The organism is Microbacterium jejuense, from assembly GCF_039544225.1.
Classification (GTDB): Bacteria; Actinomycetota; Actinomycetes; order Actinomycetales; family Microbacteriaceae; genus Microbacterium; species Microbacterium jejuense.
The window spans coordinates 112295-226218 of the sequence record NZ_BAABLG010000013.1 but is presented as its reverse complement, the minus strand read 5'-3'; the positions used below and the strand labels follow the sequence as shown (position 1 = coordinate 226218).

Genomic DNA, 113924 nt, shown 5'->3' with positions numbered 1-113924 from the left:
GAATCCGATCCAGACCTCCGACCGGCTGGCGGCGTCGGATCGATGGGCCTACGCCCCGCTGCTGTACGGCTACAGCAACTACGCCCGGGCGGGGTTCCGCGAGCATGTGCTGCGTTGGACGGACATCCCCGAGATCGATGGGAGCCCCCGCGGGTCCATGCTCGGCGGCGCCGGACTGGCCGTGTCGGCGCGCGGCACGCACCGGACCGAGGCGATCGCCTTCGCGACCTGGGTCGCCACCAGCGAGGTCCAGAGCGGTGTGTATGCGCGCGCGGGCGGGCAGCCCGGCCACGTGTCCGCCTGGGCGGACGCCGGACTCGACGAGCTGACCGGGGGATTCTTCGCGGGCACCCGTCGCACGGTGGAGCTGGCGAGCCTGCGGCCGCAGCATCCCGGTTACATGGCGGTCCAGGATGCGGCGTGCGAGCGCGTGCACCGCGGTCTGGTGAGTCGCGAACCGGCCGCCGACGTGCTGGCGGATCTGGATCGGATGTTCGAGTCGCTGGGAGCGCAGGATGCAGGTCGTTGATCGATACTTCGAGGACTTCACCGCGGGGGAGGTGCGGCATACCCTGGGACGGACCATCACGGAAGCCGACGTCGTCCTCCACGCGGGACAGACCGGCGACTTCTTCCCCCACCACATGGATGAGCACTGGTGCGTTCACGAGGCGGGACTGGGCGGACGGATCGCGCACGGCACCCTGATCATCGCGATCGCCGTCGGGATGACCGCCGGCGATGTCAATCCGCAGGCCATGAGCTACGGCTACGACCGCATACGCTTCATCAAGCCGGTGTTCCTCGGAGACACGATCCGCGTGAAGGCAGAGGTCGTCGGGGTCGCCGATCATCCTCGCCGCGCCGAGCTCGGACGGGTCGACGAGCGCGTCTCGGTGACCAATCAGCACGGCGAGACGGTGCTGTCGCTGGTGCACCTGTATGTCGTCAACAAGCGGGGAGCGCACGAATGATCGACACCCATCTGCATGTCTGGGATCGCGCCCGCTCGAGCTATCGCTGGCTCGACGGCGCCCCGGAGCGCCTTCGCGGTGACCACCTCCTGGAGCAGGGCCTTGCTGCGGTGGCAGGCCACGGATTCGAGGCCGCGGTGCTGGTGCAGGCCGACGAGACGCTCGACGAGACGGCCTACCTGCTCGAACTGGCCGCCGCCGACGCGCGCGTCGCGGGAGCGGTCTGCTACCTGCCGCTGGAGGCTCCGGCGATCGTGGCCGAGCGGCTCCCCGCGCTGACCGCGATCGCCGGATTCGTGGGGGTGCGCAACCTCACCCACGATCGCTCCGATCCGGACTGGATCCTCGGGCCCGACCAGCGCCGCAGTCTCGGGATGCTGGAAGCGGCCGGTGTTCCGCTGGACTACATCGCCGTGCTCCCTCGGCACCGGGAGAACCTCGTCACGCTCGCCCGCGACCATGCCGGTCTGACCCTGGTGCTCGATCATCTGGGCAGCCCCCCGATCGGGTTGCCCGGTGAATATCGCCGGTGGGTCGATCAGGTCGCCGATGCGGCGACGCTGTCGAACGTGGTCGCCAAGGTGTCCGGCCTGTACCGGGCCGACCCGGCCGGCATCGGAACAGCGGTGACGGCGGATCAGGCGCAGATGGTGCTGGCGGCGGCACTGGAGGTGTTCGGGCCGGACCGGCTGATGCTCGGCAGCGACTGGCCGATGGGTACCGTCTCGGGCACGGGGGCGGCCACACTGGATGCCGTCGTGGCGGCGGTGGATGCGCTCGAACCGGACCAGGCGCATGCCCTCCGCCGGGCGACGGCCGCGCGCGTCTACGGACTGGTGGTCTGATGATGCACGAGCACCGACCGAACCCCGCCTACCTCGCAGGGCCGCCGAGCGCGCCGATGCCGATCATCCTGATCGGTGCCGGCGGCATCGCCCGCGACGCCCACCTCCCGGCCTACCGGAAGGCCGCATGGCCGGTCCTCGCCGTGGTGGACCTCGACGGCGATCGGGCTCGCGCGCTCGCCAACGCGTTCGCGGTGCCGATCGCCTGCACGGATGTGTCGGAGGCGGTGTCGGTCCATGGGACGACGGCGGTGTACGACGTCGCGGTGATGCCGGACGCGTTCGCGTCGATCCTCGAGGCACTGCCGGACGGCGCGGCCGTGCAACTCCAGAAGCCGTTGGGGTACACCTATGCGCAGGCGCGCGCGCTGCACGAGATCGTGAGGCGCAAGCGGCTCACTGCGGCGGTGAACACCCAGCTTCGATTCGCGCCGCAGGTGGCGGCCGCGCGCGCCCTGATCGCGGAAGGCGCCATCGGCGAGCTCGTCGACATCGAGATCCTGGTGAGGGTCGAGACGCACTGGGAGCTGTTCCCCAGCGTGTTCGGGCTCGAGCGCATGGAGATGCCGATGCACTCGGTGCACTACGTCGATCTGGTCCGATCGTTCGTCGGCGATCCGACGGGGGTCAGTGCCGTCACCGTCGCGCATCCCGGCTCACGGCTGACCAGCACCCGCACCGCCTACCTGCTCCATTACGCCGGGCGTCCGCTGCGGGTCACGATCAGCGCCAACCACGATCACACGTTCGGTCCCGAGCACCAGGAGGCCACCGTGCTGTGGCAGGGAACGGCAGGCGCCATCCGCGCCCAGCTGGGCTTGCTGCTCGACTACCCGCGGGGCGGACCTGACCGTCTCGAACTGAGCACCGGTGTCGGCTGGCAGGAGCTCACGGTGGACGGTACATGGTTCCCGGATGCCTTCATCGGCACCATGGGAGCCCTGCAGCGATACGTCACGGGCGAGTCTGACGCGCTGCCGACCGCTGTGGACGATGTGCTGCGCACCATGGCCGTGCTGGAGGCCGCGCATGAGGCGAGTCAGGTCGGAGGACACCCGCTCCCGGATGCCTGAGGATCGTCGAATCGCTCAGGCACCCGGCGGAGGCGCGGTCGACGCTCGCCGGATGAGTTCGGGCGCAGGATCGTCGATGACTCTGCTCACGGGCTGGAACGCGTTCGCGCCGTCGGCCGACGCCTCCAGCCCCGCGAGCAGCGCGTCCACGGCGGCCGCTCCGAGGTTCGCCATCGGCAGGCGGACTGTCGTCAGCGCCGGGGCACACGTGATCGCCGGCCAGATGTCGTGGATCGCCACGACGGACAGCTCCTGCGGAACGCGGATCCCCATCTCGGCGGCCTCGGTGAGCACTCCGATCCCGGCGTTCACGTTCCCGACAACGACGGCCGTGGGAGCGGGCCGGCGGCTGAGGAGCAGCCGCGCCGCATCGCGGGCCGATCGGTACGTGTATCCCAGCGCCGTGGTGTCCTCGGGGGCGAGGGTGAGTCCCGATTCCGCGAGTGCCTGCTCGATCCCCTCCCGCCGTCGGTCGCTGGTATCGGACGTCGGGACGCCGCCGACGTAGCCGATGCGGGTGTGTCCGAGTTCGAGCAGGTGACGTGTCGCGAGGGCACCGGCGGCGACGTCATCGATGGCGAGCGTGGTGACGCCGGCGACGGGGCCGGAATTGATCAGGACGGTCCGTTCGGGGTGGGAGAGCGCTCGCGCGACCAGTTCGAGGGGTGCCTGGTCGCCCTTCTGGAGCAGTACCCCGTCCACCAGTCGTTCGCTCAGGAGCCGGATGAACCCGTCGCTTCCGGGCTGCATCCGCGGACTCGATGCCAGCACCACGGAGTAGTCGTGATCGAGTGCGCGCGACTCCACGCCGGCCACGAGATCGGTGAAGGTGGCGTTGGTGACATCCGGCACGACGAACGCCAGCAGATGCGTGCGCGAGCGGCGCAGCGAGCGAGCCGCAGAGTTGGGCGCGTACCGGAGCAGCTGGGCCGAGTCGAGGATGCGCTGGCGAGTCTCGGGGCGGATCCTGACCGAGGCGTCGGCGTTGAGCACCCGCGAGACCACAGACACCGAGACCCCGGCGTGGGATGCCACATCCCGCAGAGTTACCATCTTCGGATCGTAATCGGGGATCGACGTCGGCACAAACGATTCACCGCGGGTCGTACCGCAGCGATCGCTTATGAATCCGGGTTGAGGTGTGCGCCGCGTGTAACGATTTTCCATCCCGAGAGTCTCGGAGGGGCGCTACACCCGGCTCCGCAGCTCGAGCGACACGATCGCGAGGCCGGGGCGCGGGCGCGCGACTTCGCGGAAGCCGGCGGCCTCGAACGTCGACAGCACTCCGCGGTACAGATCGTTCACCGGGATCCTCTTGCCGGCATTCGGATCGCTCGGGTAAGCCTCGACGACGCGCGCGCCGCCGGCGCGGGCGTGGTCGATCGCCGCGTCGAGCAGCTTCGCGGTGAGTCCCCGATTGCGATGCTCCTTGCGGACGACGAAGCACGTCACGGCCCAGACGTCGGCGTCGTCCCAGTCCTCTTCGGATGCGGCGAAGTTGCGCGTGCGAGCCAGCCTCACCTGGCGTGTGCGCGGACCGACACGCACCCATCCCGCCGCTTCGCCGTCGACGTACGCGATGAGCGCCGGCGGGAGAGCAGCGGCCATCTCGTCGCGCAGCAGTCCGCGGCGCTCGTCGAGGGTCGTGCGGTTGAACTCCGCGTTGGTGATCGTCCACCACTGGCACTGGCAGCCGTGCCCGTCGCCGCCCCCGCTCAGTGCGTGCTGCGCGTCGTCGAAGCGGTCTGCGGTCGCGGGGTCGATGGTGATTCGGGGCATGATGCGACGCTATTGCGGGCCGGTGACATCGACAAGGGAACGGGATGCCACGCCCGGGGTTCGCCGTGTTCGCGAGGCCTCTGCGGACCGGGTAGGATGGGGGAGTTGTCCGCGCGCAGGTGCGGGCACGTGAATTGAATATCGGGATGTGGCGCAGCTTGGTAGCGCACTTGACTGGGGGTCAAGGGGTCGCAGGTTCAAATCCTGTCATCCCGACACGATTCGAAGAGGGTCGGCCGCGAGGCCGGCCCTCTTCGCTTTTGTCGGTTGCCCCCCGCCGGAGCACGCGCCTAAAGTGACGAACACGTGCGCGGGCGAGACGCCCGGACCACGTTCATCGGCCTGGGGAGATTCGATGAAGAGTCGCTTGCGGTCTCTCGCCGCCTTCATCTCGGCGGTGATCGCCTCACTGATCCTTGCCGCAGGGGGGACCGCGGCGCACGCGGAGGAGGCCTATCCCAGGCTCTCGGTCGTGTCGGTCGATGGGCGGGAAGTGTCGGTGACGTGGGACGTCGGGGATGCCGATGTCGTGCTGACGGTGGAGCCTTCGGACGGGGACGGGGATGCCTTCGACGTCCCGATCGACGAGGGGGCGACATCGACGACCGTGACGGTGCCCGAATACGGGCTCTACTGGTTCACTCTCTTCGTCTCCTACAGCGATAGCGAGCCCCGTCGGCTGGACACGCAAGTCGTCGTGCCTGCGCTGTCGGTGGAGTCCGTGGACGGGCTTGATGTGACCGTGGCGTGGATCGCAGGCGGTGAGGCCGTCAGGCTCGATGTGAGGACCGAGAGCGGGGGAGAGCACGAGTACGTCTGGAGCGAGCTCTTCGACCCCGGCGCATCTGGCGCGGTGGTGACATCCGCGACGGTCACGGTGCCCGCGCCCGGTGTCTATCAGTTCGTCCTGTGGGCGTACCCACCCGACGGGCTTTCACGGACCATCGTGCAGACCGTCGACGTTCCGGAGCCGGAGATCCCCGTGGCGCCGACACCGCCACCGACGCCGACGCCGACGCCGACACCGACACCGGAGGCGCCTGCGGCAGCACCCGTCCTCTCGCTGTCGGGCGACACCGCGATCGCGGGTGGTCTTCTCACCGTCAGCGCGACGGGATTCAGCCCGGATGAACCGATCGAGATATGGCTCCACTCGACACCCGTGCGACTGTTCGTCGGCGTTGCGGATGCCGCTGGCGGTGTGAGCGAGGCAGTCACGATTCCAGCCGGGACCAGTTCGGGCGACCACGGCATCGAGGTGCGTGGAGCGACGACCGGGTCCGTGTACGCGGATCTGTCCATCGCCGGCGAAGAAGGCTCGCAGGCGACACTGCCGGCCACCGGCACGGACCCGAGCATCGTGGCAGGCGGTGCGATCTCAGCTGTCCTCCTGATCGCCTCGGGGCTCGGAGTGCTTCTCGTGGGCCGACGTCGGGTCGCTCCGGAGCGCCGGCATCGATGACGGCACGGTTCACCCGGCGAGCGACGCGAGCTGCTCTCGTGTGCCGTTGAAGGCATTCATGTCGATGTAGTGCTCGACGCCGACGTATCCGTCGAGGCGGTCACGGTTGGAGTACTGCCACAGAGTCCACTCACGGCCGTCTTCCAGTCGTGCGGGCAAGACGATGGACCGGATCCAGATCGGGTAGTCCTTGTATCTCCCGGACAGGTAGCGGTCATAGGCCTCGGGGGTCGCGTAGATGACGGGCGGTGCTCCGTAGTGCTCTTCGAGCTTCGCGAGCAGCGGCACCAGGATCGCGTCGACCTCCTCGCTCGCCGGCGGGTGCCGGAAGTACTCGCCGTAGTACTCGAGATCCAGGGCGATCGGCAGCGTGGCTCCATCGGGGACCGTGTCGATGACATGAGCGGCCTGTGACTCACCGCTGCTGTCGAAGCTCACGAAGTGGTAGGCGCCGATCAGCAGATCGGTCTGCGCTGCTCCCTCCCAGTTGCGGAGGAACTGCGAGTCGACCGATGAGGATCCCTCGGTCGCTTTGATGTAGGCGAAGTCGATGTCCTCGGAGGAGAGGACGGACCAGTCGACGTCGCCCTGGTAGCTCGAGATGTCCACTCCGCGCACCGAGTAGCCGGCGGCGAAGATCCGCCCCGGCCAGATGACCCCGGTGGCGAGGAGCGCCGCGAGGATTCCGAGCGTCGCGAAGACGCCGGTGAGGATCACGATGAGGCGCGCCGTCCTTCTCCGCATCGGCGACATCAGTGCGCCGTCCACCCGCCGTCGACCGCCAGCACTGCGCCGGTGAGGCTCGTGGCCGAGGAACCGCCGGACTTGCGGGCCTGAGCGATCGCGATTCCGAGACTCACCTGAGCGCCCGGCTGCCACGCGGGCGCGCCGGTGTCGCCCTCGAGCCACCCGTGCGACGCGGCGACGTCCATCGCGACGTCGATGAAGCCGGTCACGGCAGGGGCGAGGGGCTCGTCGCGCCAGGCGATCGACCAGGGGTAGAACGGCTGGAGATCTGATGGGCGATACGTCTGCAGACCGAGGCGGCCGTACCGGAGGGCGTAGGACTCGAGCTCCAGCAGGTAGGCGTCGTCGGGAGCGCGCCGCAGTCTGGCCAGGCAGTGATCGAACGTTCCGGGATTGCCCAGCCACCGGAAGGCCACGTCGGCATGGGTCTCGAGCGCCACGAGGTACTCGCCGTGGGCGTTGAACAGGGCCGAGCCGGGCGGGTCGGCGAAGACCTCGAGCGGGCGGTCGTGGAGCGAGACCGGGTCCGCGGCGGAGTCGCCTGGCCGTGCGACGATCCAGAACGGCTCCAGGCGCAGGGGGCGATGGACCCACCCGAGCGGGTGCGCCGCGGTCATGCTCGGGGTGACGCGGAGGATCGCGACATCGAGCAGCCCGTGCATGAGCGCGTCGAGCTGGCGCTGGCTGTCCATGGAGCTCGCGATGACGGAGACGTCGGGGTACCGGTCGGCGAAGGCGTCGACGACGAGGCGGCTCGTGTCGAGGTCGAAGATGTGCGCGACGCGGAGACCGGTGTCCTCCGGGCGCATCATGCGCGCGGCCTGTGCGATCAGCACCCGCGCCTCGCGTAGGAACCGGGAGCCGTCGGGTGTGAGTGCGACGTGACGGCTGTCGCGTGTCAACAGCCGGAATCCGAGCTCGCCCTCGAGCCGTCGGACCTGCTTCGACAGTGCGGGTTGGCTGATGTGCAGCCGCGCGGCCGCGCGCCCGAAGTGCAGTTCGTCGGCGACGACGACGAAATACCGCACGAGTCGAAGATCGAGGTCCACCTGTCCTCCCGTACGAAGATTGGCGCGCCCGGGCGATCGATGCAAGCGCGGTTATCGATCCGCTTCGAAAAGGTCCTGGACGCCGTCTCCACCACGGGTGTGTGCTGATCTGGTCCGCGAGCACAAGGAGCACGGTCCATGGCCCAGAACCCCCGTCCCGTCGTCTTCATCCACGGTCTGTGGCTGCACGCCTCCAGCTGGGAGCCGTGGGTCGAGAAGTTCCGCGCCGCGGGGTACGAGCCGGTCGCGCCGGGGTGGCCGAACGAGCCGGCGACCGTGGCCGAGGCGCGCGCGAACCCGGAGGCCGTCGCCGACATCGGCATCGACGAGGCCGCGGGCCATTTCGCCGACCTCGTCACGGATCTCGGCGACGACACGGTCATCGTCGGCCACTCGTTCGGCGGCCTGATCGCCGAGAAGCTGCTGGGCGAAGGTCTCGGCGCCGGCGCGGTGGCGATCGACCCGGCCCAGATCAAGGGCGTGCTGCCCCTGCCCCTCGCGCAGCTGCGCGCGGGATTCCCCGCGCTCGGCAACCCGGCGAACCTGCACCGCGCGGTCGCGCTGACCTCGGCGCAGTTCCGCTACGGGTTCGGGAACGCCGTGGACGAGGCGGAGTCCGACGCCCTGTTCGAGCAGTGGACCATCCCCTCGCCGGCGCGGCCGCTGTTCCAGGCCGCCGCCGCGAACTTCGTCATGCATTCGCCCGCGGCCGTCGACACGAAGCGCGAGACGCGCGGGCCGCTTCTGCTGATCTCGGGCACGGCCGACCACACCGTTCCCGATGTCGTCACGCGCTCTACCCTCAAGCAGTACCGGGACTCGATGGCGGTCACCGAGCTCAAGCAGTTCGAGGGACGCGGCCATTCTCTGACGATCGACCAGGGCTGGGAGGACGTCGCAGACGCCGTGCTGGAGTGGCTGACGGCCCAGGGGCTGTGACGTGGACCTCGCGCTGCGCGGCACTGTCGCGATCGTCACGGGGGCCGGCCGGGGGATCGGGCTGGCGGTGACGCGGACCCTGGCCGCGGAGGGCGTGCGCGTCGTCGCCGCGTCGCGCACGGTCACGCCCGCCCTGGAACGGCTCGGGGAGGAGGCGGACGTGCGCGCCGTCGCGGCCGATCTGACCGATCCGGCCGTCCCCGAGACGCTCGTCGCCCGGGCGGCGCAGCTCGGCTCCCTCCGCGTCCTCGTGAACAACGTCGGCGGCGTGCATCCGCGCCCGGGCGGCTTCACCTCGGTCACGGACGATGCGTGGATGCAGACGTTCCAGCTCGACGCGATGACCGCGATCCGGATGACGCGCGCCGCGCTGCCGGCGCTGCGCGACGCCGGACGAGCGAGCGTCGTGACGGTCGCGTCCGTGAACGCCCGGCATCCCGACCCGCTCGTCATCGACTACAGCGCCGCGAAGGCCGCCCTCGTGAGCTTCTCCAAGTCGCTGTCGAAGGAGGTCGGCACCGACGGCATCCGCGTGAACACCGTCAGCCCCGGTCCGGTCGCCACCGACCTGTGGCTGGGCGAGGGCGGCGTGGCGGCGACGCTGTCCACCGCGGGCGGTGCGGACCGGGCCGACGTGGTCGGCGGCGCCGAGGCATCCATGGTCACCGGGCGATTCACGAAGCCGGAGGAGGTCGCGGCGCTCGTGGCGTTCCTGGCGAGCGACCTGGTCGCGGGGAACATCACGGGCGCGGACTTCGTGATCGACGGCGGGCTGACGGCCGAGCTGTGATGGCGCCCGGTCAGCCCGCGTGCCGCAGGCGGTGACGCTCGAGCACACGTGCGGCGAGCGCCTCGGGCATGCCGGGGCCGGGGAGGGCCTCGACCTCGGTCGCGTCGTCGAGAGGACCGCAGATGTCGCACACGAGCTGCATCCGCACCGGGTGCTCGTCCTGCCCGTGGCGATAGAGGATCGGGGCGCCGTGGGGGGCGGCCCAGCGGTCGCCCCACTCGGTGAGGGCGATGAGCGCGGGCGCGAGGTCCCGGCCGCGTTCGGTCAGGCGGTACTCGCCCTCGCCGGAGTCGTTCGTGACGCGCTCCAGGACGCCATCCTCGACGAGGTGGTCCAGGCGTGACGCGAGCACGTTGGTCGCGATGCCGAGGCTCTTCTGGAACGCCGAGAATCGCGTGGACTCGGCGAACAGCGCGTTGCGCAGGATGAGGAACGTCCAGCGCTCGCCGAACACCTCGAGGGTGCGCGAGATGGAGCAGACCTGGGAATCGTACGTCCTGCCGAGCATGCCCTCAATCTAAGGCGATGACTTGCGTGATACAAGCATCAACTGCAGGCGACAGCGATGCGCGGTCACGAACGGCTCGAGACGCTCGACGGCGAGCGGACCGTCGGTCTGCGCCAGCACGTCCCGAACGAGGCGCGCGTGCACGCGGCACACCAGAGCACGGTCCTCGTCGATCATGTCGTGGTACCGGCAGGGCGCGAGATCGAACGACAGCGACCCCTCGTCCACGGCGGGATCCAGTCCCGCGTCGTCGAGGTGCTCGTAGAGCACGTCGAGCTGCCGCACGGCATCGGCGTCGAGGGCGGTGTCGGCGGCGCGCACCGCGGTCGGCGGACGTGTCACGGCACGCAGCATCCGTCCCCGTTCGTCGGCGCCGTGGACGCGGGCGCTCGCCGCCGGGCTCAGCGCCGCCTCGCGCACCGGGTGGAACACCACGGGTGGCCGGCCGCGCATGCCGACCTGCACCGTCTCGCCGCGGATGAGGCCCTCGTCCTCCAGCACTCGCAGGTGGTCGCGGACCGTGTTGAGCGGGATGCCGCACTCCGACGCCAGCTCGCCGGCCCGGCGTCCGGGCGCCCGCTGGATCGCGCGCAGCAGCTGCAGGCGGCGCGGCTGCGTCAGTCCGCGATAGTCGTGCGCGCGGCGGGGCATGCTCCGACAGTAACCCCGGCGCCACGCGACGTGTCCGGCGACGGACCGGATAAAACCGGTGGAACCGCGCGCGGCCGATCACGCCCTCGGAGCAGGGTCGGAGCAGTCCGCACCACGCAACGCGAGAGGGAGAACATGAAGCTGTCACCGGAGTCCGAGGCCGTCGTCCGCGCCACCGCGGGAGTCGTCGCCGCGCACGCGGAAGAGATCACCAAGGTCTTCTACCCGGCGATGTTCGCCGCCCACCCCGAGCTGCTGCGCGTCTTCAACCGCGCAAACCAGGCCGTGGGCGAGCAGCCGAAGGCGCTCGCGGCGTCGGTCGCCGCCTTCGCGGTGCAGCTGATCGACCCCGATGCGCCCGACTTCACGCCGGTCATGCGGCGGATCGCCCACAAGCACGTGTCGCTGGGCATCACCGCGCGGCAGTACACGATCGTCGGGCACCACCTGCTCGACGCGGTCGGCACCGTGCTGGGGGATGCCGTCACGCCCGAGGTGCGGGCCGCCTGGGACGAGGTGTACTGGCTGTTCGGGTGCTCGCTCATCGCCGAGGAGGCGAAGCTGTACGCGCTGGGCGGCACCGACCCCGAGAACCCGTGGCGGCAGTACCGGGTCGTGGAACGGCACGAGGAGTCCGGCGACGCGTTCTCGCTGGTGCTCGCCCCGGTCGCCGGCGAGGTGCCGGCGCACCGCACCGGTCAGTACGTCGCGATCGCCGTCGACCTGCCCGACGGGTCTCGTCAGCCGCGCCAGTACACGATCTCGTCGGGGCCTCGCGGCGACGCGCTGCGGGTGACGGTCAAGCGCGTGCGCGGCGTCCACGGCGCTCCGGACGGCCAGGTCTCGACGTGGCTGTACGAGAACGCGCAGCCGGGTGCCGTGCTCGACGTGTCGCAGCCGGCGGGCGACGTCGTCCTCGACGACACCGACCGGCCGCTCGTGCTGGTGTCGGCAGGGATCGGCATCACGCCGGTCGCGGCGATCCTCGAAGACCTGTCGCGCCGGCAGCCTCAGCGCACCGTGCGGCTCTTCCACGCCGACCGCGCGCACGACACGCACGCCCTGTACGCGTCGCTGCGCCGCCAGGTGCTCGCGATGGACGACGCCCGGGCGCAGAACTGGTACGAGGCCGACGCCGAGTCGGCGCCGACGCTGCACCCGGCGCTGCCGGGGTTCATGGACCTCGGCGAGGTCGACCTGCCCGCGGAGGCGACGGTGTTCATGTGCGGCCCGCTGCCGTTCATGCGTGCGTCGCGCTCGACACTGATGGCACGGGGCATCCCGAGCGACCGCATCCACTACGAGGTCTTCGGTCCGGACCTGTGGGCGCAGCAGCCCGACGCCGCGTGAGCGCCGCCTGACGGGCGAGAGCGGGTCGCCGTGGTGGGATGGCGGCATGAGCGAGGGAAGCATCGCGGGGCTCGACCTGCATCTGCCGCTGTCGGGCACGCGGCCGGCCCGCTCCCTGGAGGACGCGATCCGCTCGCTCGTGTCGACCGGCGCCCTGCCGGTCGGCGCGCGTCTGCCCGCCGCGCGAGCGCTCGCCGCGGACCTCGGGGTGGCGCGCAACACTGTCGCCGACGTCTACGCACGCCTCGCTGCGGAGGGCTGGCTCGAGGCGCGGGTCGGCGCCGGGACGTGGGTCGCGGCGTTCCCCGCGGCGGCGTCGCAGGCCGGGACCCGTCCCGCCGCCGCGCCCCCGTTCGAGCTGCGTGGCGGGCTCGTCGACGCGAGCGACTTCGCGTTCTCGGCGTGGAGCGCGCTGGCGCGGCAGACTCTCGCCGAGCTGCCCGGGACGGCGTTCTCGTATCCGCCGACGGCCGGTGTCGTCGCGCTGAGGCAGAGCCTTGCCACGTACCTGGCGCGGACCCGCGGCGTCGCGGTCGGCCCGGACAACGTCGTGGTGGGCACCGGCTTCGGGGACCTGCTGTCGCTCGTGTGCCGTGCGCTGCGTGGCCGCGGCGCCCGCCGCATCGCGGTGGAGGAGTACGGCCACGAACGTCATCGCCGCATCATCGCGGCGACGGGTCTGGAGGCGGTGGCGCTGCCGGTCGACGCGGACGGCGCCGTGATCGAGCAGCTGGAGGGAGCGGACGCCGCAGCCGTCGTGCTGACGCCGGCCCATCAGTTCCCCACCGGCGTGCCGCTGTCGGCTGCCCGTCGGCGCGCCGTGGTCGACTGGGCGCGCCGCACGGACGCGCTCGTGCTGGAGGACGACTACGACGGCGAGTTCCGCTATGACCGCCGCAGCATCGGCGCGTTGCAGGCGCTCGCGCCGGACCAGGTCGTGTATCTCGGCACCGCGAGCAAGGCGCTCGCGCCCGCGGTGGGTCTGGCCTGGGCCGTTGTGCCGCCCGCGTGGCGGGCGGAGGTCCTCTCGCAGCGCGAGGCCGGGGGAGCGGCGGCTGCCGGCATCCACCAGCACGTCCTCGCAAGGTTCATCGACGCGTTCGCGTACGACCGCGCGGTGCGGCGACGGCGCGCGGAGTTCCGGACGCGCCGCGAGCTGCTCGAGGGTCTGCTCGCCGAACGCGTGCCGTCGGCGTCGCTGCACGGGCTCGCGGCGGGGCTGCAGTGCCTGGTGAGGCTGCCGGCCGATGTCCGTGAAGAGGCGGTGGTGGATGCCGCCGCCCGGCGCGGCGTGGCCGTCCAGGGACTTGCGGAGTTCCGTCTGGGTGACGGGGTGGCGCCCGCAGGCATCGTCGTGGGCTACGGCGCACCGTCGCCAGCCCGCGCAGAGCGCGGGCTGGAGCTGTTCGTCGAGGCGTTGGAAGCGGCGGTGGAAGGACGCTGATCCTTCGATTGGCCCAGGTCTGCGGCATCCGATTGTCCGTTTCACTTGGGGCGATCGTGCCTAGCGTGGACGTATGACCATTGCGACCAGCACCCTCGTCCCCGTTGCCCGCCGCCTCGACTTCGAGGCCCTCGCCCCCGTGTTCTCGCGGGCGGTGAGCGAGCTCGACGACGCCGCGACCGCTCAGCTCGACCTCGTCGGCATCGACGCCGGGCTGCGGGAACTCGTGCGCCTGCGCGCATCGCAGCTCAACGGCTGCGCGTACTGCGTCGACACCCATTCGCGGGCGGCACGCGCGCACGGCGTCGCCGCGCAACGCGTCGACGCCGTCGCGGTGTGGCGTGAGTCGGGTCTGTTCACCGCCGCCGAGCACGCGGCGTTCGCCCTCACCGAGGAGGTCACGCGGCTGTCGGAGACGCACGTTCCCGAGCGTGCAGTGACCGACGTCGTGGACGCGTTCGGTGAGGAGGCGGCCGCCGCCCTGATCTCGCTGATCATCGCGATCAACGTGTGGAACGCGATCGGCGTCACGGCACGTCCGTGGCGGGTGGCGCCGCGCAGCGCGGACTGACCGTGTGACGGCGCGCCCCCGGCCGCCCGATACGCTGGAGTCGATGACGAACACGCGTGCCGAGGCGGCGTACCTGCGCTCTCTGGCGGCGTTCAGAACCCCCACTCTCGACCTGCTCCACCGCAGGTATGCGCCCTTCGTGGTCGCCGCGCTCTCCGTCGTGTTCACGGTGGACCGCCCCGCGGTCGCCGTGGCCGACGCGCACGCCGAGATCGCCGAGATCCTCGACGAGCTGCGGGCCGCCGGCTACGACGAGGACGAGCGTGCGCTGCCCTCGGGCACGGCGCGCGAGATCTGCCGGCACTGGGTGCGGGTGGGGTGGCTGGTGCCGCAGATCGACGGTGACGTCGAGGTGTACCGCCTCACCGCCCACGCGGTGAGCGCGCTGGAGATCACCGGTCGCACCGGCGGCGGGCGCACGCGCGTGTCGAACTCGCGCGTGCGCACGCTGCTCGAGGCCGTCGAGCGGCTGGCCGCGGATTCCGAGACCGACCCGCAGGCGCGCATCGCCCGCCTCACCGCCGAGCGCGACGCCCTGGACGCCGAGATCCTGCGGATCCAGGCCGACGGCACCGCGCCCGTCGACGACGAGCAGCTGCTCGAAGAGGCCGAGAACGTGCTGCACCTGGCGCGCGAGCTGCCCGCCGACTTCGCGCGCGTGGCCGAGTCCATCAAGGCCATGCAGCGCGACGTCGTCGCGGACCTCCGCCGCGACGTCCGTCCCACCGGCGAGGTGCTGCGCGAGTACCTCGAGCGCGGGCAGCACGTCATGCAGTCCACGCCCGAGGGTCGCGCGTTCGCCGGCGCGCTGCGGCTGCTCGGCGACCCGGAGCGCATCGACGACCTCACCGAGCAGCTGCACACCGTGCTGGCGCAGCCGTTCACGCGCCTCATGGATGCCGATCAGCGTGCCGAGCTCGACGCCATCGGCCGCCGCGTCGAGCTGGGCGTGCTCGAGGTGCTCACCGCGCAGCGCCGCGCGTCTCACGTGATCACCGGGCAGGTGCGCACCCACGACCCGGTCCGCGACCGCCAGGTCGACGACCTGCTGCGCGACGTCATGTCGGGCCTGCAGGCGTGGACCAGCAGCTCGTCGTCCGAGGCGGCTGTCGAGCCGGTGCGCAGCCTGCCGATGGCCGGCGTCGGGCACCTGCGCCAGTCGGTGAGCGACATCCGTCCGCCCGGCATGCCCGCGGCGCTGGCCGGGAGCGTCGATGACGCCGAGTTCGTGGATGCCGACACCCGCGCCTGGGGCGGGCCGAGGTACGTCGAGCTCGAGGCGTATGTCGCCGGGCTCGGCGACGAGTTCGATCTGGCGGCCGCCTTCGAGGGCACCGATGACGAGACCCGGCGTCCCGTGGACCTGCTCGGCCTGCTCGAGATCGCCCACCGCAACGGCATGAGCGAGGGCGACACCGTCTCGGTGGTCGAAGCCCTCCGTCCCGACGGCACGACCCGCCGCTTCGCGTTCGGCGCCGTGACCGCCCGCACCTCGAGAGGCAGCGATGATGACTGACCCCGCCGACGACACGGCCCCCGAGATCGAGGGGGATGCCGCGGCCGAGGCCGCCGGCATCCCTCCGTTCATCGAATCGGTCTCGATGGAGGACGATCCCGACGAGCTGTTCCCTGGCGACCGCGGCGTGCTCGACGCCGACGTGCGGCGCGTGCTCGTCCACGTGCTGCAGCGAAGGTTCGTGCAGGCCGACCGCCACCGCGACACCTGGAAGGTGCTGCTCGACAACCAGCAGCTGATCGAGGCGCGGCTGAACGACCTGTTCGTGCGTCTGGTGGTCGACCACGACCGCGGTGTGGCGTACAAGCAGCAGGTGCGCTCCGACGAGTTCGACGTGCCGATCCTGCTGCGCGACTCGCCCTACTCGCGCGCCGAGACGCTCGTGCTCGTGCACCTGCGCACCGTGTACCAGCGGGAGTCGGCGGCCGGCGAGCTGTCGGCGCGCGTCGACATCGAAGACGTCGAGCAGACCGTGCTCAGCTACTTCGCGGAGGCGGACGGCGACACGGCACGTCGCCAGCGCGCGATCCGCAAGGCCATGGAGCGCCTCGACCGCGACGGCATCGTCGACGAGGAGTCGGCGGGGCGGTTCCGCATCAGCCCGCTGGTCGAGATCGTGCTGAGCGCCGAGAAGCTGCGCGAGCTGCGCGATTGGCTGCGGCGGCAGGAGTCGCTTCCCGAGCTCGAAGACGCCGAGACGGATGCGGACACCGACGCCGAGACCGACGCCGACGCCGACGCCGAGGAGCCCGAGCGGGAGACCGCCGAACTGGAAGGGGCCGCCCTGTGACGATGATCGACACGCTGTTCGGGCTGATCCCGGCGGCATCGCGGGGTCAGCAGTGGCTGGCCGAAGACCTGCAGCTGGTCAACTGGGGCGGCTACGACGGGGCGCACCGCGTGCGATTCTCGCCCACCGCGACGCTGCTGTGCGGCGGCTCGGGGTCGGGCAAGTCCACGCTCATGGATGCGTACATCGCGCTCATGATGCCTCACACGACGCCGTTCAACGGCGCCTCGAACGGGGGAGTGACCGGGCGCCCGCGCGGCGACGAGCAGCGCAACATCCTGTCGTACGGCCGCGGCAAGCTCGACGAGTCGCGCACCGAGGACGGCACCAAGATGCGCGTGCTGCGCGGCGACGGCGTCGACACCTGGACCGCGGTGGCGATGACGTGGCTCGACCACGACGGGTCGCGGTTCACAGCGGTGCGAGCCTGGTACATCCCCGCCGGGGCGCGCGTGCTCGAAGACACCGTGCGCGTCAGGGCCACGGCCGACGCCGCGTTCGACCTGAGCTCGCTGGAGCGTGCGGTCGGCCAGCGCTTCACCGATACGTCGCTGCGGTCCGTCGGGCTCGACCCGTACAGCACCGATCGCGAGTTCTCGGCGCGCCTGCACGCGGTGCTCGGCATCGGCGCCGCCGGCGCCGGGTCGAAGGCGATGAGTCTGCTCGCCCGCATCCAGGCCGGTCAGCAGATCACGACAGTCGACGACCTGTACAAGCGCCTCGTGCTCGAGGAGCCCGAGACGATGACCACCGCGGATGCCGTCGTGGCGCATTTCGACGAGCTCGAGGGCACGCGCACCCGCATGCTCACGGCACGGCAGCAGGTGAGCACGCTCGAGCCGCTGCACGATCTGCGCGAGAAGATCGCCGCGGCCGGCGAGAGGGTGCGGCTGATCGACGAGATCGGCGACTTCTCCGACGCCGGTTCGCTCGCGAGCCTGTGGCGTGCCCACCGCCGCCTCGAGCTGCTGCGCGAGGTCGAGGGCGAGCTGCGCGACAGCAAGCACGCGGCCGACGTGGCGCTGCGCGAGAAGCGCGCCCTCGCAGACGCGGCCGAGATCGAGCGAGACGGGCTGGCCGATGTGCTGCGCCAGTCGGGCGGCGACCGACTCGAGACCGCGCAGCGCGAGCTGCGCGAAGTCGAGCGGCGCCTGTCGACGGTGCAGGTGAACCGCATCCGCTTCGACGAGGACCTGCATGCGCTGGATGCGACGGTGTCGACCCGTGCGGACTTCGACGCCCTCGTCGCCCAAGCGCGCGCGGGGCTCGCCGACGCGGACGCCAAGCGCACCGCGCGCAACGCGTTCTCGGACGCGGCGCTCGAGCTCAAGGCCGCCGAGGCCGAGGTGACCGAGCTCGAGGCCGAGATCCGTCGAGCCGCGGGGCGCCGCGACAACATCCCGCGGGCACTGCACGAGTCGCGCGAGCTCCTCGCCGAGGCTGCCGGGCTCGAGCCCGACGAGCTGCCGTTCGTCGGCGAGCTCGTCGAGGTGCGCACCGAGTTCGAGCCCTGGCGCGAGGCGTTCAACCTCGCGCTCGGCGGCTTCGCGACGACGCTGCTGATCGACGTCGCGCAGCTGCCGGCGTTCCGCGCCGCCATCGACAGCGTGCGCACGCCGGTGCGCCTGCGCTACGAAGGCGTGCACACCGGCCTCGACGCGAGCGGCGGCCGCGACGCCGACACGCTGCCCGGGCGCCTGGACTACCAGGCGTCGCCGTTCACGGGCTGGCTGCAGGGCCGGCTCGACGACAACTTCGGGTTCGTGTGCGTCGACGCGCCGCGCGAGCTGTCGAAGCACAAGCGCGCACTGACGATCACCGGTCAGATGTCGGACGGCAACCGGGGTGCGCACGGCGGCCACGGCCGCGACAACGTGCTGGGCTTCTCGAACGAGCGCCGCCTGCACGTGCTGGCCGGCCGCCTGGAGCTCGCTCGGGTCCGCGTGGAGCGGGCGACGACGGCCGCGAAGACCGCGGAGGAGGCGCTGGATGCCGTCGACGCGCGGCTTGCGGTGTACGCGAAGATCGGCGACCTGACCTGGGACCTGCTCGACCTCGACACCGTGACGGCGGAGCGGGATCGCTGGACCGCCGTGCAGGATGACGTGACGGCATCCAATCCCGAGATCGCGCGCCTGCAGGGCCAGATCGCCGCCGCCAAGGGCAAGGCGGCGACTCTGCGTGAGGAGATCGGGCGCACCGAGGCCGAGCGCGAGCGGATCGAGGCGCGCTGGGGCGACGTGACCGACGACGTCGACGCCACGCAGTCGATCATCGACGCGGCCGACGACGACGCCCGTGCGCTCGACGACGACCAGCGGGCGTTCCTCGATACGCGGTTCACCCTGCGCGAGGCCGCCGCGGCGGCGAGCCCGTCGGTCGTGCTGACGCGGTTCGACGCGGCGCTCGCCTCGGCCGCGCAGCGCCTGGACGAGGAGCGCTCGTCGGCGGTGACCGCGCACGCCGAGCAGCGCGAAGGCGTCCGTCGCATCATGACGGGCTTCTTGGAGCGCTGGCCGAACCCGAACCTGCTGCCTGACCCCGACGCGTCGATCGACGACTTCGAGGGCATCCTCGAGGCCCTGCAGACCAGCGGGCTGCACGAGCTCGAGGCGGACTGGCGCGACAGCCTGCTGAAGCTGTCGGGCAACGACCTCACGAACCTCGACGCGACGCTGAGCCGGTCGCTGCGCGAGATCCGCGATCGCATCGAGCCGATCAACGAGATCATGCAGGACCTGCCGTTCTACGACGACGACCACCGGCTGCAGATCACGACGCGTGAGAACCAGTCCGAGCCGCGCAAGCGGTTCCGGCGCGAGCTGCGCGAGGTGCGCGGGCTCATCGACGCGGCTGCCTCCGATGAGGATCGCGAGCAGGTGTACCGCCGCATGACGCGGCTGATCGGCCGCATGCGTCGCTCGGCTGCGGACTTCGGCGACCTCGTCGACGTGCGCAACCACGTGCGGGTGAGCGCCGAGCGCGTCGATGCCGCCTCGAAGCAGCACATCGCGCTGTACGACCACATCGGCGAGAAGTCCGGCGGCGAGTCGCAGGAGCTCATCGCGTTCATCGTGGGGGCGGCACTGCGTTATCAGCTGGGGGATGCCGGCGCCGAGCGCCCGCGTTACGCCCCGGTGTTCATGGACGAGGCACTCATCAAGGCCGACGCGCACTTCACGAAGCGGGCGATCGGCGCCTGGCGGGGCCTCGGCTTCCAGCTCGTGATCGGCGCGCCGAACGACAAGTACAGCGCGATCGAGCCGCACGTGGACGTCGAGTACGACATCCTCAAGGACACGCGCGGCCGTTCGTGGGCGAAGCCGAAGGTGGGCCTGCGCGAGCAGAGTTCATGAGCGCCAGGCTCGTGTACCCGGCTGACGCGCTCGCGTGGGTGGGTGAGCAGATCGATCGCGAACTCGCGAAGCTCGTCCTCGCGGAGCTTCGGGACGCTCCGGAGCTCATCGCCTGCAGGCTGCGCCCGGGCACGTCCAAGGCACCGGACGCCCGCTCGATTCCGTCCGAGACGTGGACGGACTGGCAGCTCGCGTGGGACCGCTTCGACCTTGGCAGGGTCAGCGGCGTGGACCTGGTGTTCGGCCAGGCCGCTGGGCGCTCGCGCGACGTGCCGACGATGCTCACGCTTGATTCAGTCGATGCCGCACTCGACCTGCTCGAGCACAGCGGTGTCACGTCGCCTCGGGACCGCGTGACACGTGCCCGGGGCATTGCGGCACGTCTCAGTGAGGCGGGATCGACGTTTACGTCTGCCGCGCTCAAGAAGGTGTGCGGCGGGAGCGACCGCGATGCAGAAGCGGCCATCAGCGCCGTGCGGTGGCTTCACGCGAACCCCGACCTGAGTGCGATGACGATGCGTCAACTGCCGATACCCGATGTCGACACCAAATGGCTCGGCACGCACGCAGCTGTGGTGCGAGAACTCACCTCTCGGGACGTTCGTGCCGAGACGCGGCCGCGATTGTCGGTCGTGCATCTCACATATCTCGACCCGGCGTACCGTGCGACGGGGTCCCGACGTCACGATGCCTGGACAGCGGAGGACGCTCACGAGCTCGCGTACCAGCCTCGGGTGGTGTTGGTCGTCGAGAACCGCGACCCGCGACTGTGGTTCCCCGAGCTGGAAGCCGCCGTCGTCGTCGAAGGCGAAGGGAAGGCTGTAGCCGCTTCGTTGCCGGATATCCCTTGGATCGCCTCCGCAGAACGCGTCGTCTATTGGGGCGATATCGATGTCGACGGCTTCGAGATCCTTGACGGGTTTCGCCGTGAGATGCGCGCACGCGGGGTCGAGGTGGAGTCACTCCTGATGGATGCCGTCGCGCTCGACGAATACGCAGCCCTGGGTGTGAACCACGACAAGGACGGCAATCCACTCGATCCGTCGAAGAAGGCACTGGCCATGCTCACCCGCGCCGAACGCGACGCGTATGCACGCGTCGCGACGGCAGGCAAGGTGCCTTTCCGTCGGATCGAGCAGGAGCGCATCTCCGGGGCCGACGTGCAACGAGCGCTTGCAGCGTTGTGCGCCGCGCCCATTCCTAACCGATCGGAGACCGCGCCGGGCTGAGCCGCCGCAGCGCGATCACCAGCACCATGAGCCCGATCGCGTTGGCGATGAGCACCGTGGCGATCACGGCGGCCATGCTGACGTCGTAGGCGAAGCCGAGGATTCCTCCCGCGATGAGCAGTCCCGCTCCGCGCACGAACGCGAGCCAACCGAATGCGGGGGCGCGTGACGGAGCGGGCACGAGCGCGGTGACGACGGCCTTGACTGTCGAGTCGAGGACGCCGTTGACGACGCCCCAGATCGCGACGCCGATCCACACCAGCACGACGTCGTCGGTGAACGCGATGACGGATGCCGCGGCCGCGACCGGAACCGCCAGCAGCGTCCACGGGCCGAGCCGGTCGTATACGCGCCCCATGACCAGCCCTGCGGCGCCGTCGACGAGCATCGCCACGGCGAACAGGATCGGTACCTGGGCGTCGGTGAGCAGCCCCGTGGTCTGTGCGTGGTACGCGAGCAGCGGGAACGAGGCGACCCCGCACGACAGCACGGCGATCGCCGCGGCGTACACCCAGAATCGCGCCGGCAGCCGGGGCAGGGCTTTCACGGAGGCCGATGCCGGGCGCCCGGCATCCACCTCTTCGGCTTCGCCGGCTGCTCCCTCCGGCTCCTCGTACGAGAGCGGGTCGGGCACCCGGTGGCGCAGCCAGAACAGCAGGACGAGCACGAGAATGCCCGGGACGGCGAGCACACCGAAGGCGAGGGCGTAGTCGCCCTCACGCCAGCCGAGAACGGCGGCGAGCAGCAGCGGGCCGAGCACCGCACCGGTCTGGTCGAGTGCCTGGTGCACGCCGAATGCGCTTCCGCGGCCGGTCGTCGCCGACGCGTACGACAGCAGCGTGTCTTTCGCGGGGGAGCGGACAGCCTTGCCGAGCCGCTCGGTGGCGTACAGCAGCAGGGCGGGGGCGAGCGCGCCGGTCACGCCGATGAGGGGGACGCTGAGGACGGTGAGTGCGTAGCCGACGATCGTCCAGGTCCAGTAGTGCTTCGTGCGCACGACCGCGTAGCCGGTGACGACCCGCAGGCCGTAGCCGATGAACTCGCCGAGGCCCGCGACCAGTCCGACGACCAGCGCGGACGCACCGAGGGTCGCGAGATAGGGGCCGATGATGCTGCGCGCCCCCTCGTAGACCATGTCGGCGAGCAGGCTCACGACTCCGAACGCGAGGATGAAGTGCCACGGACGCAGGCGGGTCACGCTCGAAATGTATCAACCCGGGGAGTCGGGACTCTGGAGTTCTGTCGGCCGCGTGGCCGGCAGACATCCTGGGGGAAAACACATGCGCATCACCTATCGCATCTTCTCGTTCGCCATCTGCGCGCTCGTCGCGCTGCAGGCGGCCTCGCACGCCTGGGGCTCGGCGGGACTCGACGTCTACATCGCCGAAGGCGGCGTGGTGGACGGATCGGCGCTGGAGGGGCCGCCGCCGTTCCCCGAGGTCGTGGGCTTCATGATCCACGGCATGAACGGCATGTTCGTGATCCCGACGCTCGCCATCCTGCTGCTCATCTTCTCGTTCTTCGTCAAGGTGCCGCACGCTGTCGCGTTCGCCGGCGGCGTGCTCGCGCTGGTCGTCGTGCAGATCACGCTCGGGCTGTTCGGCCACAGCATCCCGCTGCTCGGCTTCCTGCACGGCATCAACGCGCTGCTGCTGTTCACGACCGCACTGCTCGCGGGCCTGAACGCCTCGAAGCGCCGGGTCGTCGGGGCGAACCCGTCCGAGTCGGTGCCGGTGCCGACCGCTGCCGGTGTTTCCGCCTAGGACGGCGGCCGCGTCGAGCCGGTGGGCGTGGTTCGCCCGCCGGCTCGCCGTCGTGGTGGCGGTCATCGCGCTGGCGCTCGTCGGCTGGGCGTGGTGGAGCAGCGTGCTGCCCGGATCGTATTCCGTCATGGACATGGGAACACCCGACTTCGGCGGCGGCCCCGGTGCCGGGGCGCACGCGGCCGGCGGTCACGGCGGGCACGAAGCGCAGGCGATGGCCGCGGGGACGGCCGGTGCTCTCGCCGCCGGCGCGGCGACGAGCGTCACCGCGCTGGCCGTCGACCCCGATCGCCCCGCCGACGTGCACGTCGAGCTCGTCGCGCGCGCGGAGCGCGTCACGCCCGAGGGCGGCGAGGCGTTCGACGGCTTCACCCTCAACGGGCAGACGCCCGGTCCGACGATCCGTGCACAGCAGGGGCAGCTCGTCGAAGTCGTGCTGCGCAACGAGGACGTGCCCGCAGGGGTGACCGCGCACTGGCACGGCGTCGACGTGCCGAACGCCATGGACGGCGTCGCGGGCGTGACGCAGGACGCCGTGCCGCCCGGCGAGAGCTTCACCTACCGCTTCGTCGCCGAGCAGATCGGCACGTTCTGGTACCACTCGCACCAGGCCTCGCATCCGCAGGTGGTGGGCGGGCTGTTCGGCGCGCTGATCCTCGAGCCCGCGGAGGGGATGGATGCCGCATCCGCCGCCGACGCGATCGCCGCCGTGCACACCTACCCGGACGGCCAGCGCACGATCGACGGGATCGTCGGCGACACCCGCCAGATTGCCGCGCCGGGCGACACTGTGCGGGTGCGCCTCATCAACACCGACAGCACGCCGACGTCCGCGTGGGTGACCGGCTCGCCGTTTCGGGTGCTCGCCGTGGACGGCACCGAACTCAACGCGCCGATGCCCGTCGACGGCGTGGCCGTGCCGCTCACCGCCGGCGGGCGTGCCGACGTCGAGGTCACGGTGCCCGCGACAGGCGCCGTGCGCGTGCAGGTGCCCGGCGCGTCGCTGGTGGTCGGACCCGATCGGGCCGCGGCATCCACTTCTCCCGCGCCGCGGGAGGCGCTCGATCTGCTGAGCTACGGCGTGCCCGCCGACGTCGGGTTCGACCCGGCGCAGCCGGACCGCCGCTTCCGGTATGACATCGGCCGGCAGCCGGGCTTCCTCGACGGCGCTCCCGGCTACTGGTGGACCATCAACGGGGGCATCCTGCCGGCCGTGCCGATGTACATGGTGCAGGAGGGTGACGTCGTGGTCATGACGATCACCAACAACAGCGGCGAGGTGCACCCGATGCACCTGCACGGCCACCATCTGCTGGTACTGTCGCGCGACGGCGTGCCGTCGTCGGGCAGCCCGTGGTGGGTCGACTCGCTGAACGTCGAGCACGGCGAGACGTACGAGGTGGCGTTCGTCGCCGACAACCCCGGCATCTGGATGGACCACTGCCACAACCTGCCGCACGCGGCCGAGGGGCTCATGACGCATCTGGCATACGTGGGGGTGACGACGCCGTTCCGGCTCGGGCGCGAGTCCGGCAACGACCCTGAGTAGGTGAGACTGAGGGGATGCCAGCCCCCGCGATTCGACGTCGGATGCCGGCGGCCGCGCTGCTTGCCGCGGTCGTGGTCGTGGGGCTCGGGGTGCATGCGCTGCTGCCCGACACCGCCGTCACCGACATCGCAGGCGACGTGCTGTATGCGGCGGCGGCGTATCTCGCCGTCTTGCTGATCGCGCCGCGGCTGCCGGTGCTCGCGATCGGCGGCATCGCGGCGGCGTGGTGCGTGGCGGTGGAGCTGTTCCAGCTGACCGGACTGCCGCTGCAGTGGGGCGCGCGCTTCGCGCCGGTGATGCTGCTGCTCGGCACGGTCTTCGATCCCCGCGACATCGTGGTCTACGTCGTGACGATCGTGGTCCTGACCGCCGTGCATGCGCTGGTGCGGCGGACGCGGTCGGGACGAGCGGGTTCCTGAGTTCCGCTCGCCCCCGGAGCGAGGACGAAACGCCTCGGCCCCGCGGCCGGCCTCGGTTGCGCCGACCGTGCGAGCGACGGACCATGGAACGCATGGGGGAGCGGGGGCGATGGGTGTGGCCGGTGGTCGCGCTGGCCGCGGTGCTCGTCGTGGCCGGGATCGGGATCACCCTGACCGCCGGACGGCAGGGGCCGGCGGCATCCACTCATTCACCCACGGCGGTGCCGACACCCACGCCGACGCACGTGCGCACCCCCACCCCCACCCCGACACCGACCGCCGACGGACTCCCGGCGAACACGGGGACGTACGACGTCACCACGCTGCCGCAGGTGAATGTGTTCGCGGTGATCCCGGCGCTGCCGGTCGATGACGACCCGTTCACCGTGCCGACCGCCGAGAGCGCTGTCGCGCGCGGCGTCGGGGCGCCGGTGTGGGCGGATCCGACCGGGGAGCCGGTCGCATACGTGCCGCACGAGTATCCGTACGGCGGCACCGTGCTGCCGGTGATCGAGAAGCAGGCGCACTGGGTGAAGGTGCTGCTCACCGGGCGTCAGGCGGTTCCCTCTGCGGGGAACGCCTCGCAGCTGACCGGCTGGCTGCGCACCGCCGACGTCGACCTCGCGCCGAGATCATTCAGCGTCGAGGTCAGCATCGCCGGCCGCACGATCGACATCGTCCACGCCGACGGCTCGCATGAACGGATCGCGACCGACTTCGCGTGGGGCACCGAGCGCACACCGACGCCGGTGGGCCGCACGTTCGTGATGACGACGCGCACCGTGCCCGAGTACGCGTACACGCGCGGGTACCCGATCGTGTACTGGGCGGTGCAGTCGCCGACGCTCGACGGATTCGACGGCGCCGACGTCGCTCCGGCGGCCTTCCACTACCACGACAACAGGTCGGGTCCGCTGTCGAACGGGTGCATCCGCGTCGACCCCGACGCGATCACGCAGCTTGCGACGCTCCCACCGGGAACCCCGGTGATGATCACCCCCTAGGGGCGCTGCCCGCGTGCCCGGGCCACCACGATGCCGCGCTGCGAGGTCGGGAACCGGTCGAGCATCGCCCGCAGCTCGGCGGCGTCGACGTCGGCGCCGAACGCCTCGGCACCGGGCTCGAGCATGATGCCGGCGGCGAGGTCGCCGGCGACCACGGGGTCGAAGCCGAGGTCGTCGACCAGACGCGCCACGACCGCGAGGTCGCGCGCGTCGTCGCCGGCGATCGCGATCGCCTTGCGCCCCTCGGCGCCGGCGGGCCGGGCCTCTTCGTCGATGTCGTGGTAGCCCATGTGGTTGAAGGCCTTCACGACGCGTGAGTCGGGGAGGAACCGCTGCACGATCTCGCTCGTCGAGGTGCGCGGGTCGTTGAGATCATCGCGCAGGCCGTCGACCTCCCACCAGTAGTTCATGGCGTCGATCACGAGCTTGCCGTGCAGTTCGTCGACAGGCAGCGTCTGGTGCTTGCCGAGGGGGAGCGCGAGCAGCACGGCGTCCGCTTCGTGAGCGACGGTGGATGCCGCGGCCGCCGTCGCTCCGGGCGCCAGCACGTCGATGGTCAAGGCGATGCGTCCGGGGTCTCCCGAGCCGGCGACCAGCACGTGGTACCCGGCCGCGGCGGCCAGTCGCGCGAGGATCGTGCCGACCTTGCCTGCCCCGAGGATGCCCAGCGTGCCGATGCGCGGGGCGCCGGCACCCATCCCCTCGCCCGGCCCTGACTCCACGCGGGCAAGCGTATCGGTCACGCCGGGACCGCCGCCTTCTCGGCCAGCAGTTCGCGCACCATCGGCACGACCTTCGAGCCGTACAGTTCGACGGCCCGCAGGCGGGCGCTCGCCGGAGTGGAGCCCGAGGTGTAGATGAGGTCGAAGCGGCCGACGTCGAGGGCGCTCACGGCTTTCGCGATCTTGCGGGCGACGGTCTCGGGCGAGCCGACGTACATCGAGCCGGTGCGCACCTCCTGCTCGAAGTGGCCGCGGCTGAGCGGCGGCCAGCCGCGCTGTGCGCCGATGCGGTCGTGCATGACCTTGTAACGCGGCCAGACGATCTCGCGGGCCTCCTCGTCGGTGTCGGCGATGAAGCCGGGGGAGTGCATGCCGACCGGGAGCGGCGTGTGGCCGAACTGCTTGGACGCGCGGCGGTACAGGTCGACGTACGGCGCGAAGCGGCGCGGGTCGCCGCCGATGATCGCGAGCATCAGCGGGAAGCCGTACTTCGCGGTGCGGACGACGGACTGCGGCGAACCGCCGACTCCGACCCACGTGCGCAGGTGCCCGGAATCGGTCTTGGGGAAGACGTCGGCGTCGACGAGCGGCGCGCGGGTCGTGCCCTGCCAGGTCACCGGCTGCTCCTTGAGCAGTTCGGCGAACAGCTCGATCTTCTCCTCGAAGAGGACGTCGTAGTCGGCGAGGTCGTACCCGAACAGCGGGAACGACTCTGTGAACGAGCCGCGTCCGAGGATCACCTCGGCACGCCCGTTCGACAGGGCGTCGACCGTCGAGAAGCGCTGGAAGACGCGCACCGGGTCGTCCGAGCTCAGCACCGTGACGCCGGATCCGAGGCGGATGCGCTCGGTCTTCGTCGCGATGCCGGCGAGCACCGTCTCGGGAGCCGAGATGGCGTACTCGGGGCGGTGGTGCTCCCCGACGAGGAACACGTCCACGCCCAGCTCGTCGGCGAGCACCGCCTCGTCGACGACCTGGCGGATGGCCGCGCCGTAGCCCAGCAGGGTGCCGTCGTCGCCCTCAGGGACGTCGCCGAAGGTGTCCAGCCCGAACTCGATGTCGCTCATGTCGTGGTCAACCGCGGTGTGGCGGCATCCATTCCCCTGCATACAGTGCTCGTGAGACGGGATGCCGTCACGCGGGCGTGGGATGCTGGGCCTATGCAGCAGCGCGCACTCGGCCGCACCGGACGAACGGTGTCGGCGATCGGACTGGGAACGTGGCAGCTCGGCGCCGATTGGGGCGCTGTCACCGAGGAGGAGGCGGCAGCGGTGCTCGCGGCATCCCTCGATCGCGGTGTCACGCTCTTCGACACCGCCGACGTCTACGGCGACGGGCGCAGCGAGTCGCTGATCGGCAGGTTCCTCGCGGACAGCCCCGGGCACGGCGTCACCGTGGCGACCAAGATGGGCCGGCGCATGGCGCAGGAGCCTGAGAACTACACGCCCGAGAACTTCCGCGCGTGGACGGACCGGTCGCGGGCCAACCTCGGTGTCGACACGCTCGATCTCGTGCAGCTGCACTGCCCGCCGACGGCCGTGATCGAGTCCGAGGCGACGTACGACGCGCTGGACGCCCTGGTCGCCGACGGGGCCATCGCCGCGTACGGGGTGTCGGTCGAGACGTGTGCGCAGGCGCTCGCCGCGATCGCCCGGCCGAACGTGACCAATGTGCAGATCATCTTCAACCCGTTCCGGCTGAAGCCGCTCGATGCGGTGCTGCCCGCGGCCGCTGCGGCCGGGGTCGCCATCTTCGCGCGGGTACCGCTGGCGTCGGGCCTGCTGTCGGGCAAGTACACGGCGCAGACGACGTTCGCTGCGAACGATCACCGCACCTACAACCGGCACGGCGAGGCGTTCGACCGCGGCGAGACGTTCTCGGGCGTCGACTTCGAGGTCGGGCTGGCCGCGGCGGGCGAGCTCGCGGCGGCGGTGCCCGAGGGTGTGTCGCTGCCGGCGGCGACGCTCGCGTGGATCGCGTCGCAGCCCGGCGTCACGAGCGTCATCCCGGGTGCGCGCAATGTGCGCCAGGCCGAGGCGAACGCCGCGGCGGCCGCACTGCTGGCGGGCGAAGGCGGGTCCGCCTTCGACGTCGCTGCGTTCGACCGCGTCGTGCACGAGGTCTACGACCGCGACCTGCGTGAGGCCATCCACCCGCTCTGGTGAAGTGTGGATGCCTCGGCCCGGCTCACCGGCCGGGCCGAGGCATCCAACCCCTTTCTTACGGCGCCGGGTAGTTCACGACGAACTGGGGCGTGCCCGTGTTGGTGTTGTCGGCCTGGCCGCCGACGCCGTTGACGACGTGCTGCACGGTGCCGGCCGACAGGTTGACCGTCATGATGTGGTGCAGCTGCACGCCCGGGTTCTGCGGCGCTTCGAACCCGTTGGCGGTGAGGATCGACGGGTTGTTCTGGTTGAACACGTACACGCCGGCGCCGTCGAGGCGGTGGGTCTTCACGTTGTCGCCGACCTTGTAGCCCGGGTAGCCGAGCGCGCCGTTCGGCTGGGTCCAGTCGGCCTGCGTCGGCGGGTCGTAGGGCAGCTCGTTCTGGTACAGGATGACGCGGCCGTTGTCGCCGTTCCACAGCGTGTTGTACTTCTGGAAGTGCTCGACGAACAGGCCCGTCGCGGTCACGTTGTCGCCGTTCACGATGACGCCGTTGGTGCCGGTGTTGGTCGCCCAGCGCTGGTTGTCGCCGTTGACGCCGTCGTTCGGGTCGAAGCCCTCGACGCCGTGGTCGCCGCGCCACACCCAGATGTGGTCGATGAGCACGTCGTCGGCGTTCACCTCGAGCGCGGTGGTGGCCTTGCCGATGTGGGGGCCGCCGACGCGGAAGTACACGTCGCTCAGGGTGATCGGGTCGTTCGCGTCGAGCTTCTTGCCGCCGTTGGGGTTGCCGACGCGCAGCAGCACGGGCGAGAGGGCCGTGCCCGCGTCGATCGTGACACCGGCGACGACGACGCCGCTGTTGTCCTTGATCTCCAGCGGCACCGCGCCGCCGACGGCGGTCAGGGTCGCGTGACCCATGCCGAGCACGACGGTGTCGGGGTGCTTGACCGTGATGGTCTTGGCGATGTCGTAGATGCCGGGCGTGAGGATCAGGTTCTGCCCGCGCGAGAGGGCGTTGTTGATCTCCTGCACCGAGTCGCCGGGCTTCGCGATGAAGAAGTCGGTGATCGGGATGCTGCGGCCCGCGGTCGCACCGTCGGACCAGCTGACACCGCTGCTGTCGCGCTGTGCGGCGGGCACGCGGACGTTGTAGCGGCCGTCGGCGTCGACGTAGAGGTACGGCTTCTCGCGGCTGATCGGGGTCCGGCCGATCGTCGTGTACGGCTCGGCCGGGAAGTTGGCGTCGGAGGGAGCGCCGACGACGCCCGAGAACACCTGGTTCCACACGCCGTTGGACCAGCCGGCGACCTCGCTGTTGCGGGTCAGCCACTGCTGCTGCGAACCGCTCACCACGAACGGCAGCCGGGAGTCGGCGATGAAGCCGCCGCTCGCGTACTGGGGTCCGGCGGTGCAGTAGTCCATGAGCGACACGTTCGCGCCCGTGATGTCGAGGCGGCGCATCGAGACGGCTTGCGACACGGCCCAGAAGTTCGCGCTCTGGCGGCAGCCGTCCTGGCCGGCTTTGGCGACGGCGACGTGCATGTTCGAGATGGTGCGCCAGAAGTTGACGAGGGCGAGGCAGTTGCTCGTGCCGCCGTCGGCGAGGCAGCGGTTGTAGACCTCGAGGCCGCCGTTGACGGTGACGTCGTCGGGCGAGGCGCCGAGGCCGGCGATCTCGGTGTAGTAGCCGACCTTGATCTGGAGCGGGTCGGCGGCGGTGCCGTACTGGCCGGGCAGGAAGTACACCGCCTTGCGGGCGGTGCTCATCTCGGCGTCGACCTGCTGGGCGTTGAGGGCATCGAGCTCGGTGCGGATCTGCGCGACCGGCGTGTCGGGGGAGTAGACGGTGACGTTCGCGCCGAAGTCCGGGTGGAACGGGTCGACCGTGCGCGGCGGCGCCGCGACGGCGGGGGTGGCGAGCAGGGCGGTCGCGATGAGCGCGGCTCCTGTCGCGACAGCGCCGAGCCGGACGGCACGTCGGTGAACGGGGGTGGCCATGGAGAGTCCTCTCCGTCGAGGTGGATACGGCGTCTGTGCCGCTTACTTACCGGACTGTAACCAAACGTGAGAGCGGTCTCAAGGGCTATTTCGCAGAGAGCGCTTGCCGGTGCGCCGGGGCGTCTGCGGGCGGGAGTATGGTGTGGCTTGTGCCCCTCGCCCCTCGCGTCGCCGTGGTCATCCCGTGCCGCAACGATGCGTCGTATCTCGAGGCGTGCCTGGCCGCACTGGCCGCGCAGACCCATGTCGCGGACCGCGTGATCGTCGTCGACAACGACAGTTCGGATGCCTCGGCCGCCGTCGCCCGGAGGTTCGGCGCCGTGGTCGTGAGCGAGCCCGAGATCGGGATCTGGCCGGCGGCCGCCCGCGGTTACGACGAAGCGATGGGTGCCGCCGACATCATCGCGCGGCTCGATGCGGACTCACGCCCGCACCCGGACTGGGTCGCACGCCTCGTGCGCGCCTTCGTGTCGGACCCGACGCTGGGCGTACTGACCGGCGGTGCGGAGTTCTACGGCGGGTCCTCGCTGCAGAACTACCTCGGCGAGCGGTGGTACATCGGCGGCGGTCACTACTGGATCCGCAAGTGGCTCGGCATCCCGCTCGTGTTCGGCTCGAACTTCGCGATGCGCACGCCCGTGTGGGAGCGGGTGCGCGACCAGGTGGATCGCGGCAACGCCCGCATCCACGACGACCTCGACCTCACGATCCGGCTGCGGTCGTCGGATGGTGTGCGGTATGACCCGCAGCTGCGCATGCCGGTGTCGGCGCGGCCCGTGCAGACGATCGGCGGGCTGTCGCGCCGTGTGTTCAAAGTGGCCTCGACATTCGCCGCGAGCTGGCCCGAGGGAGCCGCGTGGCGAAGGGCCGAGCTGGAAGGCCGGCTTCGGGATGAGCCGGATGCCGGCGGCGAGTGGGAGCCCGAGCTCTCTCCCGGTCGTTGAGCTCCGGGGAATCCCCGGACAGGTGTCCGCACCCCGGCGTACGGTGTCGGTATGCATGAGCTGACCGAAGAGGCGCTGGTGGCGGCATCCATCGACGAGGTCTGGCGCGACCTCACCCGGTCCGCGCCCCTCGCGGAGTGGTTCTGGCCCCCGCGCATGCAGACGACGGCGCTCGTCGAGCTGCGTGAGCTGGGGCGCTGGCAGGTGCGGTCCGAGCCCGCCGACCTCGCCGTGGAGGCGACGGTGCTGGGCATCGACGCGCCCCGTTCGCTGCGACTCGAGTGGCGCTGGGCGGGGGAGGATGCGGCGACCGACGTCGGCATCGCGCTCGAACCTGCGGCCGACGAGGCGACGCGCGTCATCGTGCGGCATGCGGGATTCACGACCGCCGATGAGCGCGAGCGGCATGTCGAGGGATGGTCGGACTGCCTGCAGCGGCTGGTCGACCGGCACGGAGGGGCGCCGGGGGAGCATCTGCGGTGATCATCGAGTTCGACGGCGACGTGTTCCGGTGGGACGCCCGCGACGACGCGGCGTGGTTCTTCACGTCCGTGCCCGAAGAGCTGAGCGCCGAGATCCGCGAGATTCCGCGGCCGTACCGCGGCTTCGGGTCGGTGCGGGTGCAGGCGCGGATCGGCGGCAGCGAGTGGCGCACGTCGATCTTCCCGAGTTCGTCGGGTGAGTATGTGCTGCCGCTGAAGAAGGCGGTGCGCACCGCGGAGCGGCTCGTCGACGGCGGTCCGGTCTCGGTGCGGCTCGAAGTGCTCGACGGCTAGAACTTTCCGTGCCGTTGCGGCCCCGGTTCCGGTAGGTTTGCGCTCGATCGACCGTCATTCTGCTGGGGAGCATGATGTCAGATTCGAGCGACCGCCCTGGGGAGGCGGATGCGGAGAGCGCCCGTGATGCGGGCCTCGTGCCCGCTGCGCCCGTGAGCCGCGCCGAGCTCCGTGCCGCGCGGGAGCGCGAGCAGGCGGCCGCGGCCGAGGTGGCGCTGACGGCGGCCGCGGAAGCCGCGAAGGCGGAAGCCGTGGCGGCCGCGAAGGCGGCGGAGGCCGCGAGGGCGGCGGAGGCCGCGAGGGCGGCCGAGGCTGAACAGGTTGCCCAGACGGAGCGGGCCGCGGCGGCGTCGGTCGAGACGCAGAGCGTCCCGGTGACGCCGATGCCGGATCAGATCGCGCCGCGCCGCCCGCCGGCGCTCGATGATCGCCCGCCCGCGCCGATCGTGTACCGGCCCGTGTCGAGTTCGTACGTGGGGGAGTTGGGACGGCCGCTGCCCGAGCCGACCGCGCGCAACGTTCCGGCGCGGATCTCGCTGGTGCTGATCCCGCTGGCGGCGGCCGGCGGTGCGTCGGTCGTGCTGTGGTGGGCGGATGCCGCACCGACAGTGGCGGGCGTCGTGGCGCTGGTGAGCCTGACGCTGGCCGTTGCGGCGTTCTTCCTGGCGATCGGCGGGCTGGTCGTCTCGGTGCAGCGTCCGACGCAGAAGGCGGCGTCGGTCGTGGCGCTCGTGCTGTCGACCGGGCTGGTCGTGTGGCTGGGCGTTGTGACGGTCACGCACGCGCTGGCGACGATCGGCAGCTGACGCCCTGAACGAGGGCGCACAGGCGCAGAACGTCCGCCCCGGATGGTCAGCGCAGGCGTCCGACGTGTGCCGGGTCGGGCACCGCGGGGCCGCCGGTGGGGCGGCGGTGGTCGGTGTCGCCGCCGCCGACGCGGTTGCTGCGCTCGGTGAGGGCGACGAGGGCGAGGTGGCGGTCGGCGGTCCAGCAGATGAGGCGGCCGCGATGGTCCTTCGTGCGGCTCAGGATGCCGGCATCCACCAGTTCCGTCAGGGCGCGGTGTGCGGCGACGGTCGAGACGCCGTGCGTGAGCGCGACGGAGTCGATGGTCGGGACGGGGTCTGCGGCGAGCGAGGCGAGGATGCGCAGCACGACCGCGTCGCGGCGGGGTGTGGCGGGTGAGACTCCGCGGCTGCGGCGGTAGGCGATGAGCTCGTCGAGAGTCTGCTCGTCGAGGCGGGCGACGTCGGCGGCGAGTTGCACGGCATTGGCGGCGGCGCGTTCGGTGGCCTGCGCGAAGCCGATGATCCAGTCGTCGAGGCGTGGCGGGTCGGCGCGGAACGCGGTGAGTCCTGCGAGGTAGGCGTCGGTGTCGCCGGCGAAGACGGTGCTGATGGGGATGAGGATGCCGCGCAGAGCGTCCGCGCGGTGCAGGACGGTGTGGATGAGCGCGCGGCCGGTGCGGCCGTTGCCGTCGATGAACGGGTGGATGGTCTCGAACTGCGCGTGCGCGATGGCGGCGCGGACAACCGGGTTGCCGCTCGTCTCGGTGACGAAGTCCGCGAGATCGTCGACGAGCCGGGGGACCTCGGACTCGGGCGGCGGGATGAAGTCGGCGCGCAGCGGGCTCCACCCGGGGCCGCCGACCCAGTTCTGCTCGGCGCGCAGTCCGGGCGGCAGGGTGGGCTCGATGACGTGCTGCAGGGTGATGATGTCGTCGGCGGTGACGGGGCGGTCGCGGTCGGCGAGGGCGGCGATCGCGGCCTCGGTGGCGCGGACGTTGCCGACGACGTCGAGGGCGACACGACTGCCGGTGTCGAGCGTCTCGGCGATCGCGAGCCGTTTCGGCGTGATGCGGTTGCCTTCGATCCACGACGACGAGATGCTCTCGGAACGGATCAGCAGGTGATTCAGATAGGCGCCGTGCGCGCCGATGCGTTCGTCGGCGCGGGCGAGCACCGCGAGCGCGTCTTCGGCGGCACCCTGCGCTTCGGGTCCGATCGCGGGGAGCGTGCGGCCGAGCTCGTCGGGGACGAACGCGAGATACCGCCCCGCCGCGCGGTCGCGCCGGCCCAGGTGGGTGGCGTCGCGGGCATCCCACAGGCGTTCGACGAAGGTGGGCACGGTGCACCTCCTAGCGTTGACGAGCGATGCGCGTGATTAACTTTAACGATAGTAACGTTAATCAAGGGAGCGTGGGCCGAAAGGTTGTGGGCTCCACCGCCCGATCGGAATGGCATCGTTCGGAACGGTGCCGGTCAGAACGGCGCGGGTTCGACCGGCACCGTCAGGTGCGTCGGCGTGACCCACCACCGAGCCCCGGTCGTCTCGTCGCGATAGAGCATCGTCTTGCTCTTGGTCTTGACCACGTGATGGCTGTGGCAGAGCGGTGCGAGATTCGCATCCGACGTGGTGCCCCCGTATTGCCAGTCCAGCCGATGGTCGATGTCGCAGTCGCGCGCGAGGCGCATGCAGCCGGGACCGATGCACATCGGATCTCGCACCCCGAGCCATCGTCGCAGTGCCTTGGGCACTCGATAGGTCTTGCGATCGACGTCGAGCACGGTTCCCGTGACCGGATGGGTCAGTATTCGGACCCAGGAGGATGCCTCGCCCGCGAGCCGTCGCGCGGTCTCGGTGTCGATCGGCCCGTAGCCGTCGAGCGTGGCCGGTTCGTCGCCCTCGCCCAGCAGCGTCATCACTGGAACCGTGATCGCGACCGACACGCGGTCCTGACGGCGCCGGACCGGAGCGGCAGCGGTCGTGTGCGCAGCGGGGTGCCCGCACGTCGCGCACGGCGTGACGCCGGTGCTGGACGCGGCCCCGGCGTCTGTGGCGGCCTCGGCAGCCGCGTCGCGAACCTCACTCGTGGCGAAGAGCGCAGCAGCGCCGGCTTTTCCACTCGCCATGCCCGAAACCCCAGCTGCGCCCGAAACCCCACCTGCGCCCGAATCCTCGACTGTGCCGGCATCCACTCTCGCGTCCGTCCCGGCGAGTTCGGCGTCGCCGTCGAGCAGCAGGTCCATCGCGACGTCGGCGCGCAGCTGTGCGAGCGTCCGCTGCTCGTCGGGCTGCGCGTGCAGATGCCGGGCCTGCGCGTCGATGCGGCGGTACGACCGGTGCAGGCCCACGGCGGAGCCGAAGACGCTGAGCGTCGCCATGCCGTCGGGCTCGCCGGTGAGCCACATGGTGCGGTCGGCCTTCGCTCGTTCGTGGCGCACATCGATGTGCTCGGGATGCACGCGTTCGCGGACGATGCGCGCCCGCAGCCGGAACCTTCCGGGCGACTGCGTGCGGGCGGCGTGCTCGACCGCGTCGTCGAAGGCGGCCCAGCTCTCAGGGGCTTCGGCGGGAAGCGTCGCCGCATGCTGCGCGGCGGTGCCGGCGTTCTGCTCCGACACGCCACCCGAACAGAACGCTGCCCACGTCCGCGGGCACCGTTCGCGCAGCGTGTCGGCGTCGTGTGCGCGGCGCCGGATCATCGCCTCCGACAGCCCGAGACGCACTGAGAGGTCGAGGACGGCGGCCCGCTCGGCGACATCGCGACGTTCGGCACGCACCTGCGCGGGGGAGCGGTCCTGCGGATCGCGCCACAGCGGATCGAGCGTCGGATCAGGGCCGACCCATGGGTCGGGGCAGGCTGCGGCATCCGTCAGGATCGCCGCGATGGCGGCGTACTGGTCGGCGATCATCATGCGCGTCCGCACGCTCAGGCCTTCGAGAGCGACAGCCGCGACGGAGTGCGCCTCGCCGGTGGACTGCAGCGTGAACAGCGCGTCGTCCGGATGCGTGGGGTCGGCGTCGTCCCACGGCTCGGGCTCGTACAACCAGTCCGATGAGTGCTCAGCGCGCCACTCGAGGTCGCCCTCGGGGTTCGTTGATCCGCTCATGCATCGAACCTACCAGATCTCATGCAAGATTAGAAGATAAGTACGAGATCTGAAAGCGGGATTGCCTGAGAATTTGGCACCAGGGCGATGTCTGACCCTGTCGCTAGCATTGACGCAATTGAGCGTAGCTTCGACAGCAATCGTATATTTATACGAGAGGATCCTTGCCCCGTCCTCACCCGGAATGATGTTCGCGCCGCGTAAGCAGCTGGGCGAGCCCCACGCGCGTGATCGCCACCGAACCGAGCATCGATGGGCCCGAAGCGGGCATGTTCTGCTCCGCGTCATCCCTGCTGTTCGAGGTCGACGGCCAGCACGAGTTGCTGCAGTCGGGCCTTCACGCGCCCGAGTGAGCGCGTCCGCCCGAGGATCGCCACGATGCTCACCAGGTCGCGCAGATTCTCCGTGAGCCAGTCCGGATGCTCGAGCACCGGCGGCACGGGGCGTCTGTCCTTCTCGCGCAGGAGTCCGCCGATCTGACACAGCGCGACCCGGAAGCCCTCGACCGGGTGCACGCCGACGAAATCGGGGAGCGGCGTGAACCGGGCTTCGGACGAGACGGCCCTGCGATCGGCATCCGTCACCGTCACGCTGATCGGGATACTGACGTCGATCGAGATGCCGGTGGTGCGGAGGGTCAGGCTGTTCGTGTCGAGCTCCCACACGATCGAGAGAGGCGTGCCGCCGCGGGTCACGGTCCGCGCGCCATGGGCGCGCGGGGTGGCCGTGATCGGGACGCCGTCGATCGACCAGGTCACGGTGACCTTCTCGGGGGCGCTGGAGGCATTCTGGTCTGTGCGGCCCGAGCCTCCGAGCCCGTCGGTCGACACGGTCAGCACCGTCGTGGTCTGGTAGATCCAGGTCGCGCTGCGCGCGGTGCCGCACTTCCCGAAGTCGATGACTTCCGGCACGTCGCGCGACCCGCTGATCTCGGACGAATCGTTCCGCCAGAGCCGGATCGACGGGGCGACATCGGGCTCGACGCGCACGTCGACGCGTCCGTCGTCTCTGACACCGCTCACGCGCACGCGGTAACCGCTGTCATCGATTCGCAGGTCCCGGTCCACGCCTTGCGGCACAGGGACCATGCCGCGCCACCACACGTGCGTGCCCATGTTCTTGGCAGTCGTGCGGGTCCAGACCACCACGCCGGGCTCGCAGTCGCCCTGCCCCGGGGTGAGGCCGGAGTCCCACTCCGACGGCTTGCCGGCCACGGCCGCGGGGCTGCCCGCACGGTACTCGACGTAGATGCGGTCAGGGCAGGACCCGTCGGGTCGCGCCGGCGGGTCGACGACAAGCAGCTGGATGCCGGGCACGGCGCCGAGCGTCGGAGCCAGGGGCGCCGCAGCAGTGGTCTGCGCGCCACTGAGCACGACCTCGCGGAACAGGTCGGGGCGGAACCACTCCTTGCGGTGGTGGTGCAGGAGCGCGCGCGAGAGGGCGGGCCCGGTGGCGACGCCGTGGGCATGCGGCACGAACGTCGCGTTGCCTGCGGCATCCACTCCGTGGATGAAGGTCTGCGGCCAGCCGGCGGCATCGGGGGTGTTGAAGATCGGGACCGCGCCGGCGAAGTTCTGGGCCGACATGATGTCGACCGGGGCGCCGTACGCGTGGTCGTGGAACACCTCGTTCGTCGTGGTGCCGGGAACGAGTGTGTCGAAGGTGTAGACGCCGTAGCTGTGGTCGAAGGCCAGCTGGTGCCCGATCTCGTGCGCCAGGAAGGTGCGGTTGTTGTCCCAGTACGTGTTGTGGACGGTGAACGGCATCGCCTTGCCGCCGAGCGCGAGCTCGCCGCTGCCGGAGTCTTGAAGGCTGCCGTCGACGAAGACGGTCACCGAGTCGTACTGCGACCAGTCGACTTTGCCGACCTCGCGGGTCGCGCAGCGGGCGGTGACGTAGCGGTACGCCTCTCCTTTCGCGGCGGAGTCGTCGATCTCGGCCTTCGTCGGCGCGAACGTGACCGCCGGCAGGTAGTCGAACACGATCTCGAGGGCGCCGTAGGTCATCTCGGACCAGTACCGGCGCATCGAATGCGCATCCGCTTCGAGGTACGCGGTCACGGTCGAGAGGGCGAACGGCGCTGCCCCCTGCGACCCGTCGCTCGCCATGATGACAGCCATCTTCCACGTCTGGGCCACTGCATCTCCTTGGAGTCGGAACACGATGACGAAGCGGGCGCAGGAGAGCGCCCGTGCTTCAGGAGTTGCATCCCGGGCGGGTTGATACGTCGAGATCCGCCCTTTCGCCCACCGCCGTGCAGTCCTACCATCACGGATGAGAGCAGTGGGTCGATACGCCGTCTGGGGGGATGCGCCGATGTCACCAAGCCCGACCGATGATGAGCTGCGCCGCGAGATCCTGATCGCGGAGCGCGACAAAGCGGTCCTCGAGAAGCAAGAAGTCCAGGACCGTGTCACGGCCGCAGCGGAAGCCGCCGATGCCGCCAAACCGGCCGCGCCCGATCCCGCCGCCGAGCGCAAGAAGCAGGAAGAGGCGGCGCGGCAGGCGCAGATCGCCGGGGTGGATGCCGCCTCCACCGCGATCGCGAACCTCAAAGGGGCGTCGCTCACGCTGCCCGAGAAGACGGTGTTCCGCGACGCGCTCGTGTCGAGCGCCGCGCTGCAGGGTGCGGCCGGCCAGGTGGCGGCAGCGATCAAGAAGTCCGCCGGCATCTCGGTAGTGCTGATCACCGGCCGCACCGACCAGACGGCCTCGCTGCTCGCGGCGGCGACGTTCGCCGAGGCCGTCGAGGCGTTCCTGGCCTCGGCGAGGAAGCAGCTCGGTGAGCCTCACCTGCGCACGATCGCCATGGCCGCGGCAACGGACGAGGCCGCCGCGACCGACGCCGCAGGCGGTTCGCTGGTCGGCGCGATCGTCGGCTTGGGCGTGGCGGCGATGAACGCGCTCACTGTCGACACCACGGTGGATGCCTCCAGCCGCACCGCGTCCGAGACCGAGACGCACATCGCGGTCATCCAGGCGCTCGCGAAGGTGCGCGGGGTGCCGCCCCGCGTCCTCCACGAATCGATGGGCATCCCGCCCGTCGACATCGCCCTGATCCGGCACTTCCACGAGCTGCAAGACGTGCTGTTGCGGCTGGATGCGAAGTCATCCCTGTACGCGGAGCAGATCGACGGGCTTGATGCCAAGAAGAACGCTTCGCGTATCGCGACGCTGCAGGCGAAGAAGGCCGACGTCGACGCCGTGTACAAGGCCGCGTCGGCGTTCGTCGAGACCTCGGCGACGGCTGATGCGACCACGGGGATCACCCCGCTCACCAAGGCCGTGCTCGCGAACCTGATCGTGGCGGCATCCGATGATTCCCCGCGCTACCTCGCGATCGTTCGTCCGGCCACCCTCGCCTCGCACCAGATCGCCCTCAAGCGCCGGCTCTTCGCCCCGCGCCTGATCGTCTCGGCCGCCGCGACGATCGAGCTCGTCGTGATCGACATCCGGCGCCGCGTGATCGCGACAGCCGGCACCTTCACCGACGAGGCCGTGCTGCAGGCGCGCTTTCCGATGGTCTGGTTCGGCAGCGACGAGGAGCTCACACCGCACTACAGCGTGCTGAAGGGAACGATGGAGCCCTGACTCCACAGGTCCATCACCCACACCACGCGCGAGATCGCCACGATCAGCAGCACCGACGAGGCCACGAGCGGCCCACAGCCGCGCTTCCGCTCGGATCAGCCGCGGTCTATCCCGAAGGTGTGCTTGACCAGCGCTTGGACATCGCGGTCGAGGTTGTCCATGCGGGTGTTGACGGCGTCAAGACCGAGCGTCGACGGCCTCGAACTTCGCGCTCATCTCGCGCCGCAGCCCGTTGACTTCGCCCTGAAGTCTGTCGATCTTGCCGCCGAGTTCGCCGCGCAGTCCGTGGATCGCCGAGGTCGTCGAACGGTTGGTGAGCGTGACGATGATTGTGGTGCCGCCGAGCATGACGGTCGTCAGCGCAGCGATGTAGAGCCAGCTGTCGGGGTTCATCAGGTCGCTCACCCTCTCATTGTGCGGCGGATGCCCCGATCCTGCCAGGTCCTGGGCAGGTGGGCTCGTGGTGTTCGCGATCTGTGCAGGACCTGTCGACCCCTGGCCTTGTGGAGAGGTGGATGCCGCCACCCGACCCTCAGTGAGACCTCTGTCACTCCCGCCCCGCGCGTCCCGGCATGTTCCGCCATCGCGCGAGTTCGTCTTCGTACGCACCGACCCAGGCAGCCGCGTGGCTGCGCTCTTTCGATCCCTGGCTGATGTTCACCATTGCACGCATCACGAACACGAACGTGATGATCGCGACGACGCTCACGCCGCCCCAGGTGAGCCACGTCGGTACCTCCGTCGCGGCCATGATCATCGGTATCCCGAACGCGGCGACCAAAGCGACGAAGATGCCGACCAGTGCCATCGCGAGGTGCTCGCCGTCGTGGGCTGCACGGGTGCGCAGGATCGCCAACGCCTCCCGTTGCGCGTCGAGGTCGTCGTGTGCGAAGGCGCGGAGTCGCTCGGCGTTCATATCGAGATCGTCGTGAACGTGCCGCGACGTCGTGGTCTCTGGCTGTCGTCTGCGGCTCACGGCTCTCCCCGTCGTCTGGACGAGAGAACCATATTCGCGGCAGCCGACACGGCGCTGTTTCCTCCCGGCGTTCATCGAAGTGCCGAATGGATGCCGCCGGCCGATGTCCCAGTGCCGCCAGGGATAGAGGCTGGCCAGGCTATTCGTCGCCGAATCCGCAACCCGTGATCCGGTAGAGAGCGGAGTCGCCGACCTTCTTGGCGAGCTCCACGTTGGGGGAGTCTGCGATGTTCTTGATTTCGTCGAACCTCGTGTCGCCTGACAGAAGCTGATGCGGATGGAACTCGACGACCCAGCGGATGTTGAGACGCTGCGCGACCTCACACGCGGGGTCTGTGGGCGACGCGTCGGCGATCCCCGCGTAAAAGACCTCACGGTCGGTGTCGAGGTCGGTGAGCATATACGGCGTGAGCAGATGTCGCCCGGTGAGCGGGTAGATGAAGCCGGATCCGTCCCGGGGATTGTTGGCGATCACCTCGTCGGCCGAGACGGTTTGCGGAATCGTCTCCATCAGCTCACGCTCGTTCGGACCGACACCCACGAGGCTGGTGAAGACGTTGTCGGTCGGGGTGAAGACGGCACGCAACGAGGTGTCGACGTCTCGAACGCTGCTCGACTGGATGACGGCGGCGGCGAACGCGACGGCGGCGACGGACAAAGTCACGGTGCTGAGTAGCTGCCGTCTCCGACTTCGCGGGCGTACCCATGCCCTGAGCCACTTCCAGCATGCGGCCGCACCGAGCGCCGCGACGGGGAATCCGACGACGGGGGTGAAAGCGGCGATCCGGTTCGGATCTACGTACCAGGGGCCACCGGCGATGAGTCGCACGAACTCGTCACCGGCCACCGTCGCGACGTAGATCGCAGCCACGGTGGCCCAGAGGCCGATCGACACCCAGTCGGCCGTGCGCCGACGCATCAACGCAACCACAATGCCGACGATCGTCAGCGCGGCGACGACAATCGGGATCTGCCGAGCGCCGTAGGAACTGAGGGCGACTTCGCCGAGCGCCTGCGCTGCCGAAGATCGCAGGGAGTCAGGCTGAACAACCTGCGTGCGCAGGATGAGCATCGCCACCACCACCAGCACGACGTACAGGACGGCCGCCAGCATGATGAGGCGCAGTCGATCGGGGCGCTGTCGTATTCCGCGCACGGTCACGATGATCGCAAGCGGGACAGTTAGGACGGCGAGCATCACCAGCGCCGATGGATGGACAGCACCTAGTGCCGGTGCGGCTGCGGCGAGCACGACAGCAGCTGCGCGTCGGGCCGTCAGTTGGCTTCCGAGGCCGCCAAGCTCAACGGCGGCAGCGATCGCCACCGGCAGCAGGGCAATCGACGCAACGAGGGGGTACGTGCCCATGGAGGCGATGAGCATGAACGGGTATGTGGCGAAGCCAGCCGACAGCACACCTGCAGCGATGAGCAGCGGGGTCTGTGCGCCGAAGATCGTCCGTGCGAGCAGCACTGCACCGATCGGCCACACAGCGCAGACCAGCACGGTCAACACGGCGTTAGACGCGATCGTAATGGGGACTGCCGAAAGCTCGGCGACAAGTGCGACGAGAGCATGCCAGGCACTGGGGTAGAAGAACAGGTCACCGGCGGGGCGCATGAGGGCCGACACGTCCCACGGCGACGCCGTCCCGGTCTCAACGATGAAACGGGCGGCTGCCAGATGGAAGGCGTTGTCGAAGGACTGGGCGAACAGATCTGGTCCCGGTATGACCCTGATGGTTCGCAGCGTCATGAGCACGACGCCCGATGCAATGGCCACCGACGATGCCCAGCGCCAGCCCGACCGCGGGGGCGCCACGTGCGGGATCCGCAGAAGGAGCCGCAAACCCCAAGCGAGCGCGACTGCGACCGCTGTCGCGACTAGCAAGGACCAGATCGACCATGGGACGTCGGCCCACGATGCGCCCATGCTCGTCAGCCCGACGAGGGCGAACGATGCCACTGGAGCGGCGGCGGCGAGCCAGAGGCCGCGAAGTCGCAAGGTCCAGGCGACGAGCAAGCCCGGTATCGCGAGGGCAGCGGCCCCCACGAGCACTGCGAGCGCAAACTGAAACCCCGCCACCCACTTCTCCCCTCGGCGCGTCGAGAGAAGAGTACGGGGCCTGCGACGTCGCGGTTGCCATGCCCTGCCTCGGATGGCACCAATACTCGGAAGCTCAGCGTTTCTTGCGTCAAACCTAAGCATCCGCGTGGGGATCGAATGCGGAAGCGGATGCATCATCGATCGTGGGAGGGGATTCACGCCCGGGCGTGTGTCTCAAACCCAGCTCTAACAGGAGTCTGGGATGTGTAACTGGGGTGTTCGATAACCGTCACTTGGGGTGACGGTCCGTTAGAGCTGACCAACCAACTCACACTGGGGAGAGACGCGCCATGCGTGCAACCATCAAGAACTATCTCGAGGCGATGAAGCAGCGCCGAGAGGAAGAGGACGAGCAGGGCTTCTCGCTCATCGAACTCATCATCGTCGTCGTGATCCTCGGCATTCTCGTGGCCGTTGCGATCCCGATCTTTGGATCCATTCAGACCACGGCGCGTCACAACGCTCTGTCCGCTGCCGCGGCCAACGGTGCGACTGCCGTCGCCGCCGCGATCGCCAACAACGGCGCGTCCGCCTCGGCGACTCAGCAGAACGTCACCAGCGCGGCGGCGTCGGCGGGATCGGGAGACATCACGGTCACAATCGCGACTACCCCTGCGGGATCGACCACAGACTCGACGGCCATCTGCGTGAAGGCGACCACCGGGACCGAATGGGCGCAGTCTGGCACCGCGCCTGGGTGCAACAGCGACAGCTGGTGATCCGTCCTTGAGGACGACGGGGGTCGGGACAGGTTCCCGGCCCCCGTGGCATTATTGTTGCCGGGGATTCTGCCACTTGGGGAGGTGAGCGGATGAGGGGTCGTAGCGTCGATGCTGCGGGGTTTAGCCTTGTCGAAGTGATCATCGCGATGGTCATCATGGGCGTGATTGCGTTGGCGCTGATTCCGATCCTGTTTCAGGGGATTCGACTCTCGTTGGAACAGTCGTCGGTCGCGACCGCTACCCGGCAGTTGTACGCCATCGTTGAAGAGGCGAGGGAATCGCCGACCTGCGGTGCGCTGACGAGCGCAACTGCCAGCCAAGTCTTTAGGGACGGAGCCAACCGCGACTTCACCACGTCAGGGGCTACGAGCGGTTGTGTCTCATGCCCTGCCGCAACTGGGACGACAGTCTCGCTCGAGCTCGCGGCAGTACAGGGGACTCGAACTCTCGCGACGCTCAGTGCGCTGATCTTCGTCCCTGCTGCCAAGGCGGTGGCGCCATGCGCATAGACGTCGACTCGACCGACGCCGGACTGACTCTGATCGAACTCATTGTCGGCCTATTAGTTTCGACACTCGTCCTCATTGCCATCGCGACCACACTGGCGAATGCTTTCATCGCACAAGACGACGTCACCACGACAACGCAGGCCACCTCGCGAGGTCAGCTGATGAGTTCCGCGGTCGAGCGGGCGATGCGAAACGCACGAGCGTATAAGGTCGACGGAACTGACGGAAATGACCTGTACGTGTGGACGACTCTGGGGGGCTCGCAGACGTGTCAGGCGTTCCGATTGATAGCGGGCACGGCGCGCATAGCTTCGGGACCCGGACCGATCAACGCGCCGTCCACGTGGCCGATCTGGCAGACCGGCATCGCTCAACGGAGCATCGCTGGGAGTCCGGTGCTTTTCTTCACAGAGACATCCGATGGCGTGACCTACACCTTCGACATAAAGACTAAGGCAGCTCCGGTTAGGTTTGACGGCGCAGCGATCGTGCGATTCACCTCGGCTGGAGGGACCAACCCGTGCTGGTCGTGAACAAGCGGTTACGCCCTACTGATGCATCTGACGACATGGGTGCGGTGCTCATCACAGTCGTCGTAGTGATGCTGGTCGGCTTCCTGATCGCCACAATCATCGCGGCCTCAGTGCTCACCACGATCAACGTGAACGCCGACAACCGACGTCACACTCAGGCATTCGTCGCCGCGGAATCCGGCCGCGACGCCGCGGTGGCTGCCATGTCGGATGGCTGCGTGGCCGCTGACATGACGGGGTCTGGCGCCAGCCCGACGTTCACATACAACATCCGAACGACCGCCGGCGCTCAACCCAGTGACTATGACGCGCTCACCGATGCGAACTGCCCCACGATCTCTACGACGTACATCGTGATCCGATCAACAGGGACGGGACCAAACTCGACGTCGGCGACGGTCGACAGCGTGTATCGCTGGTCCGCGACATACTCCGATGTACCGGGCGGTGTCGTGACCTACTTCTCGGGCAACGTGTCGCAAGGCGTCTCCCATTACACGGGTGACCTGGTGCTTCGCAACGGCGACTGGAGCTGTACCGTCGGAGGCCTTCTGGAAGGAGACCTCTACGTCCTTAACGGCACGGTGACGCTGAGCAATGACTGCACGATCAAGGGCGATATCTACGCGAAGGGGAAGGTCAAGGGCACGTCGCAGAACTGGCACGTCCAGTCCCGCACTTCGCCCAACGGCTGGGTCAGCCCGGGCAACATCGTCACGGATGCGTTCGTCGACTTCGCTTCCAACGGGAACCCGTCGGTCGCCGGCAGCATCCATGCTCGCGGCGACGTCACGCTCGCGGCGGGCGGCGGGGGCCATGGCACCGTGGGCGGCACCGTGACATCCATGCAGGCTGCGGACCTCATCAACGATGCTGCATGGACCACGGGCGCGATAACGCTCGGTAGCTCGACTCCGCCTCCATTCGTACCCACTCTGGCCTGGCTCGAGGATGCCACCAAGTGGATCGACCTCGATCGCACCTCGGGATGGATCGCAGGCGGAGCAACGCGCATTGCCGTGCCGTCTTCGAGTTGCAACTCGGTCTTGCAGAACGACGCCGCGACTTCGACGTGGGTCAAGGACAAACTGGCGGTTGCGACCGGGCCCATATTCATCGATTTCACGTCGTGCAACAAGAATGTCAGCATGACGCTCGATGGAGTCGTCAACCTCAACTACGACACGGTTGTGCTGGTCCCGGAGGGCAAGTCAATGACGATTTCGCTCGGTTCGGGCCTGTCCGCCGCCGCTCATCGGCAACTCTTCTTCGTCCATGAGGACAAGAACCGAGACGATGTTGACGTCAACGGCGACCCGAAGCCCACCTGTGGAATCGGTGGCCAGGATTCGTTCGGCACGAGCGGTCCGATCGACACCGATATCGACGTGATGATCTACTCGCCGTGCGGCCTCAGCGGGACAGTTACAGCCAGCTTCCAGGGGCAGCTTTACACTGACGACACCACCAACTTCCACTCCGGCTCGAACTACACCTGTCGGCCGATGTCATGGCCGACTGCCCTTGCGAATCTCGGGTGTGCGATCAAGGGAGCAGGTGGCGTGATCGACATGACGACGATCGTCCAGAAGCTCGGCGAACGCGTCTACCAAACAGAGCGGTAGCCAGTGCAGACCCTCACCATCTTCCTCACCGTCGTCGCAGGCGTCCTCGGTCTTCTGATCGGGTCGTTCCTGAACGTCGTCGCCTACCGCGTGCCGGCGCACATCTCGCTGATGCGCGAGAGCCGGTGCCCGCACTGCGACGCGGCGATCAAGCCGTGGCACAACGTGCCGGTGGTGGGGTGGATCGCGCTGCGGGGGCGGTGCGCCAACTGCAAGGCACCGATCTCGGCGCGGTACCCGATTGTGGAAGCCGTCACCGGCGTGGCGTTCGCCGTTGTGACGTGGGTGGGGCTGAGCTTTCCGGAAGTCCTGGGCGTTTCGACTCGCTTCGCTCGCTCAACGAGCGGAACAGACGATGTTGCGCTGGCGCTCGTCATCGTCGCGTTCCTGTACTTCGTGGCCATCAGCATCGTGCTGACGCTCATCGACCTCGACACGCACCGGCTGCCCAACAGCATCGTGCTGCCGAGCTACCTGGTGGCCGGCATCCTGTTCGTCATCGCGGCGTGGCTGCTCGGGGACTGGGGAGCCCTGCTGCGCGCCGCGATCGGCATGGCGGCGATGTACCTGTTCTATTTCGTGCTGCGCCTCGCCCGACCGGGCGGCATGGGCGGCGGCGACGTCAAACTCGCCGGCGTCATCGGCATCTACCTCGGCTGGATCGGCTGGGGAGCCCTCGCCGTCGGGGCGTTCGCCGCTTTCGTGTACGGGGGAGTGTTCGGCATCGCGCTCATGCTGCTGCGCCGCGCCGGACGCAAGACCGCCATCCCGTTCGGGCCGTGGATGATCCTCGGCGCCTGGACGGGCGTGTTCGCCGGCGAAGCCGTCGGACGGTGGTACGTGAATCTTTTCGTCGGGACCTGACCGGCGAACCTTGGGGAAGGGAAATCATGGGGAAATCGATCGTCGGGCTGGAGGTGACCGAAGAGAGCGTCCGCGCAGCGGAGATCTCACTCGGCCGCAGACCCCAGCTCATCGCCTATGGCGAAGTGCCGCTCGCGGCTGACGCCGCGAAAGACTCCGAAGTCCTGGATGCCGGCGCCGTCGCCGTCGCCCTGCGACAGCTGTGGACCGGCGCCCGGTTCAAGAGCAAAGACGTCGTGCTCGGCGTCGCCAGCCGCCGCATCCTCGTCCGCGAGTACACCACTCAGGCCATGCGCCCCGACCTGCTGCGCGAAGCCCTGCCGTACCAGGTGCAAGACCTGCTGCCGGTGCCCGCCAGCCAGGCCGTGCTCGACTTCTTCCCGCTGTCACAGGACGGCGACCAGGTGTCGGGCCTGCTCGTCGCCGCCGTGTCAGAGAACATCGAGCAGATCATCTCGACCCTCTCGAAGGTCAAGGTGCGCGCCCAGGCCGTCGACCTCACCGCGTTCGGCCTCACCCGCGCCACCGCGCACCTCGCCCAGCCCGACGAGACGGTCGCGACCATCCACATCGGCGACCACACCACACAGGTCGTGATCTCGCGCGGCGGCGTGCCGCTGTTCGTGCGCATCCTGCCCATCGACGTCGCCACCGCGGCCGTCCGGCGGCACAGTGCTGACCAGAACAGTGCCGGGGCGTCCACTCCCGAACTCGAACTCGCGGCCGTCACCAGCGGAACCGCGGGCGGGGTCATCGGCAGCCCCGCCGGCAACGGCGCCGGCATCACGCAGGGCCGCACCCGCGGCGCGATCCGCGCCAACACGCCGCCCGGCGTCTCGGACCTCGCCGCCCGCCTGCGCTCGACCCTCGCGTTCTTCGCCGGCCGCGGCACCTCGGCGCCGCTCGCGCGGGTGTTCGTCACCGGCGGGGGAGCGATCGTCGACGGCGTCATGCCCGCCCTCAGCGCCGCCATCGACACCCCCATGCAGGTCGTGACGGTCGGCGACGTCATCTCGATGTCGACCCCGCCGCCCGCCGGCGAGGTCGCCCTCAACCTCGTCGCCACCGTCGGCGTCGCCCTCGGGGAGGTGCAGCGATGACCGCCATCCCGGCCCCGTTCTCGGGTGCGCCGCGCGTCAACCTCATGCCGCGCAGCGAGATCGCCCGCCGCGAACGCGACAAGCTCGTCAACCTGTGGGTGTGGATCGTGCTCGGCGCGATCGTCGTCGCCCTGCTGATCATCGCCGGTGCGTTCGCACTCAAGTTCGTGGCCGACCAGCGCCTCGCAGCCGAACAGACAAAGACGAACACGCTGCTCACCGAGATCGCCTCGCTGTCCGAGGTCAGCCAGGCGCTGTCGACGCAGTCCGAGCTCACCGACTACCGCACCGACGCCATGGCCGCCGACCTGGCATGGTCGCCCGTGATCGCCAAGGTCACCGGCATCCTTCCCGCCGACGCGACCCTCACCGGCTTCGACATGACGGTCGGCGGCGCGCCCCAGGGCGACGACCCGGCCGCCGAGCAAGGCGTCGTCGGCACCGTCTCGATCGACAGCGCCACCCCGCTCGACATCGTGGCGATCATCCGCTCGCTGCGCGGCGTCGACGGCGTGCTGTTCGCCGACGGGCAGTCGGTGACCTCGAGCCAGGTCACCGCCGACCGGTACGCCTACCAGCTCACCGTGCAGTTCGACCAGACCGTGTACTCGAATCAGTACGCGCCCGAAGATGGGGGCCAGTGATGCCCAAGCATCTCGTCACCGCCATCGGCCTCATCGTGTCGCTCGGCGTCATCGCGCTCGGCGTCTTTCTCGTCGCCCTGCCGCTGTACTTCCAGGCGGTGAGCGTCGACACGCAGACCGCCACCGTCGCGTCGACCAATGCGGTGTACCAGGCACAGGTCGACAACCTGCACGAGCAAGAAGCGAATCTCGACCAGATCGACTCCGACGTATCGGAGCTGCGCGCGCAGATCCCCGCCACAGGTCAGCTCGACGACGTGTTCGAGGTCGTCGGACGCGCGGCCGAGGCCACCGGCATCCAGCTCACCGCCGTGACCGCCGGCGAACAGGTCGCCTTCGTCGCGCGCACCGGTGCGACGGAAGGGGATGCCGCAGCCGCCCCCGCCGCCGAGCCCACGCCCACCGCGACCGACGGCGCGACCGACGGATCCACCGCGGCGGCGACCGACGGGGCGACCGCACCGGTCGCCGGCGCCGGAGCGGACGGCCGTCAGCAGGTCGATTTCACGATCAGCGCCACCGCGCCCGACATGGCCACGGCGACCGCGTTCCTCGACGCGCTGCGCGCCGGACCCCGCCTGCTGAGCAGCATCACGGCCACGACCTCGCAGTCCGGCGAGGGCTCGGTGTCGGTGCAGATCTCGGCACTCACCTACGTCGACGAGGAGGGCTGATCATGGAGAACCTCGACTTCGAGACGCTCCTCGCCCGCGGCGCGCGCCACCGCGCGTCGGACGTGCACATCACCGCCGGCGCGCCGCCGCTGCTGCGCATCGACGGCGACCTCGTGCCCGTTCCGGGCTACCCCGAGCCGCTGTCGCCGGAATGGGTCGAGAAGACCGCGTTCGACCTCATGAGCGAGCAGCAGCGCCGCGAGTTCCTCGAGAACGGCGAGGTCGACCTCGCCCACGCCACCCCCGGCATCGGACGGTTCCGCACGAACGTGTTCCGCCAGCTCGGGTCGCTCGCGATCGCGCTGCGGTACATCCCCGACCGGGTGTACTCGCTCGAAGAGCTCGGCGCGCCCGCCATCGCCGCCGACCTCGCCCTGCGCCCCCGCGGACTCGTGCTGCTGACCGGCCCCACCGGCTCGGGCAAGTCCACGACGCTGACGGCCATGGTCGACATCGTCAACCAGCTCGTGCCGGCGCACGTCATCACGATCGAAGACCCGATCGAGTTCCACCACGAGTCCAAGCGCGCACTCATCCACCAGCGCGAAGTCGGCCGCGACACGAACTCGTTCGCCGAGGCGCTGCGCCGCGTGCTGCGCCAGGACCCCGACGTGATCCTCATCGGCGAGCTGCGCGACCCCGAATCGATCTCGACCGCCCTGTCGGCCGCCGAGACCGGGCACCTCGTGCTCTCGACCCTGCACACCCAGGGCGCCGCGAAGAGCATCAACCGCATCATCGACGTGTTCCCCGCCGACCAGCAGCACCAGATCCGCACCCAGCTCGGCGACACCCTGCAGGGCATCATCAGCCAGACGCTGCTGCCGCTCGCGCAGACCGACGGGCGCACGATCGCCACCGAGGTGCTCATCAACACCCCGGCCGTGGCCAACATGATCCGCGAGGGACAGGTCGCGCAGATCTACTCCGCCATGCAGGCGGGGTCCGAGGTCGGCATGCACACCCTCGACCAGGACCTGCGCCGCCTCGTCGCCGACGGCACCATCGCGCGCAACGTCGCCCTGGACTTCGCCGTCGACCCGAAGAGCCTCGACGGGGTCTACATCACGCCCCGCGACCTCGATGCCGAGGACTGGGCGCATCACGCGGGGGAGTGGCGCCAGGGCGAACTCGTCGCGCCCGATGCCACGGCCGGAACCGGCGTCGGCATGGGCTCGCGGTTCGGCACGCCCACCGTGGGCGGACGCGTCGATCCGACCTCGCGCGACGTGTCGTGGGCCGAGGGGGAGGACTGAGCCATGGCCGTCGTCCAGGAATTCGTCTACCGCGCGGTCGACCCGCGCGCCGGCTCCGTCGTCAAGGGCACGATCGAGGCCGCCAGCGAGTCGGCCGTGACCGGCAAGCTCAAGGCGCAGGGACTCACGCCGCTCGAGGTCACACTCAAGTCGAACACCGGCCTCAACCGCGACATCAAGCTGCCCGGGTCGACCAAGCACGTCTCGGCGCGCACCCTCGCGGTGTTCTCGCGGCAGATGGCGGGCCTCATCAACGCCGGTCTGCCGCTCATGCGCACCCTCGCGATCCTCATCGAGCAGACCGACGACAAACGCCTGCAGCCCGCGCTCATCCAGGTGCAGGCCGACGTCGAATCGGGGTCGTCGTTCTCGGCCGCGCTCGCGCGGCACCCGCAGACCTTCCCGCCGCTCATGCTGTCGATCGTCAAGGTCGGCGAGGCGGGCGGCTTCCTCGGCAGCGCGCTCGGATCGATCGCCGACAACTACCAGCGCGAGGCTGAGCTGCACAACAAGATCCGCGCCGCCGTCACCTACCCGGCGATCGTGCTCGTCATCGCGATCATCGGCGTGCTCGTCATGGTCACGTTCGTGGTGCCGATCTTCGAGGGCATGTTCAAGGGACTCGGGTCTTCGCTGCCTCTCCCGACCCAGATCCTCGTCACGATCTCGAAGAACATGTGGTGGATCATCCCCGCCATCGTGCTCGTCGTCGTGGTCGCGGTGATCTGGTGGCGCGCCAACCGGCACACCGAGCAGTACCGGCGCTTCGTCGACCCGATCAAGCTCAAGATGCCGGTGTTCGGCAAGCTGACCACCAAGATCGCCGTCGCCCGGTTCGCCCGCAACCTGTCGATGATGCTCAACGCCGGCGTGCCCATCATCCAGGCGCTCGCGATCGTCGGGCAGGCCTCGAACAACTGGAAGATCGAACAGGCCGTCCGCGACGTGCAGGAGTCGATCCGCCAGGGGCGCTCGTTCGCCGCCCCGCTCGCGAAGGCTGAGGTATTCCCTCCGATGGTGCCGCAGATGGTGTCGGTCGGCGAGGAGTCCGGCACCCTCGTCGACATGCTCGCCTCGATCGCCGACTTCTACGAGGACGAGGTCGAGACGGCCACGACGCAGCTGTCGTCGACGATCGAGCCCATCCTCATCGTGGGCCTCGGCATCGTCATCGGCGGCATGGTCATCTCGCTCTACCTGCCGATCTTCACCCTGTACAGCGAGCTCGCCAAGCAGGGCTGATCCCACACGACCGCTCGGGACGCGAGACGACCGGGGATTCGTCCCCGGTCGTCGCGGTGGGCGGAACAGCGGTCACACCGAGACCCGCAGCACCTCTTCGATCGTCGTGAGGCCCTGGGCGACCTTCGACCAGCCGTCGTCGCGCAGCGACACCATGCCCTCGCGCAGCGCGGCCTGGCGGATCTCGGATCCGGTCGCCCGGGTCACCACGAGCGACTCGATGTCGTCCGAGAGCGTCATGATCTCGTGCAGGGCGACACGGCCTCGGTAGCCCGTACCGCTGCAGGCGGGGCATCCCGCCGCCCTGAACAGCTGCGGCACGTCACCCGGGTCATGCGGGAAGCCGAGGGAGCTGAGCACCTCGGAGGTCTCGACCAGCGGCTCGCGGCACCGCATGCACAGGCGCCGCGCGAGCCGCTGCGCGATCACCGCGGTGAGCGCCGTCGCGACCAGGAACGGCTCGCAGCCGATCTCGGTCAGTCGCGTGAGCGCCGACGGCGCGTCGTTGGTGTGCAGCGTGGACAGCACCAGGTGGCCGGTCAGCGACGCCTCGATCGAGATGTTCGCTGTCTCGTGGTCGCGGATCTCGCCGACCAGCACCACATCGGGGTCGGAACGCAGGATCGACCGCAGCGCCGTCGAGAACGTCAGGCCCGCGCGGTTGTTCACCTGCACCTGGTTGATGCCGGCGATGCGGTACTCCACCGGGTCCTCGACCGTGATCACGTTGATCTTCGGGTTCGCGATCGCCCGCAGCGCCGTGTAGAGGCTCGTCGACTTGCCCGAACCCGTGGGACCCGTCGCCAGGATCATGCCGTGCGGCTTCGAGATCGCGTCGAGGAACCGCTTCTCGTTCGTCGGCGAGAACAGCAGGTCGCGCATCGTCATCACCTGGCCGGTGTTGTCGAGGATGCGCATCACGATCTTCTCGCCCCACACCGTCGGCAGCGTCGCCACGCGCAGGTCGACAGTGCGGTTCTCGTGCGTGACCGAGAGGCGGCCGTCCTGCGGCTTGCGCTTCTCGGCGATGTCGATCGACGACATGATCTTCAGGCGCGAGATGATGCCGTCCTGGATCGCCCGGTCGGCCTTCTGCATCTCGTGCAGCACGCCGTCGATGCGGAACCGCACCGTCAGCTGCTTCTCGCCTGGCTCGACGTGGATGTCGCTCGCACGGTCGTTGATGGCCTGCGCGATCAGCAGGTTCACGAACCGCACGATCGGCGCGGTGTCGTCCTGCTCTTCGAGGCTCTCGGTGAACGCGGCCGCGCTCGCCTCGCTGGACTCCTCGATCGTCATCGACAGCTCGCTGAGCTCTTCGTCCGACCGCAGGAAGCGCTCGAACATCTGCGTCAGCGCGTCCTGCGCGACCACGACCGGCTCGACGAACAGGTCGGTGATGCTCGCCACATCGTCCAGCGCCACGATGTCGGTCGGATCGAGCACACCCACGGTCAGCCGGTCGCCGCGCAGGTCGACGGGGATGAGGCCGTACTTTCGGCACAGGTTGCCCGGCACGAGCGCCACGACGTTCGGGTCCAGCGGAAGATTCGCGAGGTCGATGTAGCGATGACCCGTGTGCAGGGCGATCGCCTCGGCGACCTGGCCCTCGGTGACGAGCTTCTGGCTCACGAGCAGCTGCTGCAGCTCAGGCCCGTCGCTGCCCCCCGCCTGCGCGATGGCGGCTGACATGTCGGCTGCTCGTACGGCTCCGGTGAGCACGAGCGTCTGTGCAAGACCCCGCATAGTGATTCCCCAATCCCCAGGGACATCCTACGGCGCACACGTCAACCCCCGGGGGAGTCCGCCGCATGCTCGGTAGGGTGAGCGCATGCCGCAGTGGTTCGCGAACGTCGTCGACCGCGTCACGGCGTGGGCGCTGTCGCTCAAGCCGGTGCGCGTGTGGTTCCATTACGCCGAGCGCCGCGGGTTCATGCTCGCCGACAGCATCACCTACCGGGCGCTGTTCTCGGTGTTCGCGGCCGTGCTGCTGGGGTTCTCGTTCGCAGGTCTCTGGCTGCACGACAACCCCGTCGCGTGGCAGGCGATGATCGACACCGTCAACGCCGCGATCCCCGGGCTCATCGGCGAGAACGGGCTCATCGACCCCGACGCGCTGGGAGTGCCGATCGCCTTCACCCTCACCGGGGCGGCATCGCTCATCGCCCTCGCCGGGGCCGCGATCGGCGCGATCGGCTCGCTGCGGGCCGCGCTGCGCACGCTCGCCGACGAGATCCACGACGACGTCTTCTGGATCTGGGTGATCCTGCGCAACCTGCTGCTCGCGCTCGCGATCGGCGGCGGATTCGTGCTGTCGGCGGCCGCCACGATGTACGGCTCGGCGCTCATCGACGCCATGACCGATTGGTTCGGCGGCGAAGGCTGGATGGCCGATCTCGCGTCGTGGTCGCTCGCGCTGCTCGCGATCTTCGGATTGGATGCCGGCATCATCGCACTCGGGTTCGTCGTGCTGAGCGGGGTACGGGCGCCCGCGCGGGTGCTGTGGCCCGGCGCCCTGATCGGCGCCGTCGGACTCACCGTGCTGCAGCAGCTGTCGGGCCTGTTCGTGCGCGGCGCGTCGGCGAACCCGCTGTTCGTCACGTTCGCGGCGCTCATCGCACTGCTGCTGTGGTTCAACCTGTCGGCGCAGGTCGTGCTGCTCGCGTCGACATGGATCATCGTCGGCGTCGCCGAGCGCCTCGATCCGGTGCGCGAGAGGTTCGGAGCCCCGACGTTCGCGCTGCGCCGCGTGCAGCGCGCCCAGGACGCCGTCCGCGTCGCCACCGAAGAACTCGAGCTCGCCCAGGCCGACGCCGACCGGGAACGCCGCGACCGCATCGAGCGCAGACAGCGCGAGCGCGCGACGGCGCGTGCCGCCGGGGGAGCGTCGCCGTGAGCGTGCGGGTTCCGACGTACACGGCAGAGCAGGTGCGGGCCGCCGAACGGCCCCTGCTCGACGCCGGCGTGCCGCTCATGCGCCGGGCGGCCGCGGCGCTGGCCGACGTCGTGCGTGCCGAGCTCGCCGGCATCCCGTCCGCCCCCGTCACGTCGTCGATCGTGCTCGAGCCGTTCCTGCACAGCGCTCCCGACGCCCCGCGCCCCCGTGTGCTCGTGCTTGCCGGCTCGGGCGACAACGGCGGCGACGCGCTGTACGCTGCCGCCGACGTCGGCGGCCTCGCCGACGTCGACGTGCTGCTCGTCGGCAGCCGCGTGCACGAGCCCGCCTTCGCCGCCGCGGCCGCCGCAGGCGCACGGCGCGTAGACCTGCCCGAGGTGGGCGACGCCCGCTACGCCCTCGTGCTCGACGGCATCCTCGGCATCGGCGCGTCCCGCGATCCCGCGCTCCACGGCTTCGCGCGCGAGGCCGTGACGACCCTGCAGGGCCTCGCGCACACACGCCGGGGCGCGCCGCGGGTCATCGCGGTCGACCTGCCGAGCGGCCTGCAGCCCGACATCGGGACCGCGGATGCCGCCGTGCTGGCGGCATCCGTCACCGTCACCTTCGGAGCCGTCAAAGCCGGCCTCGCCTCTGGCCGCGGGACGCAGCTCGCCGGCGAGGTCGTGCTCGTCGACATCGGGCTGTCGCTCGACGGGGTGGAACCCGTGGGCGCGGCGGACGTCTCACGGATCGTGGACGCGCGCGGCTGACTCAGCCGCCGGGGGAGTCGGTGCCTGCGGAGCCCTTGCGGTGCCCGCGACCGTTGCCGCCGGGGAAGGCGGGGTCGTCCTTGCGGTGGCCCCAGGCTTTGCCGTCACCGGTGTCGTCGCCGTTGCCGGTGTCGCCGGGGGAGGTGTCGCCGGGGGAACCGTGCCCGCGCCCGTTGTCGCCCGGGAACGCCGGGTCGTCCTTGTGGTGTCCCCATGCCTTGCCGTTGCCGCCCTTGTCACCGTCGCCCTGACCGGCGCCGGGCACATCAGGTGCCACGACCGATGTGGCCGGCAGCAGGGGCGCGAGCTGCCCTGACGCGACCCCGGGAACCAGGATCGCGGCGGAGGCCACGACGACGACGAAGGCTCCGGCGATGAGCACCCTGTTCGGGCTCATGGCGCACCTCGATTCGGGCGACGGATGCGGCTGTTGGCGGTGAGCGTACCACCGCGCCGACCGCGTGCGAAGGGCTGCTCGCGTGCGCCGGCGGGGCGTCGTCAGCGGGCGTAGCGCTCGACGAACGCGCGGAGGATGCGGCTCGGATGCGACACCGCGACCCGGCGCACCGCGGCCAGGGTCAGCTCCAGCTCGTCCGAGGCGAAGTATCCGTGGCCGGCGTACGCGTGGATGCGCGTGGTGATGCCCTCGACGTCGAGCTCGGGGTGGAACTGCGTCGCATACACGTTCTCGCCGACGCGGAACATCTGCACCGGGCACGCCGGCGACGACGCCAGCAGCGTCGCCGAGGGCGGCAGCTGCGAGATCGCCTCCTTGTGCCCCACGAACGCGTCGAACAGCGGCGGCATCGCCGCCAGCAGCGGGTCGGCGGCGCCGGCTTCGGTGACGGTGATCGGCACGACGCTGATCGGCTCGGGGTGGCTCCGGTCGATGACCGCCCCCTCATGCGCGCCCAGCGTGCCGATGCCGTAGCAGGCGCCGAGGAACGGGAAGTCCCGCGCCACCACCTCGTCGAGCAGCGCCGCGAACTCCGCCTCGACGCGGTGCTGCACGGCCGACTTCTTCTCGGCCGGGTCGGACGCGTTGAACGGCCCGCCGCCCACGAAGATCCCCGACAGCTCGTCGAGGTCGAGCCGGGGCATCGGGGCGGCCTCGAGACGCACGCGGACGAGCTCGTCGGGTGAGAGCCCGGCGTACCGCAGGAACAGCCCGTACTCCTCGTCGGCGGGCAGATCCTCGGCCCGCGTCGCGAGCAGCACGAACGGCTTCACCCGACCAGCCTAGATTCCCGGACGCGTGACGAAGGAGCGAGATGAAGAGCCTCGGCCCGACGAGCAACGCCGGGCCGAGGCATCCATTCGTCTCAGCGGTCGGCGCCGAACTGGTGGGTCCAGGTCGACGCCGCGCCGGCGGCCACCGCGATGCCGGACTTCGGCACCGCCGTCACCTGCACCGCGGAGCCGGCGGGAACCTTCACCAGCGGCTTGTCGGCCTTCACGCCGTTGACGTAGTAGTCGAACGACGCGTCGGGTGTCACGACCACGTGGTCCGAGCCCGAGCCCTTCGGGTCGACGAACTTCGGCTGCTTCGGCGTCGCGGCCTGCGTGCGCAGCGGCACCTTCGCGAAGTCCATGTCGCTGGCGAAGTAGTAGCTCGTGTACGACGGCTGGTTGTAGCCGGTGTTCTGGCGGGCGACCTCGACGCGGTACTGCAGGTCGCTCATCAGGGTGGGCAGCTTGTGCGTCGTCGGCTCGGTGCTCGTGTAGATGCGCAGCGCGTGCGAATCGGTCGTGCGCACCAGCAGCTCCTCGCGCCAGTCGCCGAACACGTCGGCCACGAGCGACGGGTTGCCCTTCGTGTAGTTGTTCGTCAGGGTGCCGGTGGCGGTGAGCACGGTCCCGCGCGTCCAGTCGTCGATCGTCGGCGTCTGGTCGATGCTGCCGTTGACGATCTGCGTCGTCATGTCGCCGGCCCAGCGGATCGACTGGTTCGTGCCCGGGGTGGCGGCGCTGAGGATCTCGCCCGTCGCGCTCATCAGCCCCGATGCCTCGGTGCCGCCGGGCATGCTCGCCCACGTCTCGATGCCGGGAACGTCAGGACGCACGTCGCCGACCATCGCGCGACCGGTGTCGCGACCCGAGTACGCGCCGAACAGCACCTCGCCGGTCGCCGCATCGCGCAGGTCGGAGCCGTACGGGGCGTACGTGGCGCCCTCGTGCGAGGTCCAGATCTCCAGGCCCGGACGGTCCGGGTCGATGTCGGCGACGTGGATCGCGTCGCCATGGCCCAGTCGCACCTCTTCGCCCGGCGCGGCGCTGCCCTCGGGCAGCACGTCGAACGAGCTGTACAGCAGGCCGCCGTCGTCGTCGAGCGTGGCCGAGCCGTACACGATCTCCTGCTTGCCGTCGCTGTCGACGTCGGCGACGCTCAGCGAGTGGAACCCCTGCGTCGTGATCGTGCCGTACACCGGGTCGGTGCCGTCGCGGCCGTGCGGGCTGTCGTTGAACGGGTTCGACATCGGCACGTGACCGCTGTCGACCGCCCAGCGGGTGGTCAGGTGCGTGCCGTCCCAGTCGTACGCGTGCACGGTCGTGCGCGTGTAGTAGCCGCGCGCGAAGATCGCCGAGGGATGCTGCCCGTCGAGGTACGCGACCCCCGCGAGGAAGCGGTCGACGCGGTTGCCCGGCTCGATGCGGGCCATGGCGTAGTCGCCCCACAGCAGTCCGTCGTCGTCGCGACCGGGCTCGTACCGCACCGTCTCGAGCTCTGTGCCGGTGGCCGAGTCGAACACCGTCAGGTACTCGGGGCCGTCCACGATGAAGCCCTCGAACGTCGTGAGGTCGTTGCGGGCGCTGCGCGAGGGGGCGTAGGTCGAGATGAAGTAGTCCACGAGCTCCGTGGCGGATGCCTCCGACAGCGGGTACTCGTGCGTCACGGGGATCCCGAACGCCTCTTCCAGCGTCGCCGGCCAATTGCCCGCGACCACCTCGGGGTGCGACGACCAGCCCTGGAACATCTCGATCAGGTGCTGCCGGTAGTCGGCGGCGCTCATGCGGTAGTCGTCGTCGTTGCTGTAGCCGGCGGCGAGGTCGTCGGCGAGCATGGTGATGTACGACTCCGACGCGACGCTGCCGTCGGCGTTGTAGCGGGTGGACGTGGTGCCCGGCGCGGTCTTGAGCATCGTCTCGGAGCGGCCGTCACCGTCGAAGTCGTAGACCATGAAGTCCGTGTAGTGGGCGCCCGCGCGGATGTTCACGCCCAGATCGAGGCGGTTCAGAAGCGTGCCGTCGAGCTCGTACGTGTCGATGTACGTGGAGCCGGTGTAGCCCTTCTGCGACACGTCCTTCGAGTTGGACGGGTCCCACTTGACGACGAACTCGTACGCGCCGTCTCCGTCGACGTCGGCGACCGACGCGTCGTTCGCCGAGTACGTGTACGCCTCGCCGGCCGGCGTCACGCCGTCGGCGGGCTTGGTGAGCGGCAGGTCGTAGAACCCGTCGCCCCACACCGCCACCGGTGCGGACTGCTCGCCGGTCACGTCGTGCCACGCCGGCGCCACGGTGTAGACGGACGCGTCCGTGCCGTCGGGATCGGCGTAGTTCGTGCTGTCGTCGACGGTCGCGATGCGCTGCCCGTCGCGGAACACCGCGAACGACGGCCCGCTCACACCGGTGTCGGTGGCCGGGCCGGCCTCGGTGCCCAGCAGGCGCCAGCTGAGGAACACGCCCTCGCCGGTCGCGACGGCCACGAGTCCTCGGTCGAGGGATTCGAGCTTCGGCCCAGAGGTCGCCGGAGGCTTCGCGCCGGCCGCGACCGGCGCCTGGGCCAGAGCCGGCTGAGCGAGGCCGAGCGTGAGGGCGCACGCGGCCGTGCCGGCCACGAGCAGCAGTGGTGTCTTACGTGGATTCATCGTCGAATCGCTCCCGAGTGTGATGGGGGATCTGGTCGTGCATCGTTGTAGAGAACGCCCTGACGTATCGGAATGCGTTTTCCGTCCCCGACGTTAGCCCGGTCCCGTCGACGGGGTCAAGCGACCCTCGGCCTACATTGGAACGTTTTAACGTTCGTGGATGCCGGCGGCCCGTGCCGCCGGCATCCACTCGCCCTTATGACGCGTAGGTGACCAGCCCGAGCTCGACGGGCGACACCAGCTGCGCGTGCGTCGGGCGTACGCGGACCGTGTAGCCGAACGTGCCGGTCACCGTGAGCGGCAGCGTCGCGCGGAACGCCGTGACGCCGTCGACCGCGCCGCCCTCGGGCGAGAGCAGGTGCACGGAGTGGTCGCGGGCAAGCGCGTCGTCCTCGTTCGTGCGGCCGTACAGCAGCTCGACCGCGACGTCGTCGGGCGACAGGCCGTCCAGGCGCACGTCGGCGCGCACCTCGAGGGTGTCGCCCGCCTGCGCCTGCTGCGGGATGCCCGAGCTCTCGACGCTCGCGATCGACACGCGGCCCCACGCGTTCTTGACGCGCGTGACGAACCCCGCGACCTCGCGCGCCTCGGCGAAGCCGTCGGCCCGCAGCCGCACGTCATGCGCGGCGGCCGGCACGTACAGGCGCTGGACGTAGTCGCGCACCATGCGGTCGCTGGTCGCCTTCGTACCGAGATCGGTCATCGTGTGGCGCACCATGCCCAGCCAGCCGAGCGGGATGCCGCCCTCGCGGTCGTAGAACTTCGGCACCAGCTGGTGCTCGATGAGGTCGTACAGCGCCGCCGCCTCGGCGTCGTCGCGCTCCTCGTCGTTCGATGCGGTGTCGGCCGTCGGGATCGCCCAGCCGTTCTCGCCGTCGTACCACTCGTCCCACCAGCCGTCGAGGATCGACAGGTTGAGGGCGCCGTTGAGCGCGGCCTTCATGCCGCTCGTGCCGCACGCCTCCAGCGGGCGCAGCGGGTTGTTGAGCCACACGTCGCAGCCGGGGTACAGGTCCTTGGCGAGCGTGATGTCGTAGTCCGGCAGGAACACGATGCGGTTACGCACCTTCGGGTCGCGGCTGAACCGCACCAGCTGCTGGATCAGGATCTTGCCCGAGTCGTCGGCCGGGTGCGACTTGCCGCCGATCACGATCTGCACCGGCCGTTCGGGGTCGGTCAGCAGGCGCGTGAGCCGCTCGGGGTCGCGCAGCATGAGGGTCAGGCGCTTGTACGTCGGCACGCGGCGTGCGAACCCGATCGTGAGCACCTCGGGATCGAGCAGCTCGCCGACCCACGACGGTGCGCGGGACCCGTCGGGAGAGATGGATGCCGCCACCCGCCGCCGCGCCTCGGCCACGAGCTCGCCCTTCATCTGCTGGCGCACGCCCCACAGCTCGGCGTCGCTCACGACCGCGCGGTCGTTCCAGTCGTGGGTGTCGGTGTACGCGTCGCCCCACGCCCTCTCGCTGACGGCCTTGAGTGCCGGATGCACCCACGTGGGCGCGTGCACGCCGTTCGTGATGGACGTGATCGGCACCTCGTCGGTGTCGACCCCGGGCCACAGCATCCCGAACATGCCACGGCTGACCTCGCCGTGCAGCAGCGAGACGCCGTTGGCGTGCTGGCCGAGGTGCAGACCCAGCACCGCCATGTTGAACACGCCCTGGTCGCCGCCGTCCCACGTCTCCAGACCGAGCGCGATCGCCCGGCCGGCATCGAGGCCCTGGAAAAGCCCGCTCGTCAGGAAGTCCGCGATCAGTTCGCGCGAGAACCGGTCGATGCCGGCAGGCACCGGGGTGTGGGTCGTGAACACGGTGCCGGCGCGCACCTGCGCGAGGGCGTCGTCGAACGTCAGAGCGTCGTGCGTGATGAGCTCCGACATCCGCTCCAGGCCCTGGAACCCGGCGTGGCCCTCGTTGGTGTGGTAGACATCCGGCGTCGGACGCCCGGTGAGGTCGCAGAACGCGCGCACCGCGCGCACGCCGCCGACGCCCAGCAGCAGCTCCTGAAGCAGGCGGTGCTCACCGCCGCCGCCGTAGAGGCGGTCGGTGACGCGGCGCATCTCGTCGGAGTTCGACGGCGTCTCGGAGTCCAGCAGCAGCAGTGGCACACGCCCGATGTCGGCGACCCACACGCGCGCGTGCAGACGGCGGTCGCCGGGCAGGTCGAGCGTGATCTCGACGGGGCCGCCCTCGCGGTCGCGCAGCAGGGTGAGGCCCAGTCCGTACGGGTCGAGCAGCGGGTAGCTCTCGCGCTGCCAGTCGTCGTCGCCGATCGACTGGCGGAAGTAGCCGGCGCGGTAGAACAGGCCCACGCCCGTCAGCGGCACACCCAGGTCGGACGCGCTCTTCAGGTGGTCGCCCGCGAGGATGCCGAGGCCGCCCGAGTACTGCGGCAGCGAGCCGTCGACGCCGAACTCGGGGGAGAAGTACGCGATGTGCGCGGGCTTGCCGCCCTCGAGGCGCTGGAACCAGCGGTCGCCGTCGAGGTACGCGGTCAGGCGCTCGTCCTCCTCGCGCACGCGGGCGACGAAAGCCTCGTCGTGCGCGAGCTGGTCGAGACGCTCCTGGCCGAGGGCGCCGAGCATGCGTGCCGGATTCGCCCCGATCTCGTCCCACAGCGTGGGATCCATCGAGGCGAACAAGGAGTGGGTGGCCCGGCTCCACGACCAGCGCCAGTTGGAGGCGAGCCTGTCGAGGGGAGCGAGCGGGGCGGCGAGGACGGGACGGACGGTGAACGTTCGGATGGCCTTCACGCTCGCGATTCTAGGGGCACAACCTGGAAGCGCTTGCACGCGTGGGTCCGCTCCGGAGCGCACCCGGGGTCTACGCTGGCGTCATGGCCATCGCGCGACTTCACGGCGGACCCCTCGACGGGCAGATCATCCCGCTCGACCCGACCGTCAACGACTCGTACATCGTCCCCTACGGCGAGGGGCAGCTCGTCTACCGCCGCGAAGGCGAGGACGCCAACACCGGCGACGCCGACGGGCCGACCGAGACGCGCTTCGTGTACGTCGAGTCCACCGAAGACATCGATCCGAACCCGGACGGTCGTGACGACTGAGTCCAGCGCGCCCCACGATCGCCCGGCGCACTCCGTCGAGGTCGAGCTGAAGTTCGACGTCGACGACGACACCCCGCTGCCCGACTGGTCGGGCCTGCCGGGGGTGACATCGGTCGGCGCCGCAGAGGTGCGTGACCTCGACGCCTCATACCTCGACACCGCCGACCTCGCGCTTGCGCGCGCCGGCTACGCCGTCCGGCGCCGCACCGGCGGCCCCGACGAGGGCTGGCACATCAAGGGTCCGCGGGGCGCCGATGGCGGCCGCGTCGAGCTGCAGTGGCCGCTCGGTGGGTCCGGAGGGATTCCGGATGCCGTCGCCGCCGCACTCCCGGCGGTCGCCGCCGTGGCCGACTACGCGCCGGTCGCCCGCATCCGCAATCGCCGCACGGCGTATTCGCTGCAGGACGCCGATGGGGGACTGGTCGCGGAGTTCGTCGACGACCATGTCGTCGCGACCGACGAGCGCGACGGCACGCGGCGCACATGGCGCGAGTGGGAGTTCGAGCTGGGGTCGGCGGCGCCCGCGTCTGGCGACGCCCGGGCGGCGCTGTTCACGGCGGTGGAGCAGGCCGTGCGCGCCGCCGGCGGCCGGGAGGCGGCATCCGCATCCAAGCTCGCGAGGGCGCTCGGCGCCTGAGCCGCTCGTGTGGCGGGCGCAGACGAAACGCCCCGGACTTCAGCGAAGTCCGGGGCGTTCTGCGTCGCTGTGATCAGAGGTTGATCATGTGACCGGCGAGGCCGTGGAAGGCCTCCTGCACGGCCTCCGACAGCGTCGGGTGCGTGTGGACGTTGCGCGCCGCCTCGAGGGCGGTGAGGTCCCACTTCTGCGCCAGGGTCAGCTCGGGGAGCAGCTCCGACACGTCCGGGCCGATCATGTGCGCGCCCAGGAGCTCCAGATGCTCGCCGTCGGCGATGACCTTGACGAAGCCGATCGGCTCGCCCAGGCCGTTGGCCTTGCCGTTCGCCGAGAACGGGAACTTCGCGACCTTGACGTCGTAGCCGGCGTCGCGCGCCTGCTGCTCGGTGAGGCCGAACGAGGCCACCTGCGGCGAGCAGAACGTCGCGCGCGGCATCATGCGGTAGTCGCCCAGCGTCATGGTCTCGGCCTTGCCGATGGTCTCGGCGGCGACGACGCCCTGCGCCTCGGCCACGTGAGCGAGCTGCAGCTTCGCGGTCACGTCCCCGATCGCATAGATGTGCGGCACGTTGGTGCGCATGTAGTCGTCGATGTCGATGGCGCCGCGCTCGGTGAGCTTGACGCCGGTCGTCTCCAGGCCGAAGCCCTCGACGTTCGGTGCGAAGCCGATCGACATGAGCACCTTGTCGGCGTCGATGGACTGCGACTCGCCGCCCGCGTTGGGGGTGTAGGTGACGGTGACGCGGTCGCCGTGGTCGACGACGGTCTCGACCTTGGTCGAGGTGAGGATGTCGACGCCGTACTTCTTGTACTGACGCGTGATCTCCTTCGAGACGTCGGCGTCCTCGTTCGGAAGTGCGCGGTCGAGGAACTCGATGATCGTGACCTTCACGCCGTAGTGCGTGAGGACGAACGCGAACTCCATGCCGATCGCGCCGGCACCGACGATGACGATCGACTTCGGCAGCTCGCGCGTGAGGATCTGCTCCTCGTAGGTCACGACGTTCTCGCTCAACTGCACGCCCGGCAGCAGGCGCACGCGCGAGCCGGTCGAGATGATCGCGTTGTCGAAGGTGACCTCGGCGGTCGTGCCGTCGTTCTTGGCCACGGTGATCGAGTTCGGCCCGGTGAACGTGCCGCGGCCGTCGTACTCGTCGACCTTGTTCTTCTTCATCAGGAAGTGGATGCCCTTGACGTGGGTCTCGGACACCTTGCGGCTGCGGTCCCACGCCACCCCGAAGTCGAAGTGCACGTCGCCCGAGATGCCGAACAGCTCGGCCTTGTCGTGGAACGTGTGCGCGAGGTCGGCGTTCTTGAGCAGAGCCTTCGAGGGGATGCAGCCGACGTTGAGGCACACACCGCCCCAGTACTTCTCTTCGATGATCGCGACCGTGAGGCCGAGCTGAGCAGCACGGACGGCCGCGACGTACCCGCCGGGCCCCGCGCCGAGGATGGCGACGTCGTAGTGAGGCATGGTCTCAAGCCTAGTGGTCGGCGGGGGAGTCGGAGCCGGGTGCGGAGCCGTTCGAGCGGCGCTGGTCGGCGGCATCCCGAGCCTTCTCGCGCTGGGTGCGAGACACGAGCAGGTACACGACCGCGCCGAGCAGCGCGAGGGCGACGACGCCCGCGACGATCCACGGCCAGACCGGCGCGGCGTCGCCGCTTCCGGACTCCATCGGCGGCCCGGGGGTCAGGGTCGCCGTCGGCTCGGTCGTCGGCGCGGCGCTCTCGGTGGGCGCCGCGCTCTCTGTCGGTTCAGCGCTCTCGGTCGGGGCCGGGGCGCCCTCGACGGTGAACGAGAACACGTTCGACGTCGGGTGGCCGTCGCTCGAGACGATCTTCCACGTCACCGTGACGACGCCCGACGCCTCGCCCGCGAGCGCCTGGGTGACGGTGTTGTCCTGCACCACCGGCGCGCCGTCCGCGAGGTCCGTGCCGGCGGCATCCTTCACCTCGATCACCGTCGCCCCCTCGGCGTCGGCGACCGCTTCGCTGAAGGTGAGCGTCACCTGCTCCGGCAGCTCGGCCACCGTGCTGCCGGTGGCCGGGTCGGTGCCGACGAGCGCGTCGTGGGCGGCCGCGGGGGATGCCGTGGCCAGCACCCCGACGAACGCCAGGGTCAGAGCGGCCACGAGGGCCGACAGTCGTGCGGTGCGGGGTTTGTGAAGAGTTTGTGACATCACGCGATCGAGCCTAATCGGCCCTTCGATCCGCGACGGTCGAGGTCTAGCATGGCGGCAAGGCGGGAGATCTGCCCGCCGGCCCGGCAACGGAAGGATGCGGCGGATGGACGCGATGATGATGGGCGCGATGTCGAAGGACATGATGGCGATGCCCGGCATGCAGAGCATGGACATGACCGTCATGCAGGCCTGTATGGACGCCTGCTCGGCCTGCGAGCAGGCGTGCACGGTGTGCTCCACGCAGATGATGTCGTGCGCGACGGCCTGCATGAACTGCGCCGACATGTGCAACACGATGATGCGCTCGATGATGCGCATGCAGGGCATGACCCCCGCGGTCATGATGTCGATGCTCGACGCCTGCATCGCGATGTGCCAGATGACCATGGACGAGTGCATGCAGCACGCCGACCACAGCGAGGTCTGCAAGATGTGCGCTCAGTCCTGCAAGGCCTGCATGGACGCCTGCATGGCCGTCAAGGACATGATGATGGCGATGAGCTGAGGCTCGTCGAACTCTCCGCCGGGCGGGTCGCCGCGGCTGTCGAGGTGTCAGCCGCGCAGCACGTTGAAGCGTGCGGCGCCGACGGCGAGCACGTGGTACCGCTCGTGCAGCGCCACGGGCGTGCCCGGCGTCGCGGCAGCCGCCGCGCCCGTGCCGTTCCACAGCGCGACCTCTTCGCCCGAGAGCGTCCGCACGATCACGAAGCCCGCGGCGGCGTCGGAGGCCTCGACGATCGCGTCCGCCCAGTCCGAGGGGGTCGCCGACGCGAGACGCGCCTGGATGAGGTGCAACGCGTGGCCCGGTGCGAACGACGAGCAGGTGTCACCGTGGTCGCACATGCACGCCGCACGCTCACGCACCTCGAGGGCGGGAATGCGGCTGTACGGGCTGGACACGGGATGCTCCTTCGAGGACGGCTGGATGCCGGTGGGTCCGGATCGGTGAAGCCAGGCTACGGGGGCACCCCCGCCCGCGGCATCCCGCGCGAAACGGGGCGAAACATTGCGCGATCAGGTCCGCGCGATGGACAGGACATGACCGATTCGCAGAATCGGGCCTCGTCGGCGGCCGAATCGATCGGATAGGCTGAACGCCACAGAGGAGGACACCGTGGAGCACGACCGCCGACCCGATGAGGGCGACATCCGCCGCGCAGCCGGGGCCGACGCACACGATTCCGACCGTGCGGCCGACACGACGCAGACCTTCGGTCACGATTCCGACCTGTCGTTCGTGCCCTTCGGCAGCGAACTGGGCGAAGCCGAACTCGACGCGATCGAGGCGCTCCCTTCGGGCGCCGCGCTGCTGCTGGTCCGCTCCGGCCCGACGGCCGGTGCGCGCTACCTCCTCGACGGCGACGTCACCACGGTGGGGCGGCATCCTGAGGCCGACATCTTCTTCGATGACGTCACAGTCTCTCGCCGTCACGCCGAGATCACGCGCTCGGGCACGACTTTCGACCTGGTCGACCAGCGCTCGCTCAACGGCACGTACGTCAACGGCGAACGCGTCGATCGCGCCACGCTCAGCAACGGCGCCGAGGTGCGGATCGGCAAGTTCCGCCTCAACTTCTTCGTCTCACCGGCAGATCTCGCGCGGGCGGCGGACGCCTGATGCCCGCGGCTTCCGTCCGTGAAAACGCGACGTCCGCGGGTCTTCTCAGCATCGGTCAGGTTCTGGCGCGTCTGTCGCCCGAGTTCCCGGCACTCACCTCGAGCAAGCTGCGTTTCCTCGAGGTGCAGGGGATCGTCACACCGCTGCGCACCGATTCCGGCTACCGCAAGTTCTCACAGGCCGACCTCGAACGTCTGCGCCTCGCGCTGACGCTGCAGCGCGACCACTATCTGCCGCTGTCGGTCATCCGCGACTACCTCGAAGACGTGGATGCCGGTCGCGACCCCGCGACGCCCTCGTCCGTGCCGCCTCCGTCGATCGTGCCCGCGCCGCGCCGGTATCGCCGTGACGAGCTGCTGGCCTCGGCAGGCGCCGCACCGCAGCTGCTCAACGACGCGATCAGCACCGGCGTGATGGCCGGGGCAGAGGTGTACAGCGAGCAGCAGGTCGCACTGCTGCGGGCGCTCGTCGCGCTCGACCGCCACGGCATCGAGCCTCGGCACGTCCGCGCGCTGCGGCAGAACGCGGAGCGCGACGTGGCCCTGGTCGAATCCGCGCTCGCGCCGCTGCTGCGCCGCACCGATGCCGCCTCCCGGGGCCGCGCGGGAGAGGTGGCGCCCGAGCTCGCCAAGCGGCTCGACGAGGTGCGTGCGATCTTCGTGCGGACGGCTCTGGACCGACTGCTCTCTTGAGGCTGCGGCATCCGATTTCGGGTCCATCGCGCGACACGCCGAGGCCCGAACGCCGGATGTCGTTGCCGCGGGCACGAGGCTGTTCTAGCGTGGAAGATACCGATTCGGAGGGGGGACGGGCATGACCCGTGACATGGCTGGCAACGAGCCGTTCTCCGCCGAACTCCTCTTCACCGACGGGCTCCCGGCGATGGATGACGAGGTGGGCTATCGCGGAGCCGTGGCGGCGCGCGCGGCGGGCATCACCTACCGGCAGCTGGACTACTGGGCCCGCACCGAACTCGTCGTCCCGACAGTGCGCGGTGCGACAGGCTCCGGCTCGCAGCGCCTGTACGGGTTCCGCGACATCCTCGTGCTCAAACTCGTCAAGCGCCTGCTCGACACCGGCATCTCGCTGCAGCAGATCCGCACCGCGGTCGACCAGCTGCGTGCGTCCGGCATCCGTGACCTCGCCGGCACCACGCTCATGAGCGACGGCGCCTCGGTGTACCTGTGCACCTCGAACGACGAGGTCATCGACCTCGTCAGCCGCGGTCAGGGCGTGTTCGGCATCGCGGTCGGCAAGGTGCTGCGCGAGGTCGAGTCCGAACTCGTCGAGTTCGAGGTCGAGAAGCCCGACGAGCTGGACGAGCTCGCCGCCCGCCGGGCCGCCCGAACCGCCTGACTCAGGCTCTCGCGTCCTCGTGCGCGAGGTGCTGCGGCGCGGTGGTCTCCGTGCTGGGGGACTGTGCGCTGAGGGGTTCCGCGTTGAGCGCTTGCGCGCCGAGCGCTTGCGCGCCGAGCGCTTGCGCGAGGTCGGCGATGAGATCCTCGGGGTCTTCGAGGCCGATCGACAGGCGCACGAGCGCGTCGGAGGGCTTCGCCTCCGACGCGACCGGCCGGTGGGTCAGCGCCGCCGGATGCTGGATGAGCGAGTCGACGCTCCCGAGGGACACCGCGTGGGTGAACAGCTGCACGCCGCCGGTCAGTGCGGCCGCGGCCTCGAAACCGCCGGTCAGCTCGATCGCGATCATCGCGCCGGGGCCGGCCTGCTGCGTGCCCACCAGGCCCAGCGGGTCGTTGCCGGGGAGACCCGGAAAGTGCACGCGCGACACCTCGGGACGCGTCGCCAGCCACTCGGCGACGACCTGCGCCCCCTGCTGCTGGGCGCGCACGCGCACGGGCAGGGTCGCCAGCCCGCGGTGCAGCAGATACGCGGCGAGGGGATGCATGATCGCGCCGGTGATCGCGCGGGTGCGGCGCAGCGTCGCGGCCAGGCTGGCGTCGCACGCCACGACACCGCCCATGACATCACCGTGCCCGCCGAGGTACTTCGTCGCGCTGTGCAGCGACAGCGCGGCGCCGAGATCGAGGGGATGCTGCAGCACGGGCGTCGCGAACGTGTTGTCGACGAGCACCGGCACATCGCCCGCTGCAGCGACGACCGCGCGCAGGTCGACGAGCTCGAGCGTCGGGTTCGCCGGCGTCTCGAGCACCACGAGTGCGGTGTCGTCCCGCATGGCCGCGGCGACACCCTCGGGCGCGCAGAACGTCGCCTGCAGGCCCAGGAGTCCTGACGCCAGCAGGTGGTCGGTGCCGCCGTACAGCGGACGCACCGCGACGACGTGCCGCTTGCCGGACTCGTGCGAGACACCCAGCAGCACCGCGGTGATCGCGGCCATGCCCGACGAGAACGCGACGGCCTCTTCGGCGTGCTCGAGCCGGGCGAGCGCCTCCTCGAAGCGCGCGACCGTCGGGTTCCAGAGCCGTGCGTAGACGTTCGACCCGCCTTCGAACGGGTGCCCGCCGGTCGCGAGCACCTCGTACGACATCCCGCCGAGCTCCAGATCAGGAAGCGGGTTCGTCGACGAGAGGTCGAGGGGGAGTGCGTGCACGCCCAGGCCCGCGAGGTCTTCGCGGCCGGCGTGCACGGCAATGCTGTCGGGATGCAACGTCATCGGTGCCATGGCGATATGGTCAGCGAACTCGACGCGAATGGCAAGTCGTGTTCACGCGTGCGTGCACAAAGTGTGCAGAGTGCTCATCTGATGAGCAAAGTGGTCAACCTGGATGCCGGGATGCGGCATCCACCCGAAAGGTCAGGGGCGGGGGTCGTCGGGCGACGGGATGCGGCCGGTGCGCATGATGCGGTCCAGCAGCGAGTCGAAGTCGGCGGCGAGCTCCTGTGCGGAATCGCCGGGCCAGATGTGCAGCGGCTTGGCCGCGCCCTGCGCCTGCTGCAGCGACGTGCGCTCAGGCAGCTGCGGCGCGAGGACGAGCGGGCCGAACATGTCGCGCAGCTCTTTGATGCGGAACTGGTGCTCGATCGACTGCGGGCGCACGCGGTTCACGACGATGCCCAGCGGCTGAAGGCGGGGGGAGAGGCCGCGGCGGATCTCTTCGATCGCGCGCAGCGCGCGGTCGGCGGCCGCGACCGAGAACAGGCCGGGCTCGGTCACCACGACGACGCGGTCGGAGGCCGCCCACGCGGTGCGCGTGAGGGCGTTCAGCGAAGGCGCGCAGTCGATGAGCACGAGGTCGTAGTCGGCCTCGATGGTGGCCAGCGCCTCTTCCATCTTCCAGACGTCGCGCACGCTCGGGTGCGGACCGTCGAAGTTGATGGCCGACGGGCTGCCGATCATGACGTCGATCGTGCCCGGGTGCACCTTGGCCCACCCGCTGGAGGTGATGGCCTGACGGACCGTCTTCTCCTTGGGATTCGCCAGGACGTCGGCGACGTTCAGCCGCCCCGCGACTTGGATGTCCATGCCCGTGGAGACGTCGGACTGCGGGTCGAGGTCGACGACGAGCGTGCGGACACCGCGGGCGAAAGCCGCCGACGCGAGTCCGAGAGTCACGGTCGTCTTGCCGACGCCACCCTTGAGCGAGCTGACGGATAGGACGTGCACAAGCCACCACGTTACCGTCCCCTAGGCTGAGAGCACACTCAGCCCCCGTCCAGGGGTCACCCGCACCGCCGCTCACGGAGGTCGAATGTTCCGCAAGATCCTGGTCGCCAATCGCGGAGAGATCGCCATCCGCGCATTTCGCGCCGCGTACGAACTGGGGGCCCGCACCGTCGCGGTGTTCCCCTACGAGGACCGCAACTCGCTGCACCGGCTGAAGGCCGATGAGGCGTACCGCATCGGCGAGGTGGGGCATCCGGTCCGCGCCTACCTCGACGTCGACGAGATCATCCGCGTCGCGAGAGAGGCGGGCGCCGACGCCGTCTACCCGGGCTACGGCTTCCTGTCCGAGAACCCTGAGCTCGCCGAGAAGGCCGCCGCGAACGGCATCGCCTTCATCGGCCCGCCCGCCAAGGTGCTCGAGATGGCCGGCAACAAGGTGACCGCCAAGCAGCACGCGGTCGCCGCCGGTGTTCCGGTGCTGCGCTCGACGGAGGCATCGGAAGACGTCGACGAGCTCCTGGCGCAGGCCGACGCGATCGGCTTCCCCATCTTCGTCAAGGCCGTCGCCGGCGGCGGCGGACGAGGGATGCGGCGCGTCGAGCGTGCCGAGGAGCTCGCACCCGCCCTCGCCGAGGCCATGCGCGAGGCGGGCAGCGCCTTCGGCGACGCCCGCGTGTTCCTCGAACAGGCGGTCCTGCGCCCTCGGCACGTCGAGGTGCAGATCCTCGCCGACGGCGCAGGGGAGACGGTGCACCTCTTCGAGCGCGACTGCTCCGTGCAGCGCCGTCACCAGAAGGTCATCGAGATCGCGCCGGCGCCCAACCTCGACCCCGCAGTCAGAGACGCCCTGCACGGCTATGCCGTCGCGTTCGCCCGGTCGATCGGGTACGAGAACGCCGGCACCGTCGAGTTCCTGCTCGAGACCGCCGGTCCCCGCACCGGCGAGGTCGTCTTCATCGAGATGAACCCGCGCATCCAGGTCGAGCACACGGTCACCGAAGAGGTGACCGACGTCGACCTCGTGCAGTCGCAGATGCGCATCGCGGCCGGCCAGAGCCTCGCCGACCTCGGCCTGACGCAGGACCAGATCCGCCTGCGCGGCGCCGCGCTGCAGTGCCGCATCACGACCGAGGACCCGACGCAGGGCTTCCGTCCCGACACCGGCAAGATCACGACGTACCGCTCGCCCGGTGGCGCCGGCATCCGCCTCGACGGCGGCACCACCGCCGCGGGCGCGCAGATCAGCCCCCATTTCGATTCGATGCTCGCCAAGCTCACGTGCCGCGGCCGCGACTTCGGCGCCGCGGTCGTGCGCGCCCGGCGTGCCTTGGCGGAGTTCCGCATCCGCGGCGTCTCGACGAACATCCCGTTCCTGCAGGCCATGCTCGACGACCCGTCCTTCGTCGCCGGCGACGTCAGCACGTCCTTCATCGACGAACGGCCGGGACTGCTCAAGGGACGCGAGTCGAAGGACCGCGGCACGAAGATCCTCAACTGGCTGACCGACACGACGGTCAACAAGCCCCACGGCGACAACCCCGTCACCGTCGACCCCCGGCTGAAGCTGCCCGCGCTCGACCTCACCACCGAGCCGCCCGCGGGTTCGCGTCAGCGCCTGCTCGAGCTCGGCCCGGCGGGCTTCGCGAAGGCGCTGCGCGAGCAGACGTCGCTCGCCGTCACCGAGACGACGTTCCGCGACGCGCACCAGTCGCTGCTGGCGACCCGTGTGCGCACGAAGGACCTCGTCACCGTCGCCCCCTACGTCGCGCGCCTGACGCCGCAGCTGCTGTCGGTCGAGGCGTGGGGCGGTGCGACCTACGACGTCGCGCTCCGTTTCCTCGGCGAGGACCCCTGGGAGCGCCTGGACAGCCTGCGCGCGGCGCTGCCGAACGTCGCGATCCAGATGCTGCTGCGCGGCCGCAACACCGTCGGCTACACGCCGTACCCGACCGAGGTCACCGACGCGTTCGTGCACGAGGCCGCGGCGTCGGGCATCGACATCTTCCGCATCTTCGACGCGCTCAACGATGTCGCGCAGATGCGCCCCGCGATCGACGCGGTGCTCGCCACCGGCACCTCCATCGCCGAGGTCGCCGTCTGCTACACCGGTGACCTGCTCAACCCGGCCGAGGATCTGTACACGCTCGACTACTACCTGCGGCTGGCTGAACAGATCGTGGATGCCGGAGCCCACGTCCTGGCCATCAAAGACATGGCGGGCCTGCTGCGGCCGGCTGCGGCATCCCGTCTCGTCAGCGCCCTGCGAGAGAACTTCGACCTGCCGGTGCACGTGCACACGCACGACACCGCGGGTGGCCAGCTCGCGACGCTCCTCGCCGCCGGCGCGGCCGGAGCGGACGCCGTCGACGCGGCCGCCGCGCCGATGTCGGGCACGACGAGCCAGCCCTCGCTGTCTGCCCTCGTCGCGGCCCTGTCGCACACCGAGCGCGACACCGGCATCTCGCTGGACGCGGTGAGCGACCTCGAGCCGTACTGGGAGGCCGTGCGCCACCTGTACCGCCCGTTCGAGTCGGGGCTGCCCGGCCCCACCGGGCGTGTGTACCACCACGAGATCCCCGGTGGTCAGCTGTCGAACCTGCGTCAGCAGGCGATCGCGCTCGGCCTCTCGGAGGACTTCGAGCTGATCGAGGACATGTACGCCGCGGCCAACGAGATCCTCGGCCGCGTGCCGAAGGTCACGCCGTCGTCGAAGGTCGTCGGCGACCTGGCGCTGCACCTCGCCGCCGTCAAGGCCGACCCGAAGGACTTCGCCGAGAACCCGCAGAACTACGACATCCCCGACTCGGTCGTGGGATTCATGGCGGGAGAGCTCGGCGACCTGCCCGGCGGGTGGCCGGAGCCGTTCCGCACCAAGGTGCTGCAGGGCCGCCAGGTGAGCATCGAGCTCACGCCGCTCACCGACACCGAGTCCGCCGCGCTCGACGCCGATTCGGCGTCGCGCCGCGAGATGTTGAACAAGCTGCTCTTCCCGGCGCCCACGCGCGCGTTCCAGCAGACCCGCGAGGTGTTCGGCGACCTGAGCGTGCTCGACACCGTCGACTACCTGTATGGCCTGACCGCCGGCGTCGAGCACGTCGTCGAGATCGAGCGCGGCGTGCAGCTGTACGTCGGGCTCGAGGCGATCGGCGAGGCCGACGACAAGGGCATCCGCACCGTCATGACCACGCTGAACGGTCAGCTGCGTCCGGTGTTCGTGCGCGACCGCAGCATCACCGTCGAAGCACGCCAGGCCGAGAAGGCCGACACCACCCGGCCGGGGCAGGTCGCGGCGCCGTTCTCGGGCGTCGTGACGCTCAAGACGCTCGTCGGCGATGTGGTGACCGCGGGTCAGCCGGTCGCCTCGATCGAGGCCATGAAGATGGAGGCGGCCATCACCGCACCCGTCGACGGTGTGGTCGAACGGCTCGCCATCGCCGAGACCGCGCAAGTGGATGCCGGAGACCTTTTGGTTGTGATCCGTCCGGCCCAGTAGCCTGGAGGGTGGCATCCGCCCGAATACGTCTGCCCAGGAGAACTCCGCAGTGACGCCCGATCGCACCGACCACACGCCCGACGAGCCCGTGAACGGCGTGCTCTCCGACACCGGAAGCCTCGACACCGCAGGCATCGGCATCCTCGGAGGTGCGACCGCGCAGGTGAACGTCGAGCTGCCCACGGACCGGGGCGACGACCGTGACGACGACGGTGTGATCGACGACGAGGTGCCGTTCGTCATCGAGATCCCCGCCGACGCCGACCTGCCCGTCGCCGAGGCCTACGTGCCGGCGGCCGACTTCGACGCGGTCGAGGACTCCGACGAGGCGATCGATGCCGAGGAGGCGATCGAGGCCGACGTGTACGACGTCGAGGTGATCGAGGACGCCGAGATCGTCGAGGACGTGATCGTCGACGCCGAGCCCGTCGCCGAGGAGGCTGTGGCCGAAGAGGCACCGGTCGAGGAGGTCGTCGGGGCCGAGGCGGAGCCCGTCGCCGAGGAAGCCGCGGTCGAGCCCGAGCCGGTCGCCGAGGAGCCGGAGCCGGAGCCCGAGCGCGTCGTCGAGGAGCCCGAAGCCGCTGTCGAGCCCGAGCCGGTCGCCGAGGAGCCGGAGCCCGAGCCCGCCCCCGAGCCGGCGCCCGACACAAATGCCGTCGTCATCGACGAGTTCGCCGTCGCCGACTTCGAGACGGCAGACTTCGATGCGTCCGACTTCGAGTTCGACGGCACCGAGTTCGACCTCGAGCTGACTGATGAGACCGCGGAGGACCACATGGCTGTGCACACCCCGGAACCAGACGAGCAGGATGCCGCGGCATCCGCCCCCGACAGGGCGCCGGCGCCCACCACGCCGGCCTCTGCCGCAGCCGCCGCTGCGGCGGCCGCCCCGGCCACGCGCCGCGAGGCGCAGCACACCGGCGCGATGCCCGTCGTGGAACGGTCGCCGGAGCGCGCCGTCGACCGCGTCGCGCCACGACCCGGCGTCGCACTGACCTCCAAGCGCCTCGGCGAGTTCGAGGCAGGCCGCGAGACGTCCGATCTGCTCACGGCCGACCGGCTGCTCGACCCGCACCAGATCATCAAGCCCGAGCCCGAGGGCGCGTGGCAGCACTTCGTCTACTCGGTGTCGGGCAAGCGCATCAACCTCGGCGACGGCAAGCGCGCCCGCGCGCGCAAAGAGCTGGACCGCCGCATCGCGGCACCGCTCTCGGGCGGCGCGCGGTTCGTGCCGGTGCTCTCGCGCAAGGGCGGCGTCGGCAAGACCACCGTCACCACGCTCCTCGGCATGGCCCTTGCGGCCGCACGCGACGACCGCGTGATCGCCGTGGACGCCAACCCCGACCGCGGCACGCTCGCCGAGCGCATCTCGCGCGACAGCGGCAAGACGGTCCGCGACCTCGTGCGCATCAGCCCCGAGGTGGTCGGCTTCAACGACCTGTCGGGCATCGTCGCCCGTGACGAGACGCGCCTGGACGTCATCGCGTCCGACACCGACCCTCGTGTGTCGGAGGCGTTCAACGACGCCGACTACCGCGACGTGGCCGCCCTCGCCGCCCACTACTATTCGGTCGTGCTCACCGACACCGGCACCGGCATCGTGCACTCGGTCATGGGGGCGACGCTCGACCTCGCCGACCAGGTCGTGATCGTCGCCGGCCTGAGCGTGGACGAGGCGCGCCTCGCATCCGAGACGCTCACCTGGCTCGAGACGAACGGCTACGCCGACAAGGTGCGCAGCGCGATCGTGGTGCTCAACAACGCCAAGCCGGGGCATCCGCTCGTCCAGCTCGACGAGCTCGAAGCCCACTTCCGCACCCGCGTGCGCGCCGTCGCACGCGTGCCGTACGACCCGCACATCGCCGCCGGAAGTGCGATCACGTTCCGCGAGCTGCAGCCCGCGACCCGGGAGGCCGCGCGCGAGCTCGCCGCGATGGTCGTCGAGGGTCTGCGCATGCCGGCTGTGGCAGCCTGACGTGGCGGTCCGGCCGATCCGGGTCTTCGGCGACCCCATCCTGAAGTCCGTCTGCGCCCCCGTCGAGACCATCGACGACGGCGTGCGCGCCCTCGTGCGCGACCTCGTCGAGACCGTCGAGCTGCCCGGGCGCGCGGGCGTCGCGGCCAATCAGATCGGCGTGGGCGTGCGCGCCTTCAGCTACAACATCGACGGCGACATCGGCTACGTGCTCAACCCCGTCGTCGTGGAGGTGTCGGGCGAGCCCGAGGCGATCGGCGAGGGCTGCCTCTCGGTGCCCGGGCTCTGGCATGACGCCGTCCGCTATCCGTACGCGAAGGTCGTCGGCATCGACCTCGACGGCAACGAGCTCGTCCTGGAGGGCGAGGGGCTCATGGCCCAGGCGCTGCAGCACGAGACCGACCACCTCGACGGCATGCTCTACCTCGAGCGCCTCACGCCCGAAGAGCGTCGCATCGCGATGCGCGAGATCCGCGAATCGGATTGGTTCTGACGCACGGGGGCACGAAGGCGAAAGGGATGCCGGCGGCCGAGGCCGCCGGCATCCCTTTCTGCATCTCTCAGGAGAGGGAGACGTTCGTGGTGCTCACCGGCACCGCGTAGATCTCTTCGATGTCGCCGGCGAAGTCGGCGAGGATCACGTTGCGCTTGATGCTCATCTTCGGCGTGAGGTGACCGCTGTCTTCGGTCCACTCGGTCGGCAGGATCGTGAACTTGCGGATCGACTCGGCGCGCGAGACGTACTTGTTCGCCTCGTCGATCGCGCGCTGCACCTCGGCGCGCACGGCCGGGTTCTTCGCGGCGTCCGCGAGCGACAGGTCGCCCGGCAGGTCGTTGTTCGCGAGCCACGTCGGCAGCATCTCGGGGTCGAGCGTGATCAGCGCCGAGATGAACGGCTTCTGGTCGCCGACGACGACCACCTGGCCGACGATCGGGTTGGCGCGGATCGGGTCTTCGAGCGCGGCGGGCGACACGTTCTTGCCACCGGCCGTGACGATGATCTCTTTCTTGCGACCCGTGATCGTGAGGAAGCCTTCGTCGTCGAACGAGCCGATGTCGCCGGTCTTGAACCAGTCGCCGTCGAACGCGGCCGCGGTGGCCTCGTCGTTGTGCCAGTACTCCTTGAACACGTTGATGCCGCGCACCTGGATCTCGCCGTCGTCGGCGAGGCGGATGCCCACGCCCGGCAGCACGGGGCCGACGGTGCCGATCTTCGACTTCGACGGGATGTTGACCGTCGCCGGCGCCGTGGTCTCGGTCAGGCCGTAGCCCTCGAGGATCGTGACGCCCAGGCTGTGGAAGAAGTGCCCGAGACGCGGGCCGAGCGGGGCGGAGCCCGATACGGCGTACGTGACGCGGCCACCCATCGCCTCGCGCAGCTTGGCGTAGACGAGCTTGTCGAACAGCGCGAACTTGATCTTCGTGCCGAGCGGGATCTTCTTGCCGTCCTGCAGCAGCGTGGAGTGCTCGACCGCCGTCTTCGCGGCCGCGCGGAAGATCTTGCCCTTGCCGCCGGACTCGGCCTTCTGCTCGGCCGAGTTGTAGACCTTCTCGAACACGCGGGGGACCGCGAGCAGGAAGGTGGGCTTGAACGAGCCGAGCGCGGGCAGCAGGTGCTTCGTGTCGGGCTGGTGGCCGACCTTGACGCCCGAGTGCACGGCGAGGATCGAGATGAAGCGCGCGAACACGTGCGCGGTGGTGATGAACAGCAGCGTCGAGGCGCCGGGCGTCTCGACCACCTCGTGCAGCGACTTGGCGGCGTTGCGGCTGAGCTCGACGAAGTTGCTGTGCGTGAGCACGCAGCCCTTCGGGCGGCCGGTCGACCCCGACGTGTAGATGAGGGTCGCGATGTCGGAGCCGTTGGCGATGCTGCGGCGGCGCTCGATCTCTTCGTCGGTCACCCCGGTGCCGCCGGCGACGAGGGTGTCGAGGTCGCCCTCGTGCATCTTCCACGCGGAGCGGACGAGGGGGAGCTCGGCGCGCGCCTCCTCGAAGCGCGCCGAGTGGTCGGCGAGCTCGGTGATGATGGCGATCGCGCCCGAGTCCGAGAGGTTCCACGCGATCTGCGCGGCCGAGCTGGTCTCGTAGATCGGGACCATGACGGCGCCCGCGTAGAAGAGGGCGAAGTCGACGAGAGTCCACTCGTAGGTGGTGCGGGCGACGAAGCCGACCTTGTCGCCGGGCTCGATGCCGGCGGCGGCGAAGCCCTTGGCCAGGGCGATCACCTGCTTCTCGAACTCGGCGGCGCTGACGTCGCGCCACCCGTCGCCGTCGGGAACGGCGAACAGCGCGCCGTTGGGTGTCTTCTTGACGCGCTCGACCAGGAGGTCGGCGATATTGGCATGCGGATCGGCTGGGACGATCGCGGGGACTTCGAACTGGACCACGGCAGCTCCTTCGGTACCGGACGACGGATTATCTCGGGTGGATCATCCGAGTCTAATCGGCCGTCACATCAGCGCCGTCGGGGGTGTGGACGAGTGTGCGCTGACTAGACTTCAAGACGCTGTCGCGCGCGCGACGGCCGGGAAGGAAGTGCAGTGCTCAAGGTCGGCATCGACATCGGCGGGACGAAGATCGCAGGAGGCGTCGTGGATGCCGAGGGGCGCATCGTCGAGAAGGTCCGCGTCGACACGCCGACCGACACCGGGGCGCTCGCCCAGGCCGTCATCGACATGGCCCGCCACTTCCGCTCCGGTCACGAGGTCGCCGCCGTGGGCGTGGCCGCTGCCGGCTTCATCGACCGCGACCGGGCGATCGTGATCCACGCGCCCAACATCGCGTGGCGCAACGAGCCGCTCAAGGCGCGCCTGGAGGACGGCATCCAGCTCCCCGTCGCGATCGAGAACGATGCGAACGCCGCGGGCTGGGCCGAGTACCGGTTCGGCGCCGGGCGCGGCGTCGAGCACATGGTCATGCTCACGATGGGCACGGGCGTGGGCGGCGCGATCATCCTCGACGGCGAGCTGTTCCGCGGCGGCCACGGCATCGCCGCCGAGCTCGGCCACCTGCGCTTCATCCGCGGCGGACTGCTGTGCGGCTGCGGACAGAGCGGATGCCTCGAGCAGTACGCGTCCGGACGCGCGCTGCAGCGCGAGGCCCACGACATCGCCGACGCGGGCGGCATCGGCGAGGCCCTCGCTGCGCTCCGCGCCGAGACCGGCACCATCTCGGGTCCCGCGGTGTCGCGGCTCGTGCTCGCCGGGGACCCCGGCGCGACCGAGGCGCTGCGGCGCGTCGCGACCGCGCTCGGCGAGGCGTGCGGCGGCTTCCAGGCCGTGCTCGACCCCGAGCTGTTCGTCATCGGCGGCGGCGTGGCGCAGCTCGGCGAAGACCTGCTGGCGCCGGTGCGCCTCGCGTACGAGACCTCGCTGCCCGGGTACGGCGACCGTCCGGTCGCGCAGTTCGCGATCGCCCAGCTCGTCAACGACGCCGGACTCATCGGCGCCGCCGACCTGGCCACGGCGGAGGGGTAGCCGCGCCGATGTTCTACTGGCTGATGAAGTACGTGGTGATCGGACCGATCGTCAAGGCGATCTGGCGCCCGTGGATCGTCGGCCGGCGCAACGTCCCCTCGGAGGGCGCCGCGATCCTCGCGAGCAACCACCTGTCGGTGATGGACTCCATCTTCCTGCCGCTCATGATCGACCGGCCGGTGTCGTTCCTCGCCAAGAGCGACTACTTCACCGGCAAGGGGTTCAAGGGCTGGGCGACCCGCATGTTCATGAAGGCGACGGGCCAGATCCCGATCGACCGCTCCGGGGGCAAGGCCTCCGAGGCCTCGCTCAACACCGGGCTGCAGGTGCTCGGCAGGGGAGACCTGCTGGGCATCTACCCCGAGGGCACGCGCAGCCCCGACGGCAAGCTGTACCGCGGCCGCACGGGCCTTGCCCGCATGGCGCTGGAGGCGCATGTTCCGGTCGTGCCCGTCGTGATGGTCGACACCGACACCATGCTCCCGATCGGCACGACGATCCCTCGCATCGTGCGGGTCGGCATCGTGATCGGCGAGCCGCTGGACTTCTCGCGCTTCGAGGGCATGGAGGGCGACCGGTACATCCTGCGCTCGGTCACCGACGAGATCATGGTCGCCCTGCAGCGACTGGGGGAGCAGGAGTACGAGGACGTCTACGCGTCGACCGTGAAGGACCGGCTGCCCGTCAAGAAGCCGGCGGCCTGAGAGCCGTCACGCGGCGCCGGGGCGGCGTCGCCCCACATTAGAATCGTGGGATGCCTCTTACCCTCGACGCACTCGACCACTGGCGGACCCTGCCGATCAAGCAGCAGCCGCAGTGGTATGACGCCGAGGCCGTGGCCGCGGCATCCGCAGAGCTCGCGACGCAGCCTCCGCTGGTGTTCGCCGGCGAGGTCGACAACCTGCGCGACCGCCTCGCGCGCGCCGCCTCGGGCCGCGCCTTCCTGCTGCAGGGCGGCGACTGCGCCGAGACCTTCGCTGGCGCGACCGCCGAGCAGATCCGCAACCGCATCAAGACGGTGCTGCAGATGGCCGTCGTGCTCACCTACGGCGCGTCGATGCCCATCGTGAAGATGGGTCGCATGGCGGGGCAGTTCGCCAAGCCCCGCTCCAGCGACACCGAGACGCGCGGCGACGTGACGCTGCCCGCCTACCGCGGCGACATCGTCAACGGCTACGACTTCACCGAGGGCTCGCGCCAGGCCGACCCCCAGCGGCTGCTGAAGGGGTACCACACCGCCGCGTCGACCATCAACCTGATCCGCGCGTTCACGCAGGGCGGTTTCGCCGATCTGCGCGAGGTGCACTCGTGGAACAAGGGCTTCGCGCAGAACCCCGCGAACCAGCAGTACGAGCGCCTGGCGACCGAGATCGACCGCGCCATCAAGTTCATGGAGGCCGCGGGCGCCGACTTCGACGAGCTCAAGCGCGTCGAGTTCTACACCGGGCACGAGGGCCTGCTGATGGACTACGAGCGTCCCCTCACCCGCATCGACTCGCGCACCGGCACGCCGTACAACACCTCGGCCCATTTCCTGTGGATCGGTGAGCGCACGCGCGACCTCGACGGCGCGCACGTCGACTACTTCTCGAAGATCCGCAACCCCATCGGCGTCAAGCTCGGCCCCACCACGACGGCCGAGACCGCCCTCGCCCTCATCGACAGGCTCGACCCCGAGCGCGAGCCCGGCCGTCTGACCTTCATCACCCGCATGGGCGCCGGCAAGATCCGCGACGCGCTGCCGCCGCTGCTCGAAGCCGTCAAGGACTCGGGCGCCACACCGCTGTGGGTCACCGACCCGATGCACGGCAACGGCATCACGACGCCCACCGGCTACAAGACGCGCCGCTTCGACGACGTCGTGGACGAGGTGCGCGGCTTCTTCGAGGCGCACCGCGCCGTCGGCACGTTCCCCGGCGGCATCCACGTCGAGCTCACCGGCGACGACGTCACCGAGTGCCTCGGCGGCTCCGAGCAGATCGACGAGGCCACCCTCGCGACCCGCTACGAGTCGCTGTGCGACCCGCGCCTGAACCACATGCAGTCGCTCGAGCTCGCCTTCCTCGTGGCCGAGGAGCTCGAGAAGAGGTAGGTCAGAGCGTCTGAACGACGAAGATCCTGGATGCCTCGGCCCGAGGCATCCAGGATCTTTCTCTGTCTGAGCTCAGCCGAGGCTGAGGTCGGTGATCGTCACCGTGGAACCGGGCGGGAGCAGCGTGCCCTGGGACGGGTTGATCCCGCGGACGACGTAGAGGTCCCAGAACGCCGGGATGATCGCGTCGAGGCCTGCGACCTTGAAGCCCGCGCCCTGGAGCGCGTTCACCGCCGAGCGGACCGACTGACCGACGACCTTGGGGACCGCGACCGGCTCCGGGCCCTTCGAGACCACCAGCGTCGTCGAGTCGCCGGAGCGCCAGTACCCGGGCTGGGCCCGGTCGGCCATGCTGATGACGTCTCCTTCGGCGATGCTGTCGCTGTAGTCCTCGGACGTGCTGCTGACGGTGATGCCGGCATCAGCGAGGGTCTTCGTGGCCTCGTCGACCGGCATCCCGACCACGCTCGGCAGCGGGCCGAGCGAGACGCCGAGGGTGGCGGTGTCGCCCTGGTGCACCGTGCAGCCCTCGCCGCACTCGACCTTGTCACCGCCGGCCGCCGGCACGACCGCGACGTACACCACGGCGTCCTTGGGGGCGTCGGTGTAGTAGTACGCGGAGTCGCCCGCGGCGATCTGCTGGGCGTCCAGCAGAGCGCGGACGTCGGCCTCGGGCTGACCGTTGAGCGTCGTGAACGTCGCCTCGGCGGGGCCGAGCGAGACCGTGACCTTCACCTCGGAGTCGCGATCGACGTGCGCACCCTGCTCGGGGTCCGTGCCGATCACCTGGCCGACCGGCACGTCGAGACTGCTCGCCTCGACCTTGACGGCCTTCAAGGTGTCTTCCTGCAGTCGCGCCGCGGCCTCGTCATACGTCTTGCCGGTCACGTCGGCGACCACGACCATGGACCCGGGGCCGGACCCGAACCACCAGCCCACGCCGCCTGCGGCGGCTGCGAGCAGCAGCACGATGACGAGCAGCCACACGCCGCGCGTACGGCGACGCTTGGTCGCGGTGCGCAGCCGCGTCGCGTTGTCGGCCTCTTCGAGCGTGGCGATCGGACCGGTCGCGGTGCTCGGCAGCACGGCGGTGAGCTCGCCGGTGGCCGTCCCGGGGTCGCCGATCACGCCGATGGGCCCGGTGCGGGTGACGACCGGCGTGACGCCGAGGTCGCGCTCGATGTCATGCAGGCGGTCCAGCATCTCGCGGGCGTCGACCGGACGCTCGTCGGGGGACTTCTCGGTGGCCCACAGCACCAGCTCGTCCAGCGGCTCGGGCACGCCCGGGTTCTTCACGCTCGGGCGGGGGACCGAGTCGGTCGCGTGCTGGAACGCGATCTGCATCGGCTGCTCGCCCTTGTAGGGCTGCTCGCCGGTGAGCATCTCGTACAGCATGATGCCGATCGCGTAGATGTCGCTGCGGGCGTCGGCTGTTCCGCGAGTGACGAGCTCGGGCGCGAGATAGGCGATCGTGCCCAGCAGCTGGGCGCCAGACGCCGTGTTCGCGGTCGTGGCGCGCGCCAGGCCGAAGTCGCCGATCTTGATGCGGCCGTCCTCGGCGAGCAGCACGTTCTCGGGCTTGACGTCGCGGTGGACGATGCCCGCCTTGTGCGCGGCCGCGAGACCCGACAGCACCGCGTCGAGGATCGAGATCGCCTGCGGCACCGTGAGCCGGCGCTGCTCGCGCAGCAGCTCGCGCAGCGTGATGCCCGGCAGGTACTCCATGACGAGATACGCCATGTCGCCGTCCTGGCCCTGGTCGAACACGTTGACCACGTTGGGATCGGCCAGTCTTGCGGCCGCGCGGGCCTCTTGGATGAACCGGCTCTGGAACACGCTGTCGTCACTCAGGTGCGAGTGCATGACCTTCAGCGCGACGCGGCGCTCCAGGCGCAGATCGGTCGCGACGTAGACGGTCGCCATGCCGCCGCGGGCGATGCGAGCACGCACCCGGTACCGGCCGTCGACCAGACGGCCGATCAGCGGGTCCGTCTGCTGACTCGTGCTCACGCTGAGAGTCTACGGATCCGCAGCCGTGAGCCTGCGGAACGCCTCACCCCGTGAGACCGTAATGTGACGCTCGGCGGCGCGCCGGAGACTCCGCCGGTCAGCCGAGCGCGGCGAGCCACGCGTTCGCCGAAGACTCCCACTGCGCGTACGCGTCGGGGTAGGCCGAGATCTGCACGGCCTGGGCGGCCTGCGTGTACGTCAGGCTCTCCCATCCCGCGATCTCGAGCAGACCGCGCGTGCGAGTGCCGTTCGGGTCGCTCGACCCCCCGAAGAACGCGCGGGTCGCGCGTGCGGCATCCTGCACCTCCGCCTCGGTGCCCCAGCCGTAGCTCGGCCGCTGCTGGAACAGGCCCAGCGAGTCGCGGTCGCCCCACGTGACGTTGCGCAGCGAGGACTCCTGCATGGCGGTGCCCAGGGCGATCGCGATGCCGCGGTCGGGGACGCCGAGCTCGCGCCCGATCGTGACGATCAGCTTCGCGTTGCCGACCTGCTCGGCGGTGAGCCCGGGGATCGAGGGCAGGGTCGTCGGGACGGTGATGGTCTGGCCGGGGTAGATGATCGACGACCAGCCGAGGTTGTTGGCCGCCAGCACCGCGTTCGTGGTGACGCCGTGGCGTGTGGCGATCGCGCTGATGGTGTCGCCGGCGACGATCGTGTAGGCCGTTCCGCCGGTCGTGGTCGCCGGGGGAGCCGACGGCGCAGGGGCGGGCGTGGGGGCGGGTGTGGATGCCGCCGGCGCCGCATTCCCGGGGATCGAGATCCGCTGGCCGGGGTAGATGATCGACGACCACCCCAGTCCGTTGGCCGCCAGCACCGCGTTCGTGGTGACGCCGTGGCGCCGAGCGATCGCGCTGATGGTGTCGCCGGCGACGATCGTGTATGTGCCGGCGGTGGTCGACGGGGCCGCGGGGGCGGCAGGGGCAACGGGCGCCGGTGCGGCCGCCACGGTGCCCGCCGACAGCTTCAGCGTCTGTCCGGGGTAGATGATCGACGACCAGCCCAGACCGTTGAGCGCCAGCACGTCGCCGGTGCGCAGCCCGAAGCTCGAGGCGATGCGGCTGACGGTGTCGCCGCGCACCACCGTGTAGGTCGGGGGTGCCGCCGCGGCGGGCACCGCCACCGTGGGCACCGCGGTCACTGATGGCGCGGCCGGCGCGGCCACGGCCGGCACCGCGACCGGATGGATGCTGCGCGGCAGTGCCGCCGGCGCGGCCGAGGCCGCGGCATCCACTGTCCCGGCATGCGCGGGCGCGGTGAGCGTGAGAGCGATCGATCCGGCGACGGCCACGGGCACGCCGGCGAAGATCGCACGGGACCCGCTCGGAATGCGGGTGCTGCTGGTCTGTCGCACGAGTTTCCCCCCTCAGTCGACTCCGAAAACGGTGTCACGGATGATGAAAGGTGTCAACGCCTGTCATATTGAGGGGTTTCTGTGACTGCTGTGACAGAAGAGGAATGAGAACCTGGCCGGGATCGTCTGAGATAGTTGCTTTCGTGACCTCTGACGCTGTTTCGCCCTACGAGACCGACTGGCTCACCCTTCCCGAACTCGTGGAGGTGCTCGGCGAACCGCTCGGTCGCGTGCGCCGGCTGCTCGACGAGTTCCACCTCGTCGGCTCGCGCCGCGACGGTGCGCTCAAGGTGCCGTCGGTGTTCATCGTCGACGGTGAGCCCCTCTCGTCGCTGCGGGGCACGGTCTTCGTGCTGCACGACGCCGGCTTCTCGGACGACGAGGCCATCGACTGGCTGCTCGCCCCCGACGACACCATCGGCGTCGCGCCCATCGAGGCGCTGCTCGCCGGCCGCAAGAGCGAGGTCCGCCGGGTCGCACGCGCGCTGGCCTGATCTGCCGGGCCTCTTCGGCCGGCCTCCGGGCCGCCGTCCTACGTGGTGCGCACCGTTGCGGCGTGGGCGAGCTCTCGCAGCTCTCCGACCGCGGTCCCGCCGAGGCGCGCGCCCGACAGTGCCCGATCCGCCTCGGCCGCGTAGTCCGCGATGAGCCGCTCGATGCGCTCCAGCGCGCCGCTGCCGATGATCGTCTGCTGCAGCGCGGCGATCTGCGCGGCGTCCAGGCCGGGGTCGCCGACCTGTTCGTCGAGCGCTCGGCGGGCGGCGGGGGCCAGTGCCTCGCGCGTGTAGGCGATCAGCACCGTCCGCTTGCCCTCGCGCAGGTCGTCGCCCGACGGCTTGCCGGTCGCACGCTCGTCGCCGAACACGCCCAGCACGTCGTCGCGCAGCTGGAACGCCATGCCCAGCGGATGCCCGAACCCGGCCAGCGCCGCGGCCTGCGCCTCGTCGGCGCCCGCCAGCGCCGCGCCGATCGCGAGCGGCTGCTGCACGCTGTACCGCGCCGACTTGTACGACGCGACGCGCAGCGCCCGGTCGGCGTGGCGGTCGTCGGGCTCGGTGACGAACGCCGACTCCTCGGCCACGTCGAGGAACTGTCCCAGAGTCACCTCGCGGCGCATGTGCCCGTACTGCCGTCGGGCCGCCGCCGCGCGGTCGGGGGATGCCGCAAGCAGCCCCTCTTCGAGCAGGTCGTCGCTCCATGCCACGAGCAGGTCGCCCACGAGGATCGCACTGGACCGGCCGAACGCGTCGGCGTCCCCGTGCCACCCGGCGCTGCGGTGCCGCGCCTCGAGCGCCCGATGGGTCGCGGGGCGCCCGCGGCGTGTGTCGGAGTTGTCGATGAGGTCGTCGTGCACGAGCGCGGCCGCGTGGAAGACCTCGAGCGCGGCGGCGGCGGCGATCACGGGCGCCGGGATGCCGGCGGCGGGGGAGGAGACCTCCTCCACAGCCCTCCACCCGGCGATGCAGAAGCGCCCGCGCAGGCGCTTCCCGCCGGTCGCGGCGTCGGCAGCCGCGTCGAGGAACAGCGCGGCGTCGGCGCCGGCGTCCGTCGTCCCGGCCCGCTGCGCTGTGACGAATGTGTCGACTCGCTGAGAAATGGCTTCGATCGGATCTGCGGCGGCGAACACGGGCCTAGCCTAGTGACGAACGGCACGCGTACAATCGAGCCACCGGAAGTACAGAGGGGGATGCATGCCACTCTCCGAACAGGAGCAGCGCCTGCTGGACGAGATGGAACGCCATCTCATGCGCAACGACGCGGACGTCGTCACTGCGCCGCAAGGCGGGCGCACCCTGAGCTATCGCAACATCGTCTACGGCACCATCCTCGTGCTGCTGGGCATCGGCGGTCTGATCATGGGCGTCTCGCTGCAGATCATCGCCGTCGGCGTCATCGGCTTCGTCGTGATGCTGGGCGGGGTCATCCTCGCCATCACCCCCGGTCGCGGAGCCGGCAAGGCCCGCGTCGAGCCCGAGCGGCCCTCGAAGCCGCAGACCAACAACAGCTCTTCGTTCATGGATCGCATGAACGATCGCTGGGACAAGCGGCAGGAGGAGCGCTGAGCGTCCCCGCCGCCTGATACCCGCACCGCCGCCTCTCGCGGCACAGAAGCACCGACCTTCGGGTCGGTGCTTTTTTGTTGCCCGCGCGACGGTCGAAAGGGCGGTCCAGGCACCTCACAGGGAGCACTCAGCATCGAATCGATGGTGAAGTGGAGGAGAGTGGAGTAAAGTGGCGAACATCCCGGGGGGCCGCGGACGAAGGGGGTGTGATGTACCGATGCTGTTGGGCACGCACACACCCAAGCTCGATGACAAAGGTCGCGTCATCCTCCCGGCGAAGTTCCGCGACGATCTCGGTGGGGGTGTCGTCGTGACGCGCGGGCAGGATCGCTGCCTGTACGTGTTCAGCGAGGCGGAGTTCGAACGGGTGCACGAACGCATCCGCGAGGCACCGCTCGCCAATAAGCAGGCGCGGGACTTCCTGCGCATGTTCCTCTCGGGCGCGAGCGCCGAGAAGCCCGACAGTCAGAACCGCATCACCATCCCCCCTCCGCTGCGCGCCTATGCCGGCCTGGAACGCGAACTCGTCGTCACCGGCGTGGGCGCCCACGCCGAGATCTGGAACGCCGACGCGTGGAACACCTACGCCGAGGCCAACGAAGAGAGCTACGCCGAGCTGGAGCAGGAGGTGATCCCGGGCCTGTTCTGATGCCCCCGGCCCTGACTCCCAGCCGCTCCCGCCCTGACACACTTCCCCGGTGCCAGGTCAGAGCGGATGGGGATCAGGACCGGGGGAGGAGGAGCAGCCGAGGCCCCGGCACATCATCATGAACCTTCGTGACATCCACACCCCGGTCATGCTCGAGCGCTGCATCGAGCTGCTCGCACCCGCGCTCGAGCGCGACGGCGCCGTGTTCGTCGACGCGACCCTCGGCATGGGCGGCCACTCCGAGGCGTTCCTCGAGCGCTTCCCCGGCCTTCGCCTGGTCGGCCTCGACCGCGACACCGACGCGCTGCGCATCGCGGGCGAGCGGCTCGCGCCCTTCGCGGATCGCGTCACCCTCGTCCACACCGTCTACGACGGGATAGCGGATGCCGTCACGTCGGCCGGTTTCGCGCACGCCGACGGGATCCTCTTCGACCTGGGCGTCTCGTCGCTGCAGCTCGACCTGGCAGACCGCGGCTTCGCCTACGCGCAGGACGCACCGCTGGACATGCGGATGGACCAGTCGGCCGGCACGACCGCCGCCGACATCCTCGCGACGTACGGCGAGGGCGACCTGCGCCGCATCTTCGAGCGCTACGGCGAGGAGAAGCTCGCCGGTCGCTATGCACGGGCCATCATCGCCGCGCGGGCCGAGGCGCCCATCGAGCGCTCGGGCCGGCTAGTCGAGATCCTGCAGGCGGCGACCCCCGCGGCGGTCCAGCGCACCGGACACCCTGCCAAGCGCGTGTTCCAGGCGCTGCGCATCGAGGTCAACCGCGAGCTGTCGGTCCTCGACCGCGCGGTGCCGTCGGCGCTCGGCATCCTGCCGGTCGGGGGCCGGATCGTCGTGCTGTCGTACCAGTCGCTCGAAGACCGCCTCGTCAAGCGTGCGTTCGCCGAGGCCTCGGCCTCGACGGCACCGGCCGGCCTCCCGGTCGAGCTGCCCGAGCACGCGCCCCGATTCCGACTGCTCGTCAAGGGAGCCGAGCTCGCCACCGAAGAGGAGCGTGCGGTCAACCCGCGCGCGACGCCCGTGAGGCTGCGTGCCGCAGAACGGCTGAGGCCTGAGCACGAAGGAGGAGGTGCCGCATGAGCACCACCGCGCTGAGCGCGCCGGGACTGCCCCGGCGCACCGCCGCGCCCGACCGGTCGGACGCCCCGCGCCGCCGACTGCGGATCGTCGACGCTCCGGCCCGGCGCCGCCGCCCGAAGCTCCTCTACGGCATCGTCGCCGTCGCAGGCGCCTTCCTCATCGCGGCAGCCCAGATGTCGCTGTCGCTCATGACGACGCAGGGCACGTACGAGCTGTCGAGCCTGGCCAAGGAACAGCGCGACCTCACCTACCAGAAGCAGATCCTGTACGACGACGTCGCCGGGCTCAGCTCGCCGCAGTACCTCGCGGCCAACGCCGCAGCGCTGGGCATGGTGATCAACGAGGCGCCGAGCTATCTGCGGCTGAGCGACGGTGCGATCCTCGGCCCGTCGGAGGTCGCGATGGGATCCTCGTCGGTGGACGCGATCGGCCGCGGATCGGTCGCGAACGCCCTGATCACCGACACTCCGCTGGTCACCGTCCCGGACGCCACGATCGGCGGCCTGCCGGTGCAGGTGGCCGATCCCCTCGACGGTGGAGTCGGCAACACTCCGCCGCCGATCACCGACGGACTGCCCATACCGAGCACACACTGAGCCAAGATGACTACCCGAAGCACGAGAAGTCCCCGCCGCCGCACCGTCGTGGCCCTCGCCATCGTCCTCGCGGTCCTCGCCGGCTTCGTCGTGCGGCTCGTCGACATCCAGGTCGTGAACGCCGACGAGCACATCCAGGACTCGAAGTTCGCCTTCGCGGGCTCGCAGAAGCTGTACGGCACGCGCGGCTCGATCGTCGACGAGAGCGGTCAGACGCTGGCGGGCAGCATCCTGCGGTACGACTGCCAGGTGAATCCGCTCCTGATCACGCAGGTCGACGCCGAAGTGCTCGAGAAGAAGTCGAAGTCCCGCCTCTGGGCCGAGGTCTCCGACGACGTCGCCGAGATCCTCGGCGAGACCCCCGAGGACGTGCGCGCGATCGTCGGCGCCGCGCTGGCCGGCAACGCCGCGACGCAGTACGCCAAGCTCAAGAACGGCGTCTCGACGGAGCAGTATCGTGCCCTGGCCGACCTGAAGACGCCTTACATCTTCTGCCAGGCGCACCCGGCGCGCGCGTACCCCGACGGTGCCGTCGCCGGCAACCTGCTCGGCTTCATGGGCACCGACGGTGAGGCGCTGGAAGGGCTCGAGAAGTCGCAGAACTCGTGCCTTGCGGCCACGAACGGCGAGCGGACATACGACAAGGGCAATGACGGCGTCGTCATCCCCGGCACCGAGAAGGACGATCCGCCGACCGACGGCGGCACCCTGCAGCTCACCATCGACCGCGACCTGCAGTGGTACCTGCAGCAGCTCATCGCCGAGCAGACGCAGAACATGGTCGCCCAGCACGGGTCGATCCTCGTCTACGAGGTGAAGACCGGAAAGGTGCGGGCCGCGGCCGAGTACCCGACGGTGGACCCCAACAACGTCGACGGCACGCCGGACCCCGACAACCGGGCGAGCCAGATCTTCCGCTACGCGTTCGAGCCGGGCTCCACGTTCAAGGCGCTGACGGCCGCGACGCTCATCGACGCCGGCGGGCAGACGCCCACTTCGACGGTGGTCGCCTCGAGCGAGGAGTTCTTCGCCGACGGCGCCCGCGTGCGCGACGCGTTCAAGCACCCGGCGTACACGTACACGCTCGCGGGCGTCCTCATCGACTCGTCGAACGCCGGCATCTCGAAGTTCAGCGAGAAGCTCGACAAGACGACGCGCTACGACTACTTCAAGAAGTTCGGCATCGGCGACGGCACCGACTCCGGGTACCCGGAAGAGGGCAACGGCCTGGTCTACCCGGCCGACGAGTGGGGCGCGCAGACGACGCTGAACACGTCGTTCGGGCAGGGCATCCAGACGACCATGCCCGAGCTCGCCCGCGCGTACGGCGCGATCGTCGGCGGCGGCGTCGAGATGCCGCTGCAGATCATCGAGTCCTGCACGAAGCCGGACGGCACCGTCGTGAAGCCCGAGCTCGCCGAGCCGAAGCGCGTCATCAGCGAGAGCACGTCGGCGCAGATGCGCGAGATGCTCGAGAACGTGTTCCTGCAGGCCAACTACGCGAAGGCCGTCGCGATCCCGGGCTACCGCATCGGCGGCAAGACCGGGACCGGTGAGAAGCCCGACCTCGTCAACGGCGGCTACAAGGCCGGCGTGTACTACACGACCATGGTGGGCTTCGCGCCCGCCGACGACCCCGAGTACGTGGTCGTCGTCACTCTGGACGAGCCGACGAAGGTAACATCGTCAGCGGCCAACGCGACCGCGTTCCAGAAGGCCATGACCCAGGTCCTCAAGACGTATCGCGTCATGCCTTCGACGACGTCGCCGGTGCTGCTGCCCAAGTTCGGGTAGCACCTCCCCAGTACCGGATCGCTGCTTAGGGTCGGAGTACCTCCCACATGATCGCGTTCACCATCGCACAGCTTGCGCATGCCGTCTCGGGCGAGGCGGTGCTTTCCGGCGCCGACACGCTCGACACCGTCGTGAGCGGCGCCGTCGACACCGACTCGCGCCTCATCGCTCCCGGCGGCGTCTTCGTCGCGAAGCCCGGAGAAGAGACCGACGGGCACCTGTTCGTGGGTGCCGCCGTCGCGAACGGCGCCGCCGTCGCCATCGTCGAGCACCCGGTCGAGGCTGCCGTCACGCAGATCGTGGTCGCCGACGCGGTCGCCGCTCTCGCCGACCTCGCGCGCGTGGTCGTGAAGAATGTCCGGGATGCCGGCGACCTGCGCGTGGTGGGCATCACGGGCTCGAACGGCAAGACGACGACGAAGAACCTGCTGGCGCGCATCCTCGAGGGCGAGGGCGAGACCGTCGCTCCCAAGGCGTCGTTCAACAACGAGGTCGGAGCTCCGCTCACGATGCTGCGCGTCACGGAGTCCACGCGGTTCCTGGTGAGCGAGTTCGGCGCCAGCGCGCCCGGCGAGATCGCACGGCTCGCGGGGCTGGTCGACCCCGACGTCGGCGTGGTGCTGATGGTCGGCATGGCGCACGCGGGCGGCTTCGGCGGCATCGAAGCGACCTTCCACGCCAAGTCCGAGCTCGTGAAGGCCCTGCACGCCGGGGGAGTCGCGGTGCTCAACGCCGACGACGCCCGGGTCGCCGCGATGGCGCCCATCGCCGCCGAGATGGGCGCCGCGGTGCGCTGGTTCGGCCGCGGACCCGACGCCCAGGTGCGGGCCGACGACGTCGTCGTGACGGCATCCGGAACGTCCTTCACCGTCACCGCCGACGGCGAGTCGCTGTCGCTGCGCCTGCGGGTGCTCGGCGAGCACCACGTCATGAACGCCCTTGCCGCGATCGCCGCGGCCACCACGCTCGGTGTGAGCCTGGCTGACGCCGTCGCGCGCCTGGAGACCGTCGAGATCGCCGAGCGCTGGCGCATGCAGCCGCTCGGCTCGGACCGCGTGCGCATCATCAACGACGCCTACAACGCGAGCCCCGACTCGATGGCTGCCGCACTGCGCACGCTCGCGCAGATCACCGGCCAGGCCGAACGCACCGTCGCGGTGCTCGGCGCCATGAGCGAGCTGGGCGAGTATGCCGAGGAGGAACACGACCGCGTCGGGCTGCTGGCGGTGCGGCTCGGCATCCAGCGCATCGTCATCGTCGGCGAAGCCGCCCGCCGCATGTACCTCGAGGCCGTCGCGCAGGGGTCCTGGGACAACGAGGCGGTCTTCTTCTCGACCGCCGACGAGGCGTTCGCGTACCTGCAGGGTGAGCTGCGCGACGGCGACCGGGTGCTCGTGAAGTCGTCCAACTCGGCCGGACTCCGGTTCCTGGGCGATCGTCTGGGAGAATCGTTCTCGTGAGATCCCTCCTGACTGCGGCAGCGATCTCGCTGGCCTTCGCGCTGTTCCTCACTCCCGTCTTCCTGCGGCTGTTCCGCAAGTGGGGGTGGGCGCAGGTCATCCGCACGCCCGAAGACATCCGCAACCCCAATCACCAGACCAAGCGCGGCACGCCCACCATGGGCGGCACGATCTTCATCGTCGGCACGATCGTCGGCTATCTGGTCGGCGCGTACACCGGCAACAACCCGCCCACCATCTCGGGCCTGCTGGTGATCTGGATGATGGTGGGCCTCGGCGTCGTCGGCTTCATCGACGACTTCATGAAGGTGCGCCAGCAGCGCTTCATGGGCCTCAGCGGCTGGCGCAAGGTCGTCGGGCAGATCATCGTCACCGTGCCGTTCGGCATCGTGGCCCTCAACTTCCCCAACGCCTACGGCCAGACGCCGGCGTCGCCCTACATCTCGGTGTTCCGCGACGTGCAGGCGCTGTCGTTCATGGCGGTCGGGCTCGTCGTGGGCTGGCTGCTCTACCTCGCGTGGGTGTCGTTCATCGGCGTCGCGTTCTCGAACAGCACGAACGTGACCGACGGCCTGGACGGCCTCGCGGCGGGTTCGGGCATCTTCGTCACCGGCGCGTACAGCCTCATCGCGTTCTGGCAGTTCAACCAGGCGTGCTGGGGCGGTGGCGAGCTGTCCTCCGGTGCACAGATGGCCTGCTACCCGACGCGCGACCCGTTCGACCTCGCGATCATCTCGGCGTCGTTCGTCGGCGCGCTGGTCGGTTTCCTGTGGTGGAACGCGCCCAAGGCGAAGGTGTTCATGGGCGATGTGGGTTCGATGGCGATCGGCGGTGTCATCGCCGCGATGGCCATCCTCACCCGCACCGAGCTGCTGGCCGTGCTCGTCGCAGGCGTGTTCATCATCGGCCCGGGATCGGTGATCCTGCAGCGGCTCTACTTCAAGATCACGCGCGGCAAGCGACTGTTCCTGATGAGCCCCTTCCATCATCACCTCGAGATGCGCGGCTGGTCCGAGGTCACGATCGTCGTTCGGATGTGGATCATCGCGGGCCTGCTGGCCGTCTCGGGCATCGGATTCTTCTACGTCGAATGGCTCTCTCGCACATGACCTCGGAACGCCTGCGCACCCTCACCAGCTGGCACGCGGACTGGAAGGGCCTGCGCGTCGCGGTGCTGGGCCTGTCGGTCACCGGGTTCTCTGTCGCCGACACCCTCGCCGAACTCGGCGCCGACGTGCTCGTGGTCACCGAGCAGGCCGACGAGGAGTATGCCCGCCTGCTTCCCGTGATCGGCGCGCGACTGTGGACCGGCCCGCTGGAGGACGTGCCGGCCGAGCTCGTCGACTTCGACCCCGAGGTCGTCGTGGCCTCGCCCGGCTTCGCGCCGCGGCATCCACTCGTCTCGTGGGCGCGCGGCAACGACGTCGCGCTGTGGGGCGACGTCGAGCTCGCGTGGCGTGTGCGCGACAAGGTCGTGCGCGCCGACGGCGCACCGGCCGACTGGATCCTCATCACCGGCACCAACGGCAAGACCACCACCACGCGTCTGACCGCGACGATGCTCGTCGCCGGAGGACTGCGCGCGGCGCCCGTCGGCAACATCGGCACGCCCGTCCTCGACGCGGTCCGCGATCCCTCGGGCTTCGACGCGCTCGTGGTCGAGCTGTCGAGCCACCAGCTCTGGTACCTCGGGCTGCAGGACTCGCCCGAGCCGCTGTCGCCGCATGCTGCGGTGTGCCTCAACCTCGCCGACGACCACCTCGAGTGGCACGGCTCGTTCGAGGAGTACCGCGCCGCGAAGGCCCACGTCTACGACAACACGCGCGTCGCGTGCGTGTATAACAAGGCGGATGCCGCCACCCAGACCATGGTCGAGGACGCCGAGGTGATCGAGGGCGCCCGTGCCATCGGCTTCGATCTCGGCATCCCGGGGCCCAGCGACCTCGGCGTCGTCGAGGGGATCCTGGTCGACCGCGCATTCCTCGACGACCGGCACAGGAGCGCGCTCGAGCTCTCCACCGTCGACGAGCTCGCATCGCTCGGACTCGCCGCCCCGCACATCGTCGCCAACATCCTGGCCGCGGCCGCCCTCGCTCGCTCGCTCGAGGTGCCCCCCGCGGCGATCCGCGACGCGCTGCGCGGCTTCCGGCTCGACCCGCACCGCATCGAGGTCGTGGCACGTCACGCCGGCGTGACCTGGGTGGACGATTCGAAGGCGACCAATCCGCACGCCGCCGCCTCTTCGCTCGCCGCCTACCCGGGAGCCGTCTGGGTGGTCGGCGGACTGCTCAAGGGCGTCGACATCTCGGAGCTCGTGGCCGGCCGCGGCGCGGCGGCCAAGGCCGTCATCGTGATCGGCGCGGACCGCGCGGCGGTCGTCGCCGCGTTCGAGCGACACGCGCCGGCGGTGCCCGTGTTCGAGGTCGAGGCCGTCGAGACTGAAGATGTCATGGCGCGGGTCGTCGAACTGGCGGCAGGGGTGGCGCGTGACGGGGACGTGGTTCTGCTCGCTCCCGCTGCGGCATCCTTCGACCAGTTCGCATCGTACGCAGACCGCGGCCGTCGATTCGCGGCGGCGGTGAGGGCACGCATCGGAACGGAGGTCCCGGGTGACGACGACAGAGCCGCCACGGACCCGGGCGACCCGGCCGACCCCGCCGCACCGGACGACGCCGGCGCCTGAACCCGCGGCGGCCGCTCAGCCGGCCGCCGCTGCTCCGCGCGCCGCCGACAAGCCCGCCCGGCGCGGGCTGGCCGCGCGCGTGTCGCTGGGCCGGGTGTTCGCGCCGGTGCCGAGCGAGTTCCTGCTCATCGCGTCGACCGCGTTGCTGCTGACTGCCTTCGGGCTGGTCATGGTGCTGTCGGCGACGTCGGCCACGGCCACCGCCAAGGGCGAGGCGCCGTGGGAGATGGTGCTCAAGCAGGTGATGTTCGCCGCGGTCAGCATCCCGCTGATGTTCATCGCGAGCCGGCTGCCCGTCGCGTTCTACAAGCGCATGGCGTGGCCCGCGCTGATCTTCGGCGTCGCGGCGCAGATGCTGGTGTTCGTGCCGGGGCTCGGCATCGAGGCCGACGGAAACCGCAACTGGATCAACGTCGGCGGCGTGCAGGCGCAGCCGTCGGAGTTCCTGAAGCTCGGCCTCGCGATCTGGGTCGCGTTCGTGCTGTTCCGCAAGCGCACACTGCTGGCCGACTGGCGGCACGTGTACATCCCGCTCGTGCCGGTGACGATCCTCGCGATCGGCACCGTCATCGCCGGCCACGACCTCGGCACGGCGATGATCCTCGCGATCATCGTGCTCGGCGCGCTGTTCTTCTCCGGCGTGAAGCTGCGGGTGTTCCTGCTGCCGACGATCGGGGCCGTCGCGTTCATCGCGTTCTACTTCCTCACCAGCGCCGACCGCATGCGCCGGTTCTTCAGCTTCCTCAATCCGAACTGCCTCGACGACTACTACAACGACTGCTATCAGCCGCTGCACGGCATCTGGGGGCTCGCGAGCGGCGGCGTCTTCGGGCTCGGCCTCGGCAACTCCCGCGAGAAGTACGACTGGCTGCCCGCGGCGGCCAACGACTACATCTTCGCGATCGTCGGCGAGGAGCTGGGCCTGATCGGCTGCGCCGTCGTGCTCGCCCTGTTCGCGCTCTTCGCGGTCGGCGCGTTCCACGTCATCCGCAAGACCGATGACCCCTTCGTGCGGATCGCCGCCGGCGGCATCACCGTGTGGATCGTGGGCCAGGCGCTCATCAACATCGGCGTCGTGCTGCGTGTGTTCCCGGTGATGGGCGTGCCGCTCCCGTTCATGTCGCAGGGCGGCACCTCGCTGCTGTCGGTGCTCGTCGCGTGCGGCGTCCTGCTGGCGTTCGCGCGGTCGCTGCCGGCATCCGTCGCACGGCGCGAGGCCGCCATCGCCGAAGCACGCGCGGCCCGCGAGCGCGCCAAGCTGCGCGCCGTCCGCTGAGCGCGCAGGGGAGCAGCCCGAGGCAGGGGTCCGTCCACCCCGGGTAGGCTCGGGGAGTGACGACGTATCTCCTCGCCGGCGGCGGCACCGCCGGACACGTCAACCCGCTCCTGGCCGTGGCCGACGCGCTGCGCGCCCGCGACCCCGAGGCCGAGGTGCTCGTCCTCGGCACGCGCGAGGGCCTCGAGGCGCGACTCGTGCCCGAGCGCGGCTACGAGCTGCTGATCGTCGACAAGGTGCCGTTCCCGCGGCGCCCGAACGGTGCGGCCGCGGCCTTCCCGGCACGGTTCCAGCGTGCCATCGGACAGGTGCGCCGCCACATCGCCGAGCGGGGCGTCGACGTCGTGGTCGGCTTCGGCGGATACGCGTCGGCGCCTGCCTACGTCGCCGCCCGTCGGGAGCGCGTGCCGTTCGTCGTGCACGAGGCCAACGCGCGCCCGGGGCTGGCCAACGTGCTCGGCGCCCGCCGCGCGGCCCAGGTCGGCGTGGCGTTCGAGGGCACTCCGCTCAAGCGTTCGCGCGTGGTGGGGATGCCGCTGCGCGACGAGATCGTGACCCTCGACCGCGCCGGCCTCCGTGCCGAGGCTGCGGCGTACTTCGGGCTGGATGCCGCGAAGCCGGTGCTGTTGGTGTTCGGCGGGTCGCTGGGCGCGCAGCGCCTCAACGAGGCGTTCGGCGAAGGGCACGGCGGCGCCTGGCGCGACGTGCTGGACGCCGGCTGGCAGCTGCTGCACGCGACGGGGGAGCGGTCGGAGCTGGCCGACCCGGGAGTGCCCGGCTACGCCATGGTGCGCTATCTCGACCGCATGGACCTCGCGTTCGCGCTGGCCGACGTCGTCGTCTCGCGCGCGGGAGCCGCGACGGTCAGCGAGATCAGCGCACTCGGCATCCCGACGCTCTACGTGCCGTACGCGGTGGGCAACGGCGAACAGGCGCTGAACGCGTCTTCGGCGGTGCGCGCCGGTGCCGCGGCGCTGATCCCGGATGGCGGCTTCACCCGCGACAGCGTGCGCACCGAGGTCGTGCCGCTGCTGGCCGACGAGGCCCGGCGCACCGCGATGGCGGAGGCCGCGGCATCCATCGGCATCAAGGACGGCACCGCCAACGTCGTCGCACTGATCGACGACGCGCTGCGGGGCTGACCCGGCTACGCGGTGGCGGGCCCTGCCGAGCGCAGCGCCGCCGCCACGATCGCGAGCGCCTCGTCGGTGTCGAGGCGCAGTTCGCGCACCTGCGCCGCGAACGCCACGGCCGCGCGCTGCAGCTGCTGCCGCGCAGGATCGGCGTCGAACGCCACGAACGTGCCGTTGCGACCGCGGGTCTCGATGATCCCGGCCGCCTCCAGCTCGCGGTAGGCGCGCGCCACGGTACCCGGCGCGATGCCGAGGTCCTCGGCCAGGCGGCGTACCGTCGGCAGCCTCTCGCCGGCCGCGAGCTCGCCGGACGCGACGGCGTCGACGAGCCCCGTACGCAACTGCTCGAACGGCGGGACCGCGGAGGACGGGTCGATGACGATCATGCGGGGCTCCCCTCGGCGCCGACGGCAGCCGGCCTGCGCAGCCAGTCCGGGTAGAGCGCGGGCTGCAGAGGGAGCTGGCCGTTCCATCCCTGGTAGATGAACTGGGGAACGAGGATGCCCCAGGTCGGAAGCTGCATGGCCATCGCTGCCCACAGGCTGCCGGGACCCACCAGGGCGATCGTGCCCAGCCCGATGGCCACACCCGAGAGCTGACAGCTCGCGAGCGACAGACTGCTCAGGGTGCCGGTGCGAAGGGCATCGTCCCACGCGAGCTCAAGCGTGTCCGCCGCGGGCTGCGGCTGATCCAGCACCAGGCGGGCGAGCATCGGGCGCGCGGCCTGAAGCGCCCCCGCGATGACCGTCACGACGGCGAAAGCGACGAGGGCCGTGTCGTCCACGCTCGCGGGAGCGATCCATCTCGAGGCCACCACCGCGACGGCGACGGCCGCCAGGATCGCGGCGAACATCCACGGTGCGCGCAGTCGCGCACGGCCGAGATAGTCGCGCACATGCATGCGCGTGAGCCGTGCCACGCGGGGTACGTCGGGTGCGGGGCGGAACAGGCGCTCACGCAGGTTGATGACGACCTGGACCGTGACTGCCGGAACGACGATGAGCGGGATGCCTGCCGCGATGAGGAAGTACATCTCATCGCCGAGCGGCGTCGCGAGGAACGGAACGGTGAAGCACAGCCCGACGACGGCGCCCGCGAGCGTCCACACCATGCTTCGTCGACCGCGCGCCGCGATCACATCGCGCGTCGCGGCGGTGCCGTAGGGGAGCCGCAATCCTCGCGACAGCGCATCCGCTCGTCGGTACGCCGCCGCGTTGCCGGTCATCACGAAGAGCATGACGATCAGGACGACGGCGAGGATGCCCATGGCGAGGATGTTGAACAACAGCGTGGTTCGCTCCATGAGTTCATTGTGTCGCGTTCTGTATCAATGTGTCAATACAGAATGGATGCCGCCACCCGGTGCCCTCGGGCGCGCCGGGGCCACGGCATCCGTGGGCCAACTTAGGATTGACGGGTCATGATCAGACCCGATCTCAGTCTTCCCATTCCCGACGACATCACCGCCGCCCACTTCATCGGAATCGGCGGATCCGGCATGTCGGGGCTCGCCCGCATGTTCCTGGAGCGCGGCATCCGCGTGTCGGGGTCCGACCGCGCCGACAGCACGGCGCTGCGCGAGCTCGCCGAGCTCGGCGCGACAGTGCACGTCGGCCACGACGCCGCGAACCTCGCCGACGACGTCGACACGGTGGTGCACACCGGCGCGATCTGGCCCGAGAACCCCGAGTTCGTGCTCGCCAAGGAGCGCGGGCTGCACGTCATCCACCGCTCGCAGGCACTGTACTGGCTGATCGGCGGACGCCGCCTGGTGTCGGTCGCCGGGGCCCACGGCAAGACCACGTCGACCGGCATGCTCGTCACGGCGCTCCGGGATCTCGCCGTCGACCCGACCTTCGTCAACGGCGGCGTCATCGCGCAGCTGGGCGTGTCGAGCGGCACCGGATCCGACGACGTCTTCGTGATCGAGGCAGACGAGTCCGACGGCACGTTCCTGCTCTACGACACGTCGATCGCGCTCATCACGAACGTCGACCCCGACCATCTCGACCACTGGGGCACGCGCGACGCGTTCTACGCCGCGTTCGCCCGGTTCGCGAACGAGGCCCGCGAGGCCGTCGTGATCTCGTCAGACGACGCCGGCGCGCAGCTCGTGACCGCGCAGCTGACCCACCCGAACGTCGTGACCTTCGGCGAGGCCCCCGACGCCGACGTGCGCGTGAGCGACATCGTCACCGACGGCCCGGTCTCGTTCCGGATCACGCACGACGGCGCCGCCGTCGACGCGCAGCTGCCGATCCCCGGCGCCCACAACGCGATCAACGCGGCGGGCGCGGTCGCGGTGCTGCTCACCCTCGGCCACGACCTCGAGCCGGCCGTGCGGGCCGTCGAGGGATTCGCCGGCACGATCCGCCGCTTCGAGCTGCACGGTGTCGAGCGGGGCGTCAGCGTCTTCGACGACTACGCGCACCACCCGACCGAGGTCGCCGCCGCTCTCGCCGCGGCCCGCACGGTCGTGGGCGACGGACGCATCATCGCCATCCAGCAGCCGCACACGTACTCGCGGACACAGGAGATGTACCGCGAGTTCGCCGAGGTGCTCGAGCGCTACGCCGACCACACCGTGATGCTCGACGTCTACGGCGCGCGCGAAGACCCGGTGCCCGGCGTCACGGGCGAACTCGTCAGCGGCGCGTTCGCCGACCCGTCGCACGTGCACTTCGTGCCGGACTGGCAGGAGGCGGCCGACTACACCGCATCGGTTGCCCGCGAGGGCGACTACGTCATCACCCTCGGCTGCGGCAACGTCTATCTCATCATCCCGCAGGTGCTCGAGGCTCTCGCGGGTTCGCCCTCGGTCCCGTCGGCATCGGGGGAGTAGGCCCGCATGCGTCGACCGTCACCGCTGCCGCAGCCGCCCGCCGCCACGCGCGGTGCGGGTGCGGCGGACGCGCCCGCGACACGGGCCGTGGTGGTCGACGACGTCGAAGACGTGGATGCCCGCGCCCCGCGTGGGCGGAAGGTCGACGACGCGCCGATCCAGGTCGACGCGAACACTACTGCGCCGGTCATCCCGCTGGCCCTCACGGCGGAGAGCGCCGCCCCCGGTCCCGCGCCCGACGCCGGGGACACCGATGACCCTGAGGTCGGCTTCCGAGAGGTCTGGAAGGCCGCACGGGCGCGCCGCAAGGCGCTGCGCGCCGAAGTGCGCCGATTCACGGTGCGTCAGCGGCGCCGGCGCGCGATCTGGCTCGGGGCGGCGGCATCCCTCATCCTCCTCGCCCTCGGCACCATCGGCGCGGCGTACAGCCCGCTGTTCGGGGTCGAGAAGATCTCGATCGTCGGAGCCCAGCAGCTGAACGCGGCAGACGTGGCGCATGCCCTGTCGGGCCAGCTCGGCACCCCGCTGCCGCTGGTCGACGAGAGCGCGGTCAAGAAGGCGCTCGTCGCCTTCCCCCTCGTCGAGACCTATGCGCTGGAGGCGCGTCCGCCGCACGAGCTCGTGGTCCGCATCGTCGAGCGCACCCCGGTCGGACTGATCGAGACCCGTGCCGGCTACACCCTCGTCGACGCGGCAGGCGTCGCGCTGTCGACGACCGCGACGCCGGCCGCCGGCACGCCCGTGCTCACGATCACCGGAGGCGTGGACTCCGACGCGTTCGCCGCCGCCGGTCAGGTGATGCGGTCGCTGCCCGACGACATCCGTGCGCAGGTCACGGCGGTCACGGCATCCACTCCCGACGACGTCACGCTCACGCTGGGCGACACCGATACCGAGGTGGTCTGGGGCAATGCCGAGCGCTCGGCCGACAAGGCGCTGCGCCTGCAGACGATCATGGCGGCCCGACCGCCGCAGGACGTCTACACCTACGACGTGTCCTCGCCGGACGCCGTCGTCGTCCGCTGACGCACGACGCACCGCATTTGCCTCACCGGTTGGCGCGACACGCCGACTCCTTCCGGCCTGAGGCGCGGCGGCCGCTTACTTTCGACTCAGCGGAATTGCATACCGGGCAATTCTTTATACCTCTACTAGAGGTTGAAGGTTTACAAGCCAGGGGGCCGGCATGAGCCAGAACCAGAACTACCTCGCCGTGATCAAGGTCGTCGGCGTCGGCGGCGGCGGCGTCAACGCGGTCAACCGCATGATCGAGCTCGGACTGCGCGGCGTCGAGTTCATCGCGATCAACACGGACGCCCAGGCGCTGCTCATGAGCGATGCCGACGTCAAGCTCGACGTCGGGCGCGAGCTCACCCGCGGTCTCGGCGCCGGCGCCGACCCGGAGGTGGGCCGCCGCGCCGCAGAGGACCACGCCGAGGAGATCGAAGAGGCGCTGCGCGGCGCCGACATGGTCTTCGTCACGGCCGGCGAGGGCGGCGGTACCGGAACCGGCGGCGCTCCGGTGGTCGCGAAGATCGCGAAGTCGATAGGAGCACTCACGATCGGCGTCGTGACGAAGCCGTTCTCGTTCGAGGGCCGTCGCCGCCAGCAGCAGGCCGAGTCCGGCGTCGCGCGCCTCAAAGAAGAGGTCGACACCCTCATCGTCGTGCCCAACGACCGACTGCTCGAGATCAGCGACCGCGGCATCTCGATGATCGAGGCGTTCGCCACGGCCGACCAGGTGCTCCTCGCCGGTGTGCAGGGCATCACCGACCTCATCACGACGCCCGGTCTCATCAACCTCGACTTCGCCGACGTCAAGTCGGTCATGCAGGGTGCGGGATCGGCGCTCATGGGCATCGGCTCGGCCCGGGGAGCCGACCGCGCCATCAAGGCCGCCGAGCTCGCCGTCGAATCGCCGCTGCTCGAAGCCTCGATCGAGGGCGCACACGGTGTGCTGCTGTCGATCCAGGGCGGATCGAACCTCGGCATCTTCGAGATCAACGATGCCGCGCAGCTCGTCAAAGAGGCGGCGCACCCCGAGGCGAACATCATCTTCGGCACGGTCATCGACGACACCCTCGGCGACGAGGTGCGCGTCACAGTCATCGCGGCCGGCTTCGACGGCGGCGAGCCGCAGGCGCGCCTCGAGCCCATCACCGCGGCGCGCGTCGTCTCGACGCCCGCGCTGCCGGTGACGCCCGCCGAAGAGGCCGCCAAGGACCGCGACGTCGTCGAGCAGCCGGCGGTGCCGGTGGCCGTGAGCGTCGGCGCCGTCACCGAGTCGTCCTACGACTCGGCGTTCAGTGACGACGACCTCGACATCCCCGACTTCCTGAAGTAAGTGTCGCTCGCAGCCCGCCTCGCGGAGGTGGACGGGCGGATCGCGGATGCCGCACGCGCGGCAGGCCGCGATCCGTCCGCTCTCACCCGCATCGTGGTGACGAAGTTCCACCCGGCGTCGCTCGTCGAAGAGCTGTACGGTCTCGGCGTGCGCGACGTGGGGGAGAACCGCCAGCAGGAGCTCAGCCGCAAGGTCGCCGAGGTCGGCGACCGCGAAGGTCTGCGCTGGCACTTCATCGGACAGGCGCAGACCAACAAAGCGCGTGCGATCCGCGCGGCCTCCTCGGCGGTGCACTCGCTCGACCGTGCCCGCCTCGCCGACGCCCTGCATGCCGCCGCCGAGCCCGGCGAGCCCGTGCTCGACGTGCTGCTGCAGGTGAACCTCACCGACGACCCGGGCCGCGGCGGCGTCGCGCCCGACGATCTCGTCTCCCTCGCCGAGCACACCGCGAGACTGTCGTCGCTGCGGGTTCGCGGCGTCATGGCGGTCGCGCCGCTCGACGAGCCGCCGGCCCCCGCGTTCGCCCGGCTGCGGGCGCTCTCGGACGCCGTTCTCACCGTCGTACCCGATGCGGAATGGATCTCGGCGGGCATGACCGCCGACTTCGCCGAGGCCATCGCGGCCGGCGCGACACACCTTCGCATCGGGTCGGCAATCACCGGCCCCCGGCCACTACGCGGTTAACCTCGGAACAGATGAGCACTACGGAGGATGCGATGTCGAACCCGCTCAAGAAGACCATGGTGTACCTGGGCCTCGCCGACGAGGAAGAGGTCTACGAAGAGCCGGCACCGCAGCCGCGTGCCCGCACCTCCGAGAAGGTCGTAGAGAAGGCGGCAGCCCCCGTGACCCCGATCCATCGCCCCACCGTCGTCCGCCAGCCCGCTCCGGCGGCCATCAACGAGATCCTGACCGTCCACCCCAAGCAGTACCGAGACGCCCAGGTCATCGCCGAGAACTTCCGTGACGGCATCCCCGTCATCATCAACCTGTCGCAGATGAGCGATGCCGACGCGCGACGCCTGATCGACTTCGCGAGCGGACTGTCGCTCGGACTCTACGGGCGCATCGAACGGGTGACCAGCAAGGTGTTCCTGCTGTCGCCCGAGAACGTCGCGGTGTCCGGTGACGGTGCGGTGGCACAGGCGGATCCGGACTCGGTTCCGTTCTCGCAGCCGTAATCTGGCTACGTGGCAGTCGTCTCACTCATCGCAGCGATCCTCAACCTCGCGCTGCTCCTGTACGTCTTCGTTCTGCTTGCGCGGCTGATCCTCGACTGGATCCCGTTCTTCAACCGTGAATGGCGCCCGCACGGCGCCGGTCTCGTGGCCGCCGAGATCGTCTACACGGTCACCGACCCGCCCATCAAGCTGTTCCGCCGGTTCATCCCGCCGCTGCGGATCGGGGCGATCGCCATCGATTTCGGGTTCGCCCTGACGATGCTCCTGTGCTTCGTGCTGCTGAGCATCACGCGGGCCCTCGCCGGCTGATCGGATCGCCTCGCCGGGAGTCACCCGGGAGTCGTCGTTCTTCGACACTCTCAGAACCCGCGGCTATGCTTTGCTGATACGAACGGCCGCCGACCGGCGGTCGCACCGACATCGGCCCAGACGCTCGAAAGAGGAATCACCATGGCTTTGTCCCCCGATGACGTCGTCACCAAGCAGTTCCAGCACGTCCGCTTCAAGGAGGGCTTCGACCCGGACGAGGTGGACGACTTCCTGGACGAGATCGTCGTCGAGTGGCGCAAGGCCCTCGCCGAGAACGAGGAACTGAAGGCCAAGCTGGCCGCGTACGAGTCGGGTGCCGCTGCCCCCGCGAAGGCGCCGGAGCCCGCTCCCGCCCCCGCACCCGTCGTCGAGGCCGCGCCGGCCACCGGCGCCGCCCCCGCCGCGAGCGCGGGCATCATCGAGCTGGCCCAGCGTCTGCACGACGAGCACGTCGCCGAGGGCATCGCGCAGCGCGACCAGCTCATCTCGGAGGCCAAGTCGCAGGCCGCCAGCATCGTCTCGGACGCCGAGACCCGCGGTCGCGAAGAGCTCGCCAAGCTCGACCGAGAGCGTGCCGGCCTCGAGAGCAAGATCACCGAGCTCCGCAACTTCGAGCGCGACTACCGCGCTCAGCTGCGCAGCTACATCGAGGGCAAGCTGCGCGACCTCGAGACCACGGCGACGACGTCCGGCGCTCAGCCGGTCTCGTCGCTGGGCCTCTAACCCTTGTCGGGCCGAGCACCCCTTCGTCCGGCGGCGGCCGGCACCCTCATCGCGATCCTCGCGCTGACGGTGCTGGCCGCCGACCAGTTGGCGAAGCACTTCGCTCTGGAGAATCTTCCCTACCAGGAGCCGGTGCATGTCATCGGCGACTTCCTGATCTTCTATCTCACCCGCAACTCGGGCGCCGCGTTCTCGCTCGGTGCGGACGCCACGTGGATCTTCACGATCGCGCTGTCGGCCGTCGCGATCGTGATCGTGTGGCTCGCCGCGACCCGGGTGCGCTCGAGGCTGTGGGCCGTCGCGCTGGGCCTGCTGCTCGGCGGCGTGCTGGGCAACCTCGGCGACCGTCTGTTCCGCGACCCCGGGTTCGGGGTCGGCCACGTGGTCGACTTCATCGACACCCCGTGGATGTGGTTCATCCCGGGCATGCCCGGCGGGATCTACAACATCGCCGACATGTTCATCGTGTCGATGATGATCGGCGTGGCGATCCTGGTGCTCGTCGGACTCCACTTCGACGGCTCGCGTGAGAAGCGCGCGACGGTCGAAGAGGCGGATGCCGCGGCATCCGGGTCCGCGACGACTGAGGACTGACATGGAGTCGCGCAGTCTTCCCGTGCCCGACGGGCTCGACGGCACCAGGGTGGACGCCGCCCTCGCAAAGATGCTCGGGTTCTCGCGCACGTTCGCGGCCGAGGTCGCCGAGGCCGGCGGCGTGGCGATGGACGGGCGCACCCTCGCGAAGTCCGACAAGCTGCGCGGCGGCGCCTGGCTCGACGTGTCGTGGGCGCCGAAGGAGGAGCCTCGCATCGTGCCGGTCGAGGTGCCTGAGCTCGGCATCGCGTACGACGACGACGACATCGTCGTGGTCGACAAGCCGTCCGGGGTCGCCGCCCACCCGTCCTTGGGCTGGGAGGGGCCGACGGTGCTCGGCGCCCTCGCGGCCGGCGGCTACCGCATCGCGACGACCGGCGCGGCGGAGCGTCAGGGCGTCGTGCATCGCCTGGATGTCGGCACGAGCGGTCTCATGGTGGTCGCCAAGACCGAGCGCGCGTATGTCGCGCTCAAGCGGGCCTTCAAGGAGCGCGAGGTCGAGAAGATCTACCATGCCGTCGTGCAGGGGCATCCTGACCCGCTCGCCGGCACGATCGACGCACCCATCGGCCGCCACCCCTCGCATTCATGGAAGTTCGCCGTCACCCCTGACGGCAAGGACTCGGTGACCCACTACGAGACGCTCGAGGCGTTCCCGAGAGCGTCGCTGCTCGAGATCCACCTCGAGACGGGGCGCACGCATCAGATCCGTGTGCATATGGCCGCCCACCGCCACCCCTGCGTGGGCGATCCGCTCTACGGCGGCGACCCCACCCTGTCGGCCCGCCTCGGACTCACGCGGCAGTGGCTGCACGCGCACGAGCTCTCGTTCGCGCACCCGACGTCGGGGGACTGGGTGACCTTCACGTCGGACTACCCGGCCGACCTCGCCCACGCGCTCGAGGTGCTGCGCGGCGACTGACCTGAGCGCGCTCCGGCGGCCGGGTCAGCGGCCGCCCTCGAACCTCGCGGGCCCGTCGGCGCGCGCAAGCTCGATGCGGCGGTACATGTCCTGCAGCTCCAGCGGCGGCAGGTCGTCGAGGTCGTACCAGCCGACCTCCGTCATCTCGCCGTCGACGGGCTGCGGCTCGCCCGAGACCCACTGGCAGCGGAACACGAGGTCGAGGTAGTCGACCTCGTCGCCGTGGGGGTAGACGACGCGCGGCAGCTGGTGCACCCACGCCAGACGCTCGACGCGGCACACGACGCCCGCCTCTTCGAGCGTCTCGCGCACGGCGGCGTCGGCAGGCTCCTCTCCGGGCTCGACGATGCCGGTGATGGGGGTGAGTGCGCCGTTGTCGCTGCGACGGCCGAGCAGCACCTGACCCCCGCGCAGCACGACCGCTGTCGCGCCGACGAGCGGCAGTGCTGTCGTGCCGATGTGACGGCGCAGTTCGAGGACGAAGTCAGGGGTCGGCATGGGGTCAGCCTAAGCGCGGGCCCTGCCCGATGTCGGATGCCTCGGCCATAGTGGTGCGATGGTGATAGAGGTGAGACCTGCCGTGGTGTTCGACGACGTGGCGGCGGTCGTCGGACCGAAGAACCCCGACTCCACCGTGTGCTTCTGCTTGAGCTACCGCGTCGGGTCGAAGGAGAGCCGCTCGCTTCTCGGGACGGACCGCGCGGAGCGTGTGCGCGAACTGTGCGGCGAAGACCCGCCGCCGGGTGTGCTCGCGTACGACGGTGACGAGGTCGTCGGGTGGGCGGCGGTGCACCCGCGGCGCGACACTTCGTTCGCGAGAAACCGCAAGATCCCGCACGTCGACGACCAGGACGTGTGGTCGCTGTGGTGCTTCCGGGTGCGGCCCGGGCACCGCAAGAAGGGCGTCATGCACGCGCTCATCGACGGCGCCGTTGAATTCGCGCGCGCACAGGGTGCGCCGGCGATCGAGGGCTACCCGGTCGACAACGACGGCGCGAAGGTCGACCTGACGATGGCGTATGTGGGCACGCGGCGGCTGTTCGAGCAGGCCGGGTTCGCCAAGGCCGCCGACACCGAGTCCGTTCTCGCGGGCTTCCCCCGTGTGCTCATGCGCCGCGCGCTCTAGCGTGGACGCGTGAACCAGCTCCTCCGTCGCCGCCACGAGCGCGCGAACACGCTGTACCTCGACTTCCTCGACACGATCCCTGCCGAGCACCTCGGCTCGCGTCTGCCAGGCCTCCCCTCCGACACCGTGGGCCACCAGCTGTGGTGCGTGCTCGGCGCCCGCGAGAGCTTCCAGAAGGCCGCGCGGGCAGGAAGCTGGCAGGGGTTCTCGAGCCCGATCGACCGGGACGGATCGGCGGATGCCGCGACGGTGCGCGCCGCGTTCGTCCAGACCGCCGCCGACGTCGACGAGTGGGTGGTCGGCATCGACCCGTCCGACGAGGACTCGCTGCGGTATGTCATCGCGCTGCTCGAGCACGAGACCATGCACCAGGGCCAGCTCATCCGCTACCTGTACGGCCTCGGAATCGATCGCCCGCACACGTGGCAGCAGCAGTACGCGCTCGACGAGGACTTCTGACCTTTCCGTGAACCGGAGGCGCGGCATCCGGCAATCCTTGATGTGAGTACAGACAGCGACATCATCCGGCGCTCCGCCGACGACCCTGCCGCGTTCGCGGAGCTGTTCGAGCGGCACGCGCGCGTGATCGGCGGGTTCGCGGCGCGCCGGGTGGGCGTCGACGCCGCCGAGGACGTGCTGAGCGAGACCATGCTGGTCGCGTTCCGGCGGCGCGGCGACTTCGACACGACAGGGGAGTCCGCGCGACCGTGGCTGCTCGGGATCGCCTCCCGCGTCATCAAGAAGCACCACGCCGCCGAGGCCCGACAGTGGCGGTCGTTCGAGGCCTCCGCCGGGGGAGACGGCGGCACCTTCGAGTACTACCTCGATGACCGCGATCTGTACGCCGATCTGCCTTCCGATGTCCCGGGCGCCATCGACTGGTTCTCCCGGCGCTATGACGGCGAAGGCGACGCCGAGGGACTGGCGCACTACTTCGCCGAGACGATCAGCGATGTCGCGGTGTTCAACCTTGCACCGGCCGCGGCGCGCGCCTCGATGCTCCGCGCGTTCGCCACGCTCGACCATGTCGATGTCGTCGCCACCTCCGGCGATCGCACGACGCTCCGGTACGCGCGGGTGAGGCAGGACGGCGATGCTGCACCGATCGAGTTCACGCTCGACACGGCGCGGGGTTACGTCCTCGAGGTGACATCGTGGCCCTACGGTGCGGATGCCGGCGCAGGCTCCGGCGGGTGGACCAGCCGCACGACGGCCGAGATCGCAGTGGTCGACTCCGCGCCCTGACCTTCACCCTGAACTCGAGGGTGAATCGACCTCCGCGACCGGTCCTGCCGACACCCGGCGGGGCCGGTCGCGGTGTCCGTGGGCATCCGTAGACTCGTGGCGTGGCATCCGATTCCTTCGTCCATCTGCACGTGCACAGCGAGTACTCGATGCTCGACGGAGCCGCGAAGATCGGGGCGATGACGCAGGCGGCCGCCGAGTACGGGATGCCGGCGATCGCGGTCACCGACCACGGCAACACGTTCGCCGCGTTCGAGTTCTACCGGGCCGCGCAGGCGGCCGGCGTCAACCCGATCATCGGCCTCGAGGCGTACGTCACGCCGGGCACGCACCGCAGCGACAAGTCGCGGGTGGCGTGGGGTTCGCCCGAGCAGAAGAGCGACGACGTGTCGGGCTCCGGCGCCTACACGCACATGACGCTGTGGAGCGAGAACACCGCGGGCATGCACAACCTGTTCCGCCTGAGCTCGCTGTCGAGCATGGAGGGCTACTACTTCAAGCCCCGCATGGACCGCGAGCTGCTGCAGACCTACGGCAAGGGGCTCATCGCGACGACGGGCTGCCCGTCCGGCGAGGTGCAGACCCGGCTGCGGCTCGGCCAGTACGACGCCGCCCGCGCGGCCGCGGCCGAGTTCCAGGACATCTTCGGCAAAGAGAACTACTTCGCCGAGATCATGGACCACGGCCTCTCGATCGAGCGCCGGATCATGACCGATCTGCTGCGCCTCGCGAAGGACCTCGACATCCCGCTGGTCGCGACGAACGACTCGCACTACACGCACCAGCACGAGGCCGATGCCCATGCGGCGCTGCTGTGCGTGCAGTCAGGCTCGACGCTCGACGACCCCAACCGGTTCAAGTTCGACGGCGACGGGTACTACATCAAGACCGCTCAAGAGATGCGGCAGCTCTTCCGCGATCACCCCGAGGCGTGCGACAACACGCTGCTGATCGCCGAGCGCTGCAAGGTCGAGTTCAACACGTCGGCCAACTACATGCCGCGCTTCCCGGTGCCCGACGGCGAGACCGAAGACAGCTGGCTGATCAAAGAGGTCGAGCGCGGCCTGCACTACCGCTACCCCGAGGGCATCCCCGACAAGGTCCGCAAGCAGGCCGAGTACGAGACCGGCATCATCCTGCAGATGGGGTTCCCCGGCTACTTCCTGGTGGTCGCCGACTTCATCAACTGGGCCAAGGACCACGGGATCCGCGTCGGTCCGGGTCGTGGTTCGGGTGCCGGCTCGATGGTCGCCTACGCGATGAAGATCACCGACCTCGACCCGCTCGAGCACGGCCTCATCTTCGAGCGCTTCCTCAACCCCGACCGCGTCTCGATGCCTGACTTCGACGTCGACTTCGACGATCGTCGTCGCGGCGAGGTGATCGACTACGTCACCGCGAAGTACGGCTCCGAGCGCGTCGCCCAGATCGTGACGTACGGCACGATCAAGTCGAAGCAGGCGCTGAAGGACGCGGGCCGCGTGCTCGGCTTCCCGTTCAGCATGGGGGAGCGGCTGACCAAGGCGATGCCGCCGGCCGTGATGGGCAAGGACATGCCGCTGGACGGCATGTTCGACCCGCAGCATCCCCGTTACAAAGAAGCCGTCGAGTTCCGCACGCTCATCGACACCGACCCCGAGGCGAAGACGGTCTTCGACCGCGCGCTCGGGCTCGAAGGGCTCAAGCGCCAGTGGGGCGTGCACGCGGCCGGCGTGATCATGTCGTCCGAGCCGCTGCTCGACATCATCCCCATCATGCGTCGCGAGCAGGACGGCCAGATCGTCACGCAGTTCGACTACCCGTCATGCGAGACGCTCGGCCTCATCAAGATGGACTTCCTGGGGCTGCGCAATCTCACGATCATCTCGGACGCGCTCGACAACATCCGCCTGAACCGCGGCGAGGAGCTCGACCTCGAGCATCTCGCGCTCGACGACCGCCCTGCGTACGACCTGCTGACCCGCGGCGACACGCTCGGCGTGTTCCAGCTCGATGGCGGACCGATGCGATCGCTCCTGCGTCTCATGAAGCCCGACAACTTCGAAGACGTGTCGGCCGTCATCGCCCTGTATCGCCCCGGCCCCATGGGCGCGAACTCGCACACGAACTACGCGCTGCGCAAGAACGGCCTGCAGCCTGTGACGCCGATCCATCCGGAGCTCGAGGAGCCGTTGAAGGACATCCTCGACATCAGCTACGGCCTGATCATCTATCAGGAGCAGGTCATGGCGATCGCGCAGAAGGTCGCCGGCTTCTCGCTCGGCCAAGCAGACATCCTGCGCCGCGCGATGGGCAAGAAGAAGAAGTCCGAGCTCGACAAGCAGTACGAGGGCTTCGCGGGCGGCATGAAGGAGCGCGGCTTCGGCGAGGCGGCGATCCAGGCCCTGTGGGACATCCTGCTGCCCTTCTCGGACTATGCCTTCAACAAGGCGCACTCCGCCGCCTACGGCCTCGTCTCGTACTGGACCGCCTACCTCAAGGCGCACTATCCCGCCGAGTACATGGCCGCGCTGCTGACCAGCGTGGGCGACTCGAAGGACAAGATGGCGGTGTACCTCAACGAGTGCCGCCGCATGGGCATCAAGGTGCTGCCGCCCGACGTCGGACAGTCGATCCGGTACTTCGCGGCCGTCGGCGAAGACATCCGCTTCGGCCTGGGCGCGGTGCGCAACGTCGGCGCGAACGTCGTCGACGGCATCGTCGCCTCCCGCGCAGACACGACCTTCACGAGCTTCCACGACTTCCTCTCGAAGGTGCCGGTCCACGTCGCCAACAAGCGGACCGTTGAGTCGCTCATCAAGGCCGGCGCGTTCGACTCGCTCGGATCGACCCGCCGTGCCCTCATGGAGATCCACGAGGACGCCACCGAGGCGGCCGTGCTCGACAAGCGCCGCGAGGCCAACGGCGAGGTCGGGTTCGACTTCGACGCGCTGTGGGGCGACGACGAGCCGCAGCAGTCGGCCAAGGTGCCCGAGCGGCCGGAGTGGACGAAGAAAGACAAGCTCGCCTTCGAGCGCGAGATGCTCGGTCTCTACGTGTCGGACCATCCGCTCGCCGGGCTCGAGATCCCGCTCGCGAAGCACGCGTCGACGAACATCCACGACCTGCTGGCGTCCGAAGACATCGCGGACGGCGAGATGGTGACGATCGCGGGGCTGGTGACGAGCGTGCAGCATCGCGTCGCCAAGCAGAGCGGCAACCCGTACGGGATGATCACCGTCGAGGACTTCGACGGTGAGATCACGGTCATGTACATGGGCAAGACCTACACCGAGTTCCAGCACATGCTGGTGGCCGACTCGATCCTCGTGGTCCGCGGCCGGGTGTCGCGCCGCGACGACGGCATGAACCTGCACGCGCAGTCCGCCTTCAGCCCGGATCTGGGCGCGCTGGACGAGTCCAGCGGCCTCGTCCTGCTCATGCCCGAGCGCCGTGCGAGCGAGGCCGTGATCGGCGAGCTGCTGCAGACGCTGCAGCGGCACGCGGGCGACACCGAGGTGTCGCTCAAGCTCCACAGCGGGGCTGTCGCGAAGGTTTTCGAGGTGCCGCACCCCGTGCGCATCACACCGGATCTGTACGGCGAGCTCAAGGGTCTTCTCGGCCCGCAGTGCCTCGGCTGAGCTCGTCGAGCCCGCGTGACGAAGGGCGTCACGCGGCACACCGGATCTCATCGACGTCTCATGCGTCGTGGGTAATATCAGGGCGAAGCGGGCCTCGGGAGGCCGCCGGAAGGGATGATCGTGACGGACGAGTACACCTATGAGAACAGGCGTGAGGACGCCGCCGACGCACCGGCTCCGGTCGACACGATCACCGAGGAGGCCACCGCCTCCGACGACACCACCACCCCCGAACAGGCGCCGCAGTACGGCGTCGGTCCCTTCTCGATCCGCGAAGTCTCGCTCGCCGGCGTCTGGCTGATCGCGTTCATCGCCTCCTTCTTCCCGGTCTACGGCGAGATCGGCAGCGGCATCACGGTGTGGGGGAGCGGCATCGACTGGCTGCTGACCATCGGCGTGCCCACCGTCGCCGTCTTCCTCATCGTGCTGCGCCGCCTCTCGCCGCAGGGCATCCGCCGGGTCGGCTCGCTGGGCATCGACCAGTTCGCCTCGGTCGCGTTCTCGGTGGCGACCATCCTGTGGCTCGCGATCATCTGGAACTCTTTCGTCACGTTCCTGGGCGGCCGGATCTTCGCCGGCACCTGGGTCGTGTGGGTCGCGTTCGTCATGATGCTCGCAGGGGTGTTCCTGACGGTCCTCGCCCCGTTCATCCCGCCGTTCGCCGAGGACTTCGTCGGCCGTGCCGAGGTGCCTGCCCACCGTGTGGCCCGCGCTCCGCGCGCGGTGTCGCCGCGCCCGGTCGCGCCCGCCCCGGCCGCGCCAGTCGAGGCCGAAGCCCCGCTCGTCTATGCCGACTACACCGCTTCGGCGGAATCTGCGGCCGAATCCGCCGCGGCCGGGAACGCCGACGTCGCGCCCTACTGGGACGCCGACGGGGATGTGGTCGCGGCCGGCGCCGGTGCGGATGCCCCGACCGCCGTGATGTCGACAGTCGAGGCCGCCGAAGCAGTGCCGGCGGAGCCGGAGGCCGTCGCGGCTCCCGCCGAGCCCGCGGCTGCTGCCGTCGGGCCCGAGCCTGCCGCGCAGCCCGCTCCCGCGCCTGAGCCCGCTCCCGAGCCGGAGCCCGAGCCCGCCGCTGCGCCGCAGCACCAGGCGTTCTGGGCCCTTGTGCCCGAAGAGCGCGACATCGTCGACGAGATCGGCATCCCGGTGTTCCGCATCGGCCCGACCGCGTGGGCGCTGGTCA

106 protein-coding genes and 1 tRNA gene (2 of these 107 running past the window's edge) are annotated in these 113924 nt (G+C 70.0%); 74 read left to right on the top strand and 33 right to left on the bottom strand.

What is annotated here, in order from left to right:
- The 4 genes in view from ABEA46_RS20050 to ABEA46_RS20035 are tightly spaced (each overlapping or abutting the next) and all read left to right on the top strand, a layout consistent with a single transcriptional unit that may run on beyond the window.
- Nucleotides 1–529, top strand: partial view of an extracellular solute-binding protein gene (locus tag ABEA46_RS20050; RefSeq protein ID WP_345547202.1) — the 3' end only. It extends 590 nt beyond the left edge of the window; the window shows 529 of its 1119 coding nt (coding positions 591–1119); its start codon lies off the left edge, out of view; the stop codon is at nucleotides 527–529.
- On the top strand, nucleotides 516–974 hold the full coding sequence (locus ABEA46_RS20045) for a MaoC family dehydratase (RefSeq protein ID WP_345547201.1): 459 nt from the start codon (nucleotides 516–518) through the stop codon (nucleotides 972–974). The genes ABEA46_RS20050 and ABEA46_RS20045 overlap by 14 nt, the downstream gene beginning before the upstream one ends.
- Nucleotides 971–1819 carry an amidohydrolase family protein gene (locus ABEA46_RS20040; protein WP_345547200.1) on the top strand — a complete coding sequence of 283 codons (849 nt, stop codon included), beginning with the start codon at nucleotides 971–973 and terminating at the stop codon, nucleotides 1817–1819. Before ABEA46_RS20045 ends, ABEA46_RS20040 begins: the two co-directional genes overlap by 4 nt.
- Entirely contained in the window at nucleotides 1819–2892 is a 1074-nt protein-coding gene (locus tag ABEA46_RS20035; protein ID WP_345547198.1) for a Gfo/Idh/MocA family protein, read from the top strand. Before ABEA46_RS20040 ends, ABEA46_RS20035 begins: the two co-directional genes overlap by 1 nt.
- Before the next feature lie 15 nt (nucleotides 2893–2907).
- Here ABEA46_RS20035 and ABEA46_RS20030 read toward each other — a convergent pair whose 3' ends face one another.
- Both ABEA46_RS20030 and ABEA46_RS20025 read right to left on the bottom strand, forming a co-directional pair.
- Nucleotides 2908–3945 (bottom strand): LacI family DNA-binding transcriptional regulator, encoded by a 1038-nt coding sequence (locus tag ABEA46_RS20030; protein WP_345547196.1) that lies wholly within the window; start codon nucleotides 3943–3945, stop codon nucleotides 2908–2910.
- A 135-nt stretch (nucleotides 3946–4080) separates the two neighbouring features.
- Nucleotides 4081–4671 carry a GNAT family N-acetyltransferase gene (locus ABEA46_RS20025; protein WP_345547194.1) on the bottom strand — a complete coding sequence of 197 codons (591 nt, stop codon included), beginning with the start codon at nucleotides 4669–4671 and terminating at the stop codon, nucleotides 4081–4083.
- Between the two features lie 142 nt (nucleotides 4672–4813).
- Between ABEA46_RS20025 and ABEA46_RS20020 the strand changes: the two genes are divergently transcribed.
- Both ABEA46_RS20020 and ABEA46_RS20015 read left to right on the top strand, forming a co-directional pair.
- A tRNA-Pro gene (locus ABEA46_RS20020) sits at nucleotides 4814–4887 on the top strand.
- 181 nt (nucleotides 4888–5068) lie between these two features.
- Nucleotides 5069–6133: a hypothetical protein gene (locus ABEA46_RS20015; RefSeq protein WP_345547192.1), complete on the top strand. Its 1065-nt coding sequence runs from the start codon at nucleotides 5069–5071 to the stop codon at nucleotides 6131–6133.
- Between the two features lie 9 nt (nucleotides 6134–6142).
- Here ABEA46_RS20015 and ABEA46_RS20010 read toward each other — a convergent pair whose 3' ends face one another.
- A complete protein-coding gene (locus tag ABEA46_RS20010) occupies nucleotides 6143–6877 on the bottom strand; it encodes a GH25 family lysozyme (RefSeq protein ID WP_345547190.1) in 735 nt (244 codons plus the stop codon).
- Between the two features lie 8 nt (nucleotides 6878–6885).
- Nucleotides 6886–7929 carry a LysR family transcriptional regulator gene (locus tag ABEA46_RS20005; RefSeq protein WP_345547188.1) on the bottom strand — a complete coding sequence of 348 codons (1044 nt, stop codon included), beginning with the start codon at nucleotides 7927–7929 and terminating at the stop codon, nucleotides 6886–6888.
- 138 nt (nucleotides 7930–8067) lie between these two features.
- On the opposite strand from ABEA46_RS20005, the gene ABEA46_RS20000 reads away from it, so the two are divergent.
- Nucleotides 8068–8868 (top strand): alpha/beta hydrolase, encoded by an 801-nt coding sequence (locus ABEA46_RS20000; RefSeq protein ID WP_345547186.1) that lies wholly within the window; start codon nucleotides 8068–8070, stop codon nucleotides 8866–8868.
- Between the two features lies 1 nt (nucleotide 8869).
- Nucleotides 8870–9658 (top strand): SDR family NAD(P)-dependent oxidoreductase, encoded by a 789-nt coding sequence (locus tag ABEA46_RS19995; RefSeq protein WP_345547184.1) that lies wholly within the window; start codon nucleotides 8870–8872, stop codon nucleotides 9656–9658.
- A 10-nt stretch (nucleotides 9659–9668) separates the two neighbouring features.
- Here ABEA46_RS19995 and ABEA46_RS19990 read toward each other — a convergent pair whose 3' ends face one another.
- Together ABEA46_RS19990 and ABEA46_RS19985 are read right to left on the bottom strand one after the other, a co-directional pair.
- Nucleotides 9669–10166 (bottom strand): winged helix-turn-helix transcriptional regulator, encoded by a 498-nt coding sequence (locus tag ABEA46_RS19990; protein WP_345547182.1) that lies wholly within the window; start codon nucleotides 10164–10166, stop codon nucleotides 9669–9671.
- Between the two features lie 9 nt (nucleotides 10167–10175).
- Nucleotides 10176–10817 (bottom strand): helix-turn-helix domain-containing protein, encoded by a 642-nt coding sequence (locus ABEA46_RS19985; RefSeq protein ID WP_345547180.1) that lies wholly within the window; start codon nucleotides 10815–10817, stop codon nucleotides 10176–10178.
- 135 nt (nucleotides 10818–10952) lie between these two features.
- Here ABEA46_RS19985 and ABEA46_RS19980 point away from each other — a divergent pair, with 135 nt between their 5' ends.
- The 7 genes from ABEA46_RS19980 to ABEA46_RS19950 all read left to right on the top strand — a co-directional run bounded on the left by ABEA46_RS19980 (nucleotide 10953) and on the right by ABEA46_RS19950 (nucleotide 21073).
- Nucleotides 10953–12167: a globin domain-containing protein gene (locus tag ABEA46_RS19980; RefSeq protein ID WP_345547178.1), complete on the top strand. Its 1215-nt coding sequence runs from the start codon at nucleotides 10953–10955 to the stop codon at nucleotides 12165–12167.
- A gap of 46 nt (nucleotides 12168–12213) precedes the next feature.
- Entirely contained in the window at nucleotides 12214–13611 is a 1398-nt protein-coding gene (gene pdxR / locus ABEA46_RS19975; RefSeq protein WP_345547176.1) for a MocR-like pyridoxine biosynthesis transcription factor PdxR, read from the top strand.
- Nucleotides 13612–13684: 73 nt separating this feature from the next.
- Complete coding sequence (locus tag ABEA46_RS19970) at nucleotides 13685–14182, top strand: carboxymuconolactone decarboxylase family protein (protein WP_345547174.1); 498 nt, start codon at nucleotides 13685–13687, stop codon at nucleotides 14180–14182.
- 43 nt (nucleotides 14183–14225) lie between these two features.
- Nucleotides 14226–15698, top strand: a complete 1473-nt coding sequence (locus tag ABEA46_RS19965; RefSeq protein WP_345547172.1) for a DUF3375 domain-containing protein — start codon at nucleotides 14226–14228, stop codon at nucleotides 15696–15698.
- Complete coding sequence (locus ABEA46_RS19960; protein WP_345547171.1) at nucleotides 15691–16488, top strand: DUF4194 domain-containing protein; 798 nt, start codon at nucleotides 15691–15693, stop codon at nucleotides 16486–16488. The genes ABEA46_RS19965 and ABEA46_RS19960 overlap by 8 nt, the downstream gene beginning before the upstream one ends.
- On the top strand, nucleotides 16485–19844 hold the full coding sequence (locus ABEA46_RS19955; RefSeq protein WP_345547169.1) for an ATP-binding protein: 3360 nt from the start codon (nucleotides 16485–16487) through the stop codon (nucleotides 19842–19844). The genes ABEA46_RS19960 and ABEA46_RS19955 overlap by 4 nt, the downstream gene beginning before the upstream one ends.
- A complete protein-coding gene (locus ABEA46_RS19950) occupies nucleotides 19841–21073 on the top strand; it encodes a Wadjet anti-phage system protein JetD domain-containing protein (protein WP_345547167.1) in 1233 nt (410 codons plus the stop codon). Before ABEA46_RS19955 ends, ABEA46_RS19950 begins: the two co-directional genes overlap by 4 nt.
- Here the strand turns inward: ABEA46_RS19950 and ABEA46_RS19945 are convergent.
- Nucleotides 21045–22271 (bottom strand): MFS transporter, encoded by a 1227-nt coding sequence (locus ABEA46_RS19945; RefSeq protein ID WP_345547165.1) that lies wholly within the window; start codon nucleotides 22269–22271, stop codon nucleotides 21045–21047. The two genes, ABEA46_RS19950 and ABEA46_RS19945, sit on opposite strands and share 29 nt — an antisense overlap.
- An 82-nt stretch (nucleotides 22272–22353) precedes the next feature.
- On the opposite strand from ABEA46_RS19945, the gene ABEA46_RS19940 reads away from it, so the two are divergent.
- The 4 genes from ABEA46_RS19940 (at nucleotide 22354) to ABEA46_RS19925 (ending at nucleotide 25808) form a co-directional block, all read left to right on the top strand.
- Nucleotides 22354–22836 (top strand): hypothetical protein, encoded by a 483-nt coding sequence (locus ABEA46_RS19940; RefSeq protein WP_345547163.1) that lies wholly within the window; start codon nucleotides 22354–22356, stop codon nucleotides 22834–22836.
- Entirely contained in the window at nucleotides 22823–24385 is a 1563-nt protein-coding gene (locus tag ABEA46_RS19935; RefSeq protein ID WP_345547161.1) for a multicopper oxidase family protein, read from the top strand. Before ABEA46_RS19940 ends, ABEA46_RS19935 begins: the two co-directional genes overlap by 14 nt.
- A 14-nt stretch (nucleotides 24386–24399) precedes the next feature.
- Complete coding sequence (locus ABEA46_RS19930) at nucleotides 24400–24804, top strand: DUF2809 domain-containing protein (protein WP_345547159.1); 405 nt, start codon at nucleotides 24400–24402, stop codon at nucleotides 24802–24804.
- An 83-nt stretch (nucleotides 24805–24887) separates the two neighbouring features.
- The gene (locus ABEA46_RS19925) at nucleotides 24888–25808 is read left to right on the top strand and encodes a L,D-transpeptidase (RefSeq protein ID WP_345547157.1); all 921 of its coding nucleotides are present in this window, start codon (nucleotides 24888–24890) and stop codon (nucleotides 25806–25808) included.
- Here ABEA46_RS19925 and ABEA46_RS19920 read toward each other — a convergent pair.
- Together ABEA46_RS19920 and ABEA46_RS19915 are read right to left on the bottom strand one after the other, a co-directional pair.
- Nucleotides 25805–26506: an NADPH-dependent F420 reductase gene (locus ABEA46_RS19920; RefSeq protein ID WP_425563241.1), complete on the bottom strand. Its 702-nt coding sequence runs from the start codon at nucleotides 26504–26506 to the stop codon at nucleotides 25805–25807. The two genes, ABEA46_RS19925 and ABEA46_RS19920, sit on opposite strands and share 4 nt — an antisense overlap.
- A gap of 41 nt (nucleotides 26507–26547) precedes the next feature.
- Nucleotides 26548–27597, bottom strand: a complete 1050-nt coding sequence (locus ABEA46_RS19915; RefSeq protein ID WP_345547153.1) for an LLM class flavin-dependent oxidoreductase — start codon at nucleotides 27595–27597, stop codon at nucleotides 26548–26550.
- Nucleotides 27598–27690: 93 nt separating this feature from the next.
- On the opposite strand from ABEA46_RS19915, the gene ABEA46_RS19910 reads away from it, so the two are divergent.
- Nucleotides 27691–28695: an aldo/keto reductase gene (locus tag ABEA46_RS19910; RefSeq protein WP_345547151.1), complete on the top strand. Its 1005-nt coding sequence runs from the start codon at nucleotides 27691–27693 to the stop codon at nucleotides 28693–28695.
- Nucleotides 28696–28750: 55 nt separating this feature from the next.
- On the opposite strand, the gene ABEA46_RS19905 is transcribed toward ABEA46_RS19910, so the two are convergent.
- Nucleotides 28751–30637, bottom strand: a complete 1887-nt coding sequence (locus ABEA46_RS19905; RefSeq protein ID WP_345547150.1) for an adenylyl cyclase — start codon at nucleotides 30635–30637, stop codon at nucleotides 28751–28753.
- 149 nt (nucleotides 30638–30786) lie between these two features.
- On the opposite strand from ABEA46_RS19905, the gene ABEA46_RS19900 reads away from it, so the two are divergent.
- The 4 genes from ABEA46_RS19900 to ABEA46_RS19885 all read left to right on the top strand — a co-directional run bounded on the left by ABEA46_RS19900 (nucleotide 30787) and on the right by ABEA46_RS19885 (nucleotide 33163).
- A complete protein-coding gene (locus ABEA46_RS19900) occupies nucleotides 30787–31581 on the top strand; it encodes a glycosyltransferase family 2 protein (RefSeq protein ID WP_345547149.1) in 795 nt (264 codons plus the stop codon).
- 51 nt (nucleotides 31582–31632) lie between these two features.
- The gene (locus ABEA46_RS19895; RefSeq protein WP_345547148.1) at nucleotides 31633–32064 is read left to right on the top strand and encodes an SRPBCC family protein; all 432 of its coding nucleotides are present in this window, start codon (nucleotides 31633–31635) and stop codon (nucleotides 32062–32064) included.
- A complete protein-coding gene (locus ABEA46_RS19890; RefSeq protein WP_345547146.1) occupies nucleotides 32061–32357 on the top strand; it encodes a DUF1905 domain-containing protein in 297 nt (98 codons plus the stop codon). The genes ABEA46_RS19895 and ABEA46_RS19890 overlap by 4 nt, the downstream gene beginning before the upstream one ends.
- Before the next feature lie 137 nt (nucleotides 32358–32494).
- Nucleotides 32495–33163, top strand: coding sequence for a hypothetical protein (locus ABEA46_RS19885; protein WP_345547144.1), 669 nt, complete (start codon nucleotides 32495–32497; stop codon nucleotides 33161–33163).
- A 46-nt stretch (nucleotides 33164–33209) separates the two neighbouring features.
- On the opposite strand, the gene ABEA46_RS19880 is transcribed toward ABEA46_RS19885, so the two are convergent.
- From ABEA46_RS19880 to ABEA46_RS19870, 3 genes are all read right to left on the bottom strand, one after another.
- Entirely contained in the window at nucleotides 33210–34484 is a 1275-nt protein-coding gene (locus ABEA46_RS19880) for a Fic family protein (RefSeq protein WP_345547142.1), read from the bottom strand.
- Nucleotides 34485–34618: 134 nt separating this feature from the next.
- Nucleotides 34619–36250, bottom strand: coding sequence for an HNH endonuclease signature motif containing protein (locus ABEA46_RS19875; protein ID WP_345547140.1), 1632 nt, complete (start codon nucleotides 36248–36250; stop codon nucleotides 34619–34621).
- A 284-nt stretch (nucleotides 36251–36534) separates the two neighbouring features.
- On the bottom strand, nucleotides 36535–38388 hold the full coding sequence (locus tag ABEA46_RS19870) for a hypothetical protein (RefSeq protein WP_345547138.1): 1854 nt from the start codon (nucleotides 38386–38388) through the stop codon (nucleotides 36535–36537).
- Nucleotides 38389–38566: 178 nt separating this feature from the next.
- On the opposite strand from ABEA46_RS19870, the gene ABEA46_RS19865 reads away from it, so the two are divergent.
- Nucleotides 38567–39841 carry a hypothetical protein gene (locus ABEA46_RS19865; RefSeq protein WP_345547136.1) on the top strand — a complete coding sequence of 425 codons (1275 nt, stop codon included), beginning with the start codon at nucleotides 38567–38569 and terminating at the stop codon, nucleotides 39839–39841.
- A gap of 177 nt (nucleotides 39842–40018) precedes the next feature.
- Here the strand turns inward: ABEA46_RS19865 and ABEA46_RS19860 are convergent, their stop codons facing one another.
- From ABEA46_RS19860 to ABEA46_RS19850, 3 genes are all read right to left on the bottom strand, one after another.
- On the bottom strand, nucleotides 40019–40246 hold the full coding sequence (locus tag ABEA46_RS19860) for a hypothetical protein (protein WP_345547134.1): 228 nt from the start codon (nucleotides 40244–40246) through the stop codon (nucleotides 40019–40021).
- A gap of 142 nt (nucleotides 40247–40388) precedes the next feature.
- Nucleotides 40389–40892, bottom strand: a complete 504-nt coding sequence (locus tag ABEA46_RS19855; protein WP_345547132.1) for a hypothetical protein — start codon at nucleotides 40890–40892, stop codon at nucleotides 40389–40391.
- A 64-nt stretch (nucleotides 40893–40956) separates the two neighbouring features.
- Nucleotides 40957–43023, bottom strand: a complete 2067-nt coding sequence (locus ABEA46_RS19850; protein ID WP_345547252.1) for a DUF6541 family protein — start codon at nucleotides 43021–43023, stop codon at nucleotides 40957–40959.
- A gap of 188 nt (nucleotides 43024–43211) precedes the next feature.
- Between ABEA46_RS19850 and ABEA46_RS19845 the strand changes: the two genes are divergently transcribed.
- The 10 genes from ABEA46_RS19845 (at nucleotide 43212) to ABEA46_RS19800 (ending at nucleotide 52090) form a co-directional block, all read left to right on the top strand.
- Nucleotides 43212–43640: a type II secretion system protein gene (locus tag ABEA46_RS19845; protein WP_345547130.1), complete on the top strand. Its 429-nt coding sequence runs from the start codon at nucleotides 43212–43214 to the stop codon at nucleotides 43638–43640.
- 92 nt (nucleotides 43641–43732) lie between these two features.
- On the top strand, nucleotides 43733–44152 hold the full coding sequence (locus ABEA46_RS19840; protein WP_345547128.1) for a type IV pilus modification PilV family protein: 420 nt from the start codon (nucleotides 43733–43735) through the stop codon (nucleotides 44150–44152).
- Nucleotides 44143–44685, top strand: coding sequence for a PulJ/GspJ family protein (locus ABEA46_RS19835; RefSeq protein WP_345547127.1), 543 nt, complete (start codon nucleotides 44143–44145; stop codon nucleotides 44683–44685). Before ABEA46_RS19840 ends, ABEA46_RS19835 begins: the two co-directional genes overlap by 10 nt.
- Nucleotides 44673–46310, top strand: coding sequence for a hypothetical protein (locus ABEA46_RS19830; RefSeq protein ID WP_345547125.1), 1638 nt, complete (start codon nucleotides 44673–44675; stop codon nucleotides 46308–46310). The genes ABEA46_RS19835 and ABEA46_RS19830 overlap by 13 nt, the downstream gene beginning before the upstream one ends.
- A 3-nt stretch (nucleotides 46311–46313) precedes the next feature.
- Nucleotides 46314–47174, top strand: a complete 861-nt coding sequence (locus tag ABEA46_RS19825) for a prepilin peptidase (RefSeq protein WP_345547123.1) — start codon at nucleotides 46314–46316, stop codon at nucleotides 47172–47174.
- A gap of 26 nt (nucleotides 47175–47200) precedes the next feature.
- Nucleotides 47201–48274, top strand: a complete 1074-nt coding sequence (gene pilM, locus ABEA46_RS19820; RefSeq protein WP_345547121.1) for a pilus assembly protein PilM — start codon at nucleotides 47201–47203, stop codon at nucleotides 48272–48274.
- Nucleotides 48271–48918 carry a hypothetical protein gene (locus tag ABEA46_RS19815; protein WP_345547119.1) on the top strand — a complete coding sequence of 216 codons (648 nt, stop codon included), beginning with the start codon at nucleotides 48271–48273 and terminating at the stop codon, nucleotides 48916–48918. The genes pilM and ABEA46_RS19815 overlap by 4 nt, the downstream gene beginning before the upstream one ends.
- Nucleotides 48918–49592 (top strand): hypothetical protein, encoded by a 675-nt coding sequence (locus tag ABEA46_RS19810; protein ID WP_345547117.1) that lies wholly within the window; start codon nucleotides 48918–48920, stop codon nucleotides 49590–49592. The genes ABEA46_RS19815 and ABEA46_RS19810 overlap by 1 nt, the downstream gene beginning before the upstream one ends.
- Before the next feature lie 2 nt (nucleotides 49593–49594).
- On the top strand, nucleotides 49595–50848 hold the full coding sequence (locus ABEA46_RS19805) for a type IV pilus twitching motility protein PilT (protein ID WP_345547115.1): 1254 nt from the start codon (nucleotides 49595–49597) through the stop codon (nucleotides 50846–50848).
- Nucleotides 50849–50851: 3 nt separating this feature from the next.
- Nucleotides 50852–52090 carry a type II secretion system F family protein gene (locus ABEA46_RS19800; RefSeq protein WP_345547113.1) on the top strand — a complete coding sequence of 413 codons (1239 nt, stop codon included), beginning with the start codon at nucleotides 50852–50854 and terminating at the stop codon, nucleotides 52088–52090.
- A 72-nt stretch (nucleotides 52091–52162) separates the two neighbouring features.
- On the opposite strand, the gene ABEA46_RS19795 is transcribed toward ABEA46_RS19800, so the two are convergent.
- Complete coding sequence (locus ABEA46_RS19795; protein ID WP_425563232.1) at nucleotides 52163–53836, bottom strand: GspE/PulE family protein; 1674 nt, start codon at nucleotides 53834–53836, stop codon at nucleotides 52163–52165.
- Nucleotides 53837–53921: 85 nt separating this feature from the next.
- Between ABEA46_RS19795 and ABEA46_RS19790 the strand changes: the two genes are divergently transcribed.
- Nucleotides 53922–54986 carry a YihY/virulence factor BrkB family protein gene (locus ABEA46_RS19790; RefSeq protein WP_345547109.1) on the top strand — a complete coding sequence of 355 codons (1065 nt, stop codon included), beginning with the start codon at nucleotides 53922–53924 and terminating at the stop codon, nucleotides 54984–54986.
- A complete protein-coding gene (locus tag ABEA46_RS19785) occupies nucleotides 54983–55738 on the top strand; it encodes an NAD(P)H-hydrate epimerase (RefSeq protein WP_345547107.1) in 756 nt (251 codons plus the stop codon). Before ABEA46_RS19790 ends, ABEA46_RS19785 begins: the two co-directional genes overlap by 4 nt.
- 1 nt (nucleotide 55739) lies before the next feature.
- On the opposite strand, the gene ABEA46_RS19780 is transcribed toward ABEA46_RS19785, so the two are convergent.
- From ABEA46_RS19780 to glgP, 4 genes are all read right to left on the bottom strand, one after another.
- Nucleotides 55740–56135 (bottom strand): hypothetical protein, encoded by a 396-nt coding sequence (locus ABEA46_RS19780; RefSeq protein ID WP_345547105.1) that lies wholly within the window; start codon nucleotides 56133–56135, stop codon nucleotides 55740–55742.
- Nucleotides 56136–56236: 101 nt separating this feature from the next.
- Nucleotides 56237–56968, bottom strand: a complete 732-nt coding sequence (locus ABEA46_RS19775) for a glutamine amidotransferase (protein WP_345547103.1) — start codon at nucleotides 56966–56968, stop codon at nucleotides 56237–56239.
- Nucleotides 56969–57060: 92 nt separating this feature from the next.
- Nucleotides 57061–59607 (bottom strand): rhamnogalacturonan lyase, encoded by a 2547-nt coding sequence (locus tag ABEA46_RS19770; protein WP_345547102.1) that lies wholly within the window; start codon nucleotides 59605–59607, stop codon nucleotides 57061–57063.
- A 196-nt stretch (nucleotides 59608–59803) separates the two neighbouring features.
- Nucleotides 59804–62362 carry an alpha-glucan family phosphorylase gene (gene glgP, locus ABEA46_RS19765; RefSeq protein WP_345547101.1) on the bottom strand — a complete coding sequence of 853 codons (2559 nt, stop codon included), beginning with the start codon at nucleotides 62360–62362 and terminating at the stop codon, nucleotides 59804–59806.
- 83 nt (nucleotides 62363–62445) lie between these two features.
- On the opposite strand from glgP, the gene ABEA46_RS19760 reads away from it, so the two are divergent.
- Both ABEA46_RS19760 and ABEA46_RS19755 read left to right on the top strand, forming a co-directional pair.
- Nucleotides 62446–62673, top strand: a complete 228-nt coding sequence (locus ABEA46_RS19760; RefSeq protein WP_345547099.1) for a response regulator — start codon at nucleotides 62446–62448, stop codon at nucleotides 62671–62673.
- Entirely contained in the window at nucleotides 62663–63310 is a 648-nt protein-coding gene (locus tag ABEA46_RS19755) for a CYTH domain-containing protein (RefSeq protein WP_345547097.1), read from the top strand. The genes ABEA46_RS19760 and ABEA46_RS19755 overlap by 11 nt, the downstream gene beginning before the upstream one ends.
- 73 nt (nucleotides 63311–63383) lie before the next feature.
- Here the strand turns inward: ABEA46_RS19755 and lpdA are convergent, their stop codons facing one another.
- Nucleotides 63384–64784, bottom strand: coding sequence for a dihydrolipoyl dehydrogenase (lpdA, locus tag ABEA46_RS19750; RefSeq protein ID WP_345547095.1), 1401 nt, complete (start codon nucleotides 64782–64784; stop codon nucleotides 63384–63386).
- Nucleotides 64785–64794: 10 nt separating this feature from the next.
- Nucleotides 64795–65490, bottom strand: coding sequence for a copper resistance protein CopC (locus ABEA46_RS19745; protein WP_345547093.1), 696 nt, complete (start codon nucleotides 65488–65490; stop codon nucleotides 64795–64797).
- A 106-nt stretch (nucleotides 65491–65596) separates the two neighbouring features.
- Here ABEA46_RS19745 and ABEA46_RS19740 point away from each other — a divergent pair, with 106 nt between their 5' ends.
- Nucleotides 65597–65998 carry a four-helix bundle copper-binding protein gene (locus ABEA46_RS19740; RefSeq protein ID WP_345547091.1) on the top strand — a complete coding sequence of 134 codons (402 nt, stop codon included), beginning with the start codon at nucleotides 65597–65599 and terminating at the stop codon, nucleotides 65996–65998.
- A gap of 47 nt (nucleotides 65999–66045) precedes the next feature.
- On the opposite strand, the gene ABEA46_RS19735 is transcribed toward ABEA46_RS19740, so the two are convergent.
- On the bottom strand, nucleotides 66046–66393 hold the full coding sequence (locus tag ABEA46_RS19735) for a hypothetical protein (protein WP_345547089.1): 348 nt from the start codon (nucleotides 66391–66393) through the stop codon (nucleotides 66046–66048).
- A 214-nt stretch (nucleotides 66394–66607) separates the two neighbouring features.
- Between ABEA46_RS19735 and ABEA46_RS19730 the strand changes: the two genes are divergently transcribed.
- From ABEA46_RS19730 to ABEA46_RS19720, 3 genes are all read left to right on the top strand, one after another.
- Entirely contained in the window at nucleotides 66608–67111 is a 504-nt protein-coding gene (locus tag ABEA46_RS19730) for an FHA domain-containing protein (protein WP_345547087.1), read from the top strand.
- Nucleotides 67111–67803 (top strand): transcriptional regulator FtsR, encoded by a 693-nt coding sequence (gene ftsR, locus ABEA46_RS19725; protein WP_345547085.1) that lies wholly within the window; start codon nucleotides 67111–67113, stop codon nucleotides 67801–67803. Before ABEA46_RS19730 ends, ftsR begins: the two co-directional genes overlap by 1 nt.
- A 121-nt stretch (nucleotides 67804–67924) precedes the next feature.
- The gene (locus ABEA46_RS19720; protein ID WP_345547083.1) at nucleotides 67925–68467 is read left to right on the top strand and encodes a MerR family transcriptional regulator; all 543 of its coding nucleotides are present in this window, start codon (nucleotides 67925–67927) and stop codon (nucleotides 68465–68467) included.
- 1 nt (nucleotide 68468) lies between these two features.
- Here the strand turns inward: ABEA46_RS19720 and ABEA46_RS19715 are convergent, their stop codons facing one another.
- Both ABEA46_RS19715 and ABEA46_RS19710 read right to left on the bottom strand, forming a co-directional pair.
- The gene (locus ABEA46_RS19715) at nucleotides 68469–69749 is read right to left on the bottom strand and encodes a trans-sulfuration enzyme family protein (protein WP_425563231.1); all 1281 of its coding nucleotides are present in this window, start codon (nucleotides 69747–69749) and stop codon (nucleotides 68469–68471) included.
- Nucleotides 69750–69881: 132 nt separating this feature from the next.
- Nucleotides 69882–70691 carry a ParA family protein gene (locus tag ABEA46_RS19710; RefSeq protein ID WP_018170539.1) on the bottom strand — a complete coding sequence of 270 codons (810 nt, stop codon included), beginning with the start codon at nucleotides 70689–70691 and terminating at the stop codon, nucleotides 69882–69884.
- Nucleotides 70692–70776: 85 nt separating this feature from the next.
- Here ABEA46_RS19710 and ABEA46_RS19705 point away from each other — a divergent pair, with 85 nt between their 5' ends.
- The 3 genes from ABEA46_RS19705 to ABEA46_RS19695 are packed head-to-tail and all read left to right on the top strand — an operon-like array spanning nucleotide 70777 to nucleotide 76652.
- Nucleotides 70777–74184, top strand: coding sequence for a pyruvate carboxylase (locus tag ABEA46_RS19705; RefSeq protein ID WP_345547080.1), 3408 nt, complete (start codon nucleotides 70777–70779; stop codon nucleotides 74182–74184).
- 49 nt (nucleotides 74185–74233) lie between these two features.
- On the top strand, nucleotides 74234–76159 hold the full coding sequence (locus ABEA46_RS19700) for a MinD/ParA family ATP-binding protein (RefSeq protein WP_345547078.1): 1926 nt from the start codon (nucleotides 74234–74236) through the stop codon (nucleotides 76157–76159).
- A gap of 1 nt (nucleotide 76160) precedes the next feature.
- Entirely contained in the window at nucleotides 76161–76652 is a 492-nt protein-coding gene (locus ABEA46_RS19695; RefSeq protein ID WP_345547076.1) for a peptide deformylase, read from the top strand.
- A gap of 67 nt (nucleotides 76653–76719) precedes the next feature.
- Here the strand turns inward: ABEA46_RS19695 and ABEA46_RS19690 are convergent, their stop codons facing one another.
- Nucleotides 76720–78546 (bottom strand): AMP-dependent synthetase/ligase, encoded by a 1827-nt coding sequence (locus tag ABEA46_RS19690; RefSeq protein ID WP_345547074.1) that lies wholly within the window; start codon nucleotides 78544–78546, stop codon nucleotides 76720–76722.
- 153 nt (nucleotides 78547–78699) lie between these two features.
- Between ABEA46_RS19690 and ABEA46_RS19685 the strand changes: the two genes are divergently transcribed.
- Genes ABEA46_RS19685 through ABEA46_RS19675 form a run of 3 tightly spaced genes read left to right on the top strand, consistent with a single transcriptional unit; the run spans nucleotide 78700 to nucleotide 81727 of the window.
- Nucleotides 78700–79635 (top strand): ROK family glucokinase, encoded by a 936-nt coding sequence (locus tag ABEA46_RS19685; protein WP_345547072.1) that lies wholly within the window; start codon nucleotides 78700–78702, stop codon nucleotides 79633–79635.
- Nucleotides 79636–79643: 8 nt separating this feature from the next.
- The gene (locus ABEA46_RS19680; protein WP_345547070.1) at nucleotides 79644–80339 is read left to right on the top strand and encodes a lysophospholipid acyltransferase family protein; all 696 of its coding nucleotides are present in this window, start codon (nucleotides 79644–79646) and stop codon (nucleotides 80337–80339) included.
- Between the two features lie 50 nt (nucleotides 80340–80389).
- On the top strand, nucleotides 80390–81727 hold the full coding sequence (locus ABEA46_RS19675; protein ID WP_345547068.1) for a class II 3-deoxy-7-phosphoheptulonate synthase: 1338 nt from the start codon (nucleotides 80390–80392) through the stop codon (nucleotides 81725–81727).
- 72 nt (nucleotides 81728–81799) lie between these two features.
- Here ABEA46_RS19675 and pknB read toward each other — a convergent pair whose 3' ends face one another.
- Both pknB and ABEA46_RS19665 read right to left on the bottom strand, forming a co-directional pair.
- The gene (gene pknB, locus ABEA46_RS19670) at nucleotides 81800–83737 is read right to left on the bottom strand and encodes a Stk1 family PASTA domain-containing Ser/Thr kinase (RefSeq protein ID WP_345547066.1); all 1938 of its coding nucleotides are present in this window, start codon (nucleotides 83735–83737) and stop codon (nucleotides 81800–81802) included.
- A 97-nt stretch (nucleotides 83738–83834) separates the two neighbouring features.
- A complete protein-coding gene (locus tag ABEA46_RS19665; protein WP_425563240.1) occupies nucleotides 83835–85031 on the bottom strand; it encodes a LysM peptidoglycan-binding domain-containing protein in 1197 nt (398 codons plus the stop codon).
- A gap of 161 nt (nucleotides 85032–85192) precedes the next feature.
- Here ABEA46_RS19665 and ABEA46_RS19660 point away from each other — a divergent pair, with 161 nt between their 5' ends.
- Nucleotides 85193–85582 (top strand): Rv2175c family DNA-binding protein, encoded by a 390-nt coding sequence (locus tag ABEA46_RS19660; RefSeq protein WP_425563230.1) that lies wholly within the window; start codon nucleotides 85193–85195, stop codon nucleotides 85580–85582.
- 38 nt (nucleotides 85583–85620) lie between these two features.
- On the opposite strand, the gene ABEA46_RS19655 is transcribed toward ABEA46_RS19660, so the two are convergent.
- The gene (locus tag ABEA46_RS19655) at nucleotides 85621–86715 is read right to left on the bottom strand and encodes a polyprenyl synthetase family protein (protein ID WP_345547060.1); all 1095 of its coding nucleotides are present in this window, start codon (nucleotides 86713–86715) and stop codon (nucleotides 85621–85623) included.
- Nucleotides 86716–86779: 64 nt separating this feature from the next.
- Here ABEA46_RS19655 and ABEA46_RS19650 point away from each other — a divergent pair, with 64 nt between their 5' ends.
- From ABEA46_RS19650 to ABEA46_RS19605, 10 genes are all read left to right on the top strand, one after another.
- A complete protein-coding gene (locus ABEA46_RS19650) occupies nucleotides 86780–87151 on the top strand; it encodes a DUF3040 domain-containing protein (protein WP_345547058.1) in 372 nt (123 codons plus the stop codon).
- A gap of 217 nt (nucleotides 87152–87368) precedes the next feature.
- A complete protein-coding gene (gene mraZ, locus ABEA46_RS19645) occupies nucleotides 87369–87800 on the top strand; it encodes a division/cell wall cluster transcriptional repressor MraZ (protein ID WP_026305415.1) in 432 nt (143 codons plus the stop codon).
- Between the two features lie 118 nt (nucleotides 87801–87918).
- Nucleotides 87919–88890 (top strand): 16S rRNA (cytosine(1402)-N(4))-methyltransferase RsmH, encoded by a 972-nt coding sequence (gene rsmH, locus ABEA46_RS19640; RefSeq protein ID WP_345547055.1) that lies wholly within the window; start codon nucleotides 87919–87921, stop codon nucleotides 88888–88890.
- A complete protein-coding gene (gene ftsL / locus ABEA46_RS19635) occupies nucleotides 88887–89486 on the top strand; it encodes a cell division protein FtsL (protein ID WP_345547053.1) in 600 nt (199 codons plus the stop codon). The genes rsmH and ftsL overlap by 4 nt, the downstream gene beginning before the upstream one ends.
- Nucleotides 89487–89492: 6 nt before the next feature.
- Nucleotides 89493–91280 carry a peptidoglycan D,D-transpeptidase FtsI family protein gene (locus ABEA46_RS19630; protein WP_345547051.1) on the top strand — a complete coding sequence of 596 codons (1788 nt, stop codon included), beginning with the start codon at nucleotides 89493–89495 and terminating at the stop codon, nucleotides 91278–91280.
- A 47-nt stretch (nucleotides 91281–91327) separates the two neighbouring features.
- The gene (locus ABEA46_RS19625; protein ID WP_345547049.1) at nucleotides 91328–92740 is read left to right on the top strand and encodes a UDP-N-acetylmuramoyl-tripeptide--D-alanyl-D-alanine ligase; all 1413 of its coding nucleotides are present in this window, start codon (nucleotides 91328–91330) and stop codon (nucleotides 92738–92740) included.
- Nucleotides 92737–93849, top strand: coding sequence for a phospho-N-acetylmuramoyl-pentapeptide-transferase (mraY, locus tag ABEA46_RS19620; protein WP_345547047.1), 1113 nt, complete (start codon nucleotides 92737–92739; stop codon nucleotides 93847–93849). Before ABEA46_RS19625 ends, mraY begins: the two co-directional genes overlap by 4 nt.
- Nucleotides 93846–95423: a UDP-N-acetylmuramoyl-L-alanine--D-glutamate ligase gene (murD, locus tag ABEA46_RS19615; RefSeq protein WP_345547045.1), complete on the top strand. Its 1578-nt coding sequence runs from the start codon at nucleotides 93846–93848 to the stop codon at nucleotides 95421–95423. Before mraY ends, murD begins: the two co-directional genes overlap by 4 nt.
- Nucleotides 95350–96699: a putative lipid II flippase FtsW gene (gene ftsW, locus ABEA46_RS19610; RefSeq protein WP_345547043.1), complete on the top strand. Its 1350-nt coding sequence runs from the start codon at nucleotides 95350–95352 to the stop codon at nucleotides 96697–96699. Before murD ends, ftsW begins: the two co-directional genes overlap by 74 nt.
- A gap of 56 nt (nucleotides 96700–96755) precedes the next feature.
- Nucleotides 96756–97841: a UDP-N-acetylglucosamine--N-acetylmuramyl-(pentapeptide) pyrophosphoryl-undecaprenol N-acetylglucosamine transferase gene (locus tag ABEA46_RS19605; protein ID WP_345547041.1), complete on the top strand. Its 1086-nt coding sequence runs from the start codon at nucleotides 96756–96758 to the stop codon at nucleotides 97839–97841.
- Between the two features lie 5 nt (nucleotides 97842–97846).
- On the opposite strand, the gene ABEA46_RS19600 is transcribed toward ABEA46_RS19605, so the two are convergent.
- Together ABEA46_RS19600 and ABEA46_RS19595 are read right to left on the bottom strand one after the other, a co-directional pair.
- Complete coding sequence (locus ABEA46_RS19600) at nucleotides 97847–98218, bottom strand: GntR family transcriptional regulator (RefSeq protein WP_345547040.1); 372 nt, start codon at nucleotides 98216–98218, stop codon at nucleotides 97847–97849.
- A complete protein-coding gene (locus tag ABEA46_RS19595) occupies nucleotides 98215–99135 on the bottom strand; it encodes a hypothetical protein (protein ID WP_345547038.1) in 921 nt (306 codons plus the stop codon). Before ABEA46_RS19595 ends, ABEA46_RS19600 begins: the two co-directional genes overlap by 4 nt.
- A gap of 117 nt (nucleotides 99136–99252) precedes the next feature.
- On the opposite strand from ABEA46_RS19595, the gene murC reads away from it, so the two are divergent.
- From murC to ABEA46_RS19550, 9 genes are all read left to right on the top strand, one after another.
- Nucleotides 99253–100674 (top strand): UDP-N-acetylmuramate--L-alanine ligase, encoded by a 1422-nt coding sequence (gene murC / locus ABEA46_RS19590; RefSeq protein ID WP_345547036.1) that lies wholly within the window; start codon nucleotides 99253–99255, stop codon nucleotides 100672–100674.
- A gap of 6 nt (nucleotides 100675–100680) precedes the next feature.
- Entirely contained in the window at nucleotides 100681–101700 is a 1020-nt protein-coding gene (locus tag ABEA46_RS19585; protein WP_345547034.1) for an FtsQ-type POTRA domain-containing protein, read from the top strand.
- A gap of 160 nt (nucleotides 101701–101860) precedes the next feature.
- Entirely contained in the window at nucleotides 101861–103018 is a 1158-nt protein-coding gene (gene ftsZ / locus ABEA46_RS19580; protein ID WP_345547032.1) for a cell division protein FtsZ, read from the top strand.
- On the top strand, nucleotides 103019–103702 hold the full coding sequence (locus tag ABEA46_RS19575; RefSeq protein WP_345547029.1) for a YggS family pyridoxal phosphate-dependent enzyme: 684 nt from the start codon (nucleotides 103019–103021) through the stop codon (nucleotides 103700–103702).
- Between the two features lie 32 nt (nucleotides 103703–103734).
- A complete protein-coding gene (locus tag ABEA46_RS19570; protein WP_191170739.1) occupies nucleotides 103735–104199 on the top strand; it encodes a cell division protein SepF in 465 nt (154 codons plus the stop codon).
- A 9-nt stretch (nucleotides 104200–104208) separates the two neighbouring features.
- Complete coding sequence (locus tag ABEA46_RS19565; protein ID WP_141893493.1) at nucleotides 104209–104508, top strand: YggT family protein; 300 nt, start codon at nucleotides 104209–104211, stop codon at nucleotides 104506–104508.
- A gap of 141 nt (nucleotides 104509–104649) precedes the next feature.
- Entirely contained in the window at nucleotides 104650–105231 is a 582-nt protein-coding gene (locus ABEA46_RS19560) for a DivIVA domain-containing protein (protein ID WP_345547027.1), read from the top strand.
- Nucleotides 105232–105234: 3 nt separating this feature from the next.
- Complete coding sequence (gene lspA, locus ABEA46_RS19555) at nucleotides 105235–105825, top strand: signal peptidase II (RefSeq protein ID WP_345547025.1); 591 nt, start codon at nucleotides 105235–105237, stop codon at nucleotides 105823–105825.
- 1 nt (nucleotide 105826) lies between these two features.
- Nucleotides 105827–106747 (top strand): RluA family pseudouridine synthase, encoded by a 921-nt coding sequence (locus tag ABEA46_RS19550; RefSeq protein ID WP_345547023.1) that lies wholly within the window; start codon nucleotides 105827–105829, stop codon nucleotides 106745–106747.
- Nucleotides 106748–106771: 24 nt separating this feature from the next.
- Here the strand turns inward: ABEA46_RS19550 and ABEA46_RS19545 are convergent, their stop codons facing one another.
- Complete coding sequence (locus tag ABEA46_RS19545) at nucleotides 106772–107245, bottom strand: NUDIX hydrolase (RefSeq protein ID WP_345547021.1); 474 nt, start codon at nucleotides 107243–107245, stop codon at nucleotides 106772–106774.
- A gap of 58 nt (nucleotides 107246–107303) precedes the next feature.
- Between ABEA46_RS19545 and ABEA46_RS19540 the strand changes: the two genes are divergently transcribed.
- The 5 genes from ABEA46_RS19540 to ABEA46_RS19520 all read left to right on the top strand — a co-directional run.
- A complete protein-coding gene (locus ABEA46_RS19540; protein WP_345547019.1) occupies nucleotides 107304–107873 on the top strand; it encodes a GNAT family N-acetyltransferase in 570 nt (189 codons plus the stop codon).
- A gap of 9 nt (nucleotides 107874–107882) precedes the next feature.
- Entirely contained in the window at nucleotides 107883–108332 is a 450-nt protein-coding gene (locus ABEA46_RS19535; protein ID WP_345547017.1) for a DinB family protein, read from the top strand.
- Nucleotides 108333–108374: 42 nt separating this feature from the next.
- Complete coding sequence (locus ABEA46_RS19530; RefSeq protein WP_345547015.1) at nucleotides 108375–109118, top strand: RNA polymerase sigma factor; 744 nt, start codon at nucleotides 108375–108377, stop codon at nucleotides 109116–109118.
- Between the two features lie 149 nt (nucleotides 109119–109267).
- Complete coding sequence (gene dnaE / locus ABEA46_RS19525; protein ID WP_425563238.1) at nucleotides 109268–112738, top strand: DNA polymerase III subunit alpha; 3471 nt, start codon at nucleotides 109268–109270, stop codon at nucleotides 112736–112738.
- 114 nt (nucleotides 112739–112852) lie between these two features.
- On the top strand, nucleotides 112853–113924 hold the 5' portion of the coding sequence (locus ABEA46_RS19520) for a hypothetical protein (RefSeq protein ID WP_345547011.1). 89 nt of this gene lie beyond the right edge of the window; only the first 1072 of its 1161 coding nucleotides appear in the window; its start codon is at nucleotides 112853–112855; its stop codon lies off the right edge, out of view.

Excerpts from the sequence above, each read along its gene's own strand:
- ABEA46_RS20045 (WP_345547201.1), top strand. The coding sequence starts at position 516 with ATGCAGGTCGTTGATCGATACTTCGAGGACTTCACCGCGGGGGAGGTG.
- ABEA46_RS20040 (WP_345547200.1), top strand. The coding sequence starts at position 971 with ATGATCGACACCCATCTGCATGTCTGGGATCGCGCCCGCTCGAGCTAT.
- ABEA46_RS20035 (WP_345547198.1), top strand. The coding sequence starts at position 1,819 with ATGATGCACGAGCACCGACCGAACCCCGCCTACCTCGCAGGGCCGCCG.
- ABEA46_RS20030 (WP_345547196.1), bottom strand. The coding sequence starts at position 3,945 with ATGGTAACTCTGCGGGATGTGGCATCCCACGCCGGGGTCTCGGTGTCT.
- ABEA46_RS20025 (WP_345547194.1), bottom strand. The coding sequence starts at position 4,671 with ATGCCCCGAATCACCATCGACCCCGCGACCGCAGACCGCTTCGACGAC.
- ABEA46_RS20010 (WP_345547190.1), bottom strand. The coding sequence starts at position 6,877 with ATGCGGAGAAGGACGGCGCGCCTCATCGTGATCCTCACCGGCGTCTTC.
- ABEA46_RS20000 (WP_345547186.1), top strand. The coding sequence starts at position 8,068 with ATGGCCCAGAACCCCCGTCCCGTCGTCTTCATCCACGGTCTGTGGCTG.
- ABEA46_RS19990 (WP_345547182.1), bottom strand. The coding sequence starts at position 10,166 with ATGCTCGGCAGGACGTACGATTCCCAGGTCTGCTCCATCTCGCGCACC.
- ABEA46_RS19985 (WP_345547180.1), bottom strand. The coding sequence starts at position 10,817 with ATGCCCCGCCGCGCGCACGACTATCGCGGACTGACGCAGCCGCGCCGC.
- ABEA46_RS19980 (WP_345547178.1), top strand. The coding sequence starts at position 10,953 with ATGAAGCTGTCACCGGAGTCCGAGGCCGTCGTCCGCGCCACCGCGGGA.
- pdxR (WP_345547176.1), top strand. The coding sequence starts at position 12,214 with ATGAGCGAGGGAAGCATCGCGGGGCTCGACCTGCATCTGCCGCTGTCG.
- ABEA46_RS19970 (WP_345547174.1), top strand. The coding sequence starts at position 13,685 with ATGACCATTGCGACCAGCACCCTCGTCCCCGTTGCCCGCCGCCTCGAC.
- ABEA46_RS19965 (WP_345547172.1), top strand. The coding sequence starts at position 14,226 with ATGACGAACACGCGTGCCGAGGCGGCGTACCTGCGCTCTCTGGCGGCG.
- ABEA46_RS19960 (WP_345547171.1), top strand. The coding sequence starts at position 15,691 with ATGACTGACCCCGCCGACGACACGGCCCCCGAGATCGAGGGGGATGCC.
- ABEA46_RS19950 (WP_345547167.1), top strand. The coding sequence starts at position 19,841 with ATGAGCGCCAGGCTCGTGTACCCGGCTGACGCGCTCGCGTGGGTGGGT.
- ABEA46_RS19940 (WP_345547163.1), top strand. The coding sequence starts at position 22,354 with ATGCGCATCACCTATCGCATCTTCTCGTTCGCCATCTGCGCGCTCGTC.
- ABEA46_RS19930 (WP_345547159.1), top strand. The coding sequence starts at position 24,400 with ATGCCAGCCCCCGCGATTCGACGTCGGATGCCGGCGGCCGCGCTGCTT.
- ABEA46_RS19925 (WP_345547157.1), top strand. The coding sequence starts at position 24,888 with ATGGAACGCATGGGGGAGCGGGGGCGATGGGTGTGGCCGGTGGTCGCG.
- ABEA46_RS19920 (WP_425563241.1), bottom strand. The coding sequence starts at position 26,506 with ATGGGTGCCGGCGCCCCGCGCATCGGCACGCTGGGCATCCTCGGGGCA.
- ABEA46_RS19915 (WP_345547153.1), bottom strand. The coding sequence starts at position 27,597 with ATGAGCGACATCGAGTTCGGGCTGGACACCTTCGGCGACGTCCCTGAG.
- ABEA46_RS19910 (WP_345547151.1), top strand. The coding sequence starts at position 27,691 with ATGCAGCAGCGCGCACTCGGCCGCACCGGACGAACGGTGTCGGCGATC.
- ABEA46_RS19905 (WP_345547150.1), bottom strand. The coding sequence starts at position 30,637 with ATGGCCACCCCCGTTCACCGACGTGCCGTCCGGCTCGGCGCTGTCGCG.
- ABEA46_RS19895 (WP_345547148.1), top strand. The coding sequence starts at position 31,633 with ATGCATGAGCTGACCGAAGAGGCGCTGGTGGCGGCATCCATCGACGAG.
- ABEA46_RS19875 (WP_345547140.1), bottom strand. The coding sequence starts at position 36,250 with ATGAGCGGATCAACGAACCCCGAGGGCGACCTCGAGTGGCGCGCTGAG.
- ABEA46_RS19865 (WP_345547136.1), top strand. The coding sequence starts at position 38,567 with ATGTCACCAAGCCCGACCGATGATGAGCTGCGCCGCGAGATCCTGATC.
- ABEA46_RS19855 (WP_345547132.1), bottom strand. The coding sequence starts at position 40,892 with ATGAACGCCGGGAGGAAACAGCGCCGTGTCGGCTGCCGCGAATATGGT.
- ABEA46_RS19850 (WP_345547252.1), bottom strand. The coding sequence starts at position 43,023 with ATGCTTAGGTTTGACGCAAGAAACGCTGAGCTTCCGAGTATTGGTGCC.
- ABEA46_RS19845 (WP_345547130.1), top strand. The coding sequence starts at position 43,212 with ATGCGTGCAACCATCAAGAACTATCTCGAGGCGATGAAGCAGCGCCGA.
- ABEA46_RS19840 (WP_345547128.1), top strand. The coding sequence starts at position 43,733 with ATGAGGGGTCGTAGCGTCGATGCTGCGGGGTTTAGCCTTGTCGAAGTG.
- ABEA46_RS19835 (WP_345547127.1), top strand. The coding sequence starts at position 44,143 with ATGCGCATAGACGTCGACTCGACCGACGCCGGACTGACTCTGATCGAA.
- pilM (WP_345547121.1), top strand. The coding sequence starts at position 47,201 with ATGGGGAAATCGATCGTCGGGCTGGAGGTGACCGAAGAGAGCGTCCGC.
- ABEA46_RS19815 (WP_345547119.1), top strand. The coding sequence starts at position 48,271 with ATGACCGCCATCCCGGCCCCGTTCTCGGGTGCGCCGCGCGTCAACCTC.
- ABEA46_RS19810 (WP_345547117.1), top strand. The coding sequence starts at position 48,918 with ATGCCCAAGCATCTCGTCACCGCCATCGGCCTCATCGTGTCGCTCGGC.
- ABEA46_RS19805 (WP_345547115.1), top strand. The coding sequence starts at position 49,595 with ATGGAGAACCTCGACTTCGAGACGCTCCTCGCCCGCGGCGCGCGCCAC.
- ABEA46_RS19800 (WP_345547113.1), top strand. The coding sequence starts at position 50,852 with ATGGCCGTCGTCCAGGAATTCGTCTACCGCGCGGTCGACCCGCGCGCC.
- ABEA46_RS19795 (WP_425563232.1), bottom strand. The coding sequence starts at position 53,836 with ATGCGGGGTCTTGCACAGACGCTCGTGCTCACCGGAGCCGTACGAGCA.
- ABEA46_RS19790 (WP_345547109.1), top strand. The coding sequence starts at position 53,922 with ATGCCGCAGTGGTTCGCGAACGTCGTCGACCGCGTCACGGCGTGGGCG.
- ABEA46_RS19780 (WP_345547105.1), bottom strand. The coding sequence starts at position 56,135 with ATGAGCCCGAACAGGGTGCTCATCGCCGGAGCCTTCGTCGTCGTCGTG.
- ABEA46_RS19770 (WP_345547102.1), bottom strand. The coding sequence starts at position 59,607 with ATGAATCCACGTAAGACACCACTGCTGCTCGTGGCCGGCACGGCCGCG.
- ABEA46_RS19760 (WP_345547099.1), top strand. The coding sequence starts at position 62,446 with ATGGCCATCGCGCGACTTCACGGCGGACCCCTCGACGGGCAGATCATC.
- lpdA (WP_345547095.1), bottom strand. The coding sequence starts at position 64,784 with ATGCCTCACTACGACGTCGCCATCCTCGGCGCGGGGCCCGGCGGGTAC.
- ABEA46_RS19745 (WP_345547093.1), bottom strand. The coding sequence starts at position 65,490 with ATGTCACAAACTCTTCACAAACCCCGCACCGCACGACTGTCGGCCCTC.
- ABEA46_RS19740 (WP_345547091.1), top strand. The coding sequence starts at position 65,597 with ATGGACGCGATGATGATGGGCGCGATGTCGAAGGACATGATGGCGATG.
- ftsR (WP_345547085.1), top strand. The coding sequence starts at position 67,111 with ATGCCCGCGGCTTCCGTCCGTGAAAACGCGACGTCCGCGGGTCTTCTC.
- ABEA46_RS19720 (WP_345547083.1), top strand. The coding sequence starts at position 67,925 with ATGACCCGTGACATGGCTGGCAACGAGCCGTTCTCCGCCGAACTCCTC.
- ABEA46_RS19715 (WP_425563231.1), bottom strand. The coding sequence starts at position 69,749 with ATGGCACCGATGACGTTGCATCCCGACAGCATTGCCGTGCACGCCGGC.
- ABEA46_RS19705 (WP_345547080.1), top strand. The coding sequence starts at position 70,777 with ATGTTCCGCAAGATCCTGGTCGCCAATCGCGGAGAGATCGCCATCCGC.
- ABEA46_RS19680 (WP_345547070.1), top strand. The coding sequence starts at position 79,644 with ATGTTCTACTGGCTGATGAAGTACGTGGTGATCGGACCGATCGTCAAG.
- ABEA46_RS19675 (WP_345547068.1), top strand. The coding sequence starts at position 80,390 with ATGCCTCTTACCCTCGACGCACTCGACCACTGGCGGACCCTGCCGATC.
- ABEA46_RS19660 (WP_425563230.1), top strand. The coding sequence starts at position 85,193 with ATGAGAACCTGGCCGGGATCGTCTGAGATAGTTGCTTTCGTGACCTCT.
- ABEA46_RS19650 (WP_345547058.1), top strand. The coding sequence starts at position 86,780 with ATGCCACTCTCCGAACAGGAGCAGCGCCTGCTGGACGAGATGGAACGC.
- mraZ (WP_026305415.1), top strand. The coding sequence starts at position 87,369 with ATGCTGTTGGGCACGCACACACCCAAGCTCGATGACAAAGGTCGCGTC.
- rsmH (WP_345547055.1), top strand. The coding sequence starts at position 87,919 with ATGAACCTTCGTGACATCCACACCCCGGTCATGCTCGAGCGCTGCATC.
- ftsL (WP_345547053.1), top strand. The coding sequence starts at position 88,887 with ATGAGCACCACCGCGCTGAGCGCGCCGGGACTGCCCCGGCGCACCGCC.
- ABEA46_RS19630 (WP_345547051.1), top strand. The coding sequence starts at position 89,493 with ATGACTACCCGAAGCACGAGAAGTCCCCGCCGCCGCACCGTCGTGGCC.
- ABEA46_RS19625 (WP_345547049.1), top strand. The coding sequence starts at position 91,328 with ATGATCGCGTTCACCATCGCACAGCTTGCGCATGCCGTCTCGGGCGAG.
- murD (WP_345547045.1), top strand. The coding sequence starts at position 93,846 with ATGACCTCGGAACGCCTGCGCACCCTCACCAGCTGGCACGCGGACTGG.
- ABEA46_RS19600 (WP_345547040.1), bottom strand. The coding sequence starts at position 98,218 with ATGATCGTCATCGACCCGTCCTCCGCGGTCCCGCCGTTCGAGCAGTTG.
- ABEA46_RS19595 (WP_345547038.1), bottom strand. The coding sequence starts at position 99,135 with ATGGAGCGAACCACGCTGTTGTTCAACATCCTCGCCATGGGCATCCTC.
- murC (WP_345547036.1), top strand. The coding sequence starts at position 99,253 with ATGATCAGACCCGATCTCAGTCTTCCCATTCCCGACGACATCACCGCC.
- ABEA46_RS19585 (WP_345547034.1), top strand. The coding sequence starts at position 100,681 with ATGCGTCGACCGTCACCGCTGCCGCAGCCGCCCGCCGCCACGCGCGGT.
- ftsZ (WP_345547032.1), top strand. The coding sequence starts at position 101,861 with ATGAGCCAGAACCAGAACTACCTCGCCGTGATCAAGGTCGTCGGCGTC.
- ABEA46_RS19570 (WP_191170739.1), top strand. The coding sequence starts at position 103,735 with ATGTCGAACCCGCTCAAGAAGACCATGGTGTACCTGGGCCTCGCCGAC.
- ABEA46_RS19560 (WP_345547027.1), top strand. The coding sequence starts at position 104,650 with ATGGCTTTGTCCCCCGATGACGTCGTCACCAAGCAGTTCCAGCACGTC.
- ABEA46_RS19550 (WP_345547023.1), top strand. The coding sequence starts at position 105,827 with ATGGAGTCGCGCAGTCTTCCCGTGCCCGACGGGCTCGACGGCACCAGG.
- ABEA46_RS19545 (WP_345547021.1), bottom strand. The coding sequence starts at position 107,245 with ATGCCGACCCCTGACTTCGTCCTCGAACTGCGCCGTCACATCGGCACG.
- ABEA46_RS19540 (WP_345547019.1), top strand. The coding sequence starts at position 107,304 with ATGGTGATAGAGGTGAGACCTGCCGTGGTGTTCGACGACGTGGCGGCG.
- dnaE (WP_425563238.1), top strand. The coding sequence starts at position 109,268 with ATGCTCGACGGAGCCGCGAAGATCGGGGCGATGACGCAGGCGGCCGCC.